The following is an 81,327-nucleotide window of genomic DNA, read 5'->3' as shown; positions in this document are numbered from 1 at the left end:
ACGACATCGCCCGCGACCTCACCATCTGGATGGCCGCCCGCGACTTCCCCGGACGGTCAACCAAGCAGGTCAGCGACTTCTAAAACACGGCCTAGTCGCGGGTGAGGGAGCCGTCTGGTGGGGCGGGGGTGTCGGGGGGCTCGCGGGTTACCTCGTGGTGGTGGCCGGTGGGGCCTGGGAGGGGTTTTAGGTCTACTTGGATTCTGTGGGTGGAGTCGTGGGTCAGTGAGCCGCCGAGGCGGGCCTCTACGACGCCGAGGCGTAGGGCCGCGCCGGTCTCGCCTGAGCGGTGGAACTGGACCGCGAACTCCAGGCTGACCTGCTCCACGCTGAAGCGCCAGTCGCTTGCCGCGCCCTCCGCCTGGGCGCGGGCCAGTTCCGCGCGGACCGTGCCGATGGCTTCCGCGAGACCGACCGGTTCGTTGTCGCTCATGTCAACACCCCGTTGGATTGCGTTGATTGACCGATCCAAGTTGGTTCACAAGTCTAGGGACGCGCCATGCCCCGCGCGTAGTGTGAGGTGGCATGGGGGAATTGCGTGCGGACTGGAGGCTCCGGCTGCGGCGCGGGGATGCGCGGGGTCCCATCTGCGGTGCCGGGGTGCTCGTCGACCAGGACACGGCGCTGACCTGTGCGCATGTGGTGCGCCGTCCGGACGCCGTGATGTGGGTGGAGTTCGCCGAGAACAGCGAGATCGAGGCGGTGTCCGCGCGTGTTCCGCCCGGCGGCTGGCTCCCGGGGACGGAGGGTGCCGGGGGTGGTGAGGACGTCGCCGTGCTGCGGTTGGACAGTCCGCGGCCGCAGGCGCGGCCGGCCCGGCTGGAGCCGAGGCTGTGGGGCGGGATGGAGGTGTCCGCGACCGGGTACGCGGAGGGCTTCGACGACGGGATGAGCCTGTGGGGGCGTATCGGCGGGGTCAGTGGTGAGCGGGTGCAGTTGGATGCCGTCACCAAGGCCGAGGTGGTGCGCCGGGGGTTCAGCGGTGCCGCCGTGTGTACCCGGCCGGGGGAGGGGCGTCCCGCCCGGGTCGTCGGGCTCGTCGTCAGCTGGCGTGGTGACATGGGCGAGTTGCTGCCCGAGAACAACCGGCTCGCCTTCTCCTATCTGATTCCGGTTGAGCGCATCGCCGAACTTTCGCCGCTTGTACGGGAGTTGAGTGCTCCGGATGCCTGGGACCACGGCTTCGAGGAGCGGGTGAGCCGGTGGTTCGACGACCCCGACGAGGAGCCGGTGAAGATCACCGTGGTGCCTCCGGGGAGTGGGAAGGAGCGCTCGCTGCGGCATCTGCTGCATCGGGCCGATCTTCTCCATCGTGGCGGCTCATCATCCAGCAGACCCGATCTCGCCGATCATGCCTTGGGGTATGTCGCTTTTCCGGCCGGGCAGTATCTGGCCTATTGGGACTGGCTGTTGGGGACGACCAGGTCCCGGCCGTCCCCGCAGGCGTCCGCGCAGCCGTCCGCGGGGGCGGCTGCGCAGATGCCCGCGCAGGTGGCTGCGCAGTCACCCGCGCTCGCGGCCGGCTTCGCGCCCGCCCTCGCGGCCGGTCGGCGCGTCACGGTCGTTGTCGATGGGCTTGACGAAGAGGCCGAGCCGGGGCCCCTGATCGAGCTCCTCGCCCGATTACGGTCGCTCGGATTTCGGGTGCTGCTGGTCTTTCGGCACGAGGGTGGTACCGGGTGGACCGCCGCCCGTGACGGACTCCTCGCGCCGGCCCTCCTCGATCACGCCGATGTGTTGCTCGCCCGGCTGGAGCGGGCTGAGTTCAGCCGCGCGGTCCGGCACGGCGTCGTCGACAGTGCCTCCCTCGGCTCGATGACCGAGACGGCCGACCGGCGCAGGGGCGAGCGGCGTCTCGCCGACGAGACCACGGACCCGCAGTGGCGGCTCGCCCGGCTGCGGGAGCTGATCAGAACCCTGCGCGCCGATCTGCGGGCTGACCTGCCGGCTGATGCGCGGGCTGACCTGCCGGCCGATGTGCGGACCGGCTCGCGTTTCGATCCACCCACCGAGCCGCGTTCCGGCCCCCGTTCCGAGCCGCGTTCCGGCCCGCGCTCCCATCCGCCCACCGGCCCGCGCGCCGATCCCCCTACTGGCACTCCCACCACCCCCCACGACACCGGAGGCCCCGTATGAGATCCGCCCCCCGGGCAGGGCCGGGGGCCGATGGTGAGCGTGAGGCGGTCTGTCCGCATCGGCGGTTCACCGGTGCCCCCTGTGGCGGGACCGTGTTGCCCACCGGGCACTGTGGGGTGTGCGGGCGGGCGGAGGGTGGGCCTCGGTTGCCGGGGCTGCCCGGGGATCCCCGGGAGTTCGGGCCGGCGCGGCTGCTCGCGTTGCCCGAGCGGGTGCCGCGGCCCGCGCAGGAGCGGCTGATCCATCCCGAGGCGCCACTGCGGGTCCGGATGGGCTGTTCGTCCCCCGAGTGCGGGATCACCTTCGCGCCGCCGTACACCGTGGGGCCGGTGCCGGTCGAGGGGTACTGTCCGGCCTGCGGTGAGCCGTACTCGTACCGGCCCGAACTCGCCGAGGGCGATGTGCTGCGCGACCAGTACCGGATCATGGGGCCCATCGCGCACGGTGGTCAGGGGTGGGTCTATCTCGCCGAGGACACGCATCTCGGTGACGTGGTCGCCGTCAAGGGCATGCTCAACCGCTATGAGCAGGACGGGGCCCGGCTCGCCGACGTCGAGCGGCGCAACCTCGTCGCCATCCGCCACCCCCGTATCGTCCAGATCCGCGACTTCGTCGCCCGGCGCGACGGCAGCGGGCAGGTCACCGGCGGCTACATCGTCATGGACGACGTCGGCGACGGCACCCTGGAGAAGGTCGTCAAGGAGACCCGGCGCGGAGAGTCCGTCCTCGACATCGAGCACGTGGCCGCGTACGGCTGTCAGATCCTGGAGGCCTTCGTCCATCTGCACACGGGTGGGGAGAAGGGCTTCGTATACGGGGACATGAAGCCCTCGAACGTCGTGCACCACGGGGACGGCGTCAAGGTCATCGATCTCGGCGGGATGCGCGAGCAGGGGCAGAGCCAGCCGCCCGCCCATGTCACCCCCGACTACATGGCGCCCGAGACGGCGTCCTCGCCCATGCCCACCACCGCCCACGATCTGCACACGGTCGGTGTCACCCTGCGGGAACTCGCCGGCTGGGCCGTCGACGAGGTGCCCGGCCTCGGCACCGCCTCCTTCTGGGGCGTCGTCGACCGCGCCACCCGCAGCGACCCGGGCCTGCGCTTCGTCGACGCCCGTGAGATGGCGGGCCAACTGCGGGGCGCGCTGCGGGAGATCCGCGCCCTGCGTGGCAAGAGCGACCCGCCCGAACCCTCCGACTACTTCTGGCCCTCCCCGCAACTGCTCGGTGCCCGGCTCGGCACGGTGCCCGGTATCGAGCACTGGCTCGACCGCCCCCGCCGCGACCGCTACGACCCGCCCCTCGCCCCCGCCCTCGACCTCGGCGCCCCCACCCCCACCGAGATCGCCCGCCGGCTGCCGGTGCCCAGGCGCTACCCGGGCGACCCGCAGACCACCCGCTTCGAGGTCAGCAGCGGCTACGACCCGGGCCGGCTCCTCGACCAGGAGGACGGCAAGCCGCCCTCGGTGGAGATCCGCCTGCACAACGTACGGGTCCTGCTGGGCCGGGACAGCCGGGACACCCGCGACGACCTGGAGCGGGCGCAGGAGGAACTCGACACCGCCGACTCCATCCCCGGGCCGTCCGCCGTGCGCCGGTGGCGGCTGGAGTGGCACCGTGCCCTGGTCGCGCTGCGCCGCGCCGGCCTCGACGACGATCCGCGGCAGGTCGCCGAGGCCAGGCGCCACTTCGCCCGGGTCCGCCTCGAACTGCCCGGCGAGTACGCGCCCAAGCTGGCCCTCGCCTACTGCGCGGAACGGCTCGGCGACGACACGGCCGGGCCCACCGCGAAGGAGCTGTACGAGGCCGTGTTCGCCCGCAACCCCGCGCACGGCGGCGCCGCCCTGGGCCTCGCCCGGCTCGCCCTCCGCGCGGGTGACCGCCGCGCCGCCCTCGACGTCCTCGGCCGGGTCCGCCCCGGCACCCTGGACCACACCGTCGCCCGTATCGCCTCCTTACGTATCCGCGCGGCCCGGCTGCCCCGCGACGGCGACCCGCTGCCCGCGCCCACGGAGGTCGACGCGGCACTGGACGAACTGCGCGGCCTCGTACGCCGGGAACCGGGCGCCGGCGGGCCGAGCCTGTCCGAGGACGAGGCGCTGCGGCTCAGCACAGAACTGCACGAATGGAAGCTGGACGCGCTGTACAGCCGCGACGACCGGCCGCCCGGCCTCGGCCCCGGGGCAGGTGCAAGGGGAGGGGGTGGCGGGCGGCTCGATCCCGGGCGCCTTCGACGTCTCAGCGCGCAGGAGCGGCAGTTGCGTGCTCGGATCGAGTCGCTCTACCGGCAACTGGCCGCACGGCACGGGGAGTCGGCCGCCGCGCACGAACACCTCGTGGACCTGTTGCAGGCGGTACGGCCGCAGACGGTGATCTGACCGTATGACGCATGACAGCGGTGAGTTGGGGGGTGGGGGGGTGGGGGCGGCCGGGCTCACGGGCTTGTTCGGCAGCGACTTGGCGGGCGGCGTTCATGCGTCCGTTCGGCAGCGACTTGGCGGGCGGCGTTCATGCGTCCGTACGGCAGCGACTTGGCGGGCGGCGTTCATGCGTCCGTACGGCAGTGATGCGGCGGGCGGCGCTCACGCGTCCGTACGGCAGCGAATCGGCGGACCGCACCCACGCGGTCCGTGCGGCGGTGACCGTGTGGTCGGGGCTCGCCCGGTCCGCACGGTGACGACGGGGAAGGAACGGTGACGCACGACATGGGCACGCACCTGAGCCGGCACATGAGCGGCCGTCCGAGCGGTCGCACCCGGCCGCCGCGGCCGGACATCCAGTTGCGCGTCGAACTCGGCGGCGATCTGCGGCCGCACCGCAGCGCGAAGATCGAGGCGCATCTGCGGGTCGACGTGACCGCCGGCGGCGCCCCCGCCGAGCTGCCCGCGATCGAACTCGCCGTGATCATCGCGGTGGACGTCGCCGAACCCCTCCGGGCGGCCGTCCGGCACGCCCTGCCGGCCGCGCTGCGGGCGTTGCCCGACGGCATCTCGTTCACCGTGCTCGGCGCCGGCCCCGAGCCCGTCCGGTGTCATCCGGGGGGCGACGCCGAGTGGTCCGTGGCCGATCACCGCGAGAAGCGGCGGGCCGCGTTCGCCGCGGGTGCGATCCCGCTGCACCGGGACGGTCCGCGTCCCGCCGGGTACGCCGCATGGGCGGCCACGTCACGGGCCCTGCTCGCCGCCCGCCCGCTGTCCGTACGCCATCTGCTGCTGATCACCGACGGCAGCAGCGCTCCCGGCGACACCCGCCTCGACGACGAACTCGACCTCTGCGCCGGGCATTTCACGTGCGACGTGTTCGCCGTGGGCGCGGACTGGACCCCCGAGCCGCTGCTGACGCTCGCCGAACGGCTGCACGGCACGGCCGAGTTCGTGGACGACGGCCTCGGCCGGGCGATCACGGCCGCGATCCAGCGGCTGCGCCGCGTGCACACCCCCCAGTTGCCGATCGAGGTGACCGTACGGCCCTCGGTGCGGCAGGTCGCGCTGAACGAGAAGGCGCCCCGGCCGCACCGTCTCGGCGGGCTGCCGCAGCCCGGCCGGCCGCACCGCTGGAGCTTTCCGACGTACCAGTGGGAGGAGGGCGGGCGCGACTATCTGCTCACCCTCGTCGCCGACGCCGACAACGACCCGTTGGAGACGTATCTGCAGTTCGCCATGGTCTCCGTCGGCGATGTCCACGCGGCCGTCACCGCCCGCTGGCACCGCCCCGACCTGCCGCCGCCCGATCTTCCGGCGGGCGCCGGCAGTGTGCGCGACCAGAAGTCCACCACCGTGATGCGGGAGGCCCTGCGCCGGGGGCTCGTCGCTCTGGGGGAAGAGCGACGGGACGTCGCCCGGGGGCACTTGGGCCGGGCCGCGCGGCTGGCCGACCGGTTCGGCACGGACTGGGTGCTGGACGAGATCCGCGCGGTCGCCGACATCGAGGACGCGCCCGCGGGGCTGGTCCGGCTGCGGCCCGCCGTCGACGCCGGCACGCTCGGCCCGATGATCCTGCGCGCCGGGTCGCGTCCCGTGACCCTGACCGACGCCACCGGGGCGCGGCCGGGCCCGCGCTGCGGCCGGTGCGCCACCCCGGCCGGGGGCGAGGCGCGTTACTGCGTCGCCTGCGGGGAGAAGCTGCTGTGACGGGCGGACGCGCCGCGCCTCGCGGCCGACGCCTCCTCGCCGCGCCGCGGCGCGGGCGCACGCTCGGCGCTTCCCGGCAGGGACGCGCGCCTGACGCTTCGCGGCGCGGGCGCGTGCTCGGGGTGCCCCAGTCCGGGCAGGCGCTCAGGGCTCCCCAGCCCGGGCACGCGCTCGGGGTCCCCCAGCCCGGGCACGCGCTCGGCGTTCCGTGGCGCGGGCACGCGCTCGGCGTTTCCCGGTCCGGGCGCATCCTCGGCCTTCCTCGGCCCGGGCGCATCCTCGGCGCGCTCTGGCGCGAGCGGTTGCGCGGGCGGCGGACGCGTCGGCTGTTGGAGGCGCATCTGCTGGTTCTGACGGTGTGCGCGCTGGTGGCGGCCGGCGCCCTGTTCGTGTCGTGCCGGCAGATCCAGGGCGGCGCCGAGGCGCTCGCCGACGAGGAGGCGCCGGCCGTGCAGGGGCTCGCCGCCACCCGGCTCGCGGTGCTGCGCGCCGACTACGAGGCTCGGGAACTGAAGGAGATGAAACTGGTCGACGTCGCGGGGTCGGGCGAGAGCTACCGGGCCCAGCTCTCCGCGGCCGACCAGGGACTGTCGCGGATCGCGGACCGTACGGACCAGGACCTCGGCACCGTCAACGGGCTGCTCGCCACCTACAGCAACTCCATCAACCTCGGTACGGCCATGTACCGGGACCAGCCGCTCATGCGCGAGCAGAAGCTCGCCGAGGCGCGCTCGCTGCTCATCCGGTCGGGCGTGGGGCTCGTCCCGCGCCTGGACGACATGCAGCGGGTGCAGATGAAGCACGCCGAGGCCACCGCCACCGAGGGGTGGTTGCAGCGGAGCGGCTGGTGGCTCACCGAACTCGCCCTGGCGGCGCTGGCGTTGACCCTGCTCTCCGCGCTGTTCGTGCTGCGCGACCGCTGCGGCCGCGACTGGAACCCGTATCTGCTCGCGGCCTTCGCCCTGACCGTGCTCCTCGCCGTCGTCCCGCTGCTGACGATGTCGTCCGCCCAGGACGATCTGGACAGTGTGGTCGGGGACCTGCGGGAGATCACCGAGGCCTCACGGCAGCCCTGCTGCGGCCCGGAGCTGGGGGACTTCCAGCAGACCGTCACGGAGAGGTCCGAGGACGTCCGGAGCGTCCTGGCCGACGACGCCTGGACCGAGCGGGTCTACCAGGGCACCCTGACCGGCGGCCTCCTGCTGGTCGTCCTGCCCGTGGTGGGGCTCGGTCTCCGGCTCGACAGCGACTACTGGAGGCGGCGGTGACCCGGCGGTTCAAGGTGCTGGTGCTGCTGGTGGCGCTGGTGATGGTCTCCGGCGGGAGCATGGTGGCGGTCTGGTCGCAGCGGGACGACGAGCCGGTGACCATCCTCGGGCCCTGGACCGACGAGCAGGGGGAGCAGTTCGAGAGGGTGCTGCGGGGCTTCGGCATCCCCTTCGAGTACCAGGGCACCGCGGCCCAGCGCGAGGTGCTGCTGTCCAAGGTGCAGTCGGGCGAGCCCCCGGACATCGCGATCATGCCGGGCGTCGGTGAACTCGCCGAGTACGCGGGCCAGAAGCGCCTCAAGTCCCTGAACGACCTCTACGCCGAGGAGGAGTACGGCGCCCCCTGGAAGCCGGTGAGCGGGCCCTCGGAGGACGCGTACTGGGTCCCGGTCAAGGCGGACCTGAAGAGCATCGTCTGGTACCGCGAGGGCGAGCGCCCCGTGAACTCGCCGCCCCCCTTGGCGAGTTGGTGCATCGGCATGGGCGACGACGGCGCCTCCGGCTGGCCCGGCAGCGACTGGATCGAGGATCTCGTACTGCAACGGGAGGGCCCGGAGACCTACGGCAAGTGGGCCTTGGGCGACGCCTCGGTGCCGTGGACCGGGGACGCGGTGCGCAGCGCCTGGGAGGCGTGGGCCGGCCTGCTCCGCCAGGACAGGGACGCGGCCGCCCGCGCCCTGCTCACGGATCACCGCGGCGAGCCGAACGGGTACGGCCTGCTCTTCGGCGGGCCGGACGGCGGCGATGCGGAGGGTGGGGGCTCCGGCGGCGAGGATCCCGGTGGCGATGCGGATGGCGACGACCCGGGCGGCGACCCCGGCGGCGGCGACCCGGGCGCCGGTGACCCAGGCGCCGGTGACCCGGACGGCTGCGCCCTGGAACACCAGGGCTCCTTCGCCCGCTCCTTCTACGGGAAGAAGCGGCAACAGGCGGGCCTGATGGACTCCGCCCCCCTGCTGCCGGGCGGCGGCTACCGCGTCCGGGCCCACGAGGTGACCGGTGACTTCGCCGCGCTGTTCAGCGACCGCCCCCGGGCCCACGACCTGATCGAACGGCTCGCCTCCCGGGAGGGCCAGCAGAAGTGGGCCGACTCCGCGGACGTCTTCTCGGCCAACCGCCGGGTACGACTGGAGGGCAGCCCCCTCGAACGGGAGATCGTCAAACGCCTCACCGGCACGGGCCCCCGCTGCCTCGACGCCTCCGACGTCATGCCCCCCGCCGTCCGCGACGCCTTCTACGAGGCCGTCCTCCTCACCATCGCCCGCGCGGCGGCCGGGGAGGACCTCGACGTCCGAGGGCTCCTGACGGACGTACAGAAAGTGGCGTCCGCGCAGACCGACCGGCTGCCGGCGTTGGGGGCGGTGTGCAGTGGGTAGGGGCGCGCCCGGCCGGGCGACTGGACGGTCGCCCGCCGCTGTCGGTCAGCCGGGCGGATCGGGGGTGCTCGCTCCCGGCACGATCAGGCCCGTCTCGTACGCCACGACGACGGCCTGGGCGCGGTCGCGGAGGCGGAGTTTGGCGAGGATGCGGGCGACGTGGGTCTTGACGGTGGCTTCGCTGAGGCGGAAGTGGGCGGCCAGTTCGGTGTTGCTGAGGCCGGTGGCGAGGGAGCGGAGGACCTGTAGTTCGCGGGGGGTGAGGGGGGCCAGGTCGCGGTGGAGGGCGGGGGTCTCGGGGGTGGGCGCGACGAAGCGTTCGATCAGGCGGCGGGTGATGGCGGGGGAGAGGAGCGCGTCGCCGGTGCGGGCCAGGTGGACGGCTGCCACCAGGTGTTCGGGGGTGACGTCCTTCAGGAGGAAGCCGCTGGCGCCGGCGGTGAGGGCGGCGTAGACGTAACGGTCCAGGTCGAAGGTGGTCAGCATGACGACCCGGGGCGGGTCGGGGACCGCGCCGGAGAGGATGCGGCGGGTGGCCTCCAGACCGTCCGTGCCGGGCATGCGGATGTCCATCAGGACGAGGTCGGGGCGCGTGCGGTGGACCGCTTCGAGGGCCTGGTCGCCGTCGGCCGCCTCGGCGACCACGTCGATGCCGTCGGCGGAGAGGATCATGCTGAAGCCGGTGCGGACCAGGGCCTGGTCGTCGGCGATCACGACACGGGGGCGGGCCGTTGCCGCGGGGTCCGTGGGGTGGGGCCGGGCGTGGCCGGGCGTCATGAGGGGTCGCCGAGGGGCGCGGCGGTGGTGTCCACGGCGGCGTCGGTGAGCGGTATGACCGCCTGGACTCGGTAGCCGCCGGTGGGGCGGGGGCCCGTGGTGAGGGTGCCGCCGTGGACGGCCAGGCGTTCGCGCAGGCCCAGGAGGCCCCGGCCCGTGCCGGTGGCGGCCTCGGGGGCGGGGGTGCCGCCGGTGTCCGTGATCTCCAGCCGGACCTCGGTGGGCGTGTGGTCGACGGTGACCCGTACCCGGGCGCCGGCGGCGTGCTTGACGGTGTTCGTCAGGGCTTCCTGGACCACCCGGTACGCGGCCAGGCCGGCGCCCGGCGGAAGTGCGGACGACGGGGTGCCGGTGACGGTCAGCTCGACGGGGACGCCGGAGGCGCGTACGCGGGAGGTGAGGGCCGGGAGTTGGTCCAGGCCGGGTTGCGGGGCCAGCTCCGTGTCGACGGCGGGGTCGTGTTCGTCGTCGGACATGGTCAACAGGCCCATCACATGGCGCAGTTCGGTCATCGCCGTACGGCCGCCCGCCTCGACGGCGAGGAGAGCCTCGCGGGCCCGGTCGGGGGCGACGTCCATCACCTTGCGGGCCGCGCCCGCCTGGATCACCATCACGCTCACATTGTGGGTGACGACATCGTGCAACTCTCGGGCGATACGGGAGCGTTCGTGCTCGACCGCCAGACGCGTCGCGGCCTCCTGCCGGGCCTGGAGGGCGTGCACGCGCTGCTTCCAGGTGTGGATCGCGTTGGCGCCGAGCCCCACGCCGAGCAGTACGAGGAACGGGATCACGCCCGGGGTGACGTAAGGGAAGTTCTCCTCGGGGAACGCCGCGATCAGGGCGGCGCCCGCCACCAGGCTGGTGAGCGCGCGCAGCCGGTACGGGCTGTGGACGGCGGCGCTGTACGCGGCGACCAGGCACGTCAGGAACGTGTACACGGTCGTGTCGCCCGCTTCCAGGCGCTGGTTGAACAGCATGGTCGTGACGATCACCGCCCAGAACGCGGTCAGCGGGTAGCGGCGTCGTACGAGCAGCGGCAGCGCAGTCAGGGCGGCGAGGAGCAACTGCCAGGTGTGGGGCTCGCCGAGGGCCTGCCCCGGATACGGGGGTGCCGGGAGGCGCGGGGGCGGGGGCAGCGCCGGCCCCCCTCCCGGAACCGGCGTCGGCACCTGGTCCGGCAGCTGCGGGATCACGCTCACGTCCCGCGACAGCAAGGCCCCCACCGTGCACGCGGCCAGCAGAAAGGCGAGGCACGCGTCGGCCGTCCAAGCCCAGCGGGACGGGCGGGGCAGCGGGGCCGGGGCGTGGAGGAAGGACGGCAGGCGGTGCCGCCAGGGCCGTAGGGGGCGGAGAGGTCGTAGGGGGCGGAGGGGGCGGAGGGGGTGTGAGGGTCGTACGAGCGCCGCCCATGCCCGGCTCGCCCGCGCCCCGCGCGCCCACGCCCCGCTTGCCCACGTCCTTGCCGTCTTCGTCCGCGCCTCCCCACCACCCATGGGGTCAGTGTGGCAAGCGGCGGCGGTCGTCACATCCGTCGTGGTGGGGGTGGTGGGGACGGGCGGTACATCATCCGCGTACATCTCGGGGATGACGTGCGCGCGGTGTCCGCCCGGTACGGCAGAGGGGTTCGCCGTCGAGGGCGACGACCGGGGGCGGGGCTCGTCCCTAGCGTCGGGGGCCACGTCAACCACCTTCCTGGGGAGGCCCCGTGGCCACAAACACGAACCCGTCCACCACCGCGCCCGCCACCGCCGCCGCGCCCGTCATCGACATCCACGAGGTGGGCAGGGCGTACGGCGGTGAAGGGCCGCCGGCCCTCGACGGGGTCTCGCTGCGGGTGCGGGCCGGGGAGGCGGTGAGCGTCATCGGGCCGTCGGGGAGCGGCAAGTCGACGTTGCTCAATCTGATCGCCGGGCTGGACCGGCCGAGTTCGGGGAGCGTCACGGTCGACGGGGTACGGGTGGACCGGCTGGGCGAGGCCGGGGCGGCACGGTACCGGCGGGCCAAGGTCGGCATGGTCTTCCAGTTCTTCCATCTGCTGGACGACCTGACCGTCGCCGACAATGTGCTGCTGCCCGCCCAACTGGCCGGTATGGGCAGGGCCGAGGCTCGTCGGCGTGCGGCGGGGTTGCTGGAGTACCTCCGCATCGACCGGCACGCCGACGCGTATCCCGGCCGGCTGTCCGGTGGCGAACGGCAACGGGTCGCCGTCGCCCGCGCGTTGATGAACCGCCCGGCCCTCCTGCTCGCCGACGAGCCCACCGGCGCCCTCGACACCGCGTCCGGCGACGACGTCCGGGCCCTCCTCACCGAACTCAACGCGGACGGTCAGACGATCGTCCTCGTCACCCACGATCTGCGCCTCGCCGAGTCCTGCGCGAACCGGACGGTGGAGCTGGTCGACGGCCGGATCGTGCGCGACGTGGTGCGGGATGGGGGTGGGGCCGGGCTCGGGGTCGGTGACGGGGATGGGGTCGGGCATGGCGGCCTTCGGGGCGGCTCCGGTGCGACGGCGGTGGAGCGGTGAGCGCGCTCGGGCGGGTCGTGCGCGCCGGGGTGGGGCGGCGGCGGGTGCGGACCGTGGTGCTGGTGCTGACCACGGTGATGGCCGTGACCGCGTCGGTGCTCGCGGTCGGGTTGCTCGTCGCCGCGCGGGCGCCCTTCGACCGGGCCTTCGCGGAGCGGCGCGGGGCGCATCTGACCGGGCAGTTCGACGGGACGAGGGTGACGGCGGCGCGGGTCGCGGCGACCGCCGACGCGCCCGGTGTGACGGCCTCCGCCGGGCCCTTCCTGACCGTCTCGGTACGGGCCCGTACCGTCACGGGGTCCGACTTCGTGCCGGCCGGGGTGGATCTGCCGCCGCTGACCGTGGTCGGGCGGGAGGACGCGGGCGGGCCGGTCGACGAGATCGACCTGACGGAGGGGGAGTGGGCCACGCGGCCGGGCGAGATCGTGCTGGCCGCCGACGGCACACCACTGCGGCCGGGCACCCGCCTGACCCTCCCCGACGCCCCGGGCGGCCCGACCCTGACCGTCGTCGGCCTCGCCCGCTCGGTGACCGGCACGGGGGATGCCTGGGTGACTCCGGCACAGGCGGAGGTGCTGGCGGGGGTGCGGGGCGAGGTGTCGGGGGAGGCGGGTGTGTCGGCCGGGGCCGGGGCGGGTGCGTCGGCGGGGAGGGGGGCGGAGAGCGGCAACAGCCTTGGCGCTGAGGGCGATTCGGGCTCGGCTTCGGCTTCGGCCTCGGGCTCGGCTTCGGCCTCGGGCTCGGCTTCGGCCTCGGGCTCGGCTTCGGCCTCGGGCTCGGCTTCTGCCTCGTACTCGTACGAGATGCTCTACCGCTTCCGCCACGCCGCCACCGACACCGAAGTGGCCGCCGGGCGGGCCGCGATCGCGGCGGCCGTGCCGGAAGGGGCGCTGAGCGGTGCGCGGTCGTATCTGACGGTGCGGCAGGAGGAGACGGCGAACGCGATGGCGTTCGTGCCGTTTCTGGCGGCGTTCGGGGTGCTCGGGCTGTGTCTGTCGGTGTTGGTGATCGGGATCGTGGTCGGCGGGGCCGTGGGGGCGGCCACCCGGCGGATCGGGGTGCTCAAGGCGCTCGGGTTCACCCCCGCGCAGGTCGTCCGGGCGTATGTGGCACAGGCGTTGGTGCCGGCGGTGGTCGGCTGTGTCCTCGGGGTGGCGCTCGGCAACGCGCTGGCCGTGCCGGTGCTGGCGGAGGTCGGGGAGGCGTTCGGCGCGTCGGCCGGCGGGATTCCGGTGTGGGTGGACGTCGTGGTGCCCGGCGCCGCGCTCGTGCTGGTCGCCGGCGCGGCCGTGGTGCCCGCGCTGCGAGCCGGGCGGCTGCGGACGGTGGAGGCGCTGGCGGTCGGGGTTGGAGGCGGGGCCAGGGGCGGCGGGCGTGGAGGTGGACGCGGAGGCGGCGGCGGGCAGTCGCCACGGTGGTGGTCCACGACCAGGCGGTCCAAAGCTCACCGGTCCACACCCCACCTCTCCACAGCCCACCTCTCCACACCCCACCTCTCCACACCCCACCTCTCCACACCCCACCTCTCCACACCCCACCTCTCCACAGCCGGCCGATCCGCTGTCGGCCGATCCGCAGCCGCCGCCCGTTTCACGACCGCCCGGTTCATCGCCCGGCTGCCGTTGCCGCGGGCCGTCGGGCTCGGGCTGGCGCATCCCTTCGCGCGGCCCGCGCGGTCGGCGACCGTCGGCGCGGCGGTCGTCTTCGGCGCCGTGTCCGTCACCTTCGCGGTCGGGCTCGCGCTGACGCTGGGCGCGGTCCAGGAGGGCCGCATGCTCGACGCGGCCGGTTCGGTCGTGGTGGAGGCGGGTGGTGGACAGGGGCCGCCCGGCGCCGAGGTGGTACGGGCGGACGGGGGCGGCGGCGCGCCGGCGAAGGCCGACCCGGAGGCCGTGGCCGCCGTGCTGCGGGCGCGGGAGGGCACCGCCCGGTTCTACGGCACCGCCCAGGCCCAGGTAGGCGCCTCCGGGATCACCGGTGCGACGACCGTCGTGGCGTACGAGGGCGACTCGGCGTGGGGCGCGCCCGAACTGGTCTCGGGGCACTGGCTCGACGGGCCCGGCCAGGCCGTGGTCACCTCGCGGTTCCTGACGGCCGCCGGGATCGGGGTCGGGGACACGGTGACCCTCACCGAGAAGGGCCGACGGGCCACCGTACGGATCGTCGGCGAGGCCTTCTTCACCCAGGGCGGGGGCATGGCCCTGCTCACCTCGACCGCCACCCTCGCCGAACTCGGCCTCGGGGAGGGGGCGTTGCCCGGCCGGTACCACGTACGCACCGACTCGGGCACGGACCCGGCGGGCTACCTGGACGCGCTGAACCGCGCGCTCGACGAGGCCGGTCTTGAGGCCTTCGCCCGGAGCGACAGCGCCAACTCCTCCAGCGTGATCGTGGCCATGGACGCGCTGATCGGGACGCTCACGCTGATGCTCGTCGTGGTCGCCGGGCTCGGCGTCCTCAACACGGTCGTCCTCGACACCCGCGAACGCGTCCACGAACTCGGTGTCTTCAAGGCCCTGGGCATGACACCCCGCCAGACCGTCACCATGGTCGTCACCTCCGTCGCCGGGGTCGGCCTGCTCGCGGGGCTGGTCGCGGTACCGGCCGGGATCGCGCTGCACCGGGCCGTCACCCCGCTCATGGGCGACGCCATCGGCATGACCCTGCCGGCCACCGACCTCGCCGTGTACGACGGCCCCGTCCTCGCGTCCCTCGCCCTCGGCGGCCTCGTCATCGCGGTCGCGGGCGCCCTGGCACCGGCGACCTGGGCGGCACGGACGGCCACGGCCACGGCACTGCGGACGGAGTGACCGGGCCCCGCGTACGCCGGCGGACCTCAGGTATCGGCACCCGGCAGGTCCAGGGTCTGGCCAGGGCCCGGGGTGCGGGGTCCGGCCGGGGCCGGTGCTGTCGCGGAGGGAGATCAGGGGCTTGAGGAGGACGTGTCGAGGGGGCGCGTCCGGTGCGGTGAGGCGGTGGAGGAGCAGGTCGACGGCGACCCGGCTCATCTCGTTGGGGAGGATCTCGGCGGCGGTGAGCCGCGGTGTCACTGTCGTGGAGGAGTGACCTCGCGTTCCGCCCGCGTTTCCGCCGCCCCGGTCTCGCCCCCTCCCTCCTCATCCCCTTCAATTGGCGGGGGCGGCAAGGGCGTTGACCCGTCCCAGGAGCACCAGCAGAATGAGCCCCCACGCGCTTGAGAGCGCTCTCAGAACTCCACCCCGGGCGTGCCCTCAGGCCCGCACTTCCAAGGGAGACCCATGACCGGCAGCATCGGCGGCACCGGCATGAACGGCGGCACCGGCATGAATGGCACCACCGGCCGTATCGACATGGCCGGCAGTACTGGCGGTACCGGCAGACCAGGCGGCGGCCCGGCGTTCAGCCGCCGCACGCTCCTCGGGGTCGGCCTCGGCACCGGCCTCGGGGTGGCGGCGTTCACCGTCGCCGGTTCGGGCCCGGCCCACGCGGCATCCCGGACGGCGTCCGAGGCGGCACCACGGACGTCCGGGCCCTCGCCCCGGCGGCGCGGACAGGCCTTCCTCGCCGCCGCGATGGACGCCTATCCCGACCACGGCGACATCCGGCTGACCCAGAGCTACACCGACCAGGCGGGCCTGTTCAGCACGGCGTTCACGTACGACAACGCCCTCGCCGTCCTCGCCCACCTCGCCGTGCGCACGGCGGACGGGCGGGCGCGCGCGGTGGCGCTCGGGGACGCGCTGATCTACGCCCAGGAGCACGACCCGGCGTACGACGACGGCCGGCTGCGCCAGGCGTACAACGTCGGGCCGTACGTCTTCTTCGATGGCGTACCGCAGCCGGACGGGTTCGTGCGGGCGGACGGGACGGCCAACGTCGGCACCCAGTTCGGCTTCACGGGGACGGCCGTGGGGGACATGGCCTGGGCGGGGATCGCGCTGAGCGCGCTGGCCCGGCGGACCGGGGCCCGGCGGTTCCTCGCCGCCGCCGTGCGGATCGGGGAGTGGATCGAGCGGACGGGCCGTACCGACGAGCCTCTCGGCGGCTACAAGTTCGGCGTGAACGGGGCGAACGAGAAGCTGCCGTTCACCTCGACCGAGCACAACACCGACCTGGTCTGTCTGTTCGGGCGGCTCGCGCGGCTCACCGGCGACCGGGTGTGGTGGGAGCGGCGCGCGCGGGCCGAGGCCTTCGTGCAGCGGATGTGGGAGCCGCCCCAGGGGCAGGGCTCGACCGGCGGCTTCTTCTACACCGGTACCAACGACGGCGTGACCGTCAACAAGTCACCGATCCCCGAGGACACCCAGACCTGGACCCACCTCGCGCTCGACTCCGGCCGGTACGCGCGCTCCCTCGACTGGGCGGCCCGGGAACTCGCCGTCCTCGACCACGCCGAGCGCCGCAACAGCACGGTCCCCGCCGGGCAGTCGTACGCGGGCGTCACCTTCAGCTCCGCCAGCCTCGTCGCGAACGAGGACGCGCCCATCGCCGAGTTCCAGCCCAGGCCGAACCGCAACGGCGTGTGGTTCGAGGGCACCGCCCACCTCGCGCTCGCCCTGCGCGACCGGGGCGCGCGCGGCGATGAGGCACGCGCCCGGCGCCTCCTCGACTCCATCGAACGCGCCCAGGACCACCTCGGCACCGCCCAGACCGTCGGCGGCCGAGCCCTCCCCGAACGCTCGGGCATCGTCTCGGCCACCAGCCCCCTCGACACGGGCTTCGGCTTCGGCTACTACCCGTACCGGCACACGGGCGCCACGGCGTGGTACCTGCTGGCAGCGGAACGGACGAATCCGCTGCGGGCCTGACGGGGGCCTGCGGCGGGCCTGGCGGGGGCCTGCGGCGGGCCTGACGGGTGTATGACAGTTCCATGGTCGACCGTTCCAGGCCTGGTGGGGGTCGGTGCGGAGCGGACGGCGGTTCAGGTGGGCAGCGAGGTCGGTGTCCGTGATCGACGTGGCGTCGACGGCCGACCGGTCCGCGCGTTTTTCTCGCGCTGCCGTGCCTGAGGCGTCGATCCACGCCACCCGCCCCCGAGAAGGGCCGGGAACGACCGGCGGGGGCGGGGCCCAAGTCCGTACACACGGGGGAGAACCGGCGTACTCGAGGAGTCGGTGCGAAGTCTTCGACATGAACGACTAGCATCCCGGCCGTAAACATTCGGTGGAAAATGGGATGCGGGCCGGCGGTCGTCGGCTCTGCTGGATGTCGTCCGGAGGTTGTCCGGACGACGTCGGCGGTCCATGGACGGGATGGGGTTGGTGTCGTGGTGGAGGCCGGGCCTCGGGTCGCTGTCGCCGTGGTGACGATGGGCAATCGGCCCGCCGAGGTGGACGCGCTGCTCGCCTCCGTGGCCAAGCAGGACATCGCGCCCGAGCGGATCGTCGTGGTCGGGAACGGCTGCCCCCTGCCCGAGTTCGCCGACCGGCTCGGCCTGCCCGGCGAGGTCACCCTCATCGAGGTGGACGAGAACCTCGGCTGCCCCGGCGGCCGCAATGTGGCCATCGAGCGGCTGCGTGACTTCGGGGACGTCGACGTCGTCGTCGAACTGGACGACGACGGTCTCCTCGTCGACGCCGATGTGCTGCGCCGCGTAAGGGACTTGTACGCCGCCGACCCCCGCCTCGGCATCGTCGGCTTCCGGATCGCCGACGAGCACGGTGAGACCCAGCGACGGCACGTGCCGAGGGTCGGTGCCAAGGACCCGATGCGCGGCGGGCCCGTCACCGGGTTCCTCGGCGGCGGACACGCCCTCTCCATGGCCATGCTCGGCGAAACGGGCGACTGGGCCGCCGAGTTCTTCTTCGCGCACGAGGAGACGGACCTGGCCTGGCGGGCGCTCGACGCCGGCTGGACCGTGCTGTACGCCCCCGAACTGCTCCTCCAGCACCCGAAGACGTCACCGGCCCGGCACGCCATCTACTACCGGGTCAACGCCCGCAACCGCGTCTGGCTCGCCCGCCGCCGCCTCCCGCTCGCGCTCATCCCCGTCCATCTGGGGGTGTGGGTCCTCATCACCCTGCTGCGGATGCGCTCGGTGGGCGGGCTGAAAGCGTGGTTCAGCGGTTTCGTGGAGGGCTGGCGCGAGTCGGGCGGCGAGCGCCGACCCATGAGCTGGCGGACGGTCTGGCGCCTGACGCGGCTGGGACGGCCGCCGGTCCTGTAGCCGGGAAGCCCGTCCCGCAAGCCGAGTCCGCGCAACGCGAGTGCCCCGGTCGTTCACCCCCGTGGACCGGGGCACAGCGCGTTGTGCGGTTCTCGGATCCGGCAGCGGCGGCGGCACTCCCCCGAGCTACGCGTCCTACGCGTGCGCCGTCGTCGCCGGATCCGATGAAGTGATCACATCAGGTCCCGCCAACGGATCGCTAACATGAGCCCAACGGTTCCACGGGGAGCCGTACGGGAGGCGGCGCCAGGCCGCCGCGGGGCGGGCCCGGTTCGGTTCGACGGTGCGGGAAGGCAGCGGACGCTTCTATGCGGGACGGGCTGCGGTTCGGACTGCTCGGTCCGCCGGTGCTGTACGAGGCCGGGGACGACGGCGACGCCATGGGCTCCGGTGGCGACGTGGTGGGTTCCGGTGGTGGCGTACGGTCCGTCGGCAGCGGCAAGCTGCGGGCGCTGTTCGTCGCGCTGCTGCTCGAACCCGGGCGGATCGTCTCCGTCGACACCCTGAAGGACGTGCTGTGGGACGCGGCGCCACCCCCGTCCGCGCAGGCGTCCCTGCAGAACCAGGTGACCCGGCTGCGCAGGCTCCTGGACGACCCCGAGCGGCTGCGCGCGGTCCCGCCGGGCTATCTGCTGCGGGTCGGCGAGGGCGAGTTGGACGTCCGCGTCTTCGAGAGCCACGCCCGCGCCGCCCGCATCGCCCACGCCGAACGGGACTGGGCCCGTACGGTGCGCGAGTCCACCGCCGCGCTCTCCCTCTGGCGGGGAACTCCGCTCGGTGGCCTGCCGGTCGAGGAGTTCCGCGCCCAGGCCTTCGTCCAACGCCTGGAGGAGGCCCGGCTGTTGCTCCTGGAGCGACGGTACGACGCCGAACTCCACCTCGCGGCCGAGCGCCGGACCGGGCCGGGGACGGAGACGGGGACCGGGACGGGGACGGACGCGGAAGCCACCGGGCCGGACGAGGCGGCCACCGGACCACACGCGCTGGCCGCCCTCGCCCCCGAACTCGCCGCCCTCGTCGCCGAGCACCCCCTCCGCGAGGCCTTCCACCGGCTCCTCATGCTCGTCCTCCACCGCACGGGCCGCCAGGCCGAGGCCCTCGCCGTCCACCGCGACCTCCGCGCCCGTCTCCTCGACGAACTCGGCGTGGAACCGGGCCCGGCCGTACGCGAGGCCCACATGGAAATCCTGCGGGAGCCCGACGAGCACCCGCAGGAGGCCTCACCCGATACCACCCCCACCGACCCCCCACCCCGCCCGGCCCAACTCCCGCCTCCACCAGCTCACTTCACGGGCAGGGAGGAGGTGCTGGCGGAGCTGCGGCAAGCGCTGAACGCGGGAACATACGAAGCAACCCGTACCCCCACCCACCCAGGGGCGCGGGGCGGCATCGAATCTGCGGCTACCGCCGCGTGGGCGCGACAAGCCACGACGAGCCCGCACCCGCCCACGCACCCGCACTCCCGAGCTACCAGGCGCCCCCTGCCACCAAAGGGGACCGCCGTCGCAGTCATCAGCGGCATGGCCGGCGTAGGCAAAAGCGCCCTCGCCCTCCACCTCGCCCACGAACTCTCCGACCACTTCCCCGACGGCCAGCTCTACATCAACCTCCACGGCGCCACCCCGGGCATGACCCCCCTCACCCCGGCCCAGGCACTGGCCGCCCTGCTCCGCGACCTCGGCACGGCCCCCCGCCGCATCCCCGAACACCCGGACGCCGCAGCCGCGTTGCTCCGCTCGACCCTCGCCCCCACCCGCACCCTGATGGTGCTGGACGACGCCGCGCACGCCGCCCAGGTACGCCCCCTGCTGCCCGCCGGCCCCGGCTGCGCCGTCATCGTGACGAGCCGTTCACCGCTCACCGCCCTGGACGGCGCCCACCGCTTCCCGCTCGCCCCGCTGTCGGACGACGAGAGCGCGGCCCTGCTACGGGCCGCGTCGGGCCGCGCGGCGGGCCTGGACGCCGCGCACCCCCTCGTCGAACTCACCGGCCGTCTCCCGCTCGCCCTGCGCGTCGTCGCGGCCCGCCTCGCCGCCCGCCGCGCGCTCACCCCGGACGCGCTGGCCGGTCAACTGGCCGCCACGGAAGGGCGGTTGCGCCACCTCGAATACGACGACCTGAGCGTCCGCCGCTCCCTCGCCGTCGCCCACGAGGCCCTGCACGCCTCCGACCGCGAGGCCGACCGCGACGCCGCCCACGCCCTGCGGCGCATCGGCGCGCTCGACCTGCCCGCGTACGGCGCGCCGCTCCTCGCCCGCCTCACCGGCATCGACGAGTTCCGCGCCGAGACCGCCCTCGACCGCCTCGTCGACGTGGCCCTCCTGGAGGAGACGACGTACGGCCGGTACGTCCCCCACGATCTCGTACGCCACTTCGCCCGCGAACTCGCCGACACCACCACCGCCACCGAGACGGCCGAGGCCGTCGCCCAGGCCCTCCGCTGGTACACCGGCCGCGCCCGGCAGAGCCTGCTGGTGATGCTCCCACCGGGATACGAGCGCGACGAACGCCTCGGTACGACGGACACGGCGAAGGCGACGGCCCTGGCGACGGCGGGCGAACGGCAGCCCGTGGAACCGCCCTTCGCCTCCGCCGAGGAGGCCTTCGCGTGGGGCGACCGCGAACTCCCCAACATCGTCGCCCTGGTGGAGCGCTGCGCCCGCGAGCACGTCGACGCGGCCGGCGGACCGGCGGCGGCGCTCGTCCCCGCCCTCGTCCGCCATCTCTTCCCCTATCTGCACCGGGGCGGCCGGCTCGCCGAGCTGGACGTGCTCGGGCGGCTCGCCCTGGACGTGGCGAGGTCGCTCGGTGACGACGAGGCCGAGGCGTTCGCCCTCACCGACCGGGCGGGGCTGCACTACATGTCCGGCCGGGCCTCGGAGGCGCTCGCCCTCAACGACGAGGGCCTGAAACTGTGGCGGCGCCTCGGGGTCGTGTCGTGCGTACGGCGGTGCCTGAACAACCGGGGGCTGGTCCTGGAGAGCCTCGGCCGGTACGAGGAGAGCGAGGAGACGCTGCGGCAGAGCCTGGAGCTGTCCCGGCAGCTCGGCGACCCGTACGGCGAGGCGGTGACCTTCAGCCATCTCGGCAACCTGTACAAGCACACCGACGCGCGGGCCGCCATCGCCCACCACGAACGGAGCCTGGCGCTGGGCGAGCTCGCCGACAGCCTGGTCGTACGCCACACCGCGCACTGCAACATCGGCTACGCCCACCTCAGACTCGGCGAACCGGCCGCCGCCGTACGGAACTTCGAGCAGAGCCTGCGGATCCTCGGCGACGACGAGGACTGGCAGGGCGAGTCCAAGTCCCGGCTCGGCCTGGTACGGGCGCTGCGCGAGCTGGGCCGCCCGGACCGCGCCGCCCACGAGTGCGCCCTCCTCCTCGACCTCGCCGAGGGCCGCGCCGACCAGTACGCCGTCGGCCTCGCCCGCCACCAGCGCGGGCTGCTGCTCCGGGCCCAGGGCCGCGTCGAGGAGGCCTACCAGGAGTGGGAGCGCGCCCAAGCGGTCCTGGACGACACGGACTCGACGGTGGCGATAGACCTGAGGGAACTACTGAAGGACCGCGCCCCGTAGGCCCCGCGCCCCTGAATGGCGGCGCAGCCGCCTTCCAGGGGCGCGGGGCGGCATTGGATCTGCGGCTACCGCCGCGTGGGCACGACCAGCCACGACGATCCCGCAGCCGCCGGCCGACAGAACTCCCCACCCCGGAAGGCGCCCCCCGCCCCCTCACTTCGCATCCGCGTAGCACTCCACCACCGCCGTCGTAAAAGGAAACCGCACCGGCGTCTCCCCGAACGTCAGCCGCCCCGACAGCTCCGACGCCTCCCGGATCGCCGCCACGACGGCCTCCGCCTCCTCCACCGGGCAGTGCACTATCACCTCGTCGTGCTGGAAGAAGACCAGTTCCGCGGCCATCCCGTCGAGCGCGCGGCGCAGGGCGGCGAGGAGGAGCAGGGTCCAGTCGGCGGCGCTGCCCTGGACGACGAAGTTGCGGGCGAAGCGGCCCCGGGCGCGGGAGTTGGTGGAGGCGTACCCGGGCACCCACTCGTCCCCCTGTCCCTGTCCCTGTTCCCGGGACCCGCCGAGGTCGTCGTCGGCCTGGGGGATGCCCGCCTCCTCGCCCGCCGCGTCGGAGGCCCCGGCCGCCGGTGGACACGTACGCCCGAGCCAGGTCCGTACGAGCCGGCCCTCCTCGCCCGCGCGGGCCGCGTCGTCGACGTACCGCACGGCGCGCGGGAACCGGCGGCGCAGCGCGGCGAGGTTCTTGAGGCCGTCCCCGGAGGTCTGCCCGTACACGGCACCTAGCACGGCGAGCTTGGCCTGCGCGCGGTCCCCGGCGAAGGCGCGGTCGGAGACGGACTGGTAGAGGTCGGTGCCGCGGCCCGCGACCTCCATGAGCCCGGGATCGCGGGAGATGGCGGCCAGCACCCGGGGTTCCATCTGGTCGGCGTCGGCGACGACGAGCCGCCAGCCCGGGTCGGCGACACAGGCGCGGCGGATCACCTTGGGGATCTGGAGGGCGCCCCCGCCGTTGGTGACCCAGCGCCCGGTGACGGTGCCGTGCGCGAGGAACTCGGGCCGGAACCGCCCGTCGCGGACCCAGTCCTGGAGCCAGGACCACCCGTGGGCGACCCAGATGCGGTACAGCCGCTTGTATTCGAGGAGGGGCTTCACGGCGGGGTGGTCGAGGGCCTCGATCTCCCAGCGACGGGTGGAGCGGATACGGACCCCGGCCTGCGCGAAGGCCTTGACGACATCGGCGGGCAGATCGGGCCGCACGCGGCGCCCGAAGGCGTTCGACACGTCCTCGGCGAGTTCGGCGAGGCGGCGGGGTTCGCCTCCGCCCGCGTACCGCTCGCCGAGCAGTTCGCGCAGCACCTCCCGGTGCACGTCGGCCCGCCAGGGCAGCCCCGCCCGGTTCATCTCGGCGGCGACGAGCATCCCGGCCGACTCGGCGGCGGTCAGCAGCCGCATCCGGTCCGGGTGTGCGGTCGCGTCGTGTCGCCGCTGCTGGTCCGCGTACACCTCGACGAGGTCGGTGAGGGGGACGTGGACGGGGCGGGGCTCGAAGAGGGAGGGCTGGCCGCCGGGGTCGGCGGACCGGGCGGGCGGGTCCGGCGGGACGGCCGTACGACGGAGGCGGGCGAGGGCGGCGGCAGCGGAACGCGGCTCACCGAGACGACCCTCGTACCCGAGCAGCAGACTCTCGGCGTCCTCGATGTCGTAGCACCGCTCCACGCGCACCCCCGTGGCGAGCAGTCGCGGATACACCTCCCCGGTGGCCCGCCACACCCACCGCCCCACCTCCGGCCCCCGCCGCCGCACGGCCTCCGCGAGATCCGCCTCCCGCGTCACCGGCCCCGCGAGCATGCCGTCCACCCCGAGGGGGGCGACCTCCACGCCGCCGTCCTCGGTCGTCGCGAGCGCCCACCGGTCGGTCATGGGTGCGAGTGTGGCAGGGGGGTCTGACAACGGGCGGGAACGGCGGGCGGGGCCCGGAGGCCACCGGCTCCGGAGCCGCGCTTCTCGCTCTGCGCCCGTACATCTCAGGCTGCGCCCGTACATCTCAGGCTGCGCCCGTACATCTCAGGCTGCGCCCGTACGTCTCAGGCTGCGCCCGTACGTCTCAGGCTGTGCCCGTACGTCTCAGGCAGGGAGCGGCACCGCGCGGTGCGGCCCGTGCCCTCGGCTCACTGGCCCTGTCCCTCCACGACCGCTTGGACCGCCTGGAGTGCCTTGGCCACGTCCGCCTCGGTGGCCTCCTTGGTCACGCCGAGGCCGCTGAGTACTCCCTGCCCGTTCTCGAACTCCAGCAGGGCCAGCAGGATGTGCTCCGTGCCGATGTAGTTGTGGCCGAGGCGGAGGGCTTCGCGGAAGGTGAGTTCGAGGACCTTCTTGGCGTCGGCGCCGTAGGGGATGAGTTCGGGGACCTCGGCGGAGGCGGGCGGCAGGGTGGCCGTGGCGGCTTCCCGTACGGCCTCGGGGGAGACGCCCTGGGCGACGAGCGCCTTGGTGCCGAGGCCCTCCGGCTCGGCGAGGAGGCCGAGGACGAGGTGGGCGGGCAGGCCCTCGACGGCGCCGGCGGCCTTGCCCTCGTTGTGGGCGGCCGTGACCACGTTCCGGGCGCGCGGGGTGAAGCGGCTGAACCCCTGGCTGGCGTCGAGGTCGTTCTCGGCCTTCGGCACGAACCGCTTCTGCGCGGCCTGCCGTGTCACCCCCATGCTCCTGCCGATGTCCGTCCACGACGCGCCCGAACGCCGGGCCTGATCCACGAAGTGCCCGATCAGATGGTCGGCCACATCACCGAGATGATCCGCGGCGATCACCGCGTCCTGCAGCTGATCGAGGGGCTCCGGATGAACCTTCTTGATGGCTTCGATGAGGTCGTCGAGACGAATGGAAGCGGAGACTCGCGGGTTCGTAGTCATGTGTCAACCGTAGGTTGACAGTGGAGCCCTGTCAACCTGAAGTTGACACTAGTCATACGTCCGTCGCGGCTCGCCGCACACAGCAGCGGCCCCCCAAGGGGCGCGGGGAACTGCGCGCCCAGCCGCAACTCACCCGCACCCGCGACACCACACCCACCCCACCCCGGACGACGGCGCCCAGCCCGCCTCACCGCCGCCCCAGCACCCCGCCGACGGCGACCACGGCAACCACCCCGCACGCCCCGACACACCCCCCGACGACACCCCACGGCACCACCACCCCCACCGGCGCCGCCAACACCCCCAACGCGCCCACCACCCCGGCCAGATTCAGCGCGGTGACGGCCACCCCCAGCACCACCCCCGCCACAACCGCGACCAACGCCTCCCCCATCACAACCACCCGCACCTGCCCCCGGGTGGCCCCGGCGAGCCGCAACGACCGCAGCTCCGCCCCCCGCGCCGACGTGGCCATCACCAACGTCCCGGCCAGCGAGATCCCCGTGTACACGAGCGCGATCCCCAGCACCACGAGAAACCCGAGCCGGGTGTGCGCCTTGGTACCGGGACGGTTCGCCGAGAGCCACTCCTCAGCCGACCGGACCGTCACCCCGGCCCCAAGCCCAGCCCCGGCCCCGGCCGCCCGCCCGAGCGCCGCCCCGACCCCTGCCCGGTCCACCCCGCGCCCGCTTCCCACCCGCACCTCGACCCGGTCCACCACCGCCCCACCGGCGTTCGCGGCGGTCACATACGCCCCGTTGTCCCCGGTCCCCTCCGCGAGCACCGCCACGATCCGCAGCCGTACCGGACGCCCGTCCCCGAGCCACACCCGCACGGTCTGCCCCACCTCGTGCCGCTCCCACTCCTCGTTGACGACGATCGACCGGTCGTCGAGATCCCGTACGTCACCGGCGACCACCGGCAGCCGCGACACCGCCGCGAAGGCCGCCACATCCGTCACCGCCCGCGCGTCGGACCGCACGAGCGCGGTCCCCTCCTCCACCACATACACAGCGGTGGAAGCCGACCCGGCCACGGTCGCCCCACTCCCGGCGGCGCGCCCCACCGCCTCGGCCCGCACCCCCGCACCACTCTCCGCACCACCCCGCGCGCCCACCTCACCCGTGACCACGAAGTCCGCCCGCGTACGCGCCTGCGCCTCCGCCCCCTTCGCCCCCGCCACCGTCCCGGCGGACCCCAGCAGCGAACCGGCCAGCGCGACGGTCACCAGCACCGGCGCGGCGACGGCGGCGCTACGGCGTACGGACGTGGCCGCGTTCTCCCGGATCAGCAGCCCGGCGGCCCCGGGCAGCCCCGCCCCCACCAGCCGTACGACCGGACGGACGAGCAGCGGTGCCAGCGCGGCCACCGCCGTGATCAGGACCATCGGCTGGGTGGTGTACGTCTTCCGCTTCAGCAGTTCGGCGGGGTCGGTCCCCAACTTCCAGGCCAGCAGCCCCAGTCCACCCGCCAGCAGCACACAACCGATCACCCGGCGCGACAGCGGCAGCACCCCCGTGTCCACGGACGCCTCGCGCAACGCCTCCACGGGCCCGATCCGCCCGGCCCGCCGCGCGGCGACCCATGCTCCCGCGAACGCCACCGACACCCCCGTCCAGAAGGCCACGTGGTACGGCCACATCACCGCGTCCGGCACCGCGAACCACGAGGGCGCGACCCCGCCGTCCACCAACTCCCGTACCAGCACAGGCGCCCCCCACGCCCCCAGCGCACACCCCGCGCTCGACCCCGCCACTCCGACCGCCAGGGCCTCCCCGAGCACCTGCCGCCGTACCTGGCCCGGTGTCGCACCCGCCATCCGCAACAGCCCGAACTCCCGTCTGCGCAGGGCCACCACGAAGGCGAACGTCGACGCCGTCACGAACACCGACACGAAGGTGGTGACCCCGCCCGCGGTCCCCAGCAGCGAGTTGACGGCGACCAACGCCTCCGCGTCCCGCTCGTACGCCGGATCCACCTGCCGCCGCGCGTCCCCGGTCAGCACCCGCGCCCGGTCCCCGACCACCGCCCGTACGTCCCCGACGGCAGCGTCCACCCCGACCGCGTCGACCCCGGCCGCGTCGACCCCGACAGTGTCCCGGGCCGCCGCGCCGCCCGCCCCGTCCGTCGTCACCGGCCCCAGCTTCCGCAGCTCGGCCAGCAGTCGCTTGTCCACAGGGTGTGGATGCGCCAGCTTCTTCGAGACCCGGGTCGTCCCCGGCCCCCGCCGTACCTCCACCGTCAGACTGTCCGGCCCCGCCACCACCACGGGGGAGGACCCGAAACGCTCCGGCGCACGCGCGGGCGGATCGAGCGATGCCGCGAGCCCGAGCCCCATGGCCGTCATCACCCCGACCCCCAACGCCACCGCGACGAACGCCCCGAGCAACGCGGCCCACCGCGTACGCAACGACGCCGGCGTCAGCACGTCACACCCCCGACGATCCCGTTCCCGACGACCCCGCCCCCGGCCGCCCCAACCGCCCCAACGGCACGAACCGCACCAGCCGCACTCACCGAACCAGCCGCACCGGCCCTCCCGGCGGCACCGACCCTCCCGGCCGCACCGGATCTCCCCGCCGCCCCGGCATCCCGCTCCAACCCCGCCATACGCGCCGCCACCCCCTCCACCGACGGCCGGACCAGTTCCCCGCTCACCCGCCCGTCGACCAGGAACACCACCCGGTCCGCGTACGACGCGGCCACCGGATCGTGCGTGACCATGACCGTCGTCTGCCCCTCCCGGTCCACCAACTCCCGCAGCAGGCACAGCACTTCACGGCTGGTCGTGGTGTCCAGCGCCCCGGTGGGCTCGTCGCCGAAGAGGACCGCCGGGCGGGTGAACAGCGCCCGGGCCAGGGCGACCCGCTGCTGCTGCCCGCCGGACAGCTGGGCCGGCCGGTGTCCCGCCCGATCAGCCAGCCCCACCCGGTCGAGGGCCTGGCGCACCGCCCCGCGCGAGGGGCGGCGCCCGGCGAGCCGCAGCGGCAGGGCGACGTTCTGCGCGGCGGTGAGGGAGGGGAGGAGGTTGAAGGCCTGGAACACGAAACCGATCCGCTCCCGGCGCAGCAGTGTCAGCCGCCGCTCGCTCAGCCCGGCCAGTTCCACCCCGTCGACCCGCACCGTCCCGCCCGAGGGCCGGTCCAGCCCCGCCGCACACTGCAACAGCGTCGACTTCCCCGACCCCGAGGGCCCCATCACCGCCGTGAAGGTCCCGGCCCCGAAGTCGAGATCCACCCCGTCGAGGGCGACGACATCCCCGTACGACCGCCGCAGGCCCCGTACACGTACGGCCGCCAACCCCGTCGTTCCGGCGACCTCCCCCGATTCACTTGCCCCTGATGTGCCTGATGCCTCTGTCGTGGTCATGCCTCAAGCGAACCGTCCGCGCCCCGTCCGCACACGACCACTAAAGGGCGTCCCCGGGGTAGGGCCAGCCCCACCCCCCGAGGCCTCATGACACGATCGAACACGTGAGTACGACCAGCACGGTGGACCGCGCCTTCGAAGCGGCCCTCTACGCCGACACCGACGCCGCCCTCGACACCGGCGCCTCCCTGCTCGCCGCCGACCCGGCGGCCGACGCGGAACTCGCCCGGCGCGGACGGGAGTTCGTCGCCGGGGCCTGGCGGCGCGGCTGGCAGCCCGCCGACGTCGTACGGTTCGTGCGGCGCGAGCTCGCGGACGAGCACGTACGCCTCCTCGCGCGGCTCGTCGTCGAGGAAGCGGAGCACGGGGACGCGGCACACGCGGGGGCGACGACGGCGGGGAAGCGGCAGCCACCTCCCGGCCCTCGCTGGGCCGCCCAGCTCGACGAGGTCAGGGAGCTGGTCGCGGACCCCGCCCGCACGGACCGCTTCTCGCAGGCCACCGAGACCCTGGAGCTGTACCGCCTCCTTCTGCGCCTCCCCAGCCTCGAACACCTGGACAGGCCGCGGCCGACCGGCGGCGCACAGAACTCGCCCCACCCCGAATCCCGCATGCTCAGCCGTATCCGCGCGCTCCTCGCCAAGGCGGAGGCGACCGGGTTCCCGGAGGAGGCGGAGGCGCTCAGCGCCAAGGCGCAGGAGCTGATGGCCCGGCACAGCATCGATGAGGCGCTGATCGCGGCCCGCGCGCACAGCCAGAACGCGCCCGGCGCGTGCCGGATCGGCGTGGACGCACCGTACGAGACGGCCAAGGCGATGCTCCTCGACGCGGTGGCCCGGGCCAACCGCTGCGAGGCCGTCTGGAACGAGGACCTCGGCTTCTCCACGGTCGTCGGTTTCGAGGCCGACCTGGAGGCGGTCGAACTGCTCCACACCTCGCTCCTCGTCCAGGCCACCACCGCCCTGACCAAGGCGGAGGCGGCCCAGCGCAAGGGCGGCCGCAAGCGGACCAAGACCTTCCGGCAGTCCTTCCTGGCCGCCTACGCCCACCGCATAGGGGACCGGCTGGCCGAGGTCGCCGAAGCCCAGGTCGCCGAGGCGGAGGCGGAGGCCGAGAGTGCGGGCGCGCGCGGGCCGGGCGCCCCGCAACCGGATCTCCTGCCCGTCCTCGCCGCCCGCGACATCGCCGTCCGCGAACAGGTCACCCGGATGTTCCCGGACACGGTCACCACCCGCGTCCGGGGCGTCAGCGACCTGGCCGGCTGGCAACAGGGGTCGGAGGCGGCGGACCGCGCCCAGGTCAGGGCACGGCCCCGACTGCCGTCATGATGCGAGAGCGAAAGCCAAAGCGAGAGCGAGAGCGAAAGTGCGGGCGAGAGCGAACGGGAACGCGGACACGGACCTGCGCCCGGACTCGGGCCCGGACGCGGACTCGGGCCCGGACGCGTGACCGACTCCGGTTGTTCAGTCACCCGCGGGCAGGAACGGCCCCACCGTCGCGTCCAGCGTGCTCTCGGACTTGACCGCGACCTCGGGGTCGGGCCACTTGAAGCTGTTGACCTTGCTGTCACCGGGCAGGGTGAGCCTCAGCTCGTCCACCTTGGCGCTCTTCTCCGTGTCACCGGCGACCCCGCGCACATACGCGATGGTGAACGACATCGACTGACCGCTCTCCAGCGTCACCTCGGAGTCCTGGGCCGCGCCCTCCTGCGGCTTGAGCGCCCAGGACTTGTCGCCGGCGAACAGGTCGACCCCGGCCAGGCCCTTCAGCGTGCAGGCGGCCTCGCCCTTGTTGGTGACGGTGACCGGTACGGCACCCTCGTCACCGGCGGCCGGCGCGGCGCTGCTGGGCCCGATCTCGAAGCCGGCCTGCGCGGCCGTACAGGCGCCCCCCTTCCCGCTCTCGGCGGTTGCGGCGCCGGTCTTGCCGTCGTCACCCGTGCCACCCCCGCCCTCTCCGCCGTCACTGCTGCAGGCGGTCAGGGTGAGGGCCGCGAGAAGGGCGGCGGCGAGGGCGGTCGGAGCGGTGCGCATGAGGATCCCGGTGGAGTTCGTGGCTGTCACAGCACAGCCGGTGGTGGCGTGAAAGGGCGAACGGGCCGCGGAACCCGGAGGTTCCCGACCCGTCCGACACATGATCCACATGATCTACGATCCGCAGCGCGCCGTAGGCCCGATCTACGACCTGATCTACGCCTTTCTACGACCTGAACCCTGAACCACGCCGGTTCTACGACCCGGCGCTCGCCGTGGGCAGATCCGTCGGCAGCCCCGACGGCAGGGACCCCTCCGCCTTCTGGAACGTCTCCTCGCCGACGCCGCCCTCCCAGGTGATCGTGAGGGACTTCGCGCTGACCTTGTCCACCATGCCCTCGGTGCGGTCGTCGCTGCCGTCCTGGCACTTGAGGCTGATCATCCGCATGTTCGCCGCGTCGGAGACCTTGCCGCCGCACACCGCGGTGCCCGCGAAGACGGCGACCTCGTCACCGTTGACGAACAGGGCGACTGCCTTGCCGTCGGTCGTGGCCAGCCAGTTGCCCTGCAACTCCGTCTCGGTGCCGGAGGAGTCGCCGGAGTCCCCGGAGCCGCCGCCGTCCGTCGCGGTCGGGGCGGGCGACGACTCCTTGGCCTCAGAGCCGCCGTCGTCGCTGCTGCACCCGGTCAGCACGAGCGCGGCCGCGAGCCCGGCGGCCGCGGCCGCGACGCGCACGCGCCGGCGTACGGAAGCCGCCCTGGTCGTGGGCGCCGTGGGTGTCGTGGGCGTCGCGGGCCCTGCCGTCATCGCCGTAGTCACTGGAGGTCTCCCAAAGCCGTGGCCAGATCCTGTCGCCGCGGCGACAGCGGCAAGCTACCAGCAGCGGCTCGGCGGCAGACGGCCGGGAACTGTGAGGACTCCAAGGACTTCCCGGCCGGGCTGGGCCGGGACTCCCCGGCCCAGCCCGGCCAGGAGCCGACGCCGCCCGGGCCTGGAGCCGACGCCGCCCCGGCCCCCGCCGAGAGGCGACCCGCCCCGACGCACCGCCCTCACCCCTACCAGGACGACTTACGCACCCCCGGCAGGAACCCCGCGTGCGCCTGCTCCCGCAGACTCACCCGTGACAGTCCGAACGTCCGGAAGTACCCCCGGGGCCGTCCGTCGACCTGGTCCCGGTTGCGGACGCGGGTGGCGCTCGCGTCGCGCGGCTGGGCGCGCAACTCCCGCTGGGCGGCCTCGCGTTCGGCCTCCGTCGAGGACGGCCGCCGGATGATCTCCTTCAGCTCGGCCCGCCGCGCGGCGTACCGCGCGACGATCTCCTGCCGTCGCTCGTTCTTCGCGATCTTGCTCTTCTTCGCCATCAGACCCGCACCCCCCGGGCACGGATCCGCGCGACCGCCGCCTCGACGCCGATGACGTCCACGGTCTTGATCCCCTTCGTGCTCAGCCGGAGCCGCACATGGCGGTTCTCGCTGGGCAGCCAGTACCGCTTGGACTGGATGTTCGGGTCGAAACGGCGGGACGTACGCCGGTGGGAGTGCGAGATGCGGTTGCCGAAGCCGGGCTGGGCGCCGGTCAGCATGCAGTGGGCGGACAAGGGTGATGCACCTCTCTCGATCCAGTGATGTAAATGGAATTCATTTTCAGTAAGGTAGCAGCATGGCACGCAACGAACTCCGGCCGGTCATCAAACTCCGGTCCACGGCCGGCACCGGCTACACCTACGTCACCCGCAAGAACCGCCGGAACGACCCGGACCGGCTGACGCTGCGCAAGTTCGACCCGAGGGCCGGCCGCCACGTCGACTTCCGAGAGGAGCGCTGACCGCGATGAAGAAGGACATCCACCCGTCGTACGGGCCCGTCGTCTTCCGGGACCGTGCCGCGAACCACACCTTCCTCACCCGCTCGACGATGACGAGCGAGAAGACGATCGAGTGGGAGGACGGCAACACCTACCCCGTAGTCGACGTCGAGATCTCGAACGTCAGCCACCCCTTCTACACCGGCACCGCCCGCGTGCTGGACACGGCGGGCCGCGTGGAGAAGTTCGAGAAGCGGTACGGCGCGGGGAAGGCCGGATCGACCGCATCGACCGAATCAGCTGCATCGACCGGATCGACCGGAGCGGACAAGACGGCCGGATCGACCGGGAAGAAGCGGGGCTGACCGACGTGACCCAGCTGTCTGTCGCGATCGTCGGCGGGCTGCACGCCGACGCCCGGCGGGCCGCCGTCGAGGCGCTGCTCGCCGGGGTCCCGGGCAGCGTCGCGCTGCACCACGACCTCACCACCGCCACCGACGGCCCCGACGCCAAGGTCGTCCGGACCGTACGGGACGCCGCGGGTCTCATCTCCACCGGTGAGACCCCGCTCGTCAACGACTGCGCCTGCTGCGCCCTCCGCGAGGACCTCGTCCCCGAGCTGCGGCGCCTGGCCGACGCGGGCCTGACCCGCCTGGCCGTGGTCGAACTCTGGGACTCGGTGGAACCGAAGGCGATGGCGGAGGTGATCGCGGCCGGCGGCCTTCGCCTCACCTCGGTCGTCACGGCCGTCGACCCCGCCCTCCTCCTCCCCTACCTGGGCAACGGCGACGACCTCGCCGACGCGGGCCTCGCCGCCGCCACCACCGACCAGCGCACGGTCGCCGACACCTTCGCCCGCCAACTCGAATACGCCCCGATCCTGGCCGTACTGGACTCGGAGGAGGCGGACGACGAGGACAGGGCCCTACTGGCCCAACTCCACCCGACGGCCCACAGGGTGCCCATCGAACGGGGCACGTCCGCTCCTTCCGCGGCCATGCCGGACCCCTGGTCGGCCTGGTTCACGGCCCACGCCCCTGAAGGGGCCGAAGGCCCTGAAAGGGGCGCGGGGAACTGCGCGACCAGCCACGACGCGCCCGTACCCGGCCACTCGCAGCAGCCCCAACGGCGCTCCCCGACTCACCTCGTCGCCGCCGCCTTCGCCGGTTTCGACGTGGACGCCGCGGCCGCCGCCCAACACCCCGCCTCCGCCCTCCTCCCCACCGACGCCGACGAACACGGCGTCACCACCCTCGTCTGGCACCGCCACCGCCCCTTCCACCCGGAACGGCTCTACGCCGCGCTCGAAGACCTCTGCTGTGCCGCCGCCCGCAGCCGCGGCAGGTTCTGGCTGGCCGAGCGCCCCGACACCCTGCTGCACTGGGACGCGGCCGGCGGCGCCCTGTGCGTGGAGTCGGTGGGCCCCTGGCTCGCCTCGCTCCCGGACGCCGCCTGGGACCTGGTCCCCCCGGTCCGCCGGGCCGCCGCCGCCCTCGACTGGCACCCGGAACACGGCGACCGCTGCCAGCACCTGGTCTTCACCTCCCCGGGCCTGGACCGCGACGGACTCGAACAGCTCCTGGAGTCCTGCCTGCTCACCGACGCCGAGTACGCCGCCGGACGCGCCGCCTGGGAACGCCTGCCGCGCCCCTTCGACACCTTCCTGGAGGTCTGACCCGCCATGCCCCGCAAGCCGGAGCGCAAGCCCGCCAAGTCCCGCCCCAACCCGCTGGACCAGGCGAAGATCACGTACATCGACTACAAGGACACCGACCTGCTGCGGCGCTTCATCTCCGACCGCGGCAAGATCCGCAGCCGCCGCGTCACCCGTGTCACCGCCCAGCAGCAGCGCCTGCTCGCCCGGGCCATCAAGAACGCCCGGGAGATGGCCCTCCTGCCCTACTCCACCCGCTGAGCCCGCCCGCCCCCCGACCCTCTCCCGAACCACCACCCCCCACCCGGCCCCCGGGGAGGCTCCATGACCTCCCCGGGGGCACTCGTTTCCCGCCATCCTGCGCCCACCGCTCCGCGCCCCTGAACCGCACGGCCCCGCTGCCCGTAAGAAGGGACATGGGCGCATGAATCAGGACGACCTGAGTCGCCGGAGCCGCCGATGGAACAGGAACACCCCGTACTACGTCTCTCCAGTGCCGACCGTTGCCCTCCGGCGCGCCGACCGGCGGCTGTAACCGCAGGACCACCCCCCGTGCACGTGCATCTGCTCGTGCATGCGCAGATGCATCCGCTCATGCGTCCGCACGTGAACAAAGCTATGATCCGGGGCAGTTGACCGCTGCATCACCGGCATCACTGGCATCACTGGCCACACCAGTGCCCATGCGCATCCTGCGCACCACTGCACCACCCGGGGAGCGACCTGTGGACCACGACGTGTACGGCGTGGATGACGTGTACAACGGCATGGCCGCGACGGAGCTGACCCAGCTCCACGCGGTGGCCTGGCAGAAGAGCAGGCACAGCAACTCGCAGGGCAACTGCGTGGAGTTCGCCCGGCTGCCCGGCGGTGAGGTGGCGGTGCGCAACTCCCGCTTCCCCGACGGTCCGGCGCTCGTCTACACACGCGCCGAGATCGAGGCGATGCTCCTGGGAGTCAAGGACGGCGAGTTCGACCACCTGGTCGGCTAGCGCCCGCCGGCCGGGCGGGGAGCCCGCGGCCCCGACGATGTGACACGCGTAGAACCGCGGCGCCGAAAAGCGCCGCGGTTCTTCAATGGGCGGGGGAGTGGCCCGCCGTCGGCGGCACCTGGAACAGCGCCCACACGACCTTGCCGCTGAGCGCGCCGCCCAGCGGATGCCAGCCCCAACTGTCCGCGAACGAGTCGACCAGGAACAGTCCGCGCCCCGACTCCGCCGAGAAGTCCTCGGAGTCGCCCGCGACCGGGCTGTCGTGACTGGGGTCGCGCACCGCGCACACCAGCCGCTCGGTCCAGCGCATCAAGTGCAGCCGTACGGGCGGGTCCTGGGCCGGACGCGCTCCGTTCCCCATGCCATGGCCCATGCCGTTGCTCAGGGGTAGACCGTGCCGCAGCGCGTTGGTGACGAGTTCGGAGACCACGAGGCAGACGTCGTCGAAACGGTCGTCCAGCCGCCACTGGTCGAGCGTGCCCCGGGTGAACTGCCGCGCCTCGCGCACCGCTTCGTAGCGGGGCGGCAGCGCGCAGGACGCGGCGTTGGACACGGTCGCGGGATCAAGTGGCGGAAGTCCCTGCCGTAAGGGTTCGAGCATGGTCGATCCATTCGTCCCCATGCGAGGCACTCCCGGGTGTTCGCGGTCGTTGCGATGCAGCGGTGGCGCGGGACCATGGTTTCTGATGCGTACAGCAGATGCAAGGGCAGATGCACGTGCACGCGCCCGAATTGGACCTCCCCATACCGCTTGCTCAACATTTCTTCCGTCACCCTGTCTCCGTGCCCCCTGCACCTCGTCCGTCTCAGATGTTGAAGACTTTCCATTTCTGTAACCGGGCGAGTGCGGATCGGAGTGGTTTAGTGGCAGACTGCGGCCCTTGAAGAAGTTGGGGAGGCTGACGAACGTGGGCGCCGGTGAATCGAGCGGGTCGGTGGTGAGGCGGATGCTGCTGGGTTCGCATCTCAGGCGGCTGCGCGAGTCGCAGGGGATCACCCGGGAGAAGGCCGGGTATTCGATCCGCTCCTCGGAGTCGAAGATCAGCCGGATGGAACTCGGCCGGGTCAGCTTCAAGACCCGTGACGTGGAGGACCTGTTGACCCTCTACGGCGTCACCGACGAGACCGAGCGCACCTCGCTGCTCTCGCTGGCGAAGGAGGCCAATGTCGCCGGCTGGTGGCACAGCTACTCCGACGTCCTGCCGAGCTGGTTCCCCACCTATGTCGGCCTCGAAGCGGCGGCCCACCTCATCCGCAGCTACGAAGTCCAGTTCGTGCACGGCCTGGTGCAGACCGAGGCGTACGCGCACGCGGTCGTCTCCCGGGGCATGAGGGGCGCGAGCGAGGCCGAGATCGACAAGCGAGTGGCCCTGCGCATGGAGCGCCAGAAGTACCTGGTGTCCGAGAGCGCCCCCGAGTTCCACTGCGTCCTCGACGAGGCCGCGCTGCGCCGGCCGTACGGCGACCGGGAAGTGATGCGGGGTCAGCTCCAGCATCTGATCGAGATCTCGGAGCGCCCGAACGTGACGCTCCAGGTCATGCCGTTCAGCTTCGGCGGCCACTCCGGCGAGAGCGGTGCCTTCACCGTGCTGAGCTTCCCCGAGTCCGACCTCACCGACGTCGTCTATCTCGAACAGCTCACCAGCGCGCTCTATCTGGACAAGGGCGAGGACATCGCCCAGTACGAGCGGGCGATCAAGCAGCTCCAGGACGACAGCCCGTCCCCGGCCGAGAGTCGCGACCTGCTGCGGGGCCTGCTCCAGCTCTCCTGAGGCCGGTCCCCGGGACCCGGCGGAGGCCCGTCCCCGGACCCGCCGGAGGCCCATCGGCTTGCCTGGGAGTCTTCACAGAGTCTCCCAAGTAGCTCTCCAACTCCCTTTACCCACCAGTACGATGACGAGTGATCAATCTTGATCGATGCCGACTGATTGAGGATCACATGTCGTCCTACTTCACCGACCTGGCCCAGCAGTACATCGGCGGCGAGTGGCGCCCGGGATCAGGCTCCTGGGACATCATCGACTTCAACCCGTACGACGACGCGAAGCTCGCGTCGATCACGATCGCCACGGTCGATGAGGTGGACGAGGCCTACAAGGCCGCCCAGGCGGCCCAGAAGGAATGGGCCGAGGTCAACGCCTACGCGCGTCGCGCGGTCTTCGAGAAGGCCCTCAAGGTCATCGAGGAGCGCGAGCAGGAGATCACCGAGGTGATCATCGCCGAGCTGGGCGGTACGCACCTGAAGGCCGGGTTCGAACTGCACCTCGCCAAGGAGTTCCTGCGCGAATCGATTCAGCTCGCGCTGCGCCCCGAGGGCAGGATCCTTCCTTCGCCGATCGACGGCAAGGAGAACCGCCTCTACCGCGTACCGGTCGGTGTCGTGGGCGTCATCAGCCCCTTCAACTTCCCGTTCCTGCTCTCCATCAAGTCCGTCGCCCCGGCCCTCGCCCTCGGCAACGGCGTCGTGCTGAAGCCGCACCAGAACACCCCCATCGCCGGTGGCACCCTGGTCGCGAAGATCTTCGAGGAGGCCGGCCTGCCCGGCGGGCTGCTGAACGTCGTCGTCACCGACATCGCCGAGATAGGCGACGCCTTCATCGAGCACCCCGTCCCCAAGCTCATCTCCTTCACCGGCTCCGACAAGGTCGGCCGCCATGTCGCCACCGTCGCCGCCTCGCACTTCAAGCGCGCGATCCTCGAACTGGGCGGCAACAGCGCGCTGGTGGTCCTGGACGACGCCGACATCGACTACGCCGTCGACGCGGCCGTCTTCTCGCGTTACGTCCACCAGGGCCAGGTCTGCATGGCCGCCAACCGTGTCCTCGTGGACCGTTCGATCCAGGCCGAGTTCACCGAGAAGTTCGTGGCCAAGGTGAAGTCCCTGAAGGTCGGCGACCCGAGCGACCCGCAGACGGTCATCGGCCCGGTCATCAACTCCTCCCAGGCGGACGCCCTCTCCTCCGTCGTCGAGCAGGCCCTCGCCGAGGGCGCCACGGCGCTGGTGCACGGCTCCACGACCGACAACCTGGTCGAGCCGTCCGTCCTCACCGACGTCCCCGCCGGCTCCGCCCTGCTCCAGCAGGAGGTCTTCGGCCCCGTCGTCTTCCTCATCCCCTTCGACGGCGAGGAGGAGGCCGTCCGCCTCGTCAACGACACCCCGTACGGCCTCAGCGGCGCCGTCCACACCGGTGACATCGAGCGGGGCGTGAACTTCGCCAAGCAGATCGACACCGGCATGTTCCACGTCAACGACGGCACCGTCCACGACGAGCCGCTCGTCCCCTTCGGCGGCGAGAAGCACTCCGGCATCGGCCGCCTCAACGGCGAGACGACGGTGGACGCCTTCACCACCCAGAAGTGGATCTCGGTCCAGCACAAGCGGAGCTTCTTCCCCTTCTAGCCCCGGTTCTCGCGGTTCGTCGATCGCCCGGGCCCTTGCGGACAGAACCTGACCGCAAGGGCCCGTAGCTTCGTCGGTGTCAGAGGGCCTCCCGGGGCCCCGATCCCGACGAAGGGTTGCCGGTCATGGTCAAGCACGTGCCCGCGGAGGCGAAGGGTGACGAGCGAGGGGCGCTGCTGTCCTTCCTGGAGGAGCAGCGCGGCGGCATCCGGCGGACCCTGCTGGGGCTGACCGCCGAACAGGCCGCCTCCCGACCCAGCGCCAGCGAACTGTCGCTGGCCGGGCTCCTCAAGCACGTCATCGAGGCCGAGCAGAGCTGGGTCGCCCGGGCGAAGGGCGAGCCGCCGGCGGTGCACCGGGACGACACGAACTGGCACGAGAATTTCGCCCTGGCCGGCGACGAGACGGTGGAGTCGCAGCTCGCGTACTGGGAGAAGGTCGCCGCGGAGACCGAGGACTTCATCCGCTCGGTGCCCAGCCTCGACGACACCTTCCCGCTGCCGGAGGCCGCCTGGTTCCCCAAGGAGTCGGTCTCGATGCGCTGGCTGATGCTCTGCCTGATCCGCGAGACCGCCCGGCACGCCGGCCACGCCGACATCATCCGGGAGTCGCTGGACGGCGCCACCGCCTTCGCGCTGGTGGCGAAGGAGGAGGGCACGAGCTGGGGGTGACCCCACGTGGTTCTACGCTGGGCCCATGTCAGCGATCCGTCTTCTCGTGCTGGGCGCCGTGCGCCAGCACGGGCGGGCCCACGGCTACCAGGTGCGCAACGACCTGGAGTACTGGGGCGCGCACGAGTGGTCCAACGCCAAGCCCGGCTCGATCTACCACGCCCTGAAGCAGATGGCGAAACAGGGACTGCTGGTCGCGCACGAGATCGCCCCCTCCACCGCGGGCGGACCGCCCCGCACCGAGTACGAGATCACCGAGAAGGGCACCGAGGAATACCTTGGCCTGCTGCGGCAGTACCTCACGGCCTACGACCAGAGACCGGACGTGCTCACCGCCGCGCTCGGTTTCATGGTCGACCTGTCCCGCGAGGAGGCCCTCGAACTCCTCCAGGCGCGTGTGCGCAGCATCGGGGAGTGGCGCAAGGCCGTCACCGAGTACTACACGCCCGCCGACGGCCCCGGCCGGCTCGGTCACATCGGCGAGATCATGAACTTCTGGCTGCACTCCGCCGACACGGGCGCCCAGTGGACCCGCGACCTCATCGAGCGCATCCGCGGTGGCGCCTACACCTTCGCCGGCGAGGGCGATCCGTTCGTGGGCGTCCTGGCGGAGGGCCAGGACAACCCGTACGCGACGGGGGAGCGGCATCCGGGGGACTCCCGCTAATCAAGTTTGACTATCACTGTTTCGGCGGGCTACCTTCGAGAGAGTAGTCAAGTTTGACTATTGAATGACTTCATGGGAACCGCACACCGATCGAGGGGGAGGTCCGATGGCGGATTCGGCGATCACTGTCGAAGGGGTACGCAAGAGGTACGGCGGCAAGGGCGGAGACGGCGGAAAGGGCGGCAAGGTCGCCCTCGACGGGCTCGACCTCCAGGTCGCGCGCGGCACCGTGCACGGGGTGCTCGGGCCCAACGGCGCGGGCAAGACGACCCTGGTCAGGATTCTGGCGACCCTGCTGCGGCCCGACGCGGGCCGGATCGAGGTGGCGGGGCACGACGTGGTGGCACGCGCGCGTGAGGTGCGCTTCCGTATCGGACTGCTCGGCCAGCACGCCGCGCTCGACGAGGAGCTCGGCGGCCGGCAGAACCTGGAGATGTTCGGCCGCCTCTACCACCTGGGCGCCCGCCACGCGCGCGTGCGGGCCGACGAACTCCTGGAGCGGTTCGGCCTCGCCGACACCGGCCGCAAGGCCGTCAAGCAGTACAGCGGCGGTATGCGGCGCCGCCTCGACCTCGCCGCGTCCCTCATCACCGAACCGGAGGTGCTCTTCCTGGACGAGCCGACGACCGGCCTCGACCCGCGAGGCCGCACCGAGGTCTGGGACTCCGTCCGCTCCCTGGTCGGCGGCGGTACGACGGTCCTGCTCACCACCCAGTACCTGGAGGAGGCCGACCAGCTCGCTGACCGCATCTCGGTGGTCGACGGCGGCCGGGTCGTCGCCGACGGCACCTCGGACGAGCTGAAGGGCCTCACCGGCGGCGACCGCATCGACGTGGTCCTGCGCGACGCGGGCCAACTCGGCGCCGCCGTCGCCCTGTTGCCCGTCCCCAAGGACGACATCTCGGTCGACACCGACCGCCGCCGCCTCAGCGTTCCCGTCACCGACCGCATGACGGCCCTCACCACGGTCGTACGGGCCCTCGCGGACGCCGGCATCGAGGCCGAGGACATCGCCCTGCGCCGCCCGACCCTGGACGAGGTGTTCCTGCACGTCACCGAGGACGACCGCGAGAAGGAGGCCGTACGCGCATGACAACGACCACCGCCATGACCACCGCCGCGCCCCCGCGCACCGGCGTGGGCGCGTACGCCCTGGCCGACTCCTGGACCATGACCCGCCGCGAACTCGCCCACTGGGCGCGGCAGCCGGTGCAGCTGGTCGTCGGGCTCGTCTTCCCCGTGATGCTGCTGCTGATGTTCGGCTACCTGGTCGGCGGCGGACGCGGAGTGAGGGGCGACTACCTCGACTACCTCCTCCCCGGCATGCTCGCGCTCACCATGGCCTTCGGCCTGGAGGGCACGATGCTCGCCGTCACCCAGGACCTCAACAAGGGAGTGATCGACCGCTTCCGCTCGATGCCGATGACCAACGGGGCGGTTCTGGTGGGCCGTTCGGTCGCGGACATGCTCCAGTCGGCGGTGGGGCTGGCCGTCGTCATCGCCGTCGCGTTCGCCCTGGGTTGGCGCGCCCACGGCGGCCCCGGCGCCTTCCTGGGCGCGGTGGGACTCCTGCTCCTCCTGCGCTTCGCGATGCTCTGGATCGGCATCCACCTCGCGATGGTCGCCGGCAAACCCGAACTCCTCACCGCCGTACAGATCCTCGTCTGGCCGGTCGGCTTCCTCTCCAACGCCTTCGCCACGCCCACGTCCATGCCTGCCTGGCTCGGCACGGCCGTCGAATGGAACCCCCTGTCCCACACGGCCACAGCCACACGCTCCCTGTTCTCCGCCTCCCCCGACACGGCCCACATCTGGCCGGCGATCATCTGGCCCCTGGCCCTGCTGGCGGTCTTCTTCCCGCTGGCGGTACGGCGGTTCGGACGGCTGAGCAAATAGCCGGGTAGCCGTTCGAGCGCGGCTCGGTGGGGGCTGGTCGCGCAGTTCCCCGCGCCCCTAAAGATTCAGGCCCTGGCGGGCCTGAAAGACCCCGGCCCCCGCCGGCCTGAATGGCGACGGGCCGGTGGGCTTGAGGGTGACGGGCCGGTGGGCCTGAATGGTGACGGGGCTGCGGGTCTGAATGGTGACGGGGCTGCGGGTCTGAAAAGCACGGGGCGCAGCCCCTGCTTTTCAGGGGCGCGGGGAACTGCGCGAGAAGCCCCACCGGACCCGCACCCGCCAACGCACCCGCACCCCCGAGCCACTAGGCGCCCATCCCCACCCCCTAGCCCCCTAGTGATGGAACCCCGTCGCCGCCCCCTTGTCCCGAGTCAACGGCCCCGACTGCCGCCGAAGCTCAGGCAGCAACAACCCGAGGTCCTCCAGGAACAACCCCGCGAGATCGGACGTGAACCCGTTCCGGCACACCACCCGCACCACGGACAGATCCTCCCGGTTCTCGGGGAACGTGTACGCCGGCACCAGCCACCCCTTCTCCCGCATCCGCCGAGCCACATCGAACACGTCGTACGCCGTCACCCCCTCCTCCATCGTGAAGGCGAACACCGGCAACTCGTCCCCGCGCGTGAGCAGCCGGAAGTCCCCGAACTTCCCGACCTGTTCCGCGAGCCCCATCGCCACCTCCCGCGTCGACCGCTGCACCGCCCGGTACCCCTCCCGCCCGAGCCGCAGAAAGGTGTAGTACTGCGCGACGACCTGCGCCCCGGGCCGCGAGAAGTTGAGCGCGAACGTGGGCATGTCGCCGCCCAGATAGTTCACCCGGAAGACGAGCTCCTCCGGCAACTCCGCGGCGGACCGCCACAGCGCCCACCCGACCCCCGGATACACCAGCCCGTACTTGTGCCCGGACGTGTTGATCGACGCCACCCGGGGCAGCCGGAAGTCCCACACCAGCTCCTCGTCGAGGAAGGGCGCGACCATCGCCCCGGACGCGCCGTCGACATGCACGGGCACATCCAGCCCCGTACGCTCCTGAAGGTCGTCGAGCGTGGCGCACAGCTCCGCGATCGGCTCGTACGACCCGTCGAAGGTGGAGCCGAGGACACCCACGACCCCGATGGTGTTCTCGTCGCACAGCGCCGCGGCCGCCGCCGGATCGAGATGGAACCGGTCGCCCTCCATGGGCACCTGCCGGGCCTCCACCTCCCAGAAGTTGCAGAACTTGTCCCAGCAGACCTGGACGTTGACGCCCATGACGAGGTTGGGCCGGGCGCTCGCCGAGGGATACCGGTCGGCGTTGCGCCGCGCCCACCGCCGTTTGAGGGCCATCCCGGCGAGCATGCAGGCCTCACTGGACCCGGTGGTCGAGCAGCCGACGGCGGCGCCCGGATCGGGGGCGTTCCACAGATCGGCGAGCATCGCCACACACCGCCGCTCCAGCTCGGCCGTGCGTGGATACTCGTCCTTGTCGATCATGTTCTTGTCCCGGCACTCACCCATCAGGACCCCGGCCTCGGGCTCCATCCAGGTCGTGACGAAGGTGGCGAGGTTCAGCCGTGAGTTGCCGTCCAGCATGAGTTCGTCGTGGACGAGCTGATACGCCGTCGAGGGGGCCAGCGGCGCGTCCGGGAGCCGGTGCTTGGGCGGCGCCTCGGTCATCCCGCCGACCGGGTTGGCCGCCTGGCCGTAGAAGGGGTTCACGGCGAGCCGATGCCCGTCGCTCCGGTCGCGCCCGTCGCCCTGCCGGGCGTCGCTGTCCCATCGGTGCAGTGGCATGTATTCGACGGTAGATCCGCCACGGGTGACTCGCACCTCACACGTGTGCGCGAGGTGCGTATGCGGCCCGTGTGGATGATGTGCTGTTCACATTCTCGGTCGATTGCCCTGCCGAAGGTGTACCAGGTGCGACAAGTGCGAACACGGCAGGTGGGGTTGAGCGTCCGGTGGACCCGTATGCGGTGACCGGGGAGGGACGGCGAAGGTGTCCACCCTTGACTACTTGATCAACGACCGGCCGCCGCTGCGGCTGCGGTTCCTGCAGCCGGGCCACGCCCCCCGCCACGGCGCGACCCGGGTCACCGGGGTCATCGCCCACCCGCTGTCCGGGCTGCCGCACACGCTCGTCCGCGATCTGGACCCTCGACCAGCTGATCCGCCTCCTGGACCGGCGCAAGGCGGCCTCTCGGGAGAGACAGCGGTGAGGCTGGCATGGAGTCGTTCGTGGTGCCGGCGGGTTGAGGGCCCTGTGGGTGGGAGTCGCCGGGAAGACGAGAGCGTGCCGGTCACTCGCACGGGTGATGTTGGTCGAAGGTGTGCGCGGGAGGGGAACGGGGTGTCTAGGTTCGTGGCATGTCACGTTTCCGGATGTTTCCGTCGCGCGCGCAGGCCGAGCAACTGCTCACGCACTGCGCGCACGCCCGGTACGTGTGGAACCTCGCTGTCGAGCAGCAGCACTCGCACTGGCGCCGGTGGCGCACGTCGGCGCCCGGTTTGGCGGAGCAGTGCCGTCAGCTCACCGAGGCCCGGCGGGAGAGCGAGTGGCTGGGTTCGGGGAACGCGGATGTGCAGCAGCAGGCGCTGAAGGACTTCGCCAGGGCCAAGAGCGTCAGGTTCACGTCCGGGTTCGGTGAGCCGACCTGGCGCAGGAAGCACGTGCACGAGGGCTTCCGGGTCATCGGCACCGACCGCGTACCGGAGTACCACCTGGACGGGTCGCCGAGGCTGAACGCGAAGACCGGCAGGCAGGTCATGGGCCGCTCGGTGGTCGTGCAGAAGCTGAACCGGCGGTGGGCGCAGGTCAGGGTGCCCGGCTGCGGCTGGGTCCGCTTCCGCCTCAGCGCCAAAGGGCAAAGGCGCGAAGCTGCCCGACGCGAAAACGGTTCCGGGTCACCTTCCGCAACGGGCAGTGGCACATCGCGTTCGCGGTCATCCCCGAGCCGACCCCGGTACCCGGCACGGGTGAGGTGATCGGCATCGACCGGGGTGTCACCATCACCGCCGCCCTCTCCGACGGCCGGAAGCTCAACTGCCCCCAGCTCACCACCCGCGAGCGGGCGCAGATCCGCAAGCACCAGCGGCGGGCTGCTCGCGCCCCCAAGGGCGGCAAGGCCAAGACCGCCGAGTACGCCAAGGCCGCCAGACTCAAGGCGCGGGAGGCGAACCGGCGCAAGGACTGGTGCGAGAAGACCAGCACCATGCTCGCCCGCTCCTATGACCTCATCCGGTTCGAGAAGCTGAACATCAAGACGATGACCCGCTCCGCGAAGGGAACCGTGGAGCGGCCCGGCAGGCACGTCGCCCAGAAGTCCGGCCTGAACCGGGCGATCCTCGCCCAGGGCTGGGGCCTGCTCCGACAGTGCACCGGACACAAAGCCCCCGGCCGGGTCGAAGACGTACCCGCCCCCTACACATCCCTGCGGTGCAGTGCCTGCGGATGGATCGACAAGAACTCGCGCAAGAGCCAAGCCGAGTTCGTCTGCTCCTCCTGCGGCTTCACCTGCAACGCCGACACCAACGCCAGTATCAACATCGCGGCAGGACAGGGCGGGATCACCCGCCCCCGGCGCACAGCCGGTGCCGGAGGGACGACACCCCGCAAGGGGTCGAGCGTCCGTGAACCTCAACCCGAACGGGTTGGAATCCCCCTGCTGGGCCGCCCGGCCCTGACCCAGCCGCCCCGCCACCGCGCGCGCTGAGCGCCCCGACACCGGCCCGGCGACAAAACGCCTGGCCCGCACCCCCGTGCCGGGCCGAGCGTCTCGTCCATGGACACACCGTAGGGAGACCTCCGGGAGAGGGCCATCGCACAAGTGCACAGTCAGCGCGCCACGGCTTCGCGTTGTGCACAGTGAGATGCGTGTGACCCGTGCAGCGCGTCGCACGAGCCCCGGCCCAAAGGACTTGCACCTCACGTCACGTGAGGCCCCAGCCTGGACCACGTACCGAGAAGGAAGGGAGCGGAAGCATGGGCTACACCGTGGGACAGGTCGCGGGCTTCGCCGGCGTCACGGTGCGCACGCTGCACCACTACGACGAGATCGACCTCCTCGTACCGAGCGAGCGCACCCACGCGGGCCACCGCCGCTACGGCGACGGCGACCTCGACCGGCTCCAGCGGATCCTGTTCTACCGGGAGCTCGGCTTCCCCCTCGACGAGGTCGCGACCCTGCTCGACGACCCGGACGCGGACCCGCGGGCCCACCTGCGCCGCCAGCACGAGCTGCTGACCGCCCGGATCGAGAAGCTGCAGAAGATGGCCGCGGCCGTGGAGCACGCCATGGAGGCGAGCAGGATGGGCATCAACCTCACCCCCGAGGAACGGTTCGAGGTCTTCGGCGACAAGGACCCCGAGCAGTACGCAGAGGAGGCGGAACAGCGCTGGGGCGGCACGGAGGCGTACGCCGAGTTGCAGCGCCGCGCGGCCACATACACCAAGGAGGACTGGAAGCGCATGCAGGACGAGGTGGCCGACTGGGGCGCGCGCTACGACGCCCTGATGGCCGCCGGCGAGGAGCCGACCGGCGAGGCGGCCATGGACCTGGCCGAGGAGCACCGGCAGCACATCGGCGCCTGGTTCTACGACTGCCCGTACGAGATGCACCAGTGCCTCGGCGAGATGTACGTCTCCGACGAGCGCTTCAAGGCGTTCTACGACGCCACGCGCCCCGGACTCGCGGAGCATCTGAAGGAGGCGATCACCGCCAACGCGGCTCGCCGACGCCCCTGAACCACCCCTGACCGCCCCGCTGACCACACAGCTTGGTCTCAGTGCGACCACAGGGCACTCTGGAGGAGCCGGTGGAACCTAGTGGGGTGACCGTGCGTTGATAGCTTTGGTCACCCCTATGGGTCCCACCGTCGTGGGTCCTCACCCAGGGGCCTTCACTTTCTCTCACCCCCCAGGAGCCCGGAACCGTGACGACGATCGCCCTCGGACCGAGCTGGTTGGATCCGGACTATCTGCTCGACTCGTTCGGTATCTGGGGCCTGCTCCTGATCGTGTTCGCCGAGTCCGGCCTCCTCATCGGCTTCTTCCTGCCGGGTGACTCGCTGCTCTTCACGGCGGGCATGCTGATCACCGCCAAGACGCTGGACTTCCCGCTCTGGCTGGCCATCGTCCTGATCTGTATCTCCGCGATCCTGGGCGACCAGGCGGGCTACATGTTCGGCAAGAAGGTCGGCCCCGCGCTCTTCAAGCGGCCGGACTCCCGCCTGTTCAAGCAGGAGAACGTCACCAAGGCCCATGAGTTCTTCGAGAAGCACGGCCCGAAGTCCCTGATCCTGGCCCGCTTCGTGCCCATCGTGCGCACCTTCACGCCGATCATCGCCGGCGTCAGCGGCATGAAGTACCGCACGTTCCTCATCTTCAACATCGTCGGCGGCATCCTCTGGGGCGCGGGCGTCACCCTCCTCGGCTCCTGGCTCGGCCAGATCGAGTTCGTGAAGAAGAACATCGAGGCGATGCTGCTCCTCATCGTCCTCATCTCGGTGCTGCCGATCATCGTCGAACTCCTCAAGGCGAGGAAGGCGAAGAAGAACCAGGCCCAGCAGCCCCAGCAGTCCCCGGCCGCCGCCACCCCGGTCATGGACGACGCGACGACCCAGCTCCGCCGCATCCCCCCGACCGACCCCCAGCAGCAGCCGTACGACCCCAACCAGGGCTACGACAACCAGGGTTACGGCACCCAGCAGGGCTACCAGCAGCAGGGCTACGAGGACAACTACGGCTACCAGCAGCCCCAACAGCAGCCGTACGCCCAGCAGTACCCCCAGGGCGGCCAGTACCCCCAGGGCAACCAGTACCCCCCGAACCAGAACCAACAGGGCTACCAGGGCCAGGACTACCCGCAGTACTGACCGGCCAGAGCCACCCACCCGCGCTCCTGTCACCAGGGGGCGCGGGTGCTTTGCTTTCAAGGGGCGCGGGGAACTGCGCGATCAGCCCCCACGAACCCGCAGCCGCCAAAGACCCCGCGGCCCCGAGCTATCAGGCGCTCAGAACCCCCGCGTCCGCTTCGCACCCTTCCGCCCCGCCCGCGCAGCACCAGGCAGGAACAACCGGAACGTCTCGGACCCCAGGTTCACCCCGATCGCGATGGCCATCGCCAACGCCGCCGCCTTGGTCAGCGACACCAACCCCGCGTCCACATCGTTCTGCGCGAACGCCAACAACCCGAAGTAGGTCGCCGACCCCGGCAGCAGGGGCCCGATCGCCGCGGTCGTATAGGGCAGCGCGGAAGCGAACCGATACCGCGACAGCAACTGCCCGAACAGCCCCACCACGCCCGCCGCCACCGCCGTGGAGGCGACCGGCGAGATATCGCCGGCGTCGTGCATGGCCCCGTAGACGGCCCAGGCGACACCTCCGTTGAGGGTCACCGCGAGCACGGTGGATCGTTCCTGCTGAAGCAGCACCGCGAAGGTCAACGACAACAGCATCGACGCCCCGAGCTGCCACCACGGCCGCTCCGCGCTGCCGAGCGCCGCGTCCGGGTTCAGCTCGGCGCCCAGATTCACCCCGAAGTACAGGACGAGCAGCACCCCCACGACGATGCCCACGAAGAGGTACATGACCTCCAGGAGCCGCGCGGAGGCGGTGATGTAGAAGCCGGTCAGCCCGTCCTGCACGCCCGCGACCAGCGCCCGCCCGGGCAGCAGCGCGAAGAGCCCACCGGTGATGACGGCGGACGCCTCCACGTCCACATGCGTGACGGTCAGCGCCACCCCGATCGCCGCCGGGGGCATCGCCGCCACCAGGAACTGGTAGAACTCCGGCAGCCCCCGCCCCGAGCACAGCCAGGCCAGCCGGTCCCCGAGCATCGCGCCCAGCGCCGCCGCGACGAACACGACGACCCCACCGCCGACCAGCACGGACGCGGCCCCCGCGAGCAGCCCGCTCGCCCCGGTCAGCGCCCAGCCGGGGTACGGGTGCCGGTTGCGCCGCATCTCCGCGAGCCGCCGGTAGGCCTCCTCCAGCGAGATCGCGTTCTCCGGATCACTGAGGTCGTCCACCAGATGGAAGACGGCCGCGAGCCGGGTGTAGTCGGTGGCCCGGCGCCGGACGATCCGGGACGCCGAGACCGGGTCGTCCACCAGCGACGGCTGATACGTCACCGACAACTGGGTGAAGGTCACGGTCGGCTCGCAGCGGTCGAGGCCGTAGGACCGGCACACGGCGAACATCGCCGCCTCCACGTCCTCCGCGCCCTCGCCGCCCGCGAGCAGCAGTTCGCCGATCCGCAGGGTGAGGTCGAGCACACGCGGCACGGCGGGCCCCGTATCGCCCTCCGCGCGCGCCGGCGGCTCCGGCGCGGGCCGCTCCGCCACCGGCATCCGCAGCATCGTGCGCATCCGGTCCTGCCAGGGCACGTCCTTGGTCAGACTGACGACCGGCACCCCGCCGGCCGGCGTGAACGCGACCGGCGCGTGCCGCGCGCTGTAGGTCCGAGGCACGCTGAACGCGGACCCCTCCTGCTCCGCCGCCGGCGGCTCGGGCGGCGCCAGGCCCTTCGGCAGGGAGAACTCGGAGGTCGTCTGCGCCTCCGACTCCGCCCCGGCGGCCGGCACGTCCAGCCCGGCCGGGATCGCGAACTCCGAGGTCACCGACGCGTCGCCGTCGATCCCCAGGGTGTGGCCCACCGGCACGAAGGCACTGCTCGCCGCGTCCGACACCGGCTTGCGGTCCTCCTTCGGCCCGACGTCCTCCGGTTCCGTCACTCCCACTCCGCCGCGCTCCCTGTACGACACCTCGTACGCCTCAGTATGCGCACCGACACGCACTGATACGCGAACGGGCCGCGCACCCCCTCAAGGGGATACGCGGCCCGTTCACGAGAACAACCCACAGGCAGGCAGGGGTCAGTGACCGCCCTGCTCCTTGAAGCGCAGGTACGACTTCTCGACCTCGGCCTCGGCCTCCGTGCGGCCGACCCAGTCGGCGCCCTCGACGGACTTGCCGGGCTCCAGGTCCTTGTAGACCTCGAAGAAGTGCTGGATCTCCAGGCGGTCGAACTCCGAGACGTGGTGGATGTCACGCAGGTGCTCCACCCGCGGGTCGGTCGCCGGGACGCACAGCAGCTTGTCGTCGCCGCCGGCCTCGTCCGTCATCCGGAACATGCCGATCGCACGGCACTTGATGAGGCAGCCCGGGAAGGTCGGCTCGTCAAGAATGACGAGCGCGTCCAGCGGGTCGCCGTCCTCGCCGAGAGTGTTCTCGACGAAGCCGTAGTCGGTCGGGTAGGCGGTCGAGGTGAAGAGTCGACGGTCCAGGCGGATCCGACCGGTCTCGTGGTCCACCTCGTACTTGTTCCGCGAACCCTTCGGAATCTCGATCGTGACGTCGAACTCCACCGGTGGCTCCTCCATGATCAACACATAGTTCTGGTGGTTAAGTGTCCCTCACGCAGGTGGGTGATCGCGAAAGGGGTTGGAAGTCGTGCCGGAGCCGAAGGTCTGGCGGGCCGCGAGACCGCATGTGCTGCGGGTCGCGCGCGGCGTGAAACCGGGGATCGCGCGCGCCACACGCGCCGTGAAGCCCGGTGCCGCGCGCGTCGCACAGGTGGTGAAACCCGGCGTCGTACGCGTCACGAGCGCCGTCACGGCACGCTCTTCGCAGCTCACGAGGAACACGAAGAAGCTCACGACCCTCCAGTTCACCGCCGGCGCGGCCACCCTGGGGCTGGTGTTCTCGGCCGGGGCGGTCGCCGCCGCCGGACCCTGGGACTCCTCCGGTCAGCGTACGGCCGAGCGCGACTGGGCGGCATCGCGCGCCGGACAGGGTGGCGCAGATCACGGACGTGATTCCGGTACGGCGGCGGGGGCGCCCAAGCCCGCGCCGAGCGCCCCCTCCGTCCTGGCCGGCCTCGGCGGCACGACCGGCGCGGGCTCCGCCCCCGAGTCCGCCGCCCTGGCCGCCGCCCTCGACCCGTTCCTGAGCTCCGCCGTCCTCGGCCCCCGCCGCGCCGCCGCCGTCGTCGACGTCGAGACCGGCGAGCAGCTCTACGGCCGGAACGCGGACGACGCCCTGACCCCCGCCTCCACCACCAAGATCGCCACAGCCGCCGCGGTCCTCTCGGCGGTCGGCCCCGACCACCGCATCGAGACCCGTACGGTCCTGGCGCCCGACTCCGCCGAGGTCGTCCTCGTCGGCGGCGGCGACCCCACCGTCACCGCGCACAAGGACACGGGCGGCTACGCGAGCCTGCGCACCCTCGCCGACGAGACGGCCGCCGCCCTCGACAAGCGTCACCTGAACGAGATCACCCTCGCCTACGACGTCTCCCTCTACGAGGGCCCCGAGCAGCACACGATCGGCAAGAACGGCAACCTCGCCCTCGTCGTCCCCCTCATGGCCGACGAGGCGCGCCTCGACAACTCGTCCAGCGGCGACTCGCCGCGCGGCGACGACCCGGCGGCCGACGCGACCGCGCGGTTCGCGGACCTCCTGGAGGAGCGGGGCGTCAAGGTGACGACCGAGGGCTCCGCCGAGGCTCCGAAGAAGGCCGAGGAACTCGCCGCGGTCTCCTCCCCGCCCCTGTCGACCCTCGTCGAGCGCATGCTCACCAACAGCGACAACGACATCGCCGAGGCCCTGGCCCGCCAGGTCGCGCTCGCGACGGGCGAGCAGCCGAGCTTCGAAGGCGGCGCGGCGGCCATCAAGAAGGAACTGAAAAAGCTCGAAGTCCCCCTGGACGGCGTCGAGTTCGCCGACGGCAGCGGCCTCAGCCGGGGCAACCGGCTCACCCCGGCCCTCCTCGCCACGCTCCTCGCCAAGTCCGCCGCCGCCTCCCACCCCGAACTCCGCCCCGTCCTCACCGGCCTCCCGGTGGCGGGCTTCACCGGCACCCTCCGCTCCCGCTACCCCAGCGACGCCACCGGCACCGGCATCGTCCGCGCCAAGACCGGCACCCTGAGCAACGTGAACACCCTCGCCGGCACCGTCGTCGACGCCGACGGCCGCCTCCTCGCCTTCGCCTTCCTGGCCACGGAGACGGACATGGCCAACACGGACCTCGCCAAGAAGGCCCTCACCGACGCGACCTCGACCCTGGCGACGTGCGGCTGCCGCTGAGGGGACCGGTGTGGCGCTCGAGATGGCCGTCGGCCTCGAAAGGGGCGCGGGGGGCGTGACGCCTGAGATGGCCGCAGGCCTCGAAAGGGGCGCGGGGAACTGCGCGAGAAGCCCCACTCACCCGCACCCAAGTCACAACCGCACCCGCCCCCCACCCCACGGCCTGCCCCCAGCGGCAGCGCTCCCGTACGGTTGACAACATGACTCGCATCGGTGGTGCCGAGATGGTCGACTGGAATCTCGCGGTGGCGACCGCGACCCGGCTCGTGCGGCCGGGCCCCGAGGTGAGCCGCGACGAGGCCCGGGCCATCGTCGCCGAGCTCCGCCGACACGCGAAGGCGTCCGAGGAACACGTCCGCGCCTTCACCCGGATGCTGCCCGACACGGGCGACGACACCCCCGTCCTCGTCGTCGACCGGCCCGGCTGGGTCCGGGCCAACGTCGCCGGCTTCCGGGAACTGCTGAAGCCGCTGCTGGACAAGATGCAGGAACGTCGCGGCAACACCCCGGGCGGTGCCGTACTGGGCGCGGTCGGGGGCAAGGTCACCGGCGTGGAGCTGGGCATGCTCCTGTCGTTCCTCTCCTCCCGGGTCCTCGGCCAGTACGAGACGTTCGCCCCGGCGACCCGCGAACTCCCGGCGGGGGAGAACGGCGGCGGCCGACTGCTCCTCGTCGCGCCGAACATCGTGCACGTGGAGCGCGAACTCGACGTGCGCCCCCACGACTTCCGCCTCTGGGTCTGTCTGCACGAGGAGACGCACCGGACCCAGTTCACGGCGGTCCCCTGGCTGCGGGACCACCTGGAGGGTGAAATCCAGTCGTTCCTGGGGGAGACCGAGGTCGACCCCACGACGTTCCTGGAGCGCATCCGGGAGGCCGCCCAGTCACTCGCGGGTGGCCGCCCCGAGGGAGAGGTGGGCGACGACGGTCACTCGATCGTGGAGTTGGTGCAGACCCCCGCCCAGCGCGAGATCCTCAGCCGGCTGACCGCCGTCATGTCCCTCCTGGAGGGCCACGCCGACTACGTGATGGACGGCGTCGGCCCGGCCGTCGTGCCCTCGGTCGCCGAGATCCGCGAGAAGTTCCAGCAGCGCCGCGCTAAGGGCGCCTCACGCCTGGACCAGGCCCTGCGCAAGCTCCTGGGCCTGGACGCCAAGCTCAGGCAGTACAAGGACGGCGAGCGGTTCGTACGGGCGGTCGTCGAACAGGTCGGCATGGACGGTTTCAACCGCGTGTGGACCTCCCCGAACACCCTGCCGACCAAGACGGAGATCGCCAAACCGGCGGACTGGGTCGCGCGGGTGCACCGCAAGCCGGAGTCGTGAGCCGCGCGCGAGCGTGGTGAACGAATCCGGCCGACGGCAGGCAAACGCTCCTCCAATCACCCGTCCGAGGGACCGTGAGCGAGGGGTAGGCGTGCAATGCTCGGGGAACGGCCCGGTTCTGTCACCATCTACACACTCTGAGTGACCGAGCTCGGGCTCACCCCCCGACAATTTCATGAAGGGAACCGGACATGGGTCCCCACCCCGCGGTCGCGGCGATACGCCTGGCGGTCCGCCGCGTACTCCACGACCTCCTCACCGAACACCACACGAACACCACCCCGCACGCGCCCGCTCACGCGACCCCCGGCGCGCCCTCCGGCACGGGCGCACAACCGGTGCCCCCGCCCCCCACGGCCGTACCCCCCGCAGCCGTGCCCATCGGGGTCAGGCGCAACGCGTCCGCGCGCGCGGGCGCCACGCACCCGGGTGCCGCCGCGCACGAGCGGCCGCTCGTGCTCGTGGCGTGCTCCGGCGGCGCCGACTCCATGGCGCTCGCCTCCGCCCTCGCCTTCGAGGCACCCAAACTCGGCGTCCGCGCCGGCGGCATCACCGTCGACCACGGTCTGCAGCCCGGCTCCGACCTGCGCGCCGAGGAGGTGGCGCTGCGCCTGCGGGAACTCGGCCTGGACCCGGTCGAGTCCGTGGCCGTCACCGTCGGCCGCGACGGCGGCCCCGAGGCCGCCGCCCGGGACGCCCGCTACAGCGCCCTCGACGCCGCGCTGGAACGCCACGGAGGCACCGCCGTCCTGCTCGGCCACACCCGCGACGACCAAGCCGAAACCGTCCTGCTCGGTCTCGCCCGCGGCTCCGGCATCCGCTCCCTGTCCGGTATGGCCGCGGTCTCGGGGGCCGACGGCCGCTACCGCCGCCCCTTCCTCCAGCTCGACCGGCAGACCGCCCGCAAGGCCTGCATGGTCCAGTCGCTGCCCGTGTGGGACGACCCCCACAACGCCGATCCCGCCTACACCCGGTCCAGGCTCCGGCACGAGGGCCTGCCCGCCCTGGAGAAGGCGCTCGGCAAGGGTGTCGTCGAGGCCCTCGCCCGTACGGCCCAGCTCTCCCGGGACGACGCCGACGCCCTCGACACCTGGGCCCGCCAGGCCGAGGCCTCCGTCCGCGACGCCGCGGGCCTGCTGGAGTGCGCGAAGCTCTACGCACTGCCGCCCGCCGTACGCCGCCGGATCCTGCGCCGGGCCGCCATCGAGGCCGGTGCCCCGGCGGGTTCCCTCTTCGCCCGGCACATCGAGGAGGTCGACCGTCTCATCACCGGCTGGCGCGGTCAGGGGGCCATCAATCTCCCCGGCCGGGTCGTCGCCCAGCGGCAGGGTGGCAGACTGGTGATTCGGCAAGGCTGAATCCGGACGCCGAAAGGGGCCCCTCACACGGGCCCCGAGCCCCCGCACGGGAAAGCGGGCGTCCGGGAGCGGCCCTGGGACGACCGACCGAAAGTGATGCGGGTGGACGCGAAAGACATGGGTGCCGACCTCAAAGAGGTACTCATCACCAAGCAAGAGATCGACGCGAAGCTGGCCGAGCTGGCCGCGAAGATCGACGCGGAGTACGCGGGCAAGGACCTGCTCATCGTCGGAGTGCTCAAGGGCGCGGTGATGGTCATGGCGGACCTCGCCCGGGCGCTGTCCACCCCGGTCACGATGGACTGGATGGCCGTGTCCTCCTACGGCGCGGGCACCCAGTCCTCGGGTGTGGTGCGGATCCTCAAGGACCTCGACACCGACATCAAGGGCAAGCACGTCCTGATCGTCGAGGACATCATCGACTCGGGGCTGACCCTGTCCTGGCTGATCTCCAACCTCGGCTCCCGCGAGCCCGAGTCCCTGAAGATCTGCACCCTGCTCCGCAAGCCGGACGCCGCCAAGGTCGCCATCGAGGTGGAGTGGGTCGGCTTCGACATCCCCAACGAGTTCGTCGTGGGCTACGGTCTCGACTTCGCCGAGAAGTACCGCAACCTCCCGTTCGTCGGTACGCTCGCGCCCCACGTCTACGGTGGTTGAACAACCCCGGTAAGACGTTCGGGAACCCCAGCGGGTTTCGCGCCGTTGGAGCATGCGAGGACGGGATTGCCGACAGTCCCCTGCGGCTTCGGGTGACAATGCTGGGGTACCGTCCGAAGAACAGCCTTTATCAGACTCACTATGGCAGGAGGGACGGGGCGGCACCGCTCCGTATGGATGGACGTGAAGCGATACTTCCGTGGGCCAGTCATGTGGATCGTGCTGGCCGTCCTTGCCGTGGTCGTGTTGATGCAGGTCGTCGGCTCGTCCGGCGGCTACAAGACGGTGGACACCGGCCAGGTGGTCCAGGCGATCAATGACAACAAGGTCAAAGAAGCCAAGCTGACCACCGGCGAAGAGCAGCTCCTCAAGGTTCAGCTCAAGGACGGCCAGAAGATCGAGGGCAGCTCGAAGATTCAGGCGAGCTACATCGGCGACCAGGGCGTCACCCTCGCCAACACCCTGCAGGACAAGTTCCAGAACAAGCAGATCCCCGACGGCTACACGGTCTCCCCGACCAAGCAGAACGCTTTCGTCGGCATCCTGCTGTCCCTGCTCCCCTTCGTCCTCATCGTGGTCGTCTTCCTGTTCCTGATGAACCAGATGCAGGGCGGCGGCTCCCGGGTCATGAACTTCGGGAAGTCCAAGGCCAAGCTCATCACCAAGGACACCCCGAAGACGACGTTCTCGGACGTCGCGGGCGCGGACGAGGCCGTCGAGGAACTCCACGAGATCAAGGAGTTCCTGCAGGAGCCCGCCAAGTTCCAGGCCGTCGGCGCCAAGATCCCCAAGGGTGTGCTGCTCTACGGCCCGCCCGGTACGGGCAAGACGCTGCTGGCGCGCGCCGTCGCCGGCGAGGCGGGTGTCCCCTTCTACTCGATCTCCGGTTCCGACTTCGTCGAGATGTTCGTCGGTGTCGGTGCCTCGCGAGTGCGTGACCTGTTCGAGCAGGCCAAGGCGAACGCCCCGGCGATCGTCTTCGTCGACGAGATCGACGCGGTCGGCCGCCATCGCGGCGCCGGCCTCGGCGGCGGTCACGACGAGCGCGAGCAGACGCTGAACCAGCTGCTCGTCGAGATGGACGGTTTCGACGTCAAGGGCGGTGTGATCCTCATCGCCGCGACGAACCGCCCGGACATCCTCGACCCGGCGCTGCTGCGCCCGGGCCGCTTCGACCGCCAGATCGCGGTCGACCGCCCGGACATGCAGGGCCGTCTGGAGATCCTCAAGGTCCACCAGAAGGGCAAGCCGGTCGCGCCCGACGTCGACCTCGGGGCTGTCGCCCGCCGCACCCCCGGTATGACGGGTGCCGATCTGTCCAACGTCCTGAACGAGGCCGCGCTCCTGACGGCCCGCAGCGACCGCAAGCTGATCGACAACCACATGCTGGACGAGGCGATCGACCGTGTGATCGCGGGCCCGCAGAAGCGGACCCGGATCATGTCGGACAAGGAGAAGAAGATCACCGCGTACCACGAGGGCGGTCACGCCCTGGTCGCGGCGGCCTCACCGAACTCCGACCCGGTCCACAAGATCACGATCCTGTCCCGGGGCCGCGCCCTCGGGTACACGATGGTCCTGCCGGACGAGGACAAGTACTCGACCACCCGTAACGAGATGCTCGACCAGCTCGGGTACATGATGGGTGGCCGGGCCGCCGAGGAACTGGTCTTCCACGACCCGACCACCGGCGCCTCGAACGACATCGAGAAGGCCACCAGCCTGGCCCGTGCGATGGTCACCCAGTACGGCATGACCGAGCGTCTGGGCGCCATCAAGTTCGGCGGCGACAACTCGGAGCCGTTCCTCGGACGTGAGATGAGTCACCAGCGCGACTACTCGGAAGAGGTCGCCGCGCTCGTGGACGAGGAAGTCAAGAAGCTCATCGAGAACGCGCACAACGAGGCCTGGGAGATCCTGGTCGAGAACCGCGACGTCCTCGACAACCTGGTGCTTCAGCTGCTGGAGAAGGAGACGCTGGGCAAGGAGCAGATCGCCGAGATCTTCGCCCCCATCGTCAAGCGTCCGCCCCGGCCCGCCTGGACCGGCTCCTCCCGCCGCACCCCCTCCACCCGTCCGCCGGTGCTCTCCCCCCGGGAGCTCGCACTGACGAACGGCGCCAACGGCGCGACGCCGGCGATCACCACCAAGGCGCCCGTCGACGCGACCCCGGAGGAGACCCCGGAGAGCTGACGCCCGACCGGTGAGAACCGGCCACCCGGGAGCCCCGGCTCCCGGCCCCCGGCCGCCTCACCAAAGCTGGAATGGATGCCGCGCCCCCCTGGATTTAGCCTGGGGGGCGCGGCATTTTCATATGGCCGGAACATGGCCGAAAGTTGAGACGCGCAGTCCGCACGCGTCACAGGCTCAGGAGCGAGGCACGACATGACCGACCCCGTGACGCTGGACGGCGAGGGCACCATCGGCGAGTTCGACGAGAAGCGTGCCGAGAACGCCGTACGCGAGCTGCTGATCGCGGTCGGGGAGGACCCCGACCGGGAGGGGCTCAGGGAGACGCCGGCGCGGGTGGCGCGGGCGTACCGGGAGATCTTCGCGGGGCTGTGGCAGCAGCCGGAGGACGTGCTGACCACGACGTTCGACCTCGGCCACGACGAGATGGTGCTGGTCAAGGACATCGAGGTGTACTCGACCTGTGAGCACCACCTGGTGCCGTTCCGGGGTGTGGCCCATGTCGGGTACATCCCGTCGACCAGCGGCAAGATCACCGGTCTGTCGAAGCTGGCGCGGCTCGTGGACGTCTACGCCCGGCGCCCGCAGGTGCAGGAGCGGATGACGACGCAGATCGCCGACTCGCTGATGGAGATCCTGGAGCCGCGCGGTGTGATCGTGGTCGTGGAGTGCGAGCACATGTGCATGTCGATGCGGGGCATCCGCAAGCCCGGCGCGAAGACCATAACGTCGGCCGTGCGCGGCCAGCTCCGGGACGCGGCGACCCGGAACGAGGCGATGAGCCTCATCATGGCCCACTGACCGGCCCCCTGTGCCGGGAGCGGCGGATCGAGGCCGCCCCCAGGGGCCTAGGCTTGACGCATGAGCAAGCAGAACCGGCGCGGCCAGGTGGCCGGAATGCCCGAGTGGGATCGTTGCGCGGTCATGGGCGTCGTCAATGTCACTCCGGACTCCTTCTCCGACGGCGGCCGCTGGTTCGACACCACGGCGGCGGTCAAGCACGGTCTGGACATGGTCGGGGAGGGCGCGGACCTGGTGGACGTGGGCGGTGAGTCGACCCGCCCCGGTGCCGCCCGCGTCGACGAGGCGGAGGAGCTCAAACGCGTCATCCCCGTCGTGCGGGGACTGGCCTCCGAGGGGGTGACCGTCTCCGTGGACACGATGCGTGCCGCCGTCGCCGAGCAGGCCCTCGCGGCCGGTGCCGCCCTCGTCAACGACGTCAGCGGTGGCCTCGCCGACCCGGCGATGATCCCGGTGGTCGCCGACGCGGGCGCCCCCTTCGTGGTGATGCACTGGCGGGGCTTCCTGGAGGGCGGAAAGGTGCGGGGCGTCTACGAGGACGTCGTCGCCGAGGTGCTGGACGAGCTGCACGCGCGCGTGGAGGCCGTTCTGGAGGGCGGCGTCCCGGCGGACCGGGTGGTTGTCGACCCGGGTCTCGGCTTCTCCAAGAACGCCGAGCACGACCTCGCTCTCCTCGCCCATCTCGACCGGCTGCACGGCCTCGGCCACCCCCTGCTGGTCGCCGCCTCCCGCAAGCGGTTCCTCGGCCGGGTCCTGGCGGGCCCGGAGGGTGCCCCGCCGCCCGCACGCGAACGGGACGCCGCCACGGCCGCCGTGTCGGCCCTGGCCGCCCAGCAGGGCGCCTGGGCGGTCCGGGTGCACGAGGTCCGCGCCACCGCCGACGCGGTCCGTGTGACCCGCGCCATCGAAGGGGCCCGGGAGCGGTGAGCGCTCCCCACACCGACGTCGAGCACGTCGAACTCGCCAACCGGGCCTTCTACGAGGCCATGGAGCAGGGCGACTTCGAGACGCTCGCCTCGCTCTGGCTGACCCCGGCCGAGGTGGGCGTGGACGAGGAGTACCACGACCCCGCCGAGACCGGCGTGATCTCCTGTGTGCACCCCGGCTGGCCGGTCCTCACCGGCCGCGGAGAGGTGCTGCGGTCGTACGCGCTGATCATGGCGAACACGGAGTACATCCAGTTCTTCCTCACCGATGTGCATGTGTCGGTCACCGGGGACACGGCGCTCGTCACCTGCACCGAGAACATCCTCAGCGGGGGTCCGGCGCCGGACGGCAGCGATGAGCTGGGGCCGCTCGTGGGGCAGCTGGTGGTCGCCACGAACGTGTTCCGCCGCACGGCCGACGGCTGGAAGCTGTGGTCGCACCACGGCTCCCCGGTGCTGACCGAATCCGATGACGACGAGGGTGACGAGTCACCGTCCTGAGTGGGTAGGCGGTCCTCCGGGCCGGGGAGTGATCGGGAACACGGAACCGCCGGGTTCCGTGCGTGAGCGCTGTCGGTGCCCGCAGGTAGATTCGGGGGTGGCCGGTGTGCCGCCCGCACATCTGCGTATACGGAAGACACCGGAAGACACCGGCCGTCGTCGACGATTGCAGGAGTGATTCGCGTGGATCGTGTCGCGCTGCGCGGCCTCAGGGCCCGTGGGTACCACGGGGTGTTCCCGCATGAGCGCGAGGAGGGCCAGACCTTCGTCGTGGACCTCACGCTCGGCCTGGACACCCGGCCGGCCGCGGCCGACGACGACCTGGCGAAGACCGTGCACTACGGGATCGTGGCGGAGGAGGTCGTCGCCGTCGTCGAGGGCGAACCGGTGAACCTCATCGAGACGCTCGCCGAGCGCATCGCCCGGGCGTGCCTGAAGCACGAGGGGGTCCAGGAGGTCGAGGTCGCCGTCCACAAGCCGAACGCGCCGATCACCGTCCCCTTCGACGACGTGACCGTCACCATCACCCGGAGCCGAGTATGACCGCGTTCTTCACCGAGGGTCCGAGCGACCCGACCGTACAGCCGGTGCCCGCCTCCGTCGTGCGGAAGGTGGACGAGGCCGACACGACCCTGCACAACCCCCGCCGGGCCGTGATCTCCCTCGGCTCGAACCTGGGCAACCGCCTGGAGAACCTCCAGGGCGCCATCGACGCGCTGGAGGACACGCCGGGCGTCCGTATCAAAGCCGTGTCGCCGGTGTACGAGACCGAGCCGTGGGGCGTGGCGCCGGGCAGCCAGCCGTCGTACTTCAACGCGGTCGTCGTCCTGAAGACCACCCTGCCGCCCTCCTCGCTGCTGGAGCGGGCCCAGGCCGTCGAGGAGGCCTTCCACCGGGTGCGGGACGAGCGCTGGGGGCCGCGCACGTTGGACGTCGACATCGTGGCGTACGCGGACGTGGTCTCCGACGACCCGGCGCTGACCCTGCCCCATCCGCGCGCCCACGAGCGGGCCTTCGTCCTCGCCCCCTGGCACGACGTCGAGCCCGAGGCCCAGCTCGCCGGCCGGGGCCCGGTCGCCCTCCTCCTGGACGATGTCACCGGCGAAGGTGTGTCGCCCCGCGCCGACCTGGAACTCCACCTGCCCGAGTAGTCGTTAAGGTCTACCGGGTCGGGATCATCCCCGACGCCGTCGGGATCACCGGCCGGGCCGACCACCCGGCGCCCGTGAACCCGGCGTCCGTGGACCATCGGGCTCGTCGAAAGGGCATCGTGAAAGAGCTGCGCATCAGGACGCTGGCCGCGGTGTTCGTCGTGGCGGGGGTGCTGTCCTGGGCCGGGGCCCGGCTGTGGAACTCGGTGGGCACACTGCCGAGCGTCCCGCTGGCCGCCCCCATCGTGCTCGCCCTGATCGCCGCCGTCCTGACGGCCACCGCGCTGTCGCTGCGCAACCGGCTCAAGGCCCAGCGGGAGCGCCGGCCCGACGCCAAGGGCGTGGAGCCCCTGATGGCCGCCCGCGCGGTCGTCTTCGGCCAGGCCAGCGCCCTCGTCGCCGCCCTCGTCTCCGGGATGTACGGCGGCGTCGGCGCCTTCCTCCTGGAGTCCCTGGAGGTCCCGGCCCGCCGCGACCAGGCCATCTACGCCGGGTTCTCCGTCGTCGCGGGGATCGCCGTCATAGTGGCCGCCTTCTTCCTGGAGCGCGTGTGCAAGCTCCCGGAGGACGACGACACGAACGGCGGCGCGGCGCGCGCGGTGTAGGCCCCGCTGCCCCTTGAATCGGCCGAAGGCCATGACAAGGGGCGCGGAGAACTGCGCGACCGGCCACGGACGGCCCGCACGGTCCCTACGGCGTCACCGCTCACACGGCGTTGCTCGCGGAGCGCACCGCGTGTGCGCACGGAGCCGGGGCCTTCGCACGCCGGCGCAACACACGGGGCAGCGCGAGATTGACGAAGCCCTCGGCCTGCATCGCGGCGAAGCCGATGCGCGGGAGGTCGCGTGAGGTGGCGTAGACGACGAAGCGGGGCTCCCAGCGGGGCCGGAACTTCGCGTTGAACTTGTACAGCGACTCGATCTGGAACCAGCGGGAGAGGAAGACCAGCAGCCCGCGCCAGGCGCGCAGCACCGGGCCTGCGCCGATCTTCTCGCCGCGCGCCAGGGCCGAGCGGAACATCGCGAAGTTCAGGGAGACCCGCTCGACGCCCAGGCGGGGGGCCGCCTGGAGGGCCGCGACGATGAGGAGTTCGTTCATGCCGGGGTCCGCCGAGCGGTCGCGGCGCATCAGGTCCAGGGAGGCGCCGTCGGGGCCCCAGGGCACGAAGTGGAGTACGGCCTTCAGGTCGCCGTACGCGCCCGGGTTCTCGTCCGCCTTGTGGGCGGTGGCGATCAGGCAGTCCCCGTCGGCCGCGTCGCCGACGCGGCCGAGCGCCATGGAGAAACCGCGCTCGGTGTCGGTGCCGCGCCAGTCCTCGGCGGCGCGGCGGATCCGGTTCAGCTCCGCCTCGCCGAGGTCACGGACGCGCCGGACCCGGGTCTCGTAGCCGAGGCGCTCGATGCGCTTCACCATTTGACGCACGTTGCGCATCGCGCGTCCGGCGAGGGAGAAATCCGCGACGTCCACCACCGCCTCGTCGCCCAGTTCCAGGGCGTCGAGGCCGGTCTCCCGGGTCCAGACCTCCGCGCCCGTCTCCGAGCAGCCCATGACGGCCGGCGTCCAGGAGTGGGCCTTCGCCTCGTCCATGAAGCGTTCGATCGCGCCGGGCCAGGCCTCGACGTCGCCGATCGGGTCGCCGCTGGCGAGCATCACCCCGGAGACGACGCGGTACGTCACCGCCGCCTTGCCGCTCGGGGAGAAGACGACCGCCTTGTCGCGGCGGAGCGCGAAGTGCCCGAGGGAGTCCCGGCCGCCGTGCCTGTCGAGCAGGGCGCGCAGCCGTACCTCGTCGTCGTCGGTGAGCCGGGCCGCCGGGTGTTCGGGGCGGAAGGCCAGGTAGATGGTGGTGACGGCGGTCAGCAGACCGAGGGCGCCGAGGGAGAAGGCCACCGTCCAGGACGTGTTGCCGGCGTAGTCGACCGGGCCCTCGAAGCCGAACAGGCCGTAGATGACGTGTTCGAGACGGGCGGCGAGGCTGGGGTCGCCCATCATGCGCCCGGGGTGGGCGCTGACGATCAACAGGCCGAGGCCGATCGAACCGGCGCCCATCAGCACGAAGTTGGCCAGCGCCCGCCAGCGGCTGGTGGGGTCGGGCAGGGCGCGGAACTCGTCGCGGTGGCGCAGCAGCGGGATGAGCAGCGCGAGCGAGACGAGGACGCCGACGAGCGAGTGACGGTAGGTGAACTGGGCGATCGCCCCGGCCGGCAGCAGGATCACGGCGGCGCGCCAGGCCCGTCGTTTGCGCCGGCGCAGGCCGTGGGCGAGCAGAAGCAGCAGGACGCCCGCGCTCAGGGAGAGGGCCGCGGCGAACGGTCCGAGCGCGCCCGGGAGCACCTCGGCCAGCGAGTGCATGAGGCTGTACCGGAACCGGGGGAACACACCCGCGGCGACGTCCACGAGCCCGACGAGCATGCAGGCCCTGGCGGCCAGGGCGGGCACGGCCTCGGGGCGCGGCCCGCGCAACGCGCCGCGCACGGCGCCGTATCCGCGCCGGACGGCGCTCGACGGGGGGCGGCTCGATCGGTCCGACCGGACCGGAACCCCACCCGACATTTCCCCATCTGTCCTGACAGACATCGCATCCCGTTAGTTCGCGAGTGAGCGTGGATCCGGTGCCTTTCCGGCATCCGGCGACATTGCGCCCTCTAGGACGGTGCCTTGGCGAGGGAGGTTCACTCTCGAACGGAAAGCTGAACCAAAGGACAAGGAAAGACAAGGAAAGAAAGGGCGGCAGGGGACAACCCGATGGGTCTCACGAGCAACAAGATGCTGGCGTTGGCGGTTCTGGCCGCCGTGCTGCTGTTCATCGGCACGGTGTGGCTGTGGCCGCGGCTGGCGCGTCGCGGCTGGCGGGCCGTCGTCGGCCGGATCGCCGTCCTGCTGGCCACGCAGGTCGCCCTCTTCGCGTCGGTCGGCCTCGTCGCGAACCAGGCCTTCGGGTTCTACGCCAGCTGGGCCGACCTCCTCGGGCGGGAGAACGGCCAGGGGGTGGTCGTCGACCACGACGACGCCGACACGGGCGGGCCGTTGCGGGTCGTCGACACCCAGCAGGTGAACGTGACCGGCGGCGCCCGGCCCCAGGTCGGCGGCCAGATCCAGAAGATCGAGATCGTCGGCCGTACGACCCGGATCGCCAGCCCGGCGTACGTGTATCTGCCGCCGGAGTACTTCCAGCCCCGGTACCGCACCCGCACCTTCCCCGCCGCGGTCGTCCTCACCGGCTACCCCGGCACCGCCGAGGCGCTCATCAAGGGCCTCCACTTTCCGCAGACGGCCCACGGGCTGGCCCGCGACGGCAAGGCGCAGCCGATGATCCTCGTCATGCTGCGGCCGACCGTGGCACCGCCGCGCGACACCGAGTGCGTGGACGTCCCGGGCGGGCCGCGCACCGAGTCCTTCTTCGCCAAGGACCTGCCGGACGCCGTCGGCCACCACTACAGGGTCGGGAAGAAGCCTGGCAGTTGGGGCATCATCGGCGACTCGACCGGCGGCTACTGCGCACTGAAACTGGCCATGCACCACCCCCGGGTGTACGCCGCGGGGGCCGGCCTCTCGCCGTACTACAAGGCGCCGATCGACGCGACGACCGGTGATCTCTTCCAGGGGAACAAGACGCTGCGGAACGAGGCGGATCTCTTCTGGTATCTGAAGCACCGTCCGGCTCCGGACACCTCTCTGCTGGTCACCAGCAGCAAACAGGGGGAGACCAACTACGGGGCCACACTGAAGTTCATCGAGCAGGTGAAGGAGAAGCGGCCGACGCGGATCTCGTCGATCATCCTCGACAGCGGCGGGCACAACTTCAACACGTGGCGGCGGGAGATCCCGGCGACGTTGCAGTGGATCAGCGGGCGGTTGAGTGATCGGTAATTCGCCGGAATCCCCGAGTGGGGGATTAAGGGGAAGACGAAGCAGATGTGGCCAAGGCGTATCTGGATTCAACGAGGTTGATCCAGTAGAGGAGTCGCCGGTGGGCGCATTGGTGCACCGGCGGTGAGGGAGCCTGTGAGGGCTTGTGAGAGGTTAGCGGGCGGCTGAGTTTTTACGGCCCGGGGCACCATCATTCGCCTACGCGCGGTAAGTTTCTGGCCATGCCACGTGGACGTCACCGCCATTCACCGCCTCTGCACAGGCTGCTGCCCCCCACGGCGATCGCAGGCGTCTCGCTCGTCTGCGCCCTCGGGCCATGGTTGTTCTCCGAGCCGGCGGTACTCCGGGTCACCGCCGCCGTCGCCGCGGCGACCGCGGCGGTGGGCGCGGCGGTCATGCGCCGCTGGGACGTCGAGGCGGGCAAACGCGTCGCCGACCTCACGCGCGCGCGGGCGAGCGACGAGTGGCGCCACGAGGAGCGGGTCGCCGAACTGGAGACCGACCTCGACGAGTCGCGCGAGCTGCGCACCAAGCTGGAGCACAAGCTCCGCGCCAAGCGCACCGAACTCGCGGGCCTCCGCAACGAGCACGCCGCGCTGCTGCGCCGCTACGCCACCGCCGAGACCGAGCGGGCCAGCGCCCTGGAGGGCCGCCGCCTGCTGGAGATCGAGGCGACCGTTCCGGAGGGGACGCGGGCGTTGACGGCGGCCGGCGCGGACGCGGACGCGGACGTGGACGCGGGTAAGGCTGTGGATTCGGATACGGCTGTGGGTGCGGGCGACGAGGGCACCGTGGCGGCTCAGGCCTCGCCGGTGCCGCCGCAGGGGGTTCCCGCGGCGGGGGCGCCCTGGGCCTCGTGGGAGACCGCCTCCAAGGCCGCGGCCAAGGCGGCGCGGACCGTGGAGACGGCGAAGACCGCGAAGGGCGCGGCTGTGGCTGCCTCGGCCGACGCGGACCCCTCTGGCGAGGGAGACGCCGCCGTGGCCGACACGGAGGACTCGGGGGCGCAGGAGCAGGCCCTCTCGGTGTTCTCGCCGGCCGGTTCCGCGCTCTTCCTGCGCGCGAACTCGGCGTTGGACCGGATCATCACCCAGCGGGGGGCGAGCGAGGGGCCGACGGCCGGGGCGGAAGCCGGGGTTGAGGCCGAGGCCGAGGGCGAGGGTGCGACCGAGGGCGAGCGTGCGGCTGTGTCCGAGGCCGAGGGGGAGGGGTTGGCTGCGGATGAGGCCGAGACCGAGGCCGAGGCCGGTGCAGAGGCCGGTGCCGTGGCTGACGCCCGCGCCGACGCCGACATTGATGTCGAGGCCGATGCCGGTGCGGATGCTGGCGTCGAGTCCGCAGGGGCCGACACCGACGAGGTGAGCGCCGCCAAGGCCGAGGACGAGGCCGAGGCCGAGGCCGAGGGTGAGGTCGAGACGGCGTCCGCTGACGACTCCGCTGCCGACTCCGTCGACGTACCGGCCGACGAGCCTGCCCACGAGCCGGTGGAAGCGCCCGCCGGCGAGTCCACCGATGTGTCCACCGACGAGTCCGCCGACGAGCCCGCCAAGGGCCAGGCGCCGCAGGGCGGTTCCAGGGGTTCCGGTGATTCCGGTGGTTCCCCCAAGGGCCCATCTCCCAAGGGCGACCCGGACGGGCCGACCGATGGGGGCACCCGGCAGGGACGTTCCGCCGAGGCGGAGGAGCCGGTTCCGGTGCTCACCTCCGAGGAGGACGACGCGGCGGGGAAGTCCGTGGCGGCCCGTGGGCATGAGCGCGCGGCCGCCGAGTCCGTACCCGCGGTCTCCGCTCCGGCACGGTCGACGGGCGTGGCCGAGCTGACGCGGGTGGAGCCGTCGGGACGAGTGGGGTACGCGGCCGAGGCGGAGCAGACCGCTCCGCCGGCGCCGCCCGTGCTGCCCGCGCTTCCGCCGGTCGGTCATTTCACGGTGCCCACGGCCGTGGCCGTGGTTCCGGCCGCGCCGCAGCGACGGGCGGTCGTGGAGGGCGGGTTCGACTTCTTCGGTACGCAGAAGGGCGCGGACGCCCTGGAGGCCGTGCAGAACGAGGACCTCGCCGATGTGGTCGGCCAGGAGGCCCTCGCGCTCCACAAGGCCGAGTCCGAGGCCGGGTTCAAGTACGCCGACGAAACGTCCCGAGGCGTCGGCCAGGTCATCGACCTCACGGCCCACGACGAAACGGAACAGATCGACGTACAGGGCCTGCGCACGGCGGCGGGCTAGCCCGGCCCCCGCCCCGCCCGCCTCACCCGCCTCACCCACTGCGGGCAATCGTGCCGCTGGGGCGATGGGGGAGGGTGGGCGCGGCGGCACCCGGCAAGCCCCGGTGAGTGAAACCCCGTCCGAGCCCAGCCGAAGCCCCCGGGCGCCCCGCCAACCACGGGGCGCCCACGCGTCAGCCCCAGACTCCGGGCGCCCAAAGGCTGAACCCCCGCCCCCGCTACACCATCCACCGATCCGGCAGAGCCTCCCGCCGCCCCGTCCGCGACCGCTCCGCCTGCGCCCGCAACAGCTCCGCCGCCTCACCCGCGTCCCGCAACCGCGCGGTCACGGTCTTGTTGGCACCGGTGTCGACATGGACGTCGGCGAGCCCCTTGTACCGAGCCCAGGGCCCCTGCGACAGCCGTACGCTCTGCACCTTCGCGTGCGGCACGAGGTCGAGCCGCCGCCGCAGCAGCCCGTGCCGCGCCGCGAACACCGCGTCGCTGACGGCGATTCCGTACCCCCGCCACCACACCGGCACGCACCACCGCGCACGCCCCGGCGGCCGTACGAGCGCCGCCGCGTCCGGCACGCTCACCCCCGGCAGCACGCGCGCGACGACGGCCTCGGCCACCTCGCGCGGCGCGACCGGCACGAGGACGGAGTTCGAGGAGCCGGCCACGTCCAGCTCGACCCGCACCCACCCCCGTCGCCGCCACAGCAGCGGTTCGACGACGCGTACGGTCTGCACGCGGCCGGGCGGGACCGTCTCGTGGGCCCGGTCGAGGAGTCCGTGGTCGATGCGGAGCCCGTCGGGGGAGTCGCCGACCGTCCAGTCGTACTCGGTGACGAACCGCCCCACACTGCTCGCCCCGGCCGCGCCGAGCAGCGGCAGCGCGGTCGCGAGGACGGTCCACACGCTCTCCGTGAAGAACCACAGCACGGACGGCACGACGACCGCGGCCACCAGGGTCGCCCAGGTGGCGCCGGTCAGGACGAGGGACACGGCCAGCACGCCCGCCGGGACCTTCAGCAGCTGCCGTACGGGCGCCTCGCCGACCTCGTGCGCGGTCTCCGGCGCGAAACCGGCGGCGCGGGCGAGGAGTTCGGCCCGCAGGGCGCCGGCGTGCGCCTCACCGAGATAGGCCAGCTCGTCCTTCTTGTCGGTGCCGACCACATCGAGTTTGAGTTTGGCGACGCCCGCGATCCGGGCCAGCAGCGGGCGGTTGACGTCGATGGCCTGAATGCGTTCGAGGCGGATGTGGGCGGTGCGGCGGAACAACAGGCCGGTACGGATGCGCAGTTCGCTGTCGGTCACCGCGAAGTGGGTGAACCACCAGGTCAGGAAGCCGTACAGGGCGGCGGCCGGGACGAACACCGCGAGTCCTATCAGCAGGGTCGAAGTGTCTAGCCGCATCAGCTGCCGCTGCGCCCCGTCCGGATCGTGCACCCCCCATCCGATCAGCACCGTCACCGGCGCCCAGGCCCGCCGGAACGGCGTCACCGGATGCAGCCGCTGCTCGACGACCGGCTTCCCGCCGGCCACCGCGTCGACATCCCCGGCCCCGGCCCCGGCCCCGGCCCCAGCCCTGGCCTCCGCCGCCTCGCCCGGCTTGTCCTCGCCACCGGTCTCCGCCGCCCCACCAGGCGTGTCGTCGGCCGGCTCCGCCCGTACCGTGTCGTCCGCGTCCTGAGTCGGCACCGTCACAGCCCTGCCGATCGGGCCTCGCCCAGTTGGGTGAGACGGTCGCGGAGGCGTTCGGCCTCGGCCGGGTCGAGGCCGGGGATGCGGGCGTCCGTGGCGGCCGCGGCCGTGTGGAGCTGCACGCTCGCCAGGTGGAAGTGCCGCTCCACGGGCCCGGAGGTCACCTCGACCAGTTGCATGCGCCCGTACGGCACCACGGTCTCCTCGCGCCAGAGCACACCCCGGCTGATCAGCAGGTCGTCGGCCCGTTCGGCGTACCGCCACGACCGCCAGTTGCGGCCCAGCATCGGCCAGCCCCACAGCAGCAGCCCCAGCGGCAGCAACGCGAAGGCCGCCCAGGGCGGGCCCGCCAGCCAGCCCACCAGGACGGCCGTACCGATCGTGATCGGCCCGAGCCACACCACCAGCAACAGCCGCCTCATCCGCAACAACCCGGGCGGCAGCCCGGTCCAGACCGGCTCACCCTCCGCCCGCCCGGCGCCGTCTTCCAAGGTCCCCACGCTCCCCGTCTCCATTCCGCCAGCGTACGTACGACAGACTGTGTCCATGACTCCCCCGACGGAGACCTCGCGGACCCGAGAGACGACGGTCGGTATCGGCGGTGCCGCCGAGAGCACGGACATGGTGCTCAACATCGGCCCGCAGCATCCGTCCACGCACGGTGTGCTGCGGCTGCGGCTCGTCCTCGACGGCGAGCGGATCCAGCACGCCGAACCGGTCATCGGCTATATGCACCGGGGCGCGGAGAAGCTCTTCGAGGCGCGCGACTACCGCCAGATCATCATGCTCGCCAACCGCCACGACTGGCTCTCCGCCTTCTCCAACGAGCTCGGCGTCGTCCTCGGCGTCGAACGCATGCTCGGCATGGAGGTGCCCGAGCGCGCGGTCTGGATGCGTACGCTCCTCGCCGAGCTGAACCGGGTCCTGAACCATCTGATGTTCCTCGGTTCGTACCCGCTGGAGCTCGGTGGCATCACCCCGGTCTTCTACGCCTTCCGGGAGCGCGAGGAGCTCCAGAGCGTCATGGAGGAGATCTCCGGCGGGCGGATGCACTACATGTTCAACCGGGTCGGCGGCCTCAAGGAGGACCTCCCGGCGGGCTGGACCGCACGCGCGCGTGCCGCCGTCGCGGACGTCCGCTCCCGGATGGGTGTCTTCGACGACCTGGTCCTCGGCAACGAGATCTTCCGGGGCCGCACCCGTGACGTGGGCGTCCTCTCCCCGGAGGCGGTGCACGCGTACGGCGTCAGCGGCCCCATCGCCCGCGCCTCCGGTGTCGACTTCGACCTGCGGCGCGACGAGCCGTACCTCGCGTACGGCGAACTCCAGGACGTCCTGAAGGTCGTCACGCGCGACGAGGGCGACTGCCTCGCCCGCTTCGAGTGCCTCCTGGAGCAGACCCACGTCTCCCTGGCCCTCGCGGACGCCTGCCTCGACCGTCTCGCCGAGCTTCCGCCCGGCCCGGTCAACCAGCGCCTCCCGAAGGTCCTCAAGGCCCCCGAGGGTCACACCTACGCCTGGACCGAGAACCCCCTCGGCATCAACGGCTACTACCTCGTCAGCAAGGGCGAGAAGACCCCGTACCGCCTGAAGCTCCGCTCCGCCTCGTACAACAACATCCAGGCCCTCACCGAACTGCTGCCGGGGACCCTGGTGGCCGACATGGTGGCGATCCTGGGCTCGCTGTTCTTCGTGGTCGGGGACATCGACAAGTAGGGCTGTTTATACGTCCCGTGTGCCCTATACGTCCCGTGCGCCCTCTGCGCCCTATGTGTCGGCCTGGTCGGCGAGTGGGTCCGGAATTCCAACCGACTGGGTCAGCCAGCCGAAGTCGCCCAGCCCGCCCGGCGCGGTCAGCTCGGCGGCCTCGCCCGCGCCCGCGAGGGCCCGTACGTAGGCGGCGGGGTCGGTGGTCGCCAGGGAGAGCGGCGGGCGGCCCGCGGTGACCCCCAGGGCGCGCAGGGCCTCCCGCTGGGTGAGCAGCCGGGCCCCCGGCAGCGCGCACGCGTCCAGCGCCACATGCGCGGTGATGTCGCACGACCCGTCCGGGACCGGCGAGGTCTCCCGCCCCTCCCGGAACCCCGTGAGCGTCCCGAAGGGCGGCCGGGCGCCGGCCAGGTGCGCGTAGTCCACGGCGACGGCGAGCCCCCGCTCCACGCCTGCCACGGCCGCGGCCCACGCCCGGTCCCGCGGCAGCCCGACCTCGGCCCGCAGCCCCTCCTCCGGCTCCAGCGGCCACCACCGGTCCAGCCACCGCGCCTCCTCCCCGCCGACGGCCTCCCCGAGCACCTCGCTGCCGTCCTCCCGTACGAGAACCAGCCGGGGTACGCCCGCCGCGTCCACCTCGACGACCTCCACGGGCACGTTGTCCAGCCACTCGTTGGCGAACAGCAGCCCGGTGATCCCCTTCGGCGGTTCCGCGAGCCACTCGATGCGGTGATCGAGACCGGAGGGCCGGGCGGCCAGTTCGACGGCGTACGCGCGCGTGCGGGACGACACCTCGGCGGGGAGCGCGTCCAGCACCCCGAGCACCAGCTCCCCGTGCCCGGCTCCCAGGTCCACGAAGGCCAGCTCACCAGGCCCCCCCACCGCCTCGTCCACCCGGCACAGCAACCGGGCCACGGCGGCGGCGAAGAGCGGGGAGGCGTGCACGGAGGTCCGGAAGTGCGCGGAGGGCCCGTCCGGCCGCAGGTAGAAGCCCGCAGGCCCGTACAGCGCCTCCTCGGCCGCCACCCGCCAAGGCCGCGCCCCCTCGGGGGCGCGGGGCCCTGACATAGGCGTCTCCGCCGCGTGGGCGCGATCAGCCCCACACGACCCGCGGCCGCAAGACAACGCACCCTCCCGAGCTCGTAGGCGATCCGTCCCCGCGCCAGGCTAAGCGGAACGGACAACAACGCCTCCACCTTGGGGAGTACGTGGCCCGGTCACGGATCGGTCCTCCGGTTGACCCCGGCACACCGCCCCCTTCCCTACGCTGGGTTACGTGCAGCGCCTCTATGACTTCCTCCGCCGGCATCCGACATGGGTCGACAGCTTCTGGGCCGTCGCCCTGCTCGTGGTGACCCTGGCGGGCGGAGCGATCGACCCCGACTACGCGAACGACATGAACGAGACCGCGTTCGTGGTGATCACGCTCGCCCTGTGCCTGTCGATCGCCCTTCGGCGCCGCATGCCCGAGAAGATGCTGATGCTGGCCGCCGCGGCGGGCATCGCGCAGCTGATCCTCGACGTACCGAGAATCCCGGCCGACTTCGCGATGCTCGTGGTCATCTACACGGTCGCGGCGAACGGCGCCCGCTGGGCCTCCTGGTTCGCCCTCGGCGGCGGCCTCTGCGCGGCGTCGCTGGGACAGCTGCGCTGGACCGAGGACGACACGAGCACGATGGGCAACGCGGTGCTCGCGTTGTTCCTGACCGTGCCGTTCGCCCTGGCCTGGGTGCTCGGCGACTCCCTGCGCACGCGCCGCGCGTACTTCGCGCAGCTGGAGGAGCGCGCCGCCCGGCTGGAGAAGGAGCGCGAGGCGCAGGCCAAGGTCGCGGTCGCCGCCGAGCGCGCCCGGATCGCCCGTGAGCTGCACGACGTCGTGGCGCACAACGTCTCCGTGATGGTCGTCCAGGCCGACGGTGCCGCGTACGTCCTCGACGCCGCCCCCGACCAGGCGAAGAAGGCCCTGGAGACCATCTCCTCCACAGGCCGCCAGGCCCTCGCCGAGATGCGCCGGCTGCTCGGTGTGCTGCGCACCGGTGAGCACAAGGAGGTCGGCGAGTACGTCCCGCAGCCGGATGTCGAGCAGATCGACGACCTCGTCGAGCAGTGCCGGGTGGCCGGTCTGCCGGTCGACTTCAAGATCGAGGGCACCCCGCGCCCGCTGCCCAGCGGGGTGGAGCTGACGGCGTACCGCATCGTGCAGGAGGCCCTCACCAACACCCGCAAGCACGGCGGCCCCAACACCGGTGCGAGCGTCCGGCTGGTCTACTTCGACGACGGCCTCGGTCTGCTCGTCGAGGACGACGGCAAGGGCGCGCCCCACGAGCTGTACGAGGAGGGCGGCGTCGACGGCCAGGGGCACGGGCTCATCGGGATGCGTGAGCGCGTCGGTATGGTCGGCGGCACGCTGGACGCGGGTCCCCGCCCCGGCGGCGGCTTCCGGATCAGCGCCCTGCTGCCCCTGAAGCCCGCACACTGACACGGTCATGCCACTCGCTGACACCTGTAGACGGCGGAACCTGTGGATGCCGGCACCTGTGGGCGCCGGCACCTGTAGACACTGGCAGCTGTAGGCACTGAGATCTGAAGCTGAAGACGCTGACATCTGTGGACACGGAAGAGGACCCGATGGCGATCCGCGTAATGCTCGTCGACGACCAGGTGCTGCTGCGCACCGGGTTCCGGATGGTGCTGGCGGCCCAGCCGGACATGGAGGTCGTGGCGGAGGCGGGCGACGGTGTCGAGGCCCTGCAGGTCGTCCGGACGACCGAGGTGGACGTGGTCCTCATGGACGTCCGGATGCCGAAGCTGGACGGCGTCGAGGCCACCCGCCGTATCTGCGCGGACCCCAACCCGCCGAAGGTGCTCATCCTGACCACCTTCGACCTCGACGAGTACGCCTTCTCCGGGCTGAAGGCCGGTGCCTCCGGATTCATGCTCAAGGACGTACCGCCCGGTGAGCTGCTCGCCGCGATCCGTGCCGTGCACAGCGGCGACGCCGTCGTCGCGCCCTCCACCACGCGGCGCCTGCTCGACCGGTTCGCCCCGATGCTCCCGAGCACGGGCACGGAACCCAAGCACAAGGAGCTGGAGCGCCTCACGGAACGCGAACGCGAGGTCATGATCCTCGTCGCGCAGGGCCTCTCCAACGGCGAGATCGCCGCCCGCCTCGTCCTGTCCGAAGCCACCGTCAAGACCCACGTCGGCCGCATCCTCACCAAGCTGGGCCTCCGCGACCGCGTCCAGGTGGTCGTCCTGGCGTACGAGACGGGGCTGGTGCGGGCGGGAGGGCACGGCTGAGCGCCCGCCCACCGAGGGGCACGGCGGTGATCGCCGTCCGCCCTATCTGAGCAGCCCCTCCAGGAAGTCGCTCCCCAGGCGGGCCACCACCGTCACGTCCAGCTGGTGCAGTACGTACCGGCCCCGGCGGCGTGTGGTCAGGAGGCCCGCCTTCTTGAGGACGGCCAGGTGCCGGGATATCTCCGGCGGGGTCACTCCGTGCATCTGGGCCAGCTCACCCGTGGTGTACGCGCTGCGGGCGAGGTACCGGCACAGGCGCATACGGACGGGGTGGGACAGGGCGGTCATCCGCAGGGCGAGCTGCTCGACGGAGGGCGGGGCGGCGGGCTCGGCGGCGCTCACGGGGTACTGGATCACCGGCTGCCAGCCGAAGCGGTGCAGGACGGTGAGATGGGGCCGGCCGAGGCTGGTCGGTACGAGCAGCAGGCCGCCGTCGCCGGTGTGCGTGCGGCTCTCGATCAGCTTGTCCACGGTGATCCGCCCCGCGTGCTCGTCGAGGGCCACCGAGGGGGACACGGCGGCCAGCGCCTCGGCGAGCCCCTTGTGCCGCAGCAGCTCGGTCTTGTGGCGGGCGTCCGCCGCGAGCGGGTGGCTGAGCCGGGACCAGGTCTCGGCGAAGAAGGCCTCGCCGCAGTCCTCCAGGAACCGCCGCAGCCAGGCCCGCACGGCGGGCGGGTCCGCCAGCAGCCGCCGGGCGAACCGCACCTGCTGGGGCCCGCGCGCGGCGGCCAGCTCCAGGGCGAGCCGGCGGGCCTCCGGATCGGACAGCGCGTCGCGCCGACGCGCGTCGTACCCCGGAGTGCAGACGAACTCCAGCCCGGCGTCGACGAACTGGTCGTCCGTCAATTTGTCCAGCAGATCCAGGTCGTCGGCGAGCGTCGCACCCGGGAGGGTGTCCCGGCCCGGGATGCCGGCGAACGGCATGAACAGGTCCGAGAACGTCGAACGCCACAGGAAGTCGGCCTCGCACATACGGTCGGCGAGCCGTGTGTCGAGCCGGGCGGTCACCCCCGTCACCCAGCCCTGCAGCCCCGGATGGTGCCCCGGCTCGGACAGCACGTGCAGCGCCATGCCCAGCTCGGCCAGCGGCGAGGGCACGAAGGCCACCCGCTCCCGCCGCAGTCCGGTGACATCGATACGCACGCTCATGACCACATGGTGCACCGGACCACTGACAACGCCCCCGCCCGGACGCCGAGATCCCCCACGGCGACATCCCCCACGGCGAGATCCCCTGCGCCGAGATCCCGGACGCCGCGATCCGGGCCACTCGCCCGGACGGCAGGACTCCGGTGTCCCGCCCGGCGACCGCTCACCCGCTCGTCCCCTCCTCGGCCACCTTCTCCGCCAGCGCCACGAAGTCCGCCACGGCCCCGCGTACGTCCGCCGCCGTCCACTCCAGCGCGGCGGCCCGTATCTCGATCTCCGTGACGGCCAGCCCGGGCCCGCCCCGGTCCCAGGGGCGGGCGAAGAGCAGCGCGTCCGTCTGCTCGCCCTGCCGGACCGCGGCCTCCGCGACCACGTCGACCTCGTACGGCAGCCACACCTGGAACTCGTTGGTGTGGGGCTCCTCGGGATGCACGCGGGCCCACGGCACCCCCGCCGCCGCGAACCCCTCGCGCAGCGCGGCGGCGACCACGCGCGCGTGGCCGACGTACTCCGGCAGCCGGGGCAGCTCGCGCTCCAGGCCGACGAGGGCCGACAGCGCGGTGGGGAACTGCTGGAAGAGCTGGCCGCCGTACCGGTGTCGCCAGGCCTTCGCCTCGTCGATCAGGGTCCTGGGGCCGGCGATCGCGGCACCGCCGTAGGCACCGAGGGACTTGTAGTACGACACGTAGACGCTGTCGGCGAGACCCGCGATCTCGTCCACGGGGCGGCCGAAGTGGGTGGTGGACTCCCACAGGCGGGCCCCGTCGAAGTGGACGACCGCGTCCCGCGCGCGTGCCGCGTCGGCGATCTCCGTCAGCTCCTCCCAGGAGGGGAGCACGAAACCGGCCTCCCTGAGGGGCAGTTCGAGCATCAGCGTCCCGAAGGGCTCGTCGAAACCGCGTACCTCGTCGGCGGTCGGCTGCCGCGGCTCGCGCGTCAGATGGACGGGCCGCAACCCGCTGAGCCGGCTGAACGCGTGCCGCTCGTACATCTCGGGATGGGCGAGCGCGTGCAGGGCGACGGCCGGGTTCCCGGTACGGGCCGCCCAGCAGCGCAGGGCGACCTGCTGGGCCATCGTGCCGGTCGGGAAGAACGCGGCGGCCTCCATGCCGAGCAGTGCGGCGGTCCGCTCCTCCAGGGCCTCCACGACCCCGTTGCCGTACATGTCCGCCGTCTCGTCCAGGTCGTACACGTCCCCGGCCGCGTCCAGCAGCGCCAGCCGCTCCCGGACCGTCGCCAGGGCGCTCGGCCGCGCCAGCACCCGCGCGGCGGCCCGGTGGGCGGCCTGCCGCCGCCTGTACCGCAGAGCCACCGGGGACTCCTCGGCCGCCTTCGCCTCCTCGGACATCTTCTCTTCCGCGGTCGTCTCCGCCGTTTCACTCATCCCGGGATCATCCCCCGGCCCCTCCCGCCCGGCACCCGGATTTCACACCGGATACGGGCCGTACCCGGACGCTCGGACGCGACCTGCGGAAACGGCCGCGATCACCCACAGCCTGTGGACAACCGAACGCCTCTCGAACCAATCGCGTTAACATGACGAGAAATCGTCCGGTACCCAGAGCGGACTGGAACGGGAAGGCCACCACCGAGTGAGTACATTCCAGCAACCGGAGCCGAAGGACCGCCCCGCGCGGCTCACCGTCGGCGTGGTCGGCGCCGGCCGCGTCGGTCCCGCGCTGGCGGCGTCACTGCGACTGGCCGGGCACCGGCCGGTGGCCGTCTCGGGAGTCTCCGACGCCTCCCGGCGACGCGCCGCCGAACTGCTGCCCGACGTGCCGCTGATGTCCCCGGCCGATGTGCTGCGACAGGCGGACCTGGTCCTGCTGACCGTCCCGGACGACGCCCTGCCGGGCCTGGTCGAGGGCCTCGCGGAGACCGGTTCCGTCCGGCCCGGGCAGCTCCTCGTGCACACCTCCGGGCGGTACGGCGCGAAGGTGCTGGACCCCGCGCTGCGGGCCGGGGCGCTGCCGCTGGCGCTGCACCCCGCGATGACGTTCACGGGGAGCCCGGTGGACGTGCAGCGGCTCGCCGGGTGCTCCTTCGGGGTCACGGCACCCGACGAGCTGCGGCTGGCCGCCGAGGCGCTGGTGATCGAGATGGGCGGCGAGCCCGAGTGGATCGCCGAGGAGAACCGCCCGCTCTACCACGCGGCCCTCGCCCTGGGCGCCAACCACCTGGTCACCCTGGTCGCCCAGTCCATGGAGCTGCTGCGCACGGCCGGTGTCTCCGCCCCCGACCGCATGCTCGGCCCGCTGCTCGGCGCCGCCCTGGACAACGCCCTCAGGTCGGGCGACGCGGCTCTCACCGGCCCCGTCGCGCGCGGGGACGCGGGCACGGTCGCCGCGCACGTCGCCGAGTTGCGCGCGCACGCCCCCGCGACCGTGGCCGGGTATCTGGCGATGGCCCGCGCGACCGCCGACCGGGCCCTCGCCCACGGTCTGCTCAAGCCGGAACTGGCCGAGGACCTCCTCGGGGTGCTCGCGGGCGGGACGGACGGCACCACCGGAGCGGGCGGCACCGACGGCACCGAAGGGAACGCCCGATGACCACCACCGTGCTGGCCACCGCCGACGCCCTCCACGCACGCGCGCGTGCGGGACGCCGGGCCGTCGTGATGACCATGGGCGCCCTGCACGAGGGCCACGCCACCCTGATCCGCGAGGCGCGCCGCATCGCGGGCGGCGCCGGCGAGGTCGTCGTGACCGTCTTCGTGAACCCCCTGCAGTTCGGCGCCGGCGAGGACCTCGACCGCTATCCGCGCACCCTGGACGCCGACGTCGAACTCGCCGAAGCGGCGGGCGCGGACGTCGTGTTCGCCCCGTCCGTCGACGAGGTCTACCCGGGCGGCGAGCCCCAGGTCCGCGTCACCGCGGGGCCCATGGGGGAGCGCCTGGAGGGGGCCGCCCGCCCCGGGCACTTCGACGGCATGCTCACCGTCGTCGCCAAGCTGCTCCACCTCACCCGCCCCGACGTGGCGCTCTACGGCCAGAAGGACGCCCAGCAGCTCGCCCTGATCCGCCGCATGGTCCGCGACCTGAACTTCGGCATGGACATCGTCGGCGTACCGACCGTCCGCGAGGAGGACGGCCTGGCACTGTCCAGCCGCAACCGGTATCTGTCCACCGAGGAGCGCCGTACGGCCCTGGCGCTCTCCCAGGCGCTGTTCGCGGGCCGCGACCGGCACGCCGCGCAGGAGGCGCTGCGCGCGCGTGCCCGCGAGGTGCCCGCCACACGCGCGCGTGCCGAGGCCCTGAGCGCGATCGGCGAGTCCCGCGCGGCGGCCGACGCGCACGCCATGGCGAAGTCCGCGCCCGGCGGCCCGGCCGCCGTCCGCGCCGCCGCCCGCCTCGTCCTCGACGACGCCCTGCGCATGAAGCCGCCGCTCGCCCTGGACTATCTGGCCCTGGTCGACCCGTCCGACTTCACCGACATCCCGGCGGACTTCACCGGTGAGGCCGTCCTCGCCGTCGCGGCCCGGGTGGGGACGACCCGGCTGATCGACAACATCCCCCTGACCTTCGGAGCCGCCTCGTGACCACCACAGGCATACGACTGCACGCGCCCGCCCCGGGCTGGTCCGTCTCCGCCGACGTCGTGGTCGTCGGCTCGGGCGTCGCCGGTCTCACCGCCGCGCTGCGCTGCGAGGCCGCCGGCCTGCGCACGGTCGTCGTCACCAAGGCCCGCCTCGACGACGGCTCCACCCGCTGGGCCCAGGGCGGCATCGCCGCCGCCCTCGGCGAGGGCGACACCCCCGAACAGCACCAGGACGACACCCTGGTGGCCGGCGCGGGCCTGTGCGACGAGGACGCCGTACGGCTCCTGGTCACCGAGGGCCCCGACGCCGTACGCCGCCTGATCGAGACCGGCGCCCACTTCGACGAGTCGGAGGAGGGCGGCCTTGAGCTGACCCGCGAGGGCGGCCACCACCGCCGCCGCATCGCCCACGCGGGCGGCGACGCGACCGGCGCCGAGATCTCCCGGGCCCTCGTCGAGGCCGTACGCGCGCGTGGACTGCGCACGGTCGAGAACGCGCTCGTCCTGGACCTTCTGACCGACGCCGACGGCCGTACCGCCGGTGTCACCCTGCACGTCATGGGGGAGGGCCAGCACGACGGCGTGGGAGCCGTGCACGCGCCCGCGGTCGTCCTCGCGACGGGCGGCATGGGCCAGGTCTTCTCGGCGACCACCAACCCGTCGGTGTCCACGGGCGACGGCGTGGCCCTCGCGCTCCGCGCCGGCGCGGAGGTCTCCGACCTCGAATTCGTCCAGTTCCACCCGACGGTGCTGTTCCTGGGCGCCGACGCGGAGGGCCAGCAGCCCCTGGTCTCCGAGGCCGTCCGTGGCGAGGGCGCGCACCTGGTGGACGCCGACGGCACCCGCTTCATGGTCGGCCAGCACGAACTGGCCGAGCTGGCGCCCCGGGACATCGTCGCCAAGGGCATCATGCGCCGGATGCAGGAGCAGGGCGCCGAGCACATGTACCTGGACGCCCGGCACTTCGGCGCGCACATGTGGGAGCACCGCTTCCCGACGATCCTCGCCGCCTGCCGCGCCCACGGCCTCGACCCGGTCACCGAGCCCATCCCGGTCGCCCCGGCCGCCCACTACGCCTCCGGCGGCGTCCGCACCGACTCCCACGGCCGCACCACCGTCCCCGGCCTCTACGCCTGCGGCGAGGTCGCCTGCACCGGCGTCCACGGCGCCAACCGGCTCGCCTCCAACTCCCTCCTGGAGGGCCTGGTCTACGCCGAGCGCATCGCCGCCGACATCGCCGCCGTCCACGACGGGAACGGCCTCCACGCGCGCGTGCCCGAGCCTGTCCCGTACGCCGAGCAGCCCGCGCACCCGCTGCTCGCCCCGGAGATACGGTTCGCGATCCAGCGGACCATGACCGAGGGCGCCGGCGTGCTGCGCTCCGAGGCCTCCCTCGCGACCGCCGCCGAGTCCCTGGACCGGCTGCACGCGGCGGCCCGCGACGCCCTCGCCGAGAACGGCAAGACGGCCGAGCCCGGCGTCGACACCTGGGAGGCCACCAACCTCCTGTGCGTGGCCCGCGTCCTGGTCGCCGCCGCCCGGCTGCGCGAGGAGACCCGCGGCTGCCACTGGCGCGAGGACGAACCCGACCGCGACGACGCCGCCTGGCGCCGCCATATCGTCGTACGGCTGAATCCGGACCGGACGCTCGCCGTACACACCACGGATACCGCAGACTTCCCCCCGACCCGGCAGCACCAGCAGGAGCAGTGACAGACGTGAGCACTCCCGACCTTCCCCTCGCCCAGAGCGGCGGCTGCGGCGACGGCTGCGCCTGCGGCGCCGACGAAGGCCTCCCCGACGACGAGTACATGGAGTGCGGGCTCGATCCCGCGCTCGCCCAGCTCCTGGCCGACGCCGGACTCGACCCCGTGGAGGTCGAGGACATCGCCAACGTCGCCATCCAGGAGGACCTGGACCACGGCGTGGACGTGACCACGGTCGCGACCATCCCCGAGGACGCCCGCGCCACCGCCGACTTCACCGCCCGCGAGGGCGGCGTCGTGGCGGGCCTCAGAATCGCCGAGGCGGTCCTGTCGGTGGCCTGTTCCGACGAGTTCGAGGTCGAGCGGCACGTCGTCGACGGCGACCGTGTCGAGGCCGGCCAGAAGCTCCTGAGCGTCACCGGCGCCACCCGCGACCTCCTCACCGCCGAGCGCAGCGCCCTGAACCTGCTGTGCCGCCTCTCCGGCATCGCCACCGCCACGCGCGCGTGGGCGGAGGCCCTGGAGGGCACGAAGGCGAAGGTGCGCGACACCAGGAAGACGACGCCGGGGCTGCGCTCCCTGGAGAAGTTCGCGGTCCGCTGCGGCGGCGGGGTCAACCACCGGATGTCCCTCTCGGACGCGGCCCTCGTCAAGGACAACCACGTGGTCGCCGCGGGCGGTGTCGCCCAGGCCTTCAAGGCCGTGCGCGAGATGTTCCCCGAGGTGCCCATCGAGGTCGAGGTCGACACCCTCCACCAGCTCCGCGAGGTCGTCGACGCGGGCGCCGATCTGATCCTCCTGGACAACTTCACGCCGGTCGAGTGCGAGGAGGCCGTGGGCATCGTCGCCGGCCGGGCCGCCCTTGAGGCGTCGGGCCGTCTGACGCTGACGAACGCGAAGGCGTACGCGGACACCGGCGTCGACTACCTGGCCGTCGGGGCCCTGACCCACTCCGCCCCGATCCTGGACATCGGCCTCGACCTGCGCGCGGCCGAGTAGGGCGGGGACGGGCCATGCTGCTGACCATCGACGTGGGCAACACCCACACCGTCCTCGGTCTGTTCGACGGCGAGGACATCGTCGAACACTGGCGCATCTCCACGGACGCGCGCCGTACCGCCGACGAACTGGCGGTCCTCCTCCAGGGCCTCATGGGCATGCACCCGCTCCTGGGCGAGGAGCTGGGCGACGGCATCGACGGCATCGCGATCTGCGCGACCGTCCCGTCCGTCCTGCACGAGCTGCGCGAGGTGACCCGCCGCTACTACGGCGACGTCCCGGCCGTCCTCGTCGAACCCGGCGTCAAGACGGGGGTGCCGATCCTCACCGACAACCCCAAGGAGGTCGGCGCCGACCGCATCATCAACGCCGTCGCCGCCGTCGAGCTGTACGGCGGGCCGGCCGTCGTCGTGGACTTCGGTACGGCGACGACGTTCGACGCGGTCAGCGCGCGCGGTGAGTACGTCGGCGGTGTCATCGCCCCCGGCATCGAGATCTCCGTCGAGGCGCTGGGCGTCAAGGGGGCCCAGCTCCGGAAGATCGAGGTGGCCCGGCCGCGCAGTGTGATCGGCAAGAACACGGTCGAGGCCATGCAGTCCGGGATCGTCTACGGGTTCGCCGGGCAGGTGGACGGTGTGGTGGGCCGCATGGTCCGGGAGCTGGCCGATGATCCCGAGGATGTGACGGTGATCGCGACGGGTGGGCTGGCGCCGATGGTGCTGGGTGAGTCGTCCGTGATCGACGAGCACGAGCCTTGGCTGACGTTGATCGGGTTGCGGCTGGTGTACGAGCGGAACGTGTCGCGTCTCTGAGGCGTCTTCCGCCCCCGCCGCCCCTACCCGTCCCATCCTCAAGGGGCTGCGCCCCTTCGACCCCCGTCCGCGGGTCCGGTGGGGGCTGGTCGCGCCGTTCCCCGCGCCCCTGAGAGGGGCCTGCGGCCCTCTAGGGGCCGTGGCC

Annotated in this window: 68 protein-coding genes; 47 read left to right on the top strand and 21 right to left on the bottom strand. The window is 72.3% G+C overall.

What is annotated here, in order from left to right:
• Positions 1-91: 91 nt before the first annotated feature.
• Complete coding sequence (locus ABT147_RS34810; protein WP_351413700.1) at positions 92-433, bottom strand: trypco2 family protein; 342 nt, start codon at positions 431-433, stop codon at positions 92-94.
• A gap of 92 nt (positions 434-525) precedes the next feature.
• Between ABT147_RS34810 and ABT147_RS34805 the strand changes: the two genes are divergently transcribed.
• The 5 genes from ABT147_RS34805 to ABT147_RS34785 all read left to right on the top strand — a co-directional run bounded on the left by ABT147_RS34805 (position 526) and on the right by ABT147_RS34785 (position 8,913).
• Entirely contained in the window at positions 526-2,136 is a 1,611-nt protein-coding gene (locus tag ABT147_RS34805) for a S1 family peptidase (RefSeq protein WP_351413698.1), read from the top strand.
• Entirely contained in the window at positions 2,133-4,517 is a 2,385-nt protein-coding gene (locus ABT147_RS34800; RefSeq protein ID WP_351413696.1) for a tetratricopeptide repeat protein, read from the top strand. The genes ABT147_RS34805 and ABT147_RS34800 overlap by 4 nt, the downstream gene beginning before the upstream one ends.
• A gap of 327 nt (positions 4,518-4,844) precedes the next feature.
• On the top strand, positions 4,845-6,269 hold the full coding sequence (locus ABT147_RS34795; RefSeq protein ID WP_351413694.1) for a vWA domain-containing protein: 1,425 nt from the start codon (positions 4,845-4,847) through the stop codon (positions 6,267-6,269).
• Positions 6,270-6,382: 113 nt separating this feature from the next.
• Positions 6,383-7,537 (top strand): hypothetical protein, encoded by a 1,155-nt coding sequence (locus tag ABT147_RS34790; protein WP_351413692.1) that lies wholly within the window; start codon positions 6,383-6,385, stop codon positions 7,535-7,537.
• Entirely contained in the window at positions 7,534-8,913 is a 1,380-nt protein-coding gene (locus ABT147_RS34785) for a carbohydrate ABC transporter substrate-binding protein (RefSeq protein WP_351413690.1), read from the top strand. Before ABT147_RS34790 ends, ABT147_RS34785 begins: the two co-directional genes overlap by 4 nt.
• 45 nt (positions 8,914-8,958) lie before the next feature.
• Here ABT147_RS34785 and ABT147_RS34780 read toward each other — a convergent pair whose 3' ends face one another.
• Together ABT147_RS34780 and ABT147_RS34775 are read right to left on the bottom strand one after the other, a co-directional pair.
• Positions 8,959-9,690, bottom strand: a complete 732-nt coding sequence (locus tag ABT147_RS34780) for a response regulator (RefSeq protein ID WP_351413688.1) — start codon at positions 9,688-9,690, stop codon at positions 8,959-8,961.
• Complete coding sequence (locus ABT147_RS34775; protein WP_351413714.1) at positions 9,687-10,913, bottom strand: sensor histidine kinase; 1,227 nt, start codon at positions 10,911-10,913, stop codon at positions 9,687-9,689. Before ABT147_RS34775 ends, ABT147_RS34780 begins: the two co-directional genes overlap by 4 nt.
• A gap of 482 nt (positions 10,914-11,395) precedes the next feature.
• On the opposite strand from ABT147_RS34775, the gene ABT147_RS34770 reads away from it, so the two are divergent.
• The 5 genes from ABT147_RS34770 (at position 11,396) to ABT147_RS34750 (ending at position 21,937) form a co-directional block, all read left to right on the top strand.
• Entirely contained in the window at positions 11,396-12,214 is an 819-nt protein-coding gene (locus ABT147_RS34770; protein ID WP_351413686.1) for an ABC transporter ATP-binding protein, read from the top strand.
• Complete coding sequence (locus tag ABT147_RS34765) at positions 12,211-15,024, top strand: ABC transporter permease (protein WP_351413684.1); 2,814 nt, start codon at positions 12,211-12,213, stop codon at positions 15,022-15,024. Before ABT147_RS34770 ends, ABT147_RS34765 begins: the two co-directional genes overlap by 4 nt.
• 519 nt (positions 15,025-15,543) lie before the next feature.
• Positions 15,544-17,001, top strand: coding sequence for a Tat pathway signal sequence domain protein (locus ABT147_RS34760; RefSeq protein WP_351413712.1), 1,458 nt, complete (start codon positions 15,544-15,546; stop codon positions 16,999-17,001).
• A 458-nt stretch (positions 17,002-17,459) separates the two neighbouring features.
• Positions 17,460-18,359, top strand: coding sequence for a glycosyltransferase family 2 protein (locus ABT147_RS34755; RefSeq protein WP_351413682.1), 900 nt, complete (start codon positions 17,460-17,462; stop codon positions 18,357-18,359).
• A gap of 308 nt (positions 18,360-18,667) precedes the next feature.
• Complete coding sequence (locus tag ABT147_RS34750) at positions 18,668-21,937, top strand: AfsR/SARP family transcriptional regulator (protein ID WP_351413680.1); 3,270 nt, start codon at positions 18,668-18,670, stop codon at positions 21,935-21,937.
• Between the two features lie 153 nt (positions 21,938-22,090).
• On the opposite strand, the gene ABT147_RS34745 is transcribed toward ABT147_RS34750, so the two are convergent.
• The 4 genes from ABT147_RS34745 to ABT147_RS34730 all read right to left on the bottom strand — a co-directional run bounded on the left by ABT147_RS34745 (position 22,091) and on the right by ABT147_RS34730 (position 28,161).
• Entirely contained in the window at positions 22,091-23,806 is a 1,716-nt protein-coding gene (locus ABT147_RS34745) for a bifunctional 3'-5' exonuclease/DNA polymerase (protein ID WP_351413678.1), read from the bottom strand.
• Positions 23,807-24,054: 248 nt separating this feature from the next.
• Positions 24,055-24,585 (bottom strand): Clp protease N-terminal domain-containing protein, encoded by a 531-nt coding sequence (locus ABT147_RS34740; protein ID WP_502983211.1) that lies wholly within the window; start codon positions 24,583-24,585, stop codon positions 24,055-24,057.
• 394 nt (positions 24,586-24,979) lie between these two features.
• The gene (locus tag ABT147_RS34735) at positions 24,980-27,220 is read right to left on the bottom strand and encodes an FtsX-like permease family protein (RefSeq protein WP_351413674.1); all 2,241 of its coding nucleotides are present in this window, start codon (positions 27,218-27,220) and stop codon (positions 24,980-24,982) included.
• Positions 27,214-28,161 carry an ABC transporter ATP-binding protein gene (locus ABT147_RS34730; protein WP_351413672.1) on the bottom strand — a complete coding sequence of 316 codons (948 nt, stop codon included), beginning with the start codon at positions 28,159-28,161 and terminating at the stop codon, positions 27,214-27,216. Before ABT147_RS34730 ends, ABT147_RS34735 begins: the two co-directional genes overlap by 7 nt.
• 104 nt (positions 28,162-28,265) lie before the next feature.
• On the opposite strand from ABT147_RS34730, the gene ABT147_RS34725 reads away from it, so the two are divergent.
• Positions 28,266-29,489, top strand: coding sequence for a DUF2786 domain-containing protein (locus ABT147_RS34725; protein ID WP_351413671.1), 1,224 nt, complete (start codon positions 28,266-28,268; stop codon positions 29,487-29,489).
• Positions 29,490-29,624: 135 nt separating this feature from the next.
• Here ABT147_RS34725 and ABT147_RS34720 read toward each other — a convergent pair whose 3' ends face one another.
• The 4 genes from ABT147_RS34720 to rpmB form a co-directional block, all read right to left on the bottom strand.
• Entirely contained in the window at positions 29,625-30,224 is a 600-nt protein-coding gene (locus ABT147_RS34720) for a DUF4232 domain-containing protein (protein ID WP_351413669.1), read from the bottom strand.
• A 166-nt stretch (positions 30,225-30,390) separates the two neighbouring features.
• Positions 30,391-30,942 carry a hypothetical protein gene (locus tag ABT147_RS34715; RefSeq protein WP_351413667.1) on the bottom strand — a complete coding sequence of 184 codons (552 nt, stop codon included), beginning with the start codon at positions 30,940-30,942 and terminating at the stop codon, positions 30,391-30,393.
• Between the two features lie 248 nt (positions 30,943-31,190).
• Positions 31,191-31,496 carry a 30S ribosomal protein S14 gene (gene rpsN, locus ABT147_RS34710; protein ID WP_351413665.1) on the bottom strand — a complete coding sequence of 102 codons (306 nt, stop codon included), beginning with the start codon at positions 31,494-31,496 and terminating at the stop codon, positions 31,191-31,193.
• Positions 31,496-31,732 (bottom strand): 50S ribosomal protein L28, encoded by a 237-nt coding sequence (rpmB, locus tag ABT147_RS34705; RefSeq protein WP_037702498.1) that lies wholly within the window; start codon positions 31,730-31,732, stop codon positions 31,496-31,498. The genes rpsN and rpmB overlap by 1 nt, the downstream gene beginning before the upstream one ends.
• A 62-nt stretch (positions 31,733-31,794) precedes the next feature.
• Between rpmB and rpmG the strand changes: the two genes are divergently transcribed.
• The 5 genes from rpmG (at position 31,795) to ABT147_RS34680 (ending at position 34,584) form a co-directional block, all read left to right on the top strand.
• A complete protein-coding gene (rpmG, locus tag ABT147_RS34700) occupies positions 31,795-31,959 on the top strand; it encodes a 50S ribosomal protein L33 (RefSeq protein WP_326579422.1) in 165 nt (54 codons plus the stop codon).
• Between the two features lie 5 nt (positions 31,960-31,964).
• Positions 31,965-32,303 (top strand): type B 50S ribosomal protein L31, encoded by a 339-nt coding sequence (locus ABT147_RS34695; RefSeq protein WP_351413662.1) that lies wholly within the window; start codon positions 31,965-31,967, stop codon positions 32,301-32,303.
• Between the two features lie 5 nt (positions 32,304-32,308).
• Positions 32,309-33,613, top strand: a complete 1,305-nt coding sequence (locus ABT147_RS34690; protein WP_351413660.1) for a CobW family GTP-binding protein — start codon at positions 32,309-32,311, stop codon at positions 33,611-33,613.
• A gap of 6 nt (positions 33,614-33,619) precedes the next feature.
• Positions 33,620-33,853 carry a 30S ribosomal protein S18 gene (gene rpsR, locus ABT147_RS34685; protein WP_351413658.1) on the top strand — a complete coding sequence of 78 codons (234 nt, stop codon included), beginning with the start codon at positions 33,620-33,622 and terminating at the stop codon, positions 33,851-33,853.
• Between the two features lie 464 nt (positions 33,854-34,317).
• The gene (locus ABT147_RS34680; RefSeq protein WP_013001698.1) at positions 34,318-34,584 is read left to right on the top strand and encodes a DUF397 domain-containing protein; all 267 of its coding nucleotides are present in this window, start codon (positions 34,318-34,320) and stop codon (positions 34,582-34,584) included.
• An 82-nt stretch (positions 34,585-34,666) separates the two neighbouring features.
• Here ABT147_RS34680 and ABT147_RS34675 read toward each other — a convergent pair whose 3' ends face one another.
• Positions 34,667-35,206: an ATP-binding protein gene (locus tag ABT147_RS34675; RefSeq protein WP_351413656.1), complete on the bottom strand. Its 540-nt coding sequence runs from the start codon at positions 35,204-35,206 to the stop codon at positions 34,667-34,669.
• 313 nt (positions 35,207-35,519) lie between these two features.
• On the opposite strand from ABT147_RS34675, the gene ABT147_RS34670 reads away from it, so the two are divergent.
• The 6 genes from ABT147_RS34670 (at position 35,520) to ABT147_RS34645 (ending at position 41,218) form a co-directional block, all read left to right on the top strand.
• Positions 35,520-36,356 (top strand): Sco1979 family transcriptional regulator, encoded by an 837-nt coding sequence (locus tag ABT147_RS34670; protein WP_502983210.1) that lies wholly within the window; start codon positions 35,520-35,522, stop codon positions 36,354-36,356.
• Positions 36,357-36,523: 167 nt separating this feature from the next.
• Positions 36,524-37,984: an aldehyde dehydrogenase family protein gene (locus ABT147_RS34665; protein ID WP_351413654.1), complete on the top strand. Its 1,461-nt coding sequence runs from the start codon at positions 36,524-36,526 to the stop codon at positions 37,982-37,984.
• Positions 37,985-38,109: 125 nt separating this feature from the next.
• Entirely contained in the window at positions 38,110-38,655 is a 546-nt protein-coding gene (locus tag ABT147_RS34660; RefSeq protein WP_351413652.1) for a DinB family protein, read from the top strand.
• A gap of 25 nt (positions 38,656-38,680) precedes the next feature.
• Positions 38,681-39,322, top strand: coding sequence for a PadR family transcriptional regulator (locus tag ABT147_RS34655; RefSeq protein ID WP_351413650.1), 642 nt, complete (start codon positions 38,681-38,683; stop codon positions 39,320-39,322).
• Positions 39,323-39,428: 106 nt separating this feature from the next.
• Positions 39,429-40,415 (top strand): ATP-binding cassette domain-containing protein, encoded by a 987-nt coding sequence (locus ABT147_RS34650; protein ID WP_351413648.1) that lies wholly within the window; start codon positions 39,429-39,431, stop codon positions 40,413-40,415.
• A complete protein-coding gene (locus tag ABT147_RS34645; RefSeq protein WP_351413646.1) occupies positions 40,412-41,218 on the top strand; it encodes an ABC transporter permease in 807 nt (268 codons plus the stop codon). The genes ABT147_RS34650 and ABT147_RS34645 overlap by 4 nt, the downstream gene beginning before the upstream one ends.
• Before the next feature lie 333 nt (positions 41,219-41,551).
• On the opposite strand, the gene gad is transcribed toward ABT147_RS34645, so the two are convergent.
• Positions 41,552-42,994 carry a glutamate decarboxylase gene (gene gad / locus ABT147_RS34640; RefSeq protein ID WP_351413644.1) on the bottom strand — a complete coding sequence of 481 codons (1,443 nt, stop codon included), beginning with the start codon at positions 42,992-42,994 and terminating at the stop codon, positions 41,552-41,554.
• Between the two features lie 573 nt (positions 42,995-43,567).
• On the opposite strand from gad, the gene ABT147_RS34635 reads away from it, so the two are divergent.
• The 4 genes from ABT147_RS34635 (at position 43,568) to ABT147_RS34620 (ending at position 47,074) form a co-directional block, all read left to right on the top strand.
• Positions 43,568-44,185 carry a helix-turn-helix domain-containing protein gene (locus ABT147_RS34635; RefSeq protein ID WP_351413642.1) on the top strand — a complete coding sequence of 206 codons (618 nt, stop codon included), beginning with the start codon at positions 43,568-43,570 and terminating at the stop codon, positions 44,183-44,185.
• Positions 44,131-44,913: an RNA-guided endonuclease InsQ/TnpB family protein gene (locus ABT147_RS34630; RefSeq protein ID WP_351413708.1), complete on the top strand. Its 783-nt coding sequence runs from the start codon at positions 44,131-44,133 to the stop codon at positions 44,911-44,913. The genes ABT147_RS34635 and ABT147_RS34630 overlap by 55 nt, the downstream gene beginning before the upstream one ends.
• A gap of 269 nt (positions 44,914-45,182) precedes the next feature.
• Entirely contained in the window at positions 45,183-45,944 is a 762-nt protein-coding gene (locus ABT147_RS34625) for a MerR family transcriptional regulator (RefSeq protein ID WP_351413640.1), read from the top strand.
• 188 nt (positions 45,945-46,132) lie between these two features.
• Positions 46,133-47,074 carry a DedA family protein gene (locus ABT147_RS34620; protein WP_351413638.1) on the top strand — a complete coding sequence of 314 codons (942 nt, stop codon included), beginning with the start codon at positions 46,133-46,135 and terminating at the stop codon, positions 47,072-47,074.
• 138 nt (positions 47,075-47,212) lie between these two features.
• On the opposite strand, the gene ABT147_RS34615 is transcribed toward ABT147_RS34620, so the two are convergent.
• Positions 47,213-48,940 (bottom strand): threonine/serine exporter family protein, encoded by a 1,728-nt coding sequence (locus ABT147_RS34615; protein WP_502983208.1) that lies wholly within the window; start codon positions 48,938-48,940, stop codon positions 47,213-47,215.
• A 135-nt stretch (positions 48,941-49,075) separates the two neighbouring features.
• Positions 49,076-49,567 (bottom strand): inorganic diphosphatase, encoded by a 492-nt coding sequence (locus tag ABT147_RS34610; RefSeq protein ID WP_020113767.1) that lies wholly within the window; start codon positions 49,565-49,567, stop codon positions 49,076-49,078.
• A gap of 85 nt (positions 49,568-49,652) precedes the next feature.
• Between ABT147_RS34610 and dacB the strand changes: the two genes are divergently transcribed.
• The 11 genes from dacB (at position 49,653) to ABT147_RS34555 (ending at position 60,801) form a co-directional block, all read left to right on the top strand.
• Complete coding sequence (gene dacB / locus ABT147_RS34605; RefSeq protein WP_351413634.1) at positions 49,653-51,287, top strand: D-alanyl-D-alanine carboxypeptidase/D-alanyl-D-alanine endopeptidase; 1,635 nt, start codon at positions 49,653-49,655, stop codon at positions 51,285-51,287.
• A 200-nt stretch (positions 51,288-51,487) separates the two neighbouring features.
• Positions 51,488-52,612, top strand: a complete 1,125-nt coding sequence (locus ABT147_RS34600) for an Rv3626c family coenzyme F420 biosynthesis-associated protein (protein ID WP_351413632.1) — start codon at positions 51,488-51,490, stop codon at positions 52,610-52,612.
• A gap of 191 nt (positions 52,613-52,803) precedes the next feature.
• Entirely contained in the window at positions 52,804-53,970 is a 1,167-nt protein-coding gene (tilS, locus tag ABT147_RS34595; protein ID WP_351413630.1) for a tRNA lysidine(34) synthetase TilS, read from the top strand.
• Between the two features lie 96 nt (positions 53,971-54,066).
• Positions 54,067-54,627, top strand: a complete 561-nt coding sequence (gene hpt / locus ABT147_RS34590) for a hypoxanthine phosphoribosyltransferase (RefSeq protein ID WP_351413706.1) — start codon at positions 54,067-54,069, stop codon at positions 54,625-54,627.
• A gap of 177 nt (positions 54,628-54,804) precedes the next feature.
• A complete protein-coding gene (gene ftsH, locus ABT147_RS34585) occupies positions 54,805-56,820 on the top strand; it encodes an ATP-dependent zinc metalloprotease FtsH (RefSeq protein WP_351413704.1) in 2,016 nt (671 codons plus the stop codon).
• 192 nt (positions 56,821-57,012) lie between these two features.
• Positions 57,013-57,618, top strand: a complete 606-nt coding sequence (gene folE / locus ABT147_RS34580; protein ID WP_184905107.1) for a GTP cyclohydrolase I FolE — start codon at positions 57,013-57,015, stop codon at positions 57,616-57,618.
• A 60-nt stretch (positions 57,619-57,678) separates the two neighbouring features.
• Positions 57,679-58,545 (top strand): dihydropteroate synthase, encoded by an 867-nt coding sequence (folP, locus tag ABT147_RS34575; protein ID WP_351413628.1) that lies wholly within the window; start codon positions 57,679-57,681, stop codon positions 58,543-58,545.
• Entirely contained in the window at positions 58,542-59,045 is a 504-nt protein-coding gene (locus ABT147_RS34570) for a nuclear transport factor 2 family protein (protein ID WP_351413626.1), read from the top strand. The genes folP and ABT147_RS34570 overlap by 4 nt, the downstream gene beginning before the upstream one ends.
• A gap of 183 nt (positions 59,046-59,228) precedes the next feature.
• Positions 59,229-59,588: a dihydroneopterin aldolase gene (gene folB, locus ABT147_RS34565; RefSeq protein WP_351413624.1), complete on the top strand. Its 360-nt coding sequence runs from the start codon at positions 59,229-59,231 to the stop codon at positions 59,586-59,588.
• Positions 59,585-60,196, top strand: a complete 612-nt coding sequence (gene folK / locus ABT147_RS34560; protein WP_351413622.1) for a 2-amino-4-hydroxy-6-hydroxymethyldihydropteridine diphosphokinase — start codon at positions 59,585-59,587, stop codon at positions 60,194-60,196. Before folB ends, folK begins: the two co-directional genes overlap by 4 nt.
• A gap of 119 nt (positions 60,197-60,315) precedes the next feature.
• Entirely contained in the window at positions 60,316-60,801 is a 486-nt protein-coding gene (locus tag ABT147_RS34555; protein WP_351413620.1) for a DUF3180 domain-containing protein, read from the top strand.
• A 100-nt stretch (positions 60,802-60,901) separates the two neighbouring features.
• Here ABT147_RS34555 and ABT147_RS34550 read toward each other — a convergent pair whose 3' ends face one another.
• A complete protein-coding gene (locus ABT147_RS34550; protein WP_351413618.1) occupies positions 60,902-62,749 on the bottom strand; it encodes a phosphatidylglycerol lysyltransferase domain-containing protein in 1,848 nt (615 codons plus the stop codon).
• Positions 62,750-62,941: 192 nt separating this feature from the next.
• Between ABT147_RS34550 and ABT147_RS34545 the strand changes: the two genes are divergently transcribed.
• Both ABT147_RS34545 and ABT147_RS34540 read left to right on the top strand, forming a co-directional pair.
• The gene (locus tag ABT147_RS34545; RefSeq protein WP_351413616.1) at positions 62,942-64,066 is read left to right on the top strand and encodes an alpha/beta hydrolase; all 1,125 of its coding nucleotides are present in this window, start codon (positions 62,942-62,944) and stop codon (positions 64,064-64,066) included.
• Between the two features lie 221 nt (positions 64,067-64,287).
• Positions 64,288-66,288, top strand: coding sequence for a hypothetical protein (locus ABT147_RS34540; RefSeq protein WP_351413614.1), 2,001 nt, complete (start codon positions 64,288-64,290; stop codon positions 66,286-66,288).
• 217 nt (positions 66,289-66,505) lie between these two features.
• Here the strand turns inward: ABT147_RS34540 and ABT147_RS34535 are convergent, their stop codons facing one another.
• Entirely contained in the window at positions 66,506-67,969 is a 1,464-nt protein-coding gene (locus ABT147_RS34535; protein WP_502983209.1) for a PH domain-containing protein, read from the bottom strand.
• Positions 67,970-67,971: 2 nt separating this feature from the next.
• A complete protein-coding gene (locus tag ABT147_RS34530) occupies positions 67,972-68,487 on the bottom strand; it encodes a PH domain-containing protein (RefSeq protein ID WP_351413612.1) in 516 nt (171 codons plus the stop codon).
• 31 nt (positions 68,488-68,518) lie between these two features.
• Here ABT147_RS34530 and ABT147_RS34525 point away from each other — a divergent pair, with 31 nt between their 5' ends.
• Positions 68,519-69,688: an NADH-quinone oxidoreductase subunit D gene (locus tag ABT147_RS34525; protein ID WP_351413610.1), complete on the top strand. Its 1,170-nt coding sequence runs from the start codon at positions 68,519-68,521 to the stop codon at positions 69,686-69,688.
• A 51-nt stretch (positions 69,689-69,739) separates the two neighbouring features.
• Here the strand turns inward: ABT147_RS34525 and ABT147_RS34520 are convergent, their stop codons facing one another.
• The gene (locus ABT147_RS34520) at positions 69,740-70,747 is read right to left on the bottom strand and encodes an SAM-dependent methyltransferase (protein ID WP_351413608.1); all 1,008 of its coding nucleotides are present in this window, start codon (positions 70,745-70,747) and stop codon (positions 69,740-69,742) included.
• Between the two features lie 208 nt (positions 70,748-70,955).
• Between ABT147_RS34520 and ABT147_RS34515 the strand changes: the two genes are divergently transcribed.
• Both ABT147_RS34515 and ABT147_RS34510 read left to right on the top strand, forming a co-directional pair.
• Entirely contained in the window at positions 70,956-72,158 is a 1,203-nt protein-coding gene (locus ABT147_RS34515; protein ID WP_351413606.1) for a sensor histidine kinase, read from the top strand.
• A 149-nt stretch (positions 72,159-72,307) separates the two neighbouring features.
• Complete coding sequence (locus ABT147_RS34510; RefSeq protein WP_351413604.1) at positions 72,308-72,979, top strand: response regulator transcription factor; 672 nt, start codon at positions 72,308-72,310, stop codon at positions 72,977-72,979.
• 42 nt (positions 72,980-73,021) lie between these two features.
• Here ABT147_RS34510 and ABT147_RS34505 read toward each other — a convergent pair whose 3' ends face one another.
• Both ABT147_RS34505 and ABT147_RS34500 read right to left on the bottom strand, forming a co-directional pair.
• Entirely contained in the window at positions 73,022-74,128 is a 1,107-nt protein-coding gene (locus ABT147_RS34505; RefSeq protein ID WP_351413602.1) for a DUF5937 family protein, read from the bottom strand.
• A 163-nt stretch (positions 74,129-74,291) separates the two neighbouring features.
• A complete protein-coding gene (locus tag ABT147_RS34500) occupies positions 74,292-75,512 on the bottom strand; it encodes a threonine aldolase family protein (RefSeq protein WP_351413600.1) in 1,221 nt (406 codons plus the stop codon).
• A 208-nt stretch (positions 75,513-75,720) separates the two neighbouring features.
• Here ABT147_RS34500 and ABT147_RS34495 point away from each other — a divergent pair, with 208 nt between their 5' ends.
• From ABT147_RS34495 to ABT147_RS34475, 5 genes are read left to right on the top strand one after another with little or no spacing between them, the layout of a single operon-like run.
• On the top strand, positions 75,721-76,677 hold the full coding sequence (locus tag ABT147_RS34495) for a Rossmann-like and DUF2520 domain-containing protein (protein WP_351413599.1): 957 nt from the start codon (positions 75,721-75,723) through the stop codon (positions 76,675-76,677).
• The gene (gene panC, locus ABT147_RS34490) at positions 76,674-77,666 is read left to right on the top strand and encodes a pantoate--beta-alanine ligase (RefSeq protein WP_351413597.1); all 993 of its coding nucleotides are present in this window, start codon (positions 76,674-76,676) and stop codon (positions 77,664-77,666) included. Before ABT147_RS34495 ends, panC begins: the two co-directional genes overlap by 4 nt.
• Positions 77,663-79,378 (top strand): L-aspartate oxidase, encoded by a 1,716-nt coding sequence (locus ABT147_RS34485; protein WP_351413595.1) that lies wholly within the window; start codon positions 77,663-77,665, stop codon positions 79,376-79,378. Before panC ends, ABT147_RS34485 begins: the two co-directional genes overlap by 4 nt.
• A gap of 5 nt (positions 79,379-79,383) precedes the next feature.
• A complete protein-coding gene (gene nadC, locus ABT147_RS34480; protein ID WP_351413593.1) occupies positions 79,384-80,370 on the top strand; it encodes a carboxylating nicotinate-nucleotide diphosphorylase in 987 nt (328 codons plus the stop codon).
• Positions 80,371-80,384: 14 nt separating this feature from the next.
• Positions 80,385-81,182 (top strand): type III pantothenate kinase, encoded by a 798-nt coding sequence (locus tag ABT147_RS34475; protein ID WP_005475764.1) that lies wholly within the window; start codon positions 80,385-80,387, stop codon positions 81,180-81,182.
• Positions 81,183-81,327 lie beyond the last annotated feature (145 nt).

Origin of the sequence: Streptomyces sp. NPDC001868, from assembly GCF_040297125.1 — a bacterium.
Classification (GTDB): Bacteria; Actinomycetota; Actinomycetes; order Streptomycetales; family Streptomycetaceae; genus Streptomyces.
The sequence above is the reverse complement of the archived record's forward strand: the minus strand, read 5'-3'. Positions and strand labels throughout refer to the sequence as shown.

What these genes read in the sequence shown, in the direction of transcription:
- ABT147_RS34810 (WP_351413700.1), bottom strand. Translation starts at nt 433, where the DNA reads ATGAGCGACAACGAACCGGTCGGTCTCGCGGAAGCCATCGGCACGGTC.
- ABT147_RS34805 (WP_351413698.1), top strand. Translation starts at nt 526, where the DNA reads ATGGGGGAATTGCGTGCGGACTGGAGGCTCCGGCTGCGGCGCGGGGAT.
- ABT147_RS34800 (WP_351413696.1), top strand. Translation starts at nt 2,133, where the DNA reads ATGAGATCCGCCCCCCGGGCAGGGCCGGGGGCCGATGGTGAGCGTGAG.
- ABT147_RS34795 (WP_351413694.1), top strand. Translation starts at nt 4,845, where the DNA reads ATGGGCACGCACCTGAGCCGGCACATGAGCGGCCGTCCGAGCGGTCGC.
- ABT147_RS34780 (WP_351413688.1), bottom strand. Translation starts at nt 9,690, where the DNA reads ATGACGCCCGGCCACGCCCGGCCCCACCCCACGGACCCCGCGGCAACG.
- ABT147_RS34760 (WP_351413712.1), top strand. Translation starts at nt 15,544, where the DNA reads ATGGCCGGCAGTACTGGCGGTACCGGCAGACCAGGCGGCGGCCCGGCG.
- ABT147_RS34750 (WP_351413680.1), top strand. Translation starts at nt 18,668, where the DNA reads ATGCGGGACGGGCTGCGGTTCGGACTGCTCGGTCCGCCGGTGCTGTAC.
- ABT147_RS34745 (WP_351413678.1), bottom strand. Translation starts at nt 23,806, where the DNA reads ATGACCGACCGGTGGGCGCTCGCGACGACCGAGGACGGCGGCGTGGAG.
- ABT147_RS34740 (WP_502983211.1), bottom strand. Translation starts at nt 24,585, where the DNA reads ATGGGGGTGACACGGCAGGCCGCGCAGAAGCGGTTCGTGCCGAAGGCC.
- ABT147_RS34730 (WP_351413672.1), bottom strand. Translation starts at nt 28,161, where the DNA reads ATGACCACGACAGAGGCATCAGGCACATCAGGGGCAAGTGAATCGGGG.
- ABT147_RS34715 (WP_351413667.1), bottom strand. Translation starts at nt 30,942, where the DNA reads ATGACGGCAGGGCCCGCGACGCCCACGACACCCACGGCGCCCACGACC.
- rpsN (WP_351413665.1), bottom strand. Translation starts at nt 31,496, where the DNA reads ATGGCGAAGAAGAGCAAGATCGCGAAGAACGAGCGACGGCAGGAGATC.
- rpmG (WP_326579422.1), top strand. Translation starts at nt 31,795, where the DNA reads ATGGCACGCAACGAACTCCGGCCGGTCATCAAACTCCGGTCCACGGCC.
- ABT147_RS34695 (WP_351413662.1), top strand. Translation starts at nt 31,965, where the DNA reads ATGAAGAAGGACATCCACCCGTCGTACGGGCCCGTCGTCTTCCGGGAC.
- rpsR (WP_351413658.1), top strand. Translation starts at nt 33,620, where the DNA reads ATGCCCCGCAAGCCGGAGCGCAAGCCCGCCAAGTCCCGCCCCAACCCG.
- ABT147_RS34675 (WP_351413656.1), bottom strand. Translation starts at nt 35,206, where the DNA reads ATGGGGACGAATGGATCGACCATGCTCGAACCCTTACGGCAGGGACTT.
- ABT147_RS34665 (WP_351413654.1), top strand. Translation starts at nt 36,524, where the DNA reads ATGTCGTCCTACTTCACCGACCTGGCCCAGCAGTACATCGGCGGCGAG.
- ABT147_RS34660 (WP_351413652.1), top strand. Translation starts at nt 38,110, where the DNA reads ATGGTCAAGCACGTGCCCGCGGAGGCGAAGGGTGACGAGCGAGGGGCG.
- ABT147_RS34655 (WP_351413650.1), top strand. Translation starts at nt 38,681, where the DNA reads ATGTCAGCGATCCGTCTTCTCGTGCTGGGCGCCGTGCGCCAGCACGGG.
- ABT147_RS34650 (WP_351413648.1), top strand. Translation starts at nt 39,429, where the DNA reads ATGGCGGATTCGGCGATCACTGTCGAAGGGGTACGCAAGAGGTACGGC.
- ABT147_RS34645 (WP_351413646.1), top strand. Translation starts at nt 40,412, where the DNA reads ATGACAACGACCACCGCCATGACCACCGCCGCGCCCCCGCGCACCGGC.
- gad (WP_351413644.1), bottom strand. Translation starts at nt 42,994, where the DNA reads ATGCCACTGCACCGATGGGACAGCGACGCCCGGCAGGGCGACGGGCGC.
- ABT147_RS34635 (WP_351413642.1), top strand. Translation starts at nt 43,568, where the DNA reads ATGTCACGTTTCCGGATGTTTCCGTCGCGCGCGCAGGCCGAGCAACTG.
- ABT147_RS34625 (WP_351413640.1), top strand. Translation starts at nt 45,183, where the DNA reads ATGGGCTACACCGTGGGACAGGTCGCGGGCTTCGCCGGCGTCACGGTG.
- ABT147_RS34600 (WP_351413632.1), top strand. Translation starts at nt 51,488, where the DNA reads ATGACTCGCATCGGTGGTGCCGAGATGGTCGACTGGAATCTCGCGGTG.
- tilS (WP_351413630.1), top strand. Translation starts at nt 52,804, where the DNA reads ATGGGTCCCCACCCCGCGGTCGCGGCGATACGCCTGGCGGTCCGCCGC.
- hpt (WP_351413706.1), top strand. Translation starts at nt 54,067, where the DNA reads ATGCGGGTGGACGCGAAAGACATGGGTGCCGACCTCAAAGAGGTACTC.
- ftsH (WP_351413704.1), top strand. Translation starts at nt 54,805, where the DNA reads ATGGACGTGAAGCGATACTTCCGTGGGCCAGTCATGTGGATCGTGCTG.
- folE (WP_184905107.1), top strand. Translation starts at nt 57,013, where the DNA reads ATGACCGACCCCGTGACGCTGGACGGCGAGGGCACCATCGGCGAGTTC.
- folP (WP_351413628.1), top strand. Translation starts at nt 57,679, where the DNA reads ATGAGCAAGCAGAACCGGCGCGGCCAGGTGGCCGGAATGCCCGAGTGG.
- folK (WP_351413622.1), top strand. Translation starts at nt 59,585, where the DNA reads ATGACCGCGTTCTTCACCGAGGGTCCGAGCGACCCGACCGTACAGCCG.
- ABT147_RS34550 (WP_351413618.1), bottom strand. Translation starts at nt 62,749, where the DNA reads ATGTCGGGTGGGGTTCCGGTCCGGTCGGACCGATCGAGCCGCCCCCCG.
- ABT147_RS34545 (WP_351413616.1), top strand. Translation starts at nt 62,942, where the DNA reads ATGGGTCTCACGAGCAACAAGATGCTGGCGTTGGCGGTTCTGGCCGCC.
- ABT147_RS34540 (WP_351413614.1), top strand. Translation starts at nt 64,288, where the DNA reads ATGCCACGTGGACGTCACCGCCATTCACCGCCTCTGCACAGGCTGCTG.
- ABT147_RS34530 (WP_351413612.1), bottom strand. Translation starts at nt 68,487, where the DNA reads ATGGAGACGGGGAGCGTGGGGACCTTGGAAGACGGCGCCGGGCGGGCG.
- ABT147_RS34525 (WP_351413610.1), top strand. Translation starts at nt 68,519, where the DNA reads ATGACTCCCCCGACGGAGACCTCGCGGACCCGAGAGACGACGGTCGGT.
- ABT147_RS34520 (WP_351413608.1), bottom strand. Translation starts at nt 70,747, where the DNA reads ATGTCAGGGCCCCGCGCCCCCGAGGGGGCGCGGCCTTGGCGGGTGGCG.
- ABT147_RS34510 (WP_351413604.1), top strand. Translation starts at nt 72,308, where the DNA reads ATGGCGATCCGCGTAATGCTCGTCGACGACCAGGTGCTGCTGCGCACC.
- ABT147_RS34505 (WP_351413602.1), bottom strand. Translation starts at nt 74,128, where the DNA reads ATGAGCGTGCGTATCGATGTCACCGGACTGCGGCGGGAGCGGGTGGCC.
- ABT147_RS34500 (WP_351413600.1), bottom strand. Translation starts at nt 75,512, where the DNA reads ATGAGTGAAACGGCGGAGACGACCGCGGAAGAGAAGATGTCCGAGGAG.
- panC (WP_351413597.1), top strand. Translation starts at nt 76,674, where the DNA reads ATGACCACCACCGTGCTGGCCACCGCCGACGCCCTCCACGCACGCGCG.
- ABT147_RS34475 (WP_005475764.1), top strand. Translation starts at nt 80,385, where the DNA reads ATGCTGCTGACCATCGACGTGGGCAACACCCACACCGTCCTCGGTCTG.